This is a genomic window from Fodinibius salinus, assembly GCF_008124865.1.
Lineage (GTDB): Bacteria > Bacteroidota > Rhodothermia > Balneolales > Balneolaceae > Fodinibius > Fodinibius salinus.
The window spans coordinates 230,687-339,220 of the sequence record NZ_VNHY01000004.1; the positions used below are offsets into that span (position 1 = coordinate 230,687).

Annotated in this window: 78 protein-coding genes, 1 tRNA gene, 1 pseudogene and 2 riboswitches (1 of these 82 running past the window's edge); of the genes and pseudogenes, 52 read left to right on the forward strand and 28 right to left on the reverse strand. The window is 43.4% G+C overall.

From position 1 onward, the window contains the following. Both LX73_RS11795 and LX73_RS11800 read right to left on the reverse strand, forming a co-directional pair. Window positions 1-715 carry the 5' portion of an efflux RND transporter periplasmic adaptor subunit gene (locus tag LX73_RS11795; protein ID WP_148899707.1) on the reverse strand. 380 nt of this gene lie to the left of the window's left edge, so 715 of the gene's 1,095 nt are visible here — the first part of the coding sequence; it begins with the start codon at window positions 713-715; the stop codon falls past the left edge of the window. Between the two features lie 45 nt (window positions 716-760). Continuing rightward, window positions 761-2,128, reverse strand: coding sequence for a TolC family protein (locus tag LX73_RS11800; protein ID WP_170245681.1), 1,368 nt, complete (start codon window positions 2,126-2,128; stop codon window positions 761-763). A 245-nt stretch (window positions 2,129-2,373) separates the two neighbouring features. Between LX73_RS11800 and LX73_RS11805 the strand changes: the two genes are divergently transcribed. From LX73_RS11805 to LX73_RS11840, 8 genes are all read left to right on the forward strand, one after another. Next, complete coding sequence (locus LX73_RS11805) at window positions 2,374-3,174, forward strand: GntR family transcriptional regulator (RefSeq protein WP_148899709.1); 801 nt, start codon at window positions 2,374-2,376, stop codon at window positions 3,172-3,174. A 28-nt stretch (window positions 3,175-3,202) separates the two neighbouring features. Beyond that, a complete protein-coding gene (locus tag LX73_RS11810; RefSeq protein WP_148899710.1) occupies window positions 3,203-3,403 on the forward strand; it encodes a YgaP family membrane protein in 201 nt (66 codons plus the stop codon). A gap of 190 nt (window positions 3,404-3,593) precedes the next feature. Further along, window positions 3,594-6,794 carry a PAS domain S-box protein gene (locus LX73_RS11815; RefSeq protein WP_148899711.1) on the forward strand — a complete coding sequence of 1,067 codons (3,201 nt, stop codon included), beginning with the start codon at window positions 3,594-3,596 and terminating at the stop codon, window positions 6,792-6,794. Then, on the forward strand, window positions 6,791-7,441 hold the full coding sequence (locus LX73_RS11820) for a response regulator (protein ID WP_148899712.1): 651 nt from the start codon (window positions 6,791-6,793) through the stop codon (window positions 7,439-7,441). Before LX73_RS11815 ends, LX73_RS11820 begins: the two co-directional genes overlap by 4 nt. Window positions 7,442-7,720: 279 nt before the next feature. After that, a complete protein-coding gene (locus tag LX73_RS11825; protein WP_148899713.1) occupies window positions 7,721-8,110 on the forward strand; it encodes a response regulator in 390 nt (129 codons plus the stop codon). A 111-nt stretch (window positions 8,111-8,221) separates the two neighbouring features. Further along, window positions 8,222-10,384, forward strand: coding sequence for a PAS domain-containing sensor histidine kinase (locus LX73_RS11830; protein WP_170245682.1), 2,163 nt, complete (start codon window positions 8,222-8,224; stop codon window positions 10,382-10,384). Window positions 10,385-10,807: 423 nt separating this feature from the next. Then, a complete protein-coding gene (locus tag LX73_RS11835; protein ID WP_148899715.1) occupies window positions 10,808-13,996 on the forward strand; it encodes a S41 family peptidase in 3,189 nt (1,062 codons plus the stop codon). Window positions 13,997-14,299: 303 nt separating this feature from the next. Then, window positions 14,300-15,340: a zinc-dependent alcohol dehydrogenase family protein gene (locus LX73_RS11840; RefSeq protein WP_148899716.1), complete on the forward strand. Its 1,041-nt coding sequence runs from the start codon at window positions 14,300-14,302 to the stop codon at window positions 15,338-15,340. Between the two features lie 211 nt (window positions 15,341-15,551). Here the strand turns inward: LX73_RS11840 and LX73_RS11845 are convergent, their stop codons facing one another. The 11 genes from LX73_RS11845 to metE form a co-directional block, all read right to left on the reverse strand. After that, entirely contained in the window at window positions 15,552-16,757 is a 1,206-nt protein-coding gene (locus tag LX73_RS11845; RefSeq protein WP_148899717.1) for a permease, read from the reverse strand. 18 nt (window positions 16,758-16,775) lie between these two features. Next, window positions 16,776-16,985, reverse strand: coding sequence for an SHOCT domain-containing protein (locus tag LX73_RS11850; protein WP_148899718.1), 210 nt, complete (start codon window positions 16,983-16,985; stop codon window positions 16,776-16,778). A 63-nt stretch (window positions 16,986-17,048) separates the two neighbouring features. Beyond that, window positions 17,049-17,540, reverse strand: a complete 492-nt coding sequence (locus tag LX73_RS11855; RefSeq protein ID WP_148899719.1) for a hypothetical protein — start codon at window positions 17,538-17,540, stop codon at window positions 17,049-17,051. 134 nt (window positions 17,541-17,674) lie between these two features. After that, on the reverse strand, window positions 17,675-18,433 hold the full coding sequence (locus tag LX73_RS11860; RefSeq protein WP_246138245.1) for a copper resistance protein B: 759 nt from the start codon (window positions 18,431-18,433) through the stop codon (window positions 17,675-17,677). Between the two features lie 64 nt (window positions 18,434-18,497). After that, complete coding sequence (locus tag LX73_RS11865) at window positions 18,498-20,303, reverse strand: copper resistance system multicopper oxidase (RefSeq protein WP_148899721.1); 1,806 nt, start codon at window positions 20,301-20,303, stop codon at window positions 18,498-18,500. Between the two features lie 145 nt (window positions 20,304-20,448). Further along, window positions 20,449-20,823, reverse strand: coding sequence for a hypothetical protein (locus LX73_RS11870; protein ID WP_148899722.1), 375 nt, complete (start codon window positions 20,821-20,823; stop codon window positions 20,449-20,451). 60 nt (window positions 20,824-20,883) lie between these two features. Then, window positions 20,884-23,181, reverse strand: a complete 2,298-nt coding sequence (locus LX73_RS11875) for a heavy metal translocating P-type ATPase (RefSeq protein ID WP_148899723.1) — start codon at window positions 23,179-23,181, stop codon at window positions 20,884-20,886. A gap of 192 nt (window positions 23,182-23,373) precedes the next feature. Then, window positions 23,374-23,955, reverse strand: a complete 582-nt coding sequence (locus LX73_RS11880; RefSeq protein ID WP_148899724.1) for an AraC family transcriptional regulator — start codon at window positions 23,953-23,955, stop codon at window positions 23,374-23,376. A gap of 132 nt (window positions 23,956-24,087) precedes the next feature. Continuing rightward, window positions 24,088-26,508: a ribonucleoside-diphosphate reductase subunit alpha gene (locus LX73_RS11885; protein WP_148899725.1), complete on the reverse strand. Its 2,421-nt coding sequence runs from the start codon at window positions 26,506-26,508 to the stop codon at window positions 24,088-24,090. Between the two features lie 105 nt (window positions 26,509-26,613). Further along, window positions 26,614-27,600, reverse strand: coding sequence for a ribonucleotide-diphosphate reductase subunit beta (locus tag LX73_RS11890; protein WP_148899726.1), 987 nt, complete (start codon window positions 27,598-27,600; stop codon window positions 26,614-26,616). A 448-nt stretch (window positions 27,601-28,048) separates the two neighbouring features. After that, a complete protein-coding gene (gene metE, locus LX73_RS11895; RefSeq protein ID WP_148899727.1) occupies window positions 28,049-30,391 on the reverse strand; it encodes a 5-methyltetrahydropteroyltriglutamate--homocysteine S-methyltransferase in 2,343 nt (780 codons plus the stop codon). A gap of 139 nt (window positions 30,392-30,530) precedes the next feature. Next, window positions 30,531-30,737: riboswitch (cobalamin riboswitch) on the reverse strand. A 325-nt stretch (window positions 30,738-31,062) separates the two neighbouring features. On the opposite strand from metE, the gene LX73_RS11900 reads away from it, so the two are divergent. The 5 genes from LX73_RS11900 (at window position 31,063) to msrB (ending at window position 38,230) form a co-directional block, all read left to right on the forward strand. After that, the gene (locus LX73_RS11900) at window positions 31,063-33,432 is read left to right on the forward strand and encodes a TonB-dependent receptor (protein WP_170245683.1); all 2,370 of its coding nucleotides are present in this window, start codon (window positions 31,063-31,065) and stop codon (window positions 33,430-33,432) included. A gap of 54 nt (window positions 33,433-33,486) precedes the next feature. Beyond that, entirely contained in the window at window positions 33,487-34,584 is a 1,098-nt protein-coding gene (locus LX73_RS11905) for a PepSY-associated TM helix domain-containing protein (RefSeq protein ID WP_148899729.1), read from the forward strand. A 171-nt stretch (window positions 34,585-34,755) separates the two neighbouring features. Beyond that, entirely contained in the window at window positions 34,756-36,984 is a 2,229-nt protein-coding gene (locus tag LX73_RS11910) for a TonB-dependent receptor (protein WP_148899730.1), read from the forward strand. Window positions 36,985-37,005: 21 nt separating this feature from the next. Further along, complete coding sequence (locus tag LX73_RS11915; RefSeq protein WP_148899731.1) at window positions 37,006-37,515, forward strand: thioredoxin family protein; 510 nt, start codon at window positions 37,006-37,008, stop codon at window positions 37,513-37,515. A 142-nt stretch (window positions 37,516-37,657) separates the two neighbouring features. Next, the gene (gene msrB, locus LX73_RS11920; RefSeq protein ID WP_246138246.1) at window positions 37,658-38,230 is read left to right on the forward strand and encodes a peptide-methionine (R)-S-oxide reductase MsrB; all 573 of its coding nucleotides are present in this window, start codon (window positions 37,658-37,660) and stop codon (window positions 38,228-38,230) included. A 6-nt stretch (window positions 38,231-38,236) separates the two neighbouring features. On the opposite strand, the gene LX73_RS11925 is transcribed toward msrB, so the two are convergent. From LX73_RS11925 to LX73_RS11935, 3 genes and pseudogenes are all read right to left on the reverse strand, one after another. Further along, window positions 38,237-38,902, reverse strand: coding sequence for a metal-dependent transcriptional regulator (locus LX73_RS11925; RefSeq protein ID WP_148899732.1), 666 nt, complete (start codon window positions 38,900-38,902; stop codon window positions 38,237-38,239). 113 nt (window positions 38,903-39,015) lie between these two features. Continuing rightward, window positions 39,016-39,405 (reverse strand): annotated as a pseudogene (locus LX73_RS11930) (thioredoxin family protein); the annotation flags it as partial. A gap of 129 nt (window positions 39,406-39,534) precedes the next feature. Next, complete coding sequence (locus LX73_RS11935) at window positions 39,535-42,132, reverse strand: PP2C family protein-serine/threonine phosphatase (RefSeq protein ID WP_148899734.1); 2,598 nt, start codon at window positions 42,130-42,132, stop codon at window positions 39,535-39,537. A 119-nt stretch (window positions 42,133-42,251) separates the two neighbouring features. Between LX73_RS11935 and LX73_RS11940 the strand changes: the two genes are divergently transcribed. Continuing rightward, window positions 42,252-43,034: an NRDE family protein gene (locus LX73_RS11940; RefSeq protein ID WP_148899735.1), complete on the forward strand. Its 783-nt coding sequence runs from the start codon at window positions 42,252-42,254 to the stop codon at window positions 43,032-43,034. On the opposite strand, the gene LX73_RS11945 is transcribed toward LX73_RS11940, so the two are convergent. Next, window positions 43,018-44,748 (reverse strand): Na+/H+ antiporter NhaC family protein, encoded by a 1,731-nt coding sequence (locus LX73_RS11945; protein WP_148899736.1) that lies wholly within the window; start codon window positions 44,746-44,748, stop codon window positions 43,018-43,020. The genes LX73_RS11940 and LX73_RS11945 overlap by 17 nt on opposite strands. 251 nt (window positions 44,749-44,999) lie before the next feature. Between LX73_RS11945 and LX73_RS11950 the strand changes: the two genes are divergently transcribed. After that, window positions 45,000-45,986: a hypothetical protein gene (locus LX73_RS11950; RefSeq protein WP_148899737.1), complete on the forward strand. Its 987-nt coding sequence runs from the start codon at window positions 45,000-45,002 to the stop codon at window positions 45,984-45,986. A gap of 194 nt (window positions 45,987-46,180) precedes the next feature. Here LX73_RS11950 and gltX read toward each other — a convergent pair whose 3' ends face one another. Beyond that, window positions 46,181-47,665: a glutamate--tRNA ligase gene (gene gltX, locus LX73_RS11955; protein WP_148899738.1), complete on the reverse strand. Its 1,485-nt coding sequence runs from the start codon at window positions 47,663-47,665 to the stop codon at window positions 46,181-46,183. A 399-nt stretch (window positions 47,666-48,064) separates the two neighbouring features. On the opposite strand from gltX, the gene LX73_RS11960 reads away from it, so the two are divergent. The 4 genes from LX73_RS11960 (at window position 48,065) to LX73_RS11970 (ending at window position 51,879) form a co-directional block, all read left to right on the forward strand. After that, complete coding sequence (locus LX73_RS11960) at window positions 48,065-48,733, forward strand: WbqC family protein (protein ID WP_148899739.1); 669 nt, start codon at window positions 48,065-48,067, stop codon at window positions 48,731-48,733. 57 nt (window positions 48,734-48,790) lie between these two features. Then, window positions 48,791-49,951 carry an aminotransferase class V-fold PLP-dependent enzyme gene (locus LX73_RS11965; RefSeq protein ID WP_148899740.1) on the forward strand — a complete coding sequence of 387 codons (1,161 nt, stop codon included), beginning with the start codon at window positions 48,791-48,793 and terminating at the stop codon, window positions 49,949-49,951. Window positions 49,952-50,014: 63 nt separating this feature from the next. Beyond that, on the forward strand, window positions 50,015-50,137 hold the full coding sequence (locus tag LX73_RS13185; RefSeq protein ID WP_281289679.1) for a hypothetical protein: 123 nt from the start codon (window positions 50,015-50,017) through the stop codon (window positions 50,135-50,137). 5 nt (window positions 50,138-50,142) lie between these two features. Continuing rightward, complete coding sequence (locus LX73_RS11970) at window positions 50,143-51,879, forward strand: sodium:solute symporter family transporter (RefSeq protein WP_148899741.1); 1,737 nt, start codon at window positions 50,143-50,145, stop codon at window positions 51,877-51,879. 237 nt (window positions 51,880-52,116) lie between these two features. Here the strand turns inward: LX73_RS11970 and LX73_RS11975 are convergent, their stop codons facing one another. Continuing rightward, entirely contained in the window at window positions 52,117-54,615 is a 2,499-nt protein-coding gene (locus LX73_RS11975; RefSeq protein ID WP_148899742.1) for a zinc-dependent metalloprotease, read from the reverse strand. A gap of 201 nt (window positions 54,616-54,816) precedes the next feature. Here LX73_RS11975 and LX73_RS11980 point away from each other — a divergent pair, with 201 nt between their 5' ends. Beyond that, window positions 54,817-55,422 (forward strand): class I SAM-dependent methyltransferase, encoded by a 606-nt coding sequence (locus LX73_RS11980; RefSeq protein ID WP_170245684.1) that lies wholly within the window; start codon window positions 54,817-54,819, stop codon window positions 55,420-55,422. On the opposite strand, the gene LX73_RS11985 is transcribed toward LX73_RS11980, so the two are convergent. From LX73_RS11985 to glmS, 3 genes are all read right to left on the reverse strand, one after another. Beyond that, entirely contained in the window at window positions 55,423-55,740 is a 318-nt protein-coding gene (locus LX73_RS11985; protein ID WP_148899744.1) for a phage holin family protein, read from the reverse strand. A gap of 95 nt (window positions 55,741-55,835) precedes the next feature. Then, window positions 55,836-56,195 carry an Hpt domain-containing protein gene (locus LX73_RS11990; RefSeq protein ID WP_148899745.1) on the reverse strand — a complete coding sequence of 120 codons (360 nt, stop codon included), beginning with the start codon at window positions 56,193-56,195 and terminating at the stop codon, window positions 55,836-55,838. Window positions 56,196-56,710: 515 nt separating this feature from the next. Then, a complete protein-coding gene (gene glmS / locus LX73_RS11995) occupies window positions 56,711-58,546 on the reverse strand; it encodes a glutamine--fructose-6-phosphate transaminase (isomerizing) (RefSeq protein ID WP_148899746.1) in 1,836 nt (611 codons plus the stop codon). 136 nt (window positions 58,547-58,682) lie between these two features. Here glmS and LX73_RS12000 point away from each other — a divergent pair, with 136 nt between their 5' ends. From LX73_RS12000 to LX73_RS12010, 3 genes are all read left to right on the forward strand, one after another. Further along, a complete protein-coding gene (locus tag LX73_RS12000) occupies window positions 58,683-59,882 on the forward strand; it encodes a putative sugar nucleotidyl transferase (protein ID WP_170245685.1) in 1,200 nt (399 codons plus the stop codon). A gap of 224 nt (window positions 59,883-60,106) precedes the next feature. Then, complete coding sequence (locus tag LX73_RS12005; protein WP_148899748.1) at window positions 60,107-60,322, forward strand: cold-shock protein; 216 nt, start codon at window positions 60,107-60,109, stop codon at window positions 60,320-60,322. A gap of 175 nt (window positions 60,323-60,497) precedes the next feature. Next, window positions 60,498-60,581: transfer RNA gene (locus tag LX73_RS12010), tRNA-Leu, on the forward strand. 99 nt (window positions 60,582-60,680) lie between these two features. On the opposite strand, the gene LX73_RS12015 is transcribed toward LX73_RS12010, so the two are convergent. Together LX73_RS12015 and LX73_RS12020 are read right to left on the reverse strand one after the other, a co-directional pair. Continuing rightward, entirely contained in the window at window positions 60,681-62,774 is a 2,094-nt protein-coding gene (locus tag LX73_RS12015; RefSeq protein WP_148899749.1) for an APC family permease, read from the reverse strand. Window positions 62,775-62,826: 52 nt separating this feature from the next. Continuing rightward, window positions 62,827-64,437 (reverse strand): bifunctional aminoglycoside phosphotransferase/ATP-binding protein, encoded by a 1,611-nt coding sequence (locus tag LX73_RS12020; RefSeq protein ID WP_148899750.1) that lies wholly within the window; start codon window positions 64,435-64,437, stop codon window positions 62,827-62,829. A gap of 202 nt (window positions 64,438-64,639) precedes the next feature. Between LX73_RS12020 and LX73_RS12025 the strand changes: the two genes are divergently transcribed. From LX73_RS12025 to LX73_RS12035, 3 genes are all read left to right on the forward strand, one after another. Next, window positions 64,640-66,781 (forward strand): prolyl oligopeptidase family serine peptidase, encoded by a 2,142-nt coding sequence (locus tag LX73_RS12025; RefSeq protein ID WP_148899751.1) that lies wholly within the window; start codon window positions 64,640-64,642, stop codon window positions 66,779-66,781. Window positions 66,782-67,022: 241 nt separating this feature from the next. Beyond that, a complete protein-coding gene (locus LX73_RS12030; protein ID WP_148899752.1) occupies window positions 67,023-67,361 on the forward strand; it encodes a DUF3127 domain-containing protein in 339 nt (112 codons plus the stop codon). Window positions 67,362-67,860: 499 nt separating this feature from the next. Continuing rightward, window positions 67,861-68,256, forward strand: a complete 396-nt coding sequence (locus LX73_RS12035) for a DUF805 domain-containing protein (RefSeq protein WP_148899753.1) — start codon at window positions 67,861-67,863, stop codon at window positions 68,254-68,256. An 85-nt stretch (window positions 68,257-68,341) separates the two neighbouring features. Here LX73_RS12035 and LX73_RS12040 read toward each other — a convergent pair whose 3' ends face one another. Then, a complete protein-coding gene (locus LX73_RS12040; protein ID WP_148899754.1) occupies window positions 68,342-68,914 on the reverse strand; it encodes an NlpC/P60 family protein in 573 nt (190 codons plus the stop codon). A gap of 91 nt (window positions 68,915-69,005) precedes the next feature. On the opposite strand from LX73_RS12040, the gene LX73_RS12045 reads away from it, so the two are divergent. The 8 genes from LX73_RS12045 to can all read left to right on the forward strand — a co-directional run bounded on the left by LX73_RS12045 (window position 69,006) and on the right by can (window position 79,996). Continuing rightward, entirely contained in the window at window positions 69,006-69,743 is a 738-nt protein-coding gene (locus tag LX73_RS12045; protein ID WP_148899755.1) for a pyridoxine 5'-phosphate synthase, read from the forward strand. A 45-nt stretch (window positions 69,744-69,788) separates the two neighbouring features. Further along, window positions 69,789-70,676, forward strand: coding sequence for a GTPase Era (era, locus tag LX73_RS12050; protein ID WP_148899756.1), 888 nt, complete (start codon window positions 69,789-69,791; stop codon window positions 70,674-70,676). A gap of 297 nt (window positions 70,677-70,973) precedes the next feature. Beyond that, window positions 70,974-72,650 (forward strand): M1 family metallopeptidase, encoded by a 1,677-nt coding sequence (locus tag LX73_RS12055; RefSeq protein ID WP_211359429.1) that lies wholly within the window; start codon window positions 70,974-70,976, stop codon window positions 72,648-72,650. Window positions 72,651-72,754: 104 nt separating this feature from the next. Continuing rightward, on the forward strand, window positions 72,755-73,804 hold the full coding sequence (locus LX73_RS12060) for a sensor histidine kinase (RefSeq protein WP_148899757.1): 1,050 nt from the start codon (window positions 72,755-72,757) through the stop codon (window positions 73,802-73,804). A 259-nt stretch (window positions 73,805-74,063) separates the two neighbouring features. After that, a riboswitch (SAM riboswitch) is annotated at window positions 74,064-74,183 on the forward strand. A 134-nt stretch (window positions 74,184-74,317) separates the two neighbouring features. Continuing rightward, the gene (locus LX73_RS12065) at window positions 74,318-75,637 is read left to right on the forward strand and encodes an O-acetylhomoserine aminocarboxypropyltransferase/cysteine synthase family protein (RefSeq protein ID WP_148899758.1); all 1,320 of its coding nucleotides are present in this window, start codon (window positions 74,318-74,320) and stop codon (window positions 75,635-75,637) included. 208 nt (window positions 75,638-75,845) lie between these two features. After that, window positions 75,846-76,898, forward strand: a complete 1,053-nt coding sequence (gene metX / locus LX73_RS12070) for a homoserine O-acetyltransferase MetX (RefSeq protein WP_211359430.1) — start codon at window positions 75,846-75,848, stop codon at window positions 76,896-76,898. Further along, complete coding sequence (locus LX73_RS12075; RefSeq protein ID WP_148899760.1) at window positions 76,898-79,309, forward strand: aspartate kinase; 2,412 nt, start codon at window positions 76,898-76,900, stop codon at window positions 79,307-79,309. The genes metX and LX73_RS12075 overlap by 1 nt, the downstream gene beginning before the upstream one ends. Window positions 79,310-79,387: 78 nt before the next feature. Next, entirely contained in the window at window positions 79,388-79,996 is a 609-nt protein-coding gene (gene can, locus LX73_RS12080) for a carbonate dehydratase (RefSeq protein ID WP_148899761.1), read from the forward strand. Between the two features lie 84 nt (window positions 79,997-80,080). Here the strand turns inward: can and LX73_RS12085 are convergent, their stop codons facing one another. Further along, on the reverse strand, window positions 80,081-82,417 hold the full coding sequence (locus LX73_RS12085; RefSeq protein WP_148899762.1) for a S9 family peptidase: 2,337 nt from the start codon (window positions 82,415-82,417) through the stop codon (window positions 80,081-80,083). A 455-nt stretch (window positions 82,418-82,872) separates the two neighbouring features. Between LX73_RS12085 and mraZ the strand changes: the two genes are divergently transcribed. From mraZ to LX73_RS12160, 16 genes are all read left to right on the forward strand, one after another. Further along, a complete protein-coding gene (gene mraZ, locus LX73_RS12090) occupies window positions 82,873-83,340 on the forward strand; it encodes a division/cell wall cluster transcriptional repressor MraZ (RefSeq protein WP_148899763.1) in 468 nt (155 codons plus the stop codon). Beyond that, window positions 83,327-84,259 (forward strand): 16S rRNA (cytosine(1402)-N(4))-methyltransferase RsmH, encoded by a 933-nt coding sequence (rsmH, locus tag LX73_RS12095; protein WP_170245686.1) that lies wholly within the window; start codon window positions 83,327-83,329, stop codon window positions 84,257-84,259. The genes mraZ and rsmH overlap by 14 nt, the downstream gene beginning before the upstream one ends. A 20-nt stretch (window positions 84,260-84,279) precedes the next feature. Then, a complete protein-coding gene (locus LX73_RS12100; RefSeq protein WP_170245687.1) occupies window positions 84,280-84,717 on the forward strand; it encodes a hypothetical protein in 438 nt (145 codons plus the stop codon). Then, a complete protein-coding gene (locus tag LX73_RS12105; protein ID WP_148899766.1) occupies window positions 84,718-86,877 on the forward strand; it encodes a peptidoglycan D,D-transpeptidase FtsI family protein in 2,160 nt (719 codons plus the stop codon). Beyond that, on the forward strand, window positions 86,874-88,355 hold the full coding sequence (locus LX73_RS12110; protein ID WP_148899767.1) for a UDP-N-acetylmuramoyl-L-alanyl-D-glutamate--2,6-diaminopimelate ligase: 1,482 nt from the start codon (window positions 86,874-86,876) through the stop codon (window positions 88,353-88,355). Before LX73_RS12105 ends, LX73_RS12110 begins: the two co-directional genes overlap by 4 nt. Beyond that, the gene (gene mraY, locus LX73_RS12115) at window positions 88,355-89,491 is read left to right on the forward strand and encodes a phospho-N-acetylmuramoyl-pentapeptide-transferase (protein ID WP_148899768.1); all 1,137 of its coding nucleotides are present in this window, start codon (window positions 88,355-88,357) and stop codon (window positions 89,489-89,491) included. The genes LX73_RS12110 and mraY overlap by 1 nt, the downstream gene beginning before the upstream one ends. Then, complete coding sequence (locus LX73_RS13080) at window positions 89,488-90,279, forward strand: Mur ligase family protein (protein WP_211359431.1); 792 nt, start codon at window positions 89,488-89,490, stop codon at window positions 90,277-90,279. The genes mraY and LX73_RS13080 overlap by 4 nt, the downstream gene beginning before the upstream one ends. 26 nt (window positions 90,280-90,305) lie before the next feature. Beyond that, a complete protein-coding gene (locus LX73_RS13085) occupies window positions 90,306-90,854 on the forward strand; it encodes a glutamate ligase domain-containing protein (protein ID WP_211359432.1) in 549 nt (182 codons plus the stop codon). A 19-nt stretch (window positions 90,855-90,873) separates the two neighbouring features. Continuing rightward, window positions 90,874-92,064: an FtsW/RodA/SpoVE family cell cycle protein gene (locus LX73_RS12125; protein ID WP_148899769.1), complete on the forward strand. Its 1,191-nt coding sequence runs from the start codon at window positions 90,874-90,876 to the stop codon at window positions 92,062-92,064. Continuing rightward, the gene (gene murG, locus LX73_RS12130) at window positions 92,057-93,220 is read left to right on the forward strand and encodes an undecaprenyldiphospho-muramoylpentapeptide beta-N-acetylglucosaminyltransferase (protein ID WP_148899770.1); all 1,164 of its coding nucleotides are present in this window, start codon (window positions 92,057-92,059) and stop codon (window positions 93,218-93,220) included. The genes LX73_RS12125 and murG overlap by 8 nt, the downstream gene beginning before the upstream one ends. A 119-nt stretch (window positions 93,221-93,339) precedes the next feature. Beyond that, window positions 93,340-94,737, forward strand: coding sequence for a UDP-N-acetylmuramate--L-alanine ligase (gene murC, locus LX73_RS12135; RefSeq protein ID WP_170245690.1), 1,398 nt, complete (start codon window positions 93,340-93,342; stop codon window positions 94,735-94,737). 131 nt (window positions 94,738-94,868) lie between these two features. Continuing rightward, on the forward strand, window positions 94,869-95,621 hold the full coding sequence (locus LX73_RS12140) for a cell division protein FtsQ/DivIB (protein WP_148899772.1): 753 nt from the start codon (window positions 94,869-94,871) through the stop codon (window positions 95,619-95,621). Window positions 95,622-95,717: 96 nt separating this feature from the next. Further along, window positions 95,718-96,983: a cell division protein FtsA gene (gene ftsA, locus LX73_RS12145; RefSeq protein ID WP_148899773.1), complete on the forward strand. Its 1,266-nt coding sequence runs from the start codon at window positions 95,718-95,720 to the stop codon at window positions 96,981-96,983. Between the two features lie 180 nt (window positions 96,984-97,163). Next, window positions 97,164-98,486, forward strand: coding sequence for a cell division protein FtsZ (gene ftsZ, locus LX73_RS12150; protein ID WP_211359433.1), 1,323 nt, complete (start codon window positions 97,164-97,166; stop codon window positions 98,484-98,486). 236 nt (window positions 98,487-98,722) lie between these two features. Beyond that, entirely contained in the window at window positions 98,723-101,461 is a 2,739-nt protein-coding gene (locus LX73_RS12155; protein WP_170245688.1) for an alpha/beta hydrolase family protein, read from the forward strand. A gap of 7 nt (window positions 101,462-101,468) precedes the next feature. After that, window positions 101,469-101,927: a hypothetical protein gene (locus LX73_RS12160; RefSeq protein ID WP_148899776.1), complete on the forward strand. Its 459-nt coding sequence runs from the start codon at window positions 101,469-101,471 to the stop codon at window positions 101,925-101,927. 43 nt (window positions 101,928-101,970) lie between these two features. Here LX73_RS12160 and LX73_RS12165 read toward each other — a convergent pair whose 3' ends face one another. Together LX73_RS12165 and LX73_RS12170 are read right to left on the reverse strand one after the other, a co-directional pair. Next, on the reverse strand, window positions 101,971-102,783 hold the full coding sequence (locus LX73_RS12165) for a sulfite exporter TauE/SafE family protein (protein WP_148899777.1): 813 nt from the start codon (window positions 102,781-102,783) through the stop codon (window positions 101,971-101,973). Continuing rightward, window positions 102,780-103,559 (reverse strand): PhzF family phenazine biosynthesis protein, encoded by a 780-nt coding sequence (locus tag LX73_RS12170; protein ID WP_148899778.1) that lies wholly within the window; start codon window positions 103,557-103,559, stop codon window positions 102,780-102,782. The genes LX73_RS12165 and LX73_RS12170 overlap by 4 nt, the downstream gene beginning before the upstream one ends. Window positions 103,560-103,908: 349 nt before the next feature. Here LX73_RS12170 and LX73_RS12175 point away from each other — a divergent pair, with 349 nt between their 5' ends. Further along, window positions 103,909-106,311 carry an endonuclease MutS2 gene (locus tag LX73_RS12175; protein ID WP_148899779.1) on the forward strand — a complete coding sequence of 801 codons (2,403 nt, stop codon included), beginning with the start codon at window positions 103,909-103,911 and terminating at the stop codon, window positions 106,309-106,311. Window positions 106,312-106,776: 465 nt separating this feature from the next. Continuing rightward, complete coding sequence (locus LX73_RS12180; protein WP_148899780.1) at window positions 106,777-108,234, forward strand: LpqB family beta-propeller domain-containing protein; 1,458 nt, start codon at window positions 106,777-106,779, stop codon at window positions 108,232-108,234. The last annotated feature ends 300 nt before the right edge of the window (window positions 108,235-108,534 follow it).

The window sequence follows — 108,534 nt, forward strand, 5'->3', positions numbered from 1 at the left end:
CTGCCTTGACATCAACCGAAACCGTATCATTGAGCGTAAATAAAGCAATGTCGCTTTCCGGCACCGTGATGTTGACTTTCAGCATGTTATCCTGTTCAAATGTAATTATGGGTTGCCCGGGAGCTGCCATATCCCCTTCCGAAAACCTCTTTGATACCACATAACCGTCGAAAGGGGCCGTCAGCGTGGTGTATTCGAGCATATCTTCCACCTCCTGAAGCTTACTTTCCAGCGTTTGAACTTTTGCTTTGGCCATCTCGTACTTGGTGGAGATATCATCAAGTTCTTTCTGAGTTGCGCTATTTTGCTCATGCAGCGCTTTAATACGGTTGTAGTTAGTCTCCGTATTTTTGAGTCCTGCTCTTGCTTGAATCAACTGAGCCTGTACCTGATTTTTCTGTGCCTTCAGATTGTCGTCCTTAATGCGAACAAGCACTTTGCCCTTCTTGACAAAATCGCCTTCCTCTACATCGAGTTCCGTAATGCGTCCCATCACTTTTGTACTCATATTGATGCTGCGATCACTTCTTACATTGCCCGAATAGCGATTCATCGTGGCCCCTTGCCCATAATCGGCTTGTTGCGTTACTACGGGAATGGGCTTTTGTTGCTGCAGTTGCGATTCATCAGAAGAACTGCACGATACCCCAAAAATGGTAAGCAATGCCAAAACAGATAATAGCCTGCCTGATTTAGTCATAATCTTATTTTTCATTGTTCTAATTGTTTTAAGTGTTAAAATCGGTTTTCAAAAATTTGGTTAATATGACATTTCTTGCTCCAGCAGCAATTCCAGTGTTGCCAGGCTCAAATTATACTGATACAAAGCGTTGAGTCGCTGCATCTTGCTCTCCAGCAATTTCGTCTCAGCCCGCAGCATCTCGGTCGTCTTTTCCATACCCTGTTCAAAGCGGTTTTTACGAATGCGATAATCTTCAGACGACTGCTCAACAGAAGCCTTTGCAAAAGCTAGTTGCTCTTGCGCCTGATCCAGCGATCGGCGGGCCTGCTTAATTTCCATCTCATTTTTAAAAAGTTGACTTTCGTAGGCCAGTTCAGCCTTCCTGAGCTGCGCTTTTGATTCCATAACTTTGCCTATATTCTCATAACCACTAAACAGATTCCATTTCAGCGTAGCCCCAACCATATAGCTTTCGCCCTGCGTGCCCAACAGTACATCATCATTAAATTCATAGCTGCCGAAAAGATTGACACTGGGCACAAAGTTGAATTTTGACGACCGCAGCATCTCACGGGCCGCCGACATGCGGTACTCCATAGCATCTAACCTGGAGTTTGTTGCATTTTGATAATTGATGTTGCCATTCGAAACGGCAGGATGCATCTGCAGGCTGTCGGTCGCAACAATGGTGAGATCTTCGTCAATATTTAACAGATATCGCAGATTGTCCTGCACCGTCTGTAGCTGGTCTCTTACTTTCGACTGCCGACTTTGCAACTCCAGCATGCGCACTTTGGCCGCCAGATAATCAGCCTTGGTAATCATGCCCTGCTCGTGATAGTTTTGCGCCTGACGTTCATTTTCACGTGCCATTTCCAATGACTTGGTTATTACCTGCAGTTTATTATCCATCAACTGCAACCGGTAATAGGTATCTTTGACCTTATATCGCACATGTTCAACCGTTCCCTGCAACTGTTCTTTTGCTGCCTCGAGCTGCTTCTTCACCGCACGTCGTTGAAAAATTGCATCCGCATTAAACAGGGGCTGCTGGGCCTGAAACTTCGTAGTGAAGTTGTCATACGCATCCGGATCATTTAAGCGCGAGGGATTAAAGTCAGCTTGCGTCACCGCTTCCTGCTTTAACCTAAATCCAAAGACATTAAGCGGATCATTGGTAGAAACACCTGTTGCCTCAACAGAAAGTTGCGGCAAGAATGTAGCGTTAGTCTGCCGATACTGTGATTTTGCTTTTTCCATATCGGCCTCGGCCATGCGCACTTCAAAACTAGCTTTCTTTGTAATATCCAGTGCTTCTTGTAAGCTCATTTCTCTTATTTCCGAAGCCCCTTGCCTGCTCTGCGCTTGCATTGGTTGCGCAAGCACAAGCATTACCATGGCGGCAAGTACCAACGAATACAGCGTACTGTGTTTAAAATTCATCATATGCATTAATTCTTGGTCTATAATTTATCTGACAGTAATATAGCGATGAGAATAATAGTTGTCAATACAAGTTAATACAAATAAGTAATTGGTCGTATAATAATACTCTATACAGTAATATTTGGAATATAAACGGCAAAACATGTAGTACTATTGGCAATATACTTGTATTAACAGGTATTTGTTTTAAGAAATATTTTGATTACTTTTATTACGTTTAAAAAATGATCTAACGCAATGGTATTATGGAACTGAAAGAAGGTACTCCTCTACACAAACAGATTAGTGACTGGTTAAAACAGGAAATTGAATCCGGAGCTTTGACAGAAGATGAGAAATTACCGTCAGAAAACGAGCTGGCTCAAAAGTTTGATGTTAGCAGGGTTACGGTACGTCGTGCACTGCAAACCTTGGAAAACGAACAGCTGATCTATCGATGCCAGGGGCTGGGGTCTTTTGTTACCGATCAGCGCACCCATCAGTCCTTTTCAATTTTAAATGATTTTACCGAAGAGTTAGCAGGCTCGGGCATGAAAGCCAGCTCTAAGGTTCTGTCCTTTGAACATGAGAATATTGAAGGGCGTAATAATCTCATTTCATATCTAGACATCGATAGCCAACAAGTAGCCCTTAAAATTGAACGCATTCGATTAGGAGACAGCAGCCCCATCGCTTATGATATAACCTGGATGCCAATGTTTTACGGGCAACTTATTGAAGGATATGAATTGAAAGATACTACGATTTTTAAAATTCTGGAAGATGAATTTGACATCCCTATAAAGCGTGGGTGTTACCGAATTGAAGCTACGGTGGCAGATGATAAATTAGCCGAACATTTAAAGGTAGAACCTCAAACCCCTCTTTTACAAATCAATCGCATCTCCTATACCATTGGCGACAAACCGGTATATTTTCAAAAACGCTATTACAGGAACGACAAAATGGTTTTTGAATTAATGGCGGAACGACCTTCTGGAGCAAGGAAAGATGAAGAAAGTTTACCGTTTAAAGAATTTACACCGGTCTTCAGAGACCAAAAGTAATCCTAATAACAATGGAGAGGTATCAACTATGAAACAGAATATGGGGAATATTGATCGCATTATTCGAACATTGCTGGCTGTACTTGTCGGTATCCTGTATTACACGGAGGTAATTTCGGGAACTACGGCAGTAATAATGGGCATCATTGCGATCGTTTTTTTACTCACAAGTCTTATAAGTACTTGTCCACTTTATATGCCTTTTGGACTATCAACAAAGAAAAAATAATTTAAAATTTTATCTCAAAGAAAAGGACAATTCGTTAGGGATTGTCCTTTTCTTATTTTAATTAAAGTTCTGCTCTTTATAACATTTTCACAGGTTCACCACTACGGTAAAAAATTTTTTTACCGTTAATAATTCTATTACCATACAATGCTATTGTAATATAAGCGCACAAATAAGGAGAGCAGCTAATTTGACTAACAACGAGTCCAGTATATCGCTTTCTCCGATCAGAATAACGCTTCTCTACCTGATCGTTGCAGGACTGTGGATTATAACCACCGATAGACTTGTTCACTTTTTTATTTCAGATCCGCAATATCTTTCTTCCATCCAAACCTACAAAGGCTGGTTTTATGTAGCCGCCACCTCTCTTGGGTTATTTTATTTACTCAAAAAGTATAAATCTCAGCTTCGTACCAATAATATAAAATTAGAGAACCTGCTTAATGAGCTGCAATCAAAAAAAGAGCTAAAAGATGTCCTTTTTGAGCGCATTCCCGTTTTCATCACGATCTATGACCCTGAGCTACAGTCATTCGAAGTCAACAATGAGTTTCAAAAGGTCATTGGATGGTCAAATGAAGAAATTAAGGAACAAGATATCGATTTACTTGAAGTCTGCTATCCTGACCTTGAAACTCGTGAAGAAGTCGTGGAATTTATAAATAATCCCGGCATAGGCTGGAAAGAATTTACTACGGTCACTAAGTCAGGAGATGAAATTCCCATCTCATGGACAAATATACAACTCACGGACGACACCTCAGTGGGAATTGGAGTTGATATGACTGAAATTAAATCCCAGAGGACCGAAATTCGTGAATCACGTAAACTGCTAAAAAAGATTTTCGAAAGCCTCAAATCAAGCCTCATTGTCGTTGACCCGGAAACAAGAACAATTGAGGACTGTAACAAGGCCACAGAAGAAATTTTCGGCTACCAGTCTTCTGAACTCATAGGCAGTTCTACTCAACTACTGCATGTCAATGAAGAAAGTTATAAAAAGTTTAATGAAATCGGTGAGCAGGCACTAGCCGAAAATGGTGCTTTCCAAACAGAGTTCGAGATGCGCAAGAAAGATGGTTCCGTTTTTTATTCCGACCATACGGTTACCCTAATTCGGGATGAGAACGGAGAGATCGACAAAGCGATCAGTGTAGTTCGTGATATTACTGAACAAAGGAAGTACGAAAAGAAACTGGAAAAACGTCAAAAACGGCTGTTACGATCGCAAGAAATCGGAAAAATTGGAGACTGGGAGTTTGACCTCGAAGCTGACGAAATTCACTGGTCAGAAATGCTTTATAACATATATGAACGTGACCCCAAGTTAGGTCCGCCGAGGTTTGAGCAGCTACAAACCAATTATTATGGTGATGATAGCGAAAAGCACAACCGCTCTGTCCAGAAAGCCATAGAAGATGGGGAATCATATCATATCGATCTGAAGCTGCATACAGAAAAGGACAATGAAAAATACATCAGAGCTATTGGAATCCCCATTAGTGATAAGTCGGGAGAAACAGAAAAATTACTAGGAGTTGTACAGGATATTACTGACCGCAAAACAACTGAAATTGAACTCGAGAGGCGCAATAAGTTTATTGAAATTACGCTCGAAAACCTACCTATCGGCGTTGCCGTCAACACTATTGATAGTGGTAAGGTAACCTTTATAAATGATAAGTTTTCGGAAATTTACGGGTGGCCTAAAGAAATATTAACAGATGTAGATAGCTTCTTTGAACATGTCTATCCAGATGAAGAAAATCGATCCCAAGTAAAAGAAGAAGTCTTGACCGATATGCAAAGCGGCGACCCCAGTCGTATGCATTGGGAAAATATTCCTATTACCACGCAAGACGGTCAACAACGAGTGGTAAACAATCGCGCTATACCGTTATACGACCAAAACTTGACAATCTCTACCGTTATAGATGTTTCTGAACAGCACCAGCTGAAAGAGGAGCTTCAAAAAGAAAAGCAGCGATTTAAACTTGTGGCCCATACCACGAGCGATATTATCTGGGATCTTGACTTCACAACCGAGGAGTTATGGTGGAGCGAAGGCTTTGAAGAAATAGTGGGATACGAGCCTCAGAGTCCCAAAGAAAATTATCAACAATGGATTGAATACATACATCCCGATGATAAACAGGAAATTACAGAAAGCTCGGAGAAGATTCTCAACTCTGGGGCCCAGAAATGGGAAGAAGAATATCGCATTATTAAAGCAGACGGCTCGATTGCACACATGATTGATCGTGCCATTATTATTCGAGATGATGACGGCGAAGCAATCCGCATGGTGGGTACCATGAATGACATTACAGACAAAAAAGAAGCCCAGAAAAAGCTGCGCGAATCCGAAGAAAAATATCGGCACATTTTTAAAGATAATCCCGAGCCGATGTGGATTTATAATCCTGATACACTGGAATTTATAGAAGTAAACCAGGCCGCTGTTGAACACTATGGATATACGGAAGAGGAATTTTTAGGCATGACACTGGCCGATATTCGTCCCCCAAAAGATATTGAAGCCATGAAACAAGCTGTACAGCAATATCAGGGACAAAACTCATACTCTGAAGAATGGGTCCATCTTAAAAAGGACGGTAGCAAAATCAATGTAGAGTTGTCGATCTCGAATGTTAAATACAAGGGAAACAACTTTCGGCTGGTACTTGTAAACGACGTAACAGAACAAAAACGTGTACAAGAGAAAATGATTCAATCAGTTATTGAAGGAGAAAACCGAGAACGCAAACGGATTGCTCATGAACTGCATGACGGGCTGGGGCAATACCTGGTAGCTGCCAACATGAATTTTGAATCCGTCAAAAACAACCTTGGCCAGCTGGAACACAAGCGGCAAAACCAATTTAAGATGGGCATGTCACTACTAAAAAATGCACTTTCTGAAACCCGAAGTATCTCTTACAATTTAATGCCCAAAGCCATTGCTGATTTTGGTCTTGCAACTGCTCTAAAAAATATGGTGCAGGATTTTAGAAAGAGTACAGATATTGAGTTTCAATTTGATTATAACTGTGATGAGCTGCGATTAAAAGACCAGGCCGAAATCAACATCTATCGTATCTTCCAGGAAATCACCTCAAACTCCGTTCGACATGCCGAATGCACCAAAATTACTATGAAATTGCAACTAAAAGAAGATTCACTTAATATTGTAATCAGTGACAATGGAATTGGTGCAGAGCTCAACGACCAACAAAAGGGATCTGGATTAGGGCTACGGGGAATTAAGATGCGCGTAAGTAACTTAGGAGGATCACTCAGCATAGACACAAAACCCGGTAAAGGGATGAAAACTGTTATCAAGATCCCAAACATTCAGCGTTTGGCAACTAATGGAGAAGAGATATGACGGAAATTCAAATATTATTGACTGACGATCATGACATTGTTCGTGACGGCATCCGGGCACTGCTCGAAGATGAAATAGGTTTTGCTATTGCGGCAGAAGCGTCGAATGGAGCTGAAGCCGTTGAAACCTGCAATAACACTGATATTGATCTTGCAATAATGGATATCAGCATGCCCAAGATGGACGGCATTGAAGCCACCAGGCAAATCAAGAACGAACATCCCGATATAAAAGTACTGGCACTCACCATGATGGGCGAAGACCAACACATTAGACAAATGATTGAGGCCGGTGCATCAGGATATATCCTTAAAAGTTCGGATCAAATTGAGCTAATTGATGCCATAACCAGCATCCTTAACGGGCAACACTATTTTAGCAATGATGCTTCGCAAAGTGTTATGATGGATCTGGTTGAAAGTGAACCTTCCGAAGATGCTGATCCCACCAATATTACGGACAGAGAGCGCGAAGTACTGGAACTTATTGTGGATGAGCATACCAACCAGCAAATTGCTGAAGAGCTGTATATAAGCGTACGTACCGTAGATTCTCATCGGCGAAATCTACTGCAAAAAACAGGTGCAAAAAACACAGCCGGTCTTGTTACTTATGCTATCAAAAATAATCTGGTTGATATTACATAGTAGTTTCTCAACGTTTTATAATAACAAGGAGTGGCAAAGCATTACGAATAGAGTAAATACAACACGGAATTCCTATCCATATATAATCTGCCATGCTCTGGATCCACGAAGCTCGCGATGGTAGTTTATTAATTGATGTAGCTTTGTAAAACTATTTATCAATAAACTACTGATCAGCTACTAGGTGTTTTTACTTACTGAAATTTACGCCTATTACTCCATATCCATATACCCTGTTTTATAATACATTACATAAAATCATCACAGGGGCAGTATCTTATGGATATATTATTATTAGGAAAATATACGTTTATCACCCAAACGATTGCGCAGATGTTAAACTCTGCTGAGGAGTGGAATTTAAAACGTCGATACTCAACGGATGACTTGGACACAATAAACGATCCTAGTTTCGACTGTGATATTGTCCTGTTGCATATCTCTGACTATCGCACTTCCTCCGAACTACTGATAAAAAAAGTTACTTCCCAGCTTGACTCCGTGCCCCTACTTGTTTTGGGGCAATATGACGACGACCTGCTTATCGAGCCGTTAATCGAAGCAGGCGCCTCCGGGTATTTACAAAACGGCAGCTCCGAGAGTAAACTACAAAAGGCGGTTAAAGCTGTAGTATCGAATGAACAATATATTAGTACGGAATTCACCTAATTTTTCTTCCGTATTTTTAGGGATTATAAATTTACGCTTTTCACGTCTTACAACTTTGCGTTGAATTGATAATTATATCCCTCCGCAATTGTCAATCAACCAACTATGTCAATGAACACTACCAATCCCGTTAATCTTGACCTGTCTTCTAATCTCGCTGATAACCTGTCTGCGCATATAGCAATTATTAATGATGAAGGTATTATCATTGATACCAATGCTGCATGGTCTGCTTTTGACCAAAACTGTCAAATAGCACGTCCAGAAACTGATAGTAACTATTTTAAAATGTTACAGCAGGCTGTTGAAATGGGCAATGACTATGCTTTGAAGCTCATATTAGGCATTAAAAAAGTATTTCGCGGTGAACAAGAAGCATTTAGCCTTACCTATCCGGTGCTTAAAACCGAGGAGTCGTTGTGGTTTAAGGTTACAATACAGTCCTGCAACGAAAAAGAGCAAGTAATCATCATCCAAGAAGATGTTAGCTCGAGCATTGATGACCAGAAAGGTAAAGATCGCTATCAAATGCAGTTTGAGCAAAGTATGGACGGCATCCTCATTACCGATGCCCAAGGACAGGTCGTGGATGCTAATCCTGCGGCAAGCCGAATCTTGGGCTGGAGTGTTGAAGAACTCAAAAATTGCACGCGCAGTGATATTATGGATGTCCAAGACCCAAAATATCGGCAGGCGTTAGAAGATCGCAAGAAAAGCGGCACCTACCAGCTTGATATGAATTTAAACTGTGAATCAGGAAACCAAATTCCTGCTGAAGTTTCTTCGCGTTTCTTTCGTAACAAAAGTGGTAATTTACGTGCCGTTGTAAGCTTCCGGGATATTAGTCTTCGCAAGCAGGCAGAACGCAACTTGGGTAAAACCAAGCAGTTTACCGAATCAGCCTTAAATAGCATTCCGGGCATCTTTTTTGTACTTAACCGCGATGAACAACTAGTTCGGTGGAATAGCAATATGATTGATAGCCTAGGTTATAAAGAAGAGGAGCTTGCTGATATTACAGAACTGGATTTTATCGTAGATGATCAACGTGAAAAGATGCACTCAAAGATTAAGGAGTGTCTCGAAAACGGTAAAACCTCAGTTGAAATAAAAGTGCACACCAAAGACGGCACTATTAAAGACTTTGCCATACAGGCTAACCGATTTAAGGAAGATGACAAATTATACCTCGTTTGCACAGGCATCGATATTACCAAAGCAAAGCAAGTTGAACATGAAAACCGCAAAAATGAACTCATGCTGCAACAGCTTTTTGATAATTCACCTGTTGGCATTGCCATTGTTGACAATGAAAATAAGATTCAACGTGTAAACGATAATTTTGAAGAGATCTTCGGCTATTCCAAAGAAGAAGCAGAAAAACAGGATATTAACAAACTACTTGCTCCTGAAGATAAAATTGAAGAGGCAGAGGCACTTTCTATGGCTACCCGATCTGGAGAAAGCCTTAAGGCCGAGACGATACGAACCGACAAAAACGATGAAGAAGTACCGGTATTAATCGGTAGTGTACCTGTGGAGCTTAAAGACGAAATTATTGCTATATATGGCCTCTATGTAGACATTTCGCAGCAACACCATTACCAGCAAGAGATCAAAAAATCACTGAACGAAAAAGAAACAATTCTCGCTGAGCTGCATCACCGGGTGAAAAATAACCTGGCACTAATAGCAGGCATGATTGACCTTCAGCTTTTCGAATCTGAAGACGGTCACCACCAGAAAGAGCTTACCGACATCAAAAAGCGTATTCAAACTATTGCGTCTATCCACGAAGTGCTTTACGAAAACGGTAATCTCAGTAATATTCCGTTTAATATTTTCCTTGATCACATTATGAAAACGGATGCTATACAGGAACATATTGATAGTAATGACACGGTAATTAATATCGACTCTCCGGAAATTTCGTTAGATATTAATCAATCTATCCCCTGCGGATTGTTTTTGAACGAGATACTTTCCCTTATTTTTGAATTTACGGACTCCTCATCCAAAAATGTATTAGATATCAGACTCAGAGAGTATGACAAACAAATTCACCTGGCTGTCGAAACGGATCATCCGATGAATACGGAAGCAATTAAAAACCATCAGTCACTGCATAGAATTCTCGTTGACACACTGGTCGATCAACTGAATGGTACGCTATTGTGGCCAAATTCTGAGCAAGATGATAATCAAAAATTTGAGTTCATTTTCACCAAGAAAAAATACCAGGGACCGGCACAAGAAATTATTGGCAAAAACTAAGCAAGGACGGCAAGAACCAACCATATAATTATTGAAATAACTGCTCTCTACTACGGTGAGGACAGTTCCTGACGGAACTGTCCTTTTTAATTTGGTGTACTATCTTCAAAAAAGTTGATCCAAAGCTACAGCCTGTACTATTTCATTTCATTATTTATGTCCTTTCACTTTTTAAAACAGAAGAACTCTCCTATGATTCAGACCAAGATTGGATATTTAGATCAGTTCTGATGGCATCTGTTGTTGCAGAAGAAACGAATCCGGGCAGTTTTTCTTTTTATTGGACCAGCTCAAACTTTTTTGCTTATCTCTGTAATCTCTTGCATACTTTGGTGTACGTTTTGATAGAGGAGTATTTATAAACTCATTATCGGTGGTACCGTTTTCTCGACATTTCAAATTCCGTATCTAATACGCCATATTATGAAAAAAATATTATTCATCTTAAGTATATTTACGTTTGCAATAGTTACCACAAATCAAGCTCAGCCCGACAATCCCTTTGCACGATTTCCGGCCATTAGTCCTGATGGGGCAACTATTGCCTATTCGTACCAGGGAGACATCTGGACCGTACCAAGTAACGGTGGACAAGCCCAACGCCTTACCATCCATGAAGCTTACGAAGCACGTCCACAGTGGAGTAACGACGGAGAGCAAATTGCCTTTACCAGTGACCGCCACGGCAATGATGATATTTTCGTCATGGAAGCCAACGGCAGCAAAATAAAGCGCCTTACTTACCACTCTACTTCTGACCAGCTTACCGGATGGACACCAAACGATAACCTAATCTTTACCACCGAGCGATTATTTAACCAAATAGAATGGGAGCCTGAAATTCATACTGTATCTGCCCAAGGCAGCACTCCCGAACGTTTTTTTGATTCTTTTGGCATGATGGCGGTAATGTCTCCCAATGGACGCTACCTCGTATTTGTCCGTGGATACAACAAAGAATATCGTAAACGATACCGAGGACCAGCCAATAAAAATCTGTGGGTATATGATACGCAAGACAACAGCTATCAGCAGCTTACTGATTTTAAAGGCAATGATATGTATCCACGATTTGCCGATAATAACACACTCTACTTTTTGAGTGAACGCAGCGGTGCTCACAACATCTACAAAGCAAGTCTTACTAACAATGGTACATTGGGCCGTTCCCCACAGCAGCTGACCAATATAAAGAATGATGGCATCCGATATTTTGACGTGAGCAGTAATGGAAACCGCATCGTTTTTGAACGAAAATCGGGGCTCTACACCATGAATACCCAAAGCGGATCCACTAAACAGCTGTCAATAAACGTTACGGCAGATGATCGTTATTACACGGTAGAACGGAAATCTTTTTCGGGAAATGCAGCAGAATTCGCTGTTTCACCCAGTGGCGACTGGCTGGCTTTTGTACTACAGGGCGAAATTTTTGTAAAACATAATGACCCGTCCAAGAAACGTTCGGTGCAAGTAACCAAGCACTCTTATAGAGACCGCGACGTGGCTTTTCTCAATGACTCTACGCTCATTTTTGCAAGTGATCGCAACGGTCAATATGATCTTTATGCTGTACAACCATTGCAAAAAAATAACCATAACCTTTTTGAGAGCCTGCAGTTTAAAACAAAACGGCTTACTTCTACGGATGCCGCCGAGCGAAATCCGGTAGTCTCACCCGATGGAGAAAAAATTGCATTTAATCGGGGCCGTGGCCAACTGGTGGTATCAGAAATTAATGGGCGTGATGCTCTGGGCAAAAAAACACTGCTGCGCGACACCGGCTGGGCGCAGGCCGCAGATGTAGCCTGGAGCCCCGACAGTAAGTGGCTGGCCTACTCTATGCCCGACCTCAATTTTAATCATGAAATTTATATTCAACCGGCCAACAACAGCAAAAAGGCTGTTAACATTAGCAAACATCCCCGGCCGGATTCCAACCCTGTTTGGAGTCCTGATGGCAGCAAGTTGGCCTTTCTATCGAACCGCAACAACGGTAATGATGATGTGTGGTTCGCTTGGCTCAACCGACGTGACTGGCAGCGCACACAGCTTGAGTGGGATAAAAGCGAAAAGCCCGAAGTGGTATCCCCTGAAGATACGGTCGGTACCAAAGTGGACATTGACTTTGATGGACTTTATAAACGTTTGCAGCAGGTTACTGCTATGCCCGGTGATGAATCTGACATCGCTGTTTCCAAAGATGGGCAAACGTTTTATTTCGTCGGCAATGACGCCGATCAAGATCTGTACAAAGCGAAGTGGGACGGCACTGATATTACTGCCTTAACAGAAGGCGGCAAAAGTCCATACAACATACGTCTTAATGCCAACCTTAATGCTCTTTACCTGATGCAGCGGGGAGGACAAATTGGGCGGTTCAACCTTAAAAATGATCAGCTTGAACCACTGCCCTTCAGCGCCAAAATGGAAATAAATCATGAAGAACAACGGAAGCAAATTTTTAAGGAAACCTGGCGCAAGCTGAATGTCAACTTTTACGATCCTAACTTCCACGGCCAAAATTGGAAACAACTGCGCAAAAAGTATAAACCGTGGGCACTGCAAGCATCCTCTGATCGTGATTTCAAAGATGTTATGAATATGATGCTCGGCGAACTCAATTCCAGCCATATGGGATTTTATGGATCGAACCGCACCAAAACACAAAACGTTCAAACCGGTCTTTTGGGAACAGAAGTAAAGCCCGTTTCTAACGGTGTTGAAATTACAAGCGTTGTCCCTAATTCTCCTGCAGATCGCGAAATGAGTACACTTAATGTTGGAGATATTATCACTGCTGTTGACGGAACGGCGGTAGATGAAACCGACAATTTTTACAGCTTGTTAACGGAACAAGTCCACACTCCTACCCTACTGCAGGTTGAAAATACGAAAGGGGAATCTCGTGAAGTCGTCATTGAACCAACAGATGACCTCAGTGATCAGCTCTACAATCAGTGGGTCGAAAAGCGAAAATCACTTACGGACAAATATTCCGACGGGCAACTGGGTTATATCCACGTAGAGGGGATGAACTGGCCCAGCTTCGAACGCTTTGAACGCGAGCTTGTAGCCACCGGCGAAGACAAAAAGGGTATTGTCATTGATGTGCGATACAACGGCGGCGGCTGGACAACAGACTACCTGCTGACTGTACTACAATATAAGCAACATGCTTACACCATACCACGCGGTGCTACCTCGAACCTCGAAAAGAACAAAACAAAATTTCGAAGCCACTATCCGTTCGGCGAACGTCTACCGCTTTCCAGCTGGACCAACAACTCCATTACACTGGCCAACCAAAACAGCTATTCTAACGCCGAGATTTTTTCTCATGCCTATAAGCAACTGGGGCTCGGTACACTAGTTGGCAAACCTACCTTTGGAGCTGTTATTTCAACCGGAGGAGCGGGACTCATGGGCGGATCATACGTGCGATTACCCTTTCGTGGATGGTATGTAAAAGCCACAGACAAAAATATGGAGCACGGTCCTGCTGTTCCTGATATCGAAGTAGGAAATGCTCCTGACTATCGGGATAAAGGAGATGCGCAGCTTAAACGCGCCGTTGATGAGTTACTTAAACAAATAGAAAATAACGACTAGACGTTAGTATCATTATGATTCGAGGCACTGTTTAAGATCGACAGTGCCTTTTTAGTTATGAATTTTTTGTCGTTGCATTTCTGCGAATCTTACCTAACCTGCTGTTGCACTACTGCAACAGGTATCCAACATAACCAACTTCTGCTTCCCAAAAACTCCTCTTAACAGCTATCAAAACCGTTATTTGGAGAAGGTTATTTGTGGTACAAAAATTGCATTATTCCTTACTGTAGTAGTTAATAACGACATTCCGCAAATACATTGCGCAGATGTTCTCCAACTAAAATAAATTAGAGGTCTGTTATGAAAGCACTCGTCTATCACGGTCCCGGAAATCGCGCATACGAAGAAAAACCTAAACCACAAGTTCAAGATACGACTGACGCCGTCGTCAAAATAACAAAAACAACAATCTGTGGAACCGACCTCCACATTATGAAAGGAGATGTCCCTACTGTGACTGACGGACGTACACTTGGTCATGAGGGCGTCGGTATTATTGAAGAGGTTGGTGAAGGCGTCTCCAATTTTAAAAAAGGAGATCCTGTTCTAATCAGTTGTATAACCGCCTGCGGCAAGTGCGATAACTGTAAAAAACAAATGTATTCGCACTGCGAAAATGGAGGATGGATTCTCGGTAATACTATTGACGGTACGCAAGCCGAATACGTACGTATTCCATATGCAGATACCAGCTTGTACCATATCCCTGAAGGAGCTGATAAGGAAGCGTTGGTAATGTTAAGTGATATTTTACCAACTGGTTTTGAAGTTGGTGTACTCAACGGTAAAGTTAAACCGGGCGATGTAGTTGCCATTGTAGGGGCTGGTCCCATTGGACTGGCAGCCTTGCTGACGGCCCAATTCTATTCTCCGGCTGAAATTATCATGGTAGACCTGGATGACAACCGACTGGAGGCTTCCAAAGAATTTGGAGCCACTAAAACGGTTAACAGCAGCGATGGCAATGCCATTGACAAGATCATGGAGTTAACTAATAACAAAGGCGTTGATGTTTCGATTGAAGCGGTGGGTATTCCCACAACTTTTGACATTTGTCAGAACATCATCAAAGCTGGCGGACATATTGCCAATGTAGGCGTTCACGGGCAAAGTGTGGATCTAAAACTGGAAGAGCTCTGGGTCCATAACATTACCATGACTACTGGGCTAGTTGACACCTATACTATCCCGATGTTAATGAAAACCCTTGATTCTGGGCAGCTTGAACCGGAACAACTAATCACCCATCACTTTGAACTAGACAATATCATGGAGGCCTACGACACCTTTGGCAATGCGGCCGAAGAAAAAGCACTAAAAATCATTCTTGAGAATAAATAACCATCTATCAATAGCAAGAGATTAAATTCTCTCACTAAGATAGACTTCTTTCAAGCATAATAGTGGTAAAAAGTAATAATAAAGTCCGTCGGATTATCCCGACGGACTTTATTTATATCTACAGTCTATGCTCTTTCTATATTTACACATCTTAGGATTTACAGCTACCTCTACTGTATAAAACGTCTTCAAGAGGTCATCTGCCTATAAACTAGATTGCTGGCATCAAAAAGGTAACGCACCCACCGACGAGTATAGCAATAAACAAATACACCGCGGCTTTCTTAATCTTGCCACCACCTTCCATATCCATCATCTTCATTTCATGCTCCTGAATATATTTTTTGTGAAGCCAGACTAACCCACCGGCAAGCCACACAAATCCGAGATTCATCCAGAAGGTATAGTCAATTTTAAACTGCGTGATCTCCGATACTACGCGGCGGCTTTCCGGTACAATATCCAAGAATGAGAATAAACCGTTCAGGATCAAGGCCGTTAGTACAATACTTACAAACATGACCGCGGCAATATACAATGCCACCCGCCAGCCATAATATTTGGCATTAATGTGCACTAACGGTGGGACCATCAGATCGGAATAGATGAAACCCATAATACCGGCAAAGAGTACCCCATTTTCATTGAGTACTGTTGCCAGCGGAATGTTACCCATCGATCCAATGAAGGTGGAGGCAGCCACGAAGGGAGCAATAGCAGCATTTTCCAACGTTACAAGCCAGTTGGGCAAGTGCTGGGCATCAGCCAAGAACAACGTCGACCAAAACGATTCGGGCACCAGTACGGCTACAAAGCCGGCAATAGTAAATCCGATCAGGATATCCTCCCAGGCCATTTTCCAGTCATTGACAAATTTATGTCCGGCCAACTGCCATCCTTCCCTGCTTGTGATGCGTTCTTTCCAGTCAAAATCTTCCGTCAGCCCGTCTCCTTCACTCTCTACTTTTTCACGAGCCGCCTGCAGCCAGCTTTCGGGATAGGTCCATTTGATGAGCAAGCTACTTATAGCAATGAGTACAAGCCCGCCAATTATTTCGGCTGCCAAAAACTGCCAACCCAGAAAAATCATAATCAGAATACCCAGCTCGATAACCAGATTAGTAGAGGCAAACATAAAGGCCACAGCTGCAATAAAATGGGCACCTTTTTTTACTAAAGACCGTGCAGCCGCAAGCGCGGCAAAAGAACAAGATGAGGAAGCAGCACCAAAAAATGTGGACAGAGAGATACTTTTAAAATCTCCCTTACCCATATATTTAGTAAGCTCTTTCTTGGGGACAAAGGCCTGGATCATTCCGCTCACAAAATAGCCAAGCACAAATGCCCAGCCGGACTTCCAGAAGAAACCGAGGGCTGTTTTGGCTGACTCACCATAAAGTTGCAAATATTGCTCCATAAGTTTGGATCCTGGCTTTTAGTCCTGCAATTCCTTTTTCTTTTCCCGGAATTCCTCTTTACTGATTTCGCCTTTCGCATAACGTTCTTTCAGAATATCGAGGGCCGATTTATGCGGATCTGTGGTTCTGGAGGGTGTTAAATAACGAACTATCAAAACAATAGCTGCTATGATTATGACCCACCAAAGAATCATCCAACCACCGCCCATTCCATTAAACATATGCATAATAATTACACTTAATTTCGAAATTAACAACCATCCCGAGCAAAATCCGGGCTGGTTTAATTATTAATCGTGATGTTCTTGATGACTATTACCTTTCTTGCCATCTTTTTTATTCATCATTCCTTGACTATTCATCTTGTTGCCTTGCATCATCTGCATACACATGATATGCATTCTCATCATAGATGAATCACCCATCATGTTCATCATTTTGGAGTGATCCATATTACCATCCATCATAGCCTGCATCATTTCCATGTGCTTTTGCATGCGTTGCTTCATCTGGGGGTTATTCATCATCTTTTGCATATGTCCCATCATCATGGTGCTGTCCATATTCATCGATCCCATCATGTGCTGCATCATTTGCTTGCGCATTCGGGGATTTTGTGCCATATGCTGTACCATCATGGCCCGCATGGTGGAATCCTGCATTATTTGTTCCATCTGTTGTTTTTTCTGGCTCATATCTTTGTTCGTTTGCTGAGCAAAACCGGAGTTTCCCAACAGCATAAAAGAAAACATGAGCGCAAATGTTGTGAGTAATCGTTTCATAGTAATCACTTTAGTTTTAGGATTTATTGTAAACAAAACTATTAGTTAGTAGTCATAATAAGGGTTGAAGTTGCAGGTTGTGTTACAAAATTATGGTTAATTATTGCATTATTTTATCATCCGGTCATAATTCATCAAAACCACATGCGAACACCGCCCAGCAAACTTAGCTTATTGACGTGGCCGCTTCCAGCACGTGCCATATCAGCGGTTTCGCCCAGCTTGCGTTCCCAGTTGATACCGATGTAGGGAGCAAATTCCCGCGCAAACTCATAGCGAAGCCGGAAGCCAAGTCCAACATTTTTAAAACCAGAGCCGACACCCCATTCCGGGACATCCTGCAGGGCGACACTCGTTTCGAAAATTGGCTGACCGATCAGTCGCTGGGTAAATAACAGATCATACTCAGCTTCCACTGAGGCAGAAATATCACCGTTTCCACTAATAAACATCCCTCCATCAACATGGAAGAAATAAGGAGCCATACCTTGCAGGCCAATTACCGCAAAGCCTCTGGACTTGTTGCCTCCACCTTCATAGGCTAAGTCGTAGCGAATACCTCCCTGAATATTAAAGTAAGGACCAATAGCACGGCTGTATAAGCCCTGGAACTCCATTTCGGCTTCCCTTTCGGTGGTTAACGCTTCTCCATGGGATTTAAACCAGAATTTATTCAGGTCCTTGCCCACATAGCCCTGCACTTCCCACATGATGGGATTTATGCCAGGCACACTACGATACTCCAATTTTTCAGCAATCAGATAGCCATAGGATTGGTCGTCCATCATCAGATCGTTACTGAACTCAGGTGCTTTTTGAGCAAAAGCTGAGCTGCTGGTGATTACAATAAAAGCAAAAGCAGTAAGAACAAATGTTGATGCGCGTTTAGTCATGGTCATTATCATGCAAATTTGTAAGTCAAAATAGAATTCGTTTGTAAAGGCTTCTTGGATCTATTTACGAGTAATCCTGTCCGTAAATACTACCATCCTCATCGGCCACTTGGACGACACGGAACATTCCGCGCTCCATGTGATAAAGGATGTGACAATGGAATGCCCATCGCCCTTTGTCACGTGGTGTAATGAGGGCTGAAATGCGCTGTGCCGGTTGTACGAGCAGGGTATGTTGTCGAGGATTGTACTGCCCATTGCCGTTTTCCAGCTCCATCCACATACCGTGCAGGTGAATGGGGTGTTCCATCATGGTATCGTTAATCAGCGTGAGACGGAGTCGTTCGTTATGCTTAAACTCAATGGGACCATCTACCTGGTGAAATTGCTTACCGTCGAACGACCACATATAGCGCTCCATGTTGCCGGTCAGATGGAGTTCCACGTCACGCTGCGCATCACGTTTGTCTTTATTAGGACGCAGGCTCTTCAAGTCGTTATATACCAATACTTTTCGTCCGTCATTGCCAAGGCCGATACCGGGTTCGTCCAGCCGATCAAACTGGTTTTGGGCAATAGCTGCTGCGCCGGGACCGTGCTCATCAGGACCATGTTTGGCGGGAAACTTACTATCTTTGGACATATCCATGTTTTTATGATCCATATCTTCATGACCCATGTTTTTCATGTCATCGTCTTTCATATTCATACCATCCATATCCATGGCAGCCATATTCATACCCATGTCTTTCATATCACGCTTTGGGCGGGAACGAAGTTCAGGTACGGGAGCGGACATACCTTTGCGGGGGGCAAGCGTACCGCGGGCATAGCCGCTGCGATCCAGTGATTCGGCGAAAATGGTATAGGGTTTTTCTTCTTTCGGTTCAACAATCACGTCGTATGTCTCAGCAATACCGATGCGAAACTCATCAATAGGCACTGGCTCTACATTTTGGCCGTCGGCTTGCACCACGGTCATCTCCAGGCCGGGAATGCGAATATCAAAAGCCGTTGTACCCGCTGAGGCATTGATAAATCGCAGCCGCACTTTTTCGCCTTTCTTAAACAAGGCATTCCAGTTGGAATCCGGACCACGTCCGTTCATTAGATAAGTATAGGTGGCACCAGTAACATCGAGCAGATCAGTTGCACTCATGCGCATCTTGCCAAAAGAAAGGTAATCCTTGATTGTATCCCCCAGCCCATTTTCTTTTGTATCCTTGAAAAATTCTCCAAGCGTTCGCTTCTGGTAATTGTAATAACCCTCCATTTTTATGTTATTCGCCAACACGTCGTGGGGATCTTCGAAAGTCCAGTCGGAAAGCACGATCGGATATTCGCGATCATATTCAACCGGATCTTCATCAGCCGGGTCAATAATCAGTGGCCCGTAGTGGCCCAACTGCTCTTGCAAGCCCGAATGGCTATGGTACCAATACGTTCCATTTTGCCGTACCGGATACCGGTACTCAAAGGTTTCGCCGGGAGCAATACCGTCAAAGCTGACACCGGGGACGCCGTCCATCTGGAAAGGCAACAGGATTCCGTGCCAGTGGATCGAAGTCGTATCTTCCAGCTCGTTGGTAACCCGAAGCATCACATCTTCTCCTTCCTGTAAGCGGATAGCAGGTCCAGGTACTGTACCATTAATACCAATGGCTTCGCCTTGTTTCCCATCAATTTTATGAGGCATCTTACCAATGGTTAAATCAATAATATTATCAGGACCTTCGGGAGTGAGCAGCTCTCGATTGCCAAAACCTGCAAAAGCATAAGTCGGCAAAATAGCACTTGCACCTGCCATAGCAGCTAATGAAGCGGTATAACGAAGAAATTTTCGTCGCGTTATATTGTTATCGTTTTTCATAGTTCAGAGATTGTATATAGAAATTCGATATAAAAAATGGAAGCAACTGCCTGTTCAAAAGCAGTGGTTAGATGAAAAAATTAATAGTTTTGCAGTCAGGTGAGACTGGATTTAGCTAAAGCTGACTACAAAAGACCCAGATGTGCTAATTCAAAAATACGCGATACAACAGATGTAGCGAAGGCCTCGCAAATACTGTACCTGCTGTTTTAGAACGCAAATAGGTAAGAAATGATAAATTTAGAGAAGACGATAAACGCTGCTGAAAACCATTCTCACCAACCACCTGAGGAGAGATACTGTTAACTATTTTGGATGGTTTTTGGATTTCGTTGCGTACCTGATGACCACAATTGCACTGTGTTTTATCAGCATGGTGAGCATGCTCCGAGGTTTCCAACCTTACTTGCGGAGCCTCAAGTAAATCAGAAACGGGCGTATGGCAACAAAGTGAAAATGTAACGCTGACCAATAGTATCCCTATCAGTGCAGCCACTCCATATTTTTTGCCTATACCCATAAACTCCATTGGTTGGTGATCATCTATGTTACTTAATGCATAATCCAATAACAACGTTTCTTATTCATACGGCTGGATATTTTGCCTGTTTAACCGACGGGAATTACCAATAACTGTCAGCGAACTAAATGCCATAGCCGCCTCAGCTAATAGCGGATGAAGCATACCCGCCATAGCAAGAGGGATCATCACCACATTATAGAAAAAGGCCCAAAATAGATTCTGTTTAATTTTTGCAAAGGTAGCGCGGCTTAACTTCACCGCTTTTACTACAGCACTTAAATCCCCTTTGACCAAAACAATATCGCCGGATTCAATAGCCACATCCGTACCTGTGCCGATGGCAATCCCCACCTGCGCCTTGGTTAATGCCGGCGCATCGTTAATGCCATCACCCACCATAGCTACAACCTTGTTCTGCTGTTGAAGTTGCTTCACTTCATCAGACTTTTGATCAGGTAACACTCCGGCAATAACTTGCTCGATACCAACTTCGGCAGCAACTGCTTTAGCCGTGCGTTCGTTATCGCCAGTCATAATAATGGGAGTCAGGCCAAATTTTTTGAGGGCATCAATGGCTCGTTTACTGTCTTCTTTGATCGGATCAGCGACGGCAATTATACCTTTAATCGTCCCGTCAATGGCAACCAGCATAGCTGTTTTGGCTTGTTCCTCAAGACCACTTAACTGGTTTTCAATAGAGGTGTTAAGCCCAATTTCTGATTCACGCATTAAGCTTCGGGTGCCAACCAACACCTTTTCCCCTTTAACCTCGGCCTTAATGCCTTTGCCAGTAATTGCCTCAAAATTATCAGCACTGCTTAATTTCCCATAAGTGTCCTCGCCATATTCCACAATAGCTCTACCCAGCGGATGCTCAGAACCACGTTCGGCAGAAGCAGCAGCTTCTATAACTTCTTCTTCGGTTGCACTGTCCAACGCTATCACATCAGTAACACCCGGTTCTCCCTTGGTAATAGTACCGGTCTTATCAAGCACAATGGTATCTACCTCTTTCATGACTTGTATTGCTTCTCCGTTTCGGATGAGCACACCGTTTTTGGCGCCCATGCCGGAACCGACCATCAGCGCGGTAGGCGTAGCTAATCCCAATGCACAGGGACAAGCAATTACCAGCACGGCAATAGCCGCATAAAAGGCCAGTGCTACACTTCCCATTTCCGGATTAATCCACGGGATAAAACCAGCACCCCATTCGGCGATACCGCCAAAAAATCCCGGAAAAATAAGCCAACTGGCAAGTGTAAGCCCTGCAATTCCCAATACTACAGGTACAAAAATAGCGGTAATACGATCAGCAAACTCCTGGATGGGCACTTGTGATCCCTGTGCTTCTTCAACCATCCGTATCACCTGATTCAAAAAGGTATCTTTGCCCACTTCGGTTGCTTCTACTTTTAGCACACCATTTTTATTCAAAGTGGCACCCAACACCTCATCCCCTTTCGATTTCTCGACGGGCATAGATTCTCCGGTGGCAATAGATTCATCAACACTGCTTTGCCCATCAATTACCTTACCATCAGTGGGAATCTTCTCTCCGGGACGAACAATCATCAAATCACCGGGCTGTAACTCCTGTACATCAATTTTTATCTCTTCTCCGTTGCGTTCTACAGTAGCCTCTTTGGCTTCGAGCGTCATTAATTCCTGGATGGCATCCGAAGCCCGGCCCTTGGCTTTAGTCTCTATATAACGGCCGGTCAGATGAAAGGCCATAATCATACCGGCAATACCTGCGAAACTGTGGAAATCTGGCGCAAGGGCAAACTGGTGCAACAAGGCCACAAATCCTGTAGACAAGGCTGCCAACGCTCCCATGGCAATGAGTACATCCATATTGGGTGCCCCATTTTTCGCTGATTTCCAAGCTCCTTTTATTGTTTCCCATCCGGGCCAAAATATAACAGCTGCCGATAGGACGAGCATACCAACCTCAAAACCTAAACCACCTAAAAAGGCATACCCCCATATCATTTCAGGAAGCATCCACAGTATGATAGGAATAGTAAGTGCCCACGACCACCACATTCGGGATTTAGCAGTATCTAGCTTTTCCTGTTGGCGTTTTTGCCTGTTTTCTGCCTTGGACATTTCTGAACCGGATTCCTCCTTCACCAATGTATAACCGGCCTTTTCAATAGCTTCTTCAAAATCTTCTAGTGTCAACCCATCCTGATATGTGACTCGGGCCGTTTCGGCTGCTAAATTAACAGGCGCTTCTTTTACTCCCTCCAGCTGCTCAAGCATTTGTTGTACCGAATTTACACAGCCGGCACAGTGCATGCCGTCAATTTTGAGTGTTTTTTGTTGGAGCTTCTTTTCCTGCGTTTCCATATACTCATTTATTGGTTTAGGAATCAAATTTCATGCTGAAGATACAGCATAAGTATACTATTCTTGTTATAGAATTCTTGGCAATTCTTATAGAATTTTAGGGTTTTCCATGGAGATTATTAACAAAACGAATGGCCGAACGCCACTCCTGCTCAAATCTAATTTGGTGCCCGTGATACCCTGGAGTTGAAATTAGTCTTTAAGGCCATCCAGCGGCTTGCGAAAAGAATCCCTAGCCTTTTTGTAATCTGTCACCGACATGCCGGTCACCTCTTTAAACTGCTTCGATAAATAGGCAACACTGCTGTAATTTAACTGATAGGCAATTTCACTGAGCGTCATCTGCTCATACGAAAGCAACTCCTTGACGCGCTCAATCTTCAGATGAATAAGATATTTTTCAATAGTTGTACCTTCACTTTCGGAAAAAACTGAACTCAGCGATGAATAATTTTTGTGCAGTTCATCCGATAAATAGTCAGACAGTTTAGGCTGATCATCTGATTCTTCCAGCTTCTCAATATAAGCTAGTAACAACATCTTAATCTGCTCTACCAGCTGCTGATGTTTGCCCTTTATTAATGCAAATCCATGATGCTGAAGTTCAGCTTCAGTTTTTTCTTTGGGGATAGCGTGTTCTGCCTGCACTTTCGCCCATCCCAGCTCTACATCTATCACCTTAAAGCCTAAATCCCGGAGCGTATCCTCTACAACGGTCACGCAGCGCGGACAAACCATATTTTTAATCCTAAGTATTTGCTCTGATTGGCTCATAGCTAATATATCTATTTAAAACTAAAATCCTTTTTCATTGGTATAACCGTATCTAATATAAAAAGCGTGCAGATCTCAAACGAATATATATGAGACCTGCACGCATTAATTAAACAACTACGCTCTGCTACATCATTCGCAAGCGGGACAAATTCTGCGTAGCATCGGGTCGGTAGGACATGAGTCTGCATCTTCAGTCCTAAGAGCCTTATCAACTGCATCATCCCCAAACTTTTCTCGTGCTCTAGCCTCCAGTTCTGCCTGTCCTTCTTCCATTTCTTGTTCCTCAGGCTTAACATCTGAACGGTCATTGCCGTTAGTAGCAGCCGCACCAAATCCTTTGCGTGATCCCCGTTTATTAACCTCTTCGGTGTATTTTTCGCCTTTCACTACTTTGTCAATAAAGCAGTAATAGGTGGACTTGAGTTTTTTCTCCCAGGCATATAGATAAATCTCCTCCATGTTATCCCGGAGGTCTTCATCAATATAGAGCGATTTGGATACCGACTGGTCTATAGATTCCTGGAAAGCCGCAGCAATATCAATTTGTCGTTCAGGATGAATTTCATAGGCCGTTTTATACAGATCTTTGTTAATCACACCATCGAGTTCTTCAATTGGCTGCACCGACCCATTGTTGGCCTTGATTGTTTGTGCCATCTCTTCACTCCAATAGCCCTTATCCTCGAGATCCTCGATAAGCTGACCATTGATCACAATATGCTTGCCCGACAGCGTATCCCGCGAATACAAATTGCTAAAGTAGCTGTCGATGGATGAGGTAGTGCCCGAAATAATTGAAATAGAAGCTGTGGGAGCAATAGCCAACAGTACCGCATTCCGGCGCGGCTCGTAATCATAAGGATCTCCCTGCTCTTCCATCTCTTGATAATGCTTAAAGGCACCGCGCTCTTGTGCTAGCTCTTTCGATGTGCGATAGCTTATTTTTCGCATAAAAGAACCCAACTTTCGTGCCAATATAACGGCTTCTTCGGAATCATAAGGGATGCCAAGATCCACCAGTGCCTCAGCAAAGCCCATCATCCCAATGCCCAGCGGACGTAAGTCCATAGTATTGCGTTTGGCTTCGTCGGACGGATAGAAATTTTTATCCAGGATGTTATCGAGTCCACGGGTCATTAGCTGCAGCGTATCTTCCAGCTGATCCCAGTCAACATCGGTGTTATCTTCATTCAAATGCTTCGACAGGTTCACCGAAGCCAATGTACATACAGCAGTCGAATCAGGTCGGTTGGGAATAGAAATTTCGGTGCAGAGGTTGGAGCTATTTATTACACTGTATTTGGGACACGGATTATGGCGGTTGTGCTCGTCTTTAAATATTAACCACGGATGGCCTGTTTTCGCCAACTTAAACAGATACTTTTTGAAGAAGTTTTTACTGGCACGCTTATCGTACTGTTTTAACTCTCCGGCCTCCGCCTGCTCGATACGCTTCTCATACTTTTTCTTAAAATCATCGCCGACTGCATCCACTAATTCAGGACACTCACCGGGATCAAAAAAGTAGAGCGGCTCCTCATTTTTAATGCGTCGCATCATTTCATCCGGCATCCAGAGGCTGGTATTGAGCGACGGCGTGCGGAAGTAAGCATTGCCTGTCGTTTCGCGCAAGTCAAGAAACCCATCGATATCAAGGTGCCATGGCTGCATGGACATTACCTGTGAGCTACGCCGCCGACCGCCCTGCTGAATAGAATTGACCAACGTATCAAAAATTTTAATGAACGGAATAGATCCGGATGAGGGTGCATTCAGCGATTTGATGTTGGAGCCGGTAGCCCTAATGCGGGTCACGTCGGTGCCTACGCCGCCGGCATATTTAGCCAGAAAAGCAGTTTCCCGGGCTTTATCCATAATGGAATCCAGCGAATCATCAATGACACTCACATAACAAGAAGAATACTGCGACGTGGTAGTACCGGAATTAAACAGCGTGGGGGTAGAGTGTAAATACTGAAGCTTCGAAAGCTTCTCATACATTTTAACAATCTGCTCATTGGAGTTACCAATACCCATGGCCACACGCATAAAAAACCACTGCGGCTTTTCAATAATCTCATTGTCGCGATTTCTCATCAAATACCGATCTTTGAGCGTAGTAAGACCGAAATAGCCCAACAATCCATCACGATCAAAATTGAGCGTTTGAGTCAGCAGGTCGAAATCAAAGTCTTTGAGTCGCTCATCAAGCAGATTTTGCTCAAAAGCCTGCTCTAAATAATCTTGGAAATTATCCAACCTCCGGCTTATATCTTTATCAACAATTTTTAGCAGCTGGCGCGTGGCCAGCGTATCATAAACCGGATGCTTTGGAATAAGTTGCTCGATAGCTTTAAGCACCAATTTATCGAGCTCTTCAGTGGTAACACGTTCAGGGACTTTTAAGTCGAGCTCTTTCATAATTTTAAAGACGAGCTCGTAATCGTCCTCAACCTTGAGACCCTCAATGATTTCAAAAATAGCGTTAATAATTTTTTGTGTACGAAATGGCTGTTCAGTACCATCGCGCTTAATGACTGTTCGTTTCATAATATTTGGTAATTTATTTGAAGTTAGGTCGATATGTCATGCTGAACTTTCTTCAGCATCTGTTGGAGGAGATTCCGAAACAAGAGCAGGATGACAAGGGGTGGTCTAGTAATTCGTGTATTCGGTGGAGGAGACCTCAAAGAAGTTAATCAGCTTCTTGACATCTTCTTTCTGCAGGAATCGCAGCGGATTCTCATTGATATGAAACTCCTGCTGAAAACCAAGTTCTTGTAGTCGGCGATCGGTGATATACTTTAGGTAGCGTTCCATCTCTCCGGATGAAATTCCCAGGATCGTACGATCACCAAACTGATGCTTGACGTATTCAATTTCGAGCGACGTGCCATCCAGAATCACATTGCGGATATCCTGCACGTATTCAGTATCCTCAACGATTTCCGGATTTTCCTCGAGCATAATCAGAATAGCCTCAATCCCATTTTGCAGATGCAGTGACTCATCGATGAGCACCAACTCTACACCGGAGACCACATTCTTCATCTTGGCCATATCCTTAAGAGCAAAAAAGTGGGCAAAAGAAGAGTAGAAGAAGATTCCTTCCAGTACAATATTATTCAGCAAAATAGCCCGCAGTACCTGTTTTTGTCCTTTTAGAGTTTCAGGGTTGATTTTGCCATGACTTATCTTGTCGATCTCATCCACAATTAGATCCTGTTTTTTACGAAGGATGGGATCATCAAAAGCCACATCGTACATTTTTTCGCGATCCAGGCCAAATGATTGCAACACAATTTCAAAGAAATCGCTATGAATATTTTCCATAAACAACTGCGTGCTAAAACTCATCTTGGCATGTGGATCCGTAAGAAGCGGGAAAAAAGAATTGACCAGCACATTTTGTACCAGTAATTCTGATGAGCAAAAATACCCCACAGCTGTATCAAAAAGCTCTTTCTCGTCGTCGGTCAGGGAGTGGTAGTCAAGAGCATCCTGCTGAATATTCAGCTCCTCGGGAAACCAGACTACTTTCTTTTGTTTTTCATACAGTTCTTTAAAAATGGGATAAGATGGATCTTCGCTGAGCTTAATATTATCTCGTACAGAAGTACGTCCAATTAGCTTATTATTCATGGTCTATTATTTATAAATATTAGAATTTTCTTTAGTGATACAGCCCTTCGTATATTTAGTATAGTCATATGTAGCGTTATTTAACTCCGAAATGGATTAGATTTAGGCTGATTTGATAATGTATTCATAAGTGTAATACCCTCCCCCTTAGAGGCTGTCCCAAAAGTCCAATGAAAGTAAACGTCCCCTAAATAACTAAGGCGCGATCAATCTCCCTAAATCCCTCTTCTCCAAAAGGGACTTTATATATGCTCATCCTATGAATTAGGACCTACTTTTTGAATCTTGCGTTCCTCCTTGGAGAAGGAGGACAGGAGGATTGACCTTTTACTTCTTATAACGCCTACATTATTAATGTATTCAAACCCATATTGAAACTTTTTAGACAGCCTCATTCACAGTTTATCATGAAAAGAGGGATAGAAATTATTTTCTATTTTTGGATTTGCTATATCTCTAGTTCAGCCTGCTTTTCCCGCATTTGCTTTGCGGCAGCAACCATATTTTTAAGAGATGGTACCGTCTCTTCCCAACCCCGGGTCTTAAGACCACAATCCGGATTTACCCACAGCTGAGAAGAATCAAGCACATCAGCAGCCTTTTCAAGAAGACTAATTATTTCGCTGGTAGAAGGCACCCGCGGAGAGTGAATATCATAAACCCCGGGTCCGATCTCGTTGGGGTAATCAAACTCCACAAAGGCTTCCAGTAACTCCATCTGTGATCGAGAGGTCTCCATAGATATTACATCAGCATCCAGGCGGGCAATGTGCTCGATGATATCATTGAACTCCGAGTAACACATATGGGTGTGAATCTGAGTACAATCCTTAACCACAGTCGAAGCCAGGCGAAAAGCATCAACGGCCCACTTAAGGTAAGGATCCCAGTTTTTACGGCGTAGGGGCAAACCTTCTCTAAAGGCGGGTTCGTCAATTTGGATCGCCTGTATGCCTGCTTCCTCAAGGTCTTCTACCTCATCACGGATGGCCAGGGCAATCTGTTTTGCGGTCTCCTCACGGGATTGATCATCACGGACAAAAGACCACTGTAGAATAGTCACGGGCCCGGTTAACATCCCTTTCACCGGCTTATCAGTTTGTGATTGAGCATACGAAGACCAGCGGACGGTTACCGGCTCCGGGCGGTGGACATCACCATAAATAATGGGAGGTTTAACACCGCGTGTGCCGTAGCTTTGTACCCAGCCGTGACGCGTAAAGGCAAAGCCGGCAAAATGTTCACCGAAGTATTCCACCATATCATTGCGTTCGAACTCACCATGCACCAACAAGTCCAACCCAATCTCTTCCTGTCGGTTTATGAGTTCATCAATCGCACCTTCTATCCGCTCTTCATATTCTTTTTTTGATATCTTCCCTTTTCGGAAATCGGAACGCCACTTACGAACTTCAGAGGTCTGTGGAAATGAGCCGATAGTAGTAGTCGGAAATAGCCCCGGCACATTAAGGTGTTCTTCCTGTTGCTCTTTCCGCTCATTATAAGGATGATCACGCTTCAGCATCTCATCATCGAGTGACTGCATGCGTTGTTGAACACTGTTATTGTGTACCAGCTCCGACTTTCCTTTATCAGAGATATCGGCCTGGTGCTCTTTGAATAGTTGTTGTTCTTCCTCACTAAATGAGTCAGATGCGTAGTTCTTCAGTAATGTAAGTTCATCCAACTTTTGATTAGCAAAAGCCATCCACCGTTTTACTTCGGCAGGCAGAGCTGTTTCATCAGTTTCTCGTTCCAGATCCACTGGGCAGTGGAGCAGAGAACAAGAGGGAGCAATCATGATTTTATCATTGCCAAGCTGTTCCGCTGCTTGTTGAATAGATTCGGCAGCTTTCTCAAGATTGGTTTTCCAAATATTACGACCGTCAATAACACCCAGTGAGAGTGATATACCTTCATCAAGATGATCAATTATGGTACCCAACTGGTCCGGGGCTTCGACAAGATCAACATGTAGTCCGTCAACGGGTAGTTTGCCAGCCAGCCCTATATTATCCTCTAAACCTTCGAAGTAGGTAGTTAATAGCAGTTTTAATTCTGAGCACTCTTCTCCCAGTTTCTGATATGCTTGCTGAAAGGCGATTTCAGTGTCTTCATCAATATCCAGACCTAGAAATGGTTCTTCAATTTGCACCCACTCTACGCCCATACTTTGAAGCTTAGATAAAATATTTTGATAGACGGGTAATAGCTTATCAAGAAGGTCCAAACGGTGAAAATCATCCGGAGCATCTTTCTCTTTACCCAGCAACAAAAAGCTAACCGGACCAATCAGTACGGGCTTCGTGATAACACCCACAGATTTTGCTTCTTCGTACTCATCAAAAATTTTGGATGATAAGCACTGAAATTCTTGATCCGGAGTAAATTCAGGGACGATATAATGGTAATTAGTGTTAAACCATTTAGTCATCTCCATGGCTGCTATATCATGATCTTCATCCTGCAGGCCTCGGGCCATGGCAAAATAAGTATCAATAGGATAGCTGTAGATCTTGTCATCCTCTTCTTGGAAAATCTTTTTATAGCGTTCAGGCACTGCACCAACCAACATAGCTGTATCAAGTACCTGATCGTAAAGAGAAAAGTCATTTGAAGGCACCATATCGATGCCGGCATTTTTCTGGGTGGTCCAGTGCATGACTTTGAGAGACGAGACAGATTCGTCCAACGTTCTCTTATCAATCTCTCCATTCCAATATCGTTCTACTACTTTTTTTAAATCTCTGTTGATACCTATCCGCGGATATCCAAGATTATGCGTAATCATAATGATCTGTTTTAGCTTTAAATTATGAGGAGGGAAACTAAAACGTTGTGAAGGCAGAGAGTTCAAGCGTAATGCTAGTATACAATAAATCGGGTATACGGTACCTGCCTTTCAACAACACCTTAACTCCCGAAGGCCTCGTTTACTTGATCTAAAGGCAGGTCTCCTGGCTTATCGACCGTTTCTTCTACCCTTCCCGTCTCTTTTGGGGCTGAGACAGTGGTCAAAACAAAGAAATAAATCGAATTACAGTTGCGGGAACAGCTCCGGATTTCAAATACTTGAAAGCACCGGATTCCCTTTTCACCCCGACGGTTGTCGGGGCACCTTTAAATCTATTTTCAATAAAACAGCTACCAATATCATTGTCAACGTATACTTTTCCACAAAAGGACAGGGTTATCAACAATCACTGAACTCTTTATAAAATACAGGATACCATCACCACAAAAAATATCAGAGACTCTCCTTGCTATTTAGAATTGATCTAAATAGTTTTACCGTCTGCTATTTAAAAGCAGTCTAAATAAAATCAAGTTTTTTGAGGTACTTATTTTTCGGTCTTCACCAAGCTTAATACATCCTATTTCCCGTTTTAAACCTCACAAAACTCATTAATAAGAATTATAAATAAAGACAACCTAGATAGGTTAGAAGATAATATGAACCCGATGCAACATTTAACCAAGCTACAACTCTCTTTTCTCTTTGTATTCTTTGCATTTTCTACCTCTGCCTTTGCACAATCTGGAACAATTGAAGGGACGGTTCTCGAGGCCAATAATGAGAACCCTTTACCGGCTATCAATGTAGGGCTTAAAAATACCACTTTAGGTGCTCCTACCGATGCAAATGGAGAGTTTACTATTCCAAAAGTTCCTTCAGGATCATATACTCTTTATATCTCTGCGATAGGATATAAAAAAATCCAACGTGATATCACGATTGATAAAGGAGAAACCAAAAATCTTACTATAAATTTGGAAAAAGATATTCTGGGCATGAATGAGGTCGTTGTTTCTGCTACGCGCCGCATTGAATCGCTGGATGAAGTACCGGCTTCTGTGAATATCTTAAGTGATAAAGAAATCGGTGAACAAATTACAATCAATTCAAACCTAAATGACATGCTCGCAAAACAGGTTCCGGGCTTTGCCCAATCTACCGAATCGGGCAGTAATTGGGGACAGAATCTGCGTGGTCGTGACTACTTAGTCCTTGTTAACGGCATTCCACAATCAACTCCTTTGCGAGCGGTAAGCCGAGACCTACAAACTATTGACGCTGGTTCTGTACACCGTATCGAAGTTATCAAAGGCGCAACCGCAATTTACGGTAACGGAGCTACCGGCGGACTTATCAACTATATAACCAACCTGCCACAGAAAAATGGCTTCCAATCAGTAAGCCAGGTGGGATCTAACATCTCGCTTACGGCACCAAGCAACAGCATTGGATATCGGTTCTCGCAACAACTTTCTGGTCGATCAGATAAATTAAGCTACAATATTAAGGGATCATTTGAAGAAAAGGGACTATTTAAGGATGCCAGTGGAGATATTATTCCTACCAATCCACAAGGGCAAGGAGGTCTTTCTCAGGCATCAGTTTATAATATCTACGGGCAGATGGGGTATGATATCAATCCCAAACAGCGTATAGAAGCTATGTATAACTTTTACTCCAATGATCAGGAAACAGAATACTCTACCATTGCAGGTTCATATCCTAATCAAAAAGCAACTGCAGTAAAGCAAGATCCCCGAGGTAAGTCACAAGGTACACAAGGCAACCATAATGCCCAGCTAAAATACACATGGTTAGACTTTTGGAATAAAACCTCGCTGGATGCAACAGCTTATCTGCAAGATTATAAAACGGTATTTGGCTTTTTCAGCGGATATAAAAATGGTGGTCAAAGTTACCTGAAATCTCAAAAACTGGGCTTTCGCCTCAACTTGGAATCTCCTTTTACTCTGAGTGAAAATATTGATGGCTCCCTCATTTACGGTCTGGATTTACTCAAAGATGAGACTCAACAAAAGTTGTTTGATGGTCGCATCATCACTCCTGCAATGGATATGGCAAATTATGCTGCTTATGCCCAGCTGAAAACTATTTTGTATGATGACTGGGTATTCAAAGGCGGTGCTCGTTTAGAAAGTATTAATATCGATGTACCAAGCTACACAACCGTACAAAAGAAAAAACCAAGTGGAGGTTTCAGTGGTGGCGTTGATATCGAAGGCGGAAATCTTAAATACAGTGCCTTCACCTACAACCTTGGTCTCAGCTATAAGAAGTACCAAGCATTCAATCCATTTGTAAGTATCTCACAGGGTTTTTCTATTGCTGATCTTGGGCGTACTCTGCGGAGTGCTACTAAATCAACAACCGTACAAAGCATTGATCCGGAACCAATTATTGTACAAAACTATGAAATCGGAATAAACAGCTCATTTAGTATATTCCGTGGCTCTATATCCGGTTTTGCCAGTACTTCCGATTTGGGAGCTTCATATCAGGAAAACAATAATGGTGCTCTTGTCATTGCCCGATCACCAGAAATTGTCTATGGATTTGAAGTAAGTGCTCATGCACGTCCTATTTCTTTCCTGGAGTTTGGAGCCACCTACAGTTTTACTGAAGGCAGAAGCGATAACAATGATAACGGCAACTACACCGACTCTAAGGATTCATTCTTAGTAAATAACCGCATTTCGCCTCCAAAGTTTACAGCTTATGCCCAATTCCAGTTTACCTCCAAACTGAAATCTAAATTAAGCTTGTTACATTCTGGGAAACGAGACCGATTTGATAATCCTTCTGGTGCTTACCAAAATAAAGTTAACCCATACTCTGTTTTGGATCTAAACTCTAGCTACCAACTACCCTTTGGTTCTTTTAGCATAGGTATTGAAAACTTGCTAAATGAAAACTATTACCCTGCTATTTCACAATGGGCCGGATCTTACTTTGGAACAGGATATTCCAAAGCACCCGGTACGCGTATAAATGCAACATTGAAAGTTAAGCTTTAACCCCTAAATACATTGGCTGCCATTCTGTGAAAAGTTTGGCAGCTTTTTATTTCTATGAATAAACAAATATTACTTTCTATCCATAAATGGTTCGGGCTTATAGCGGGTATTTTTATACTCGTAATGGGAGTTACAGGATCGATTATCGTCTTTGATGATGAGATCGATCACTTTATCCATTCTGAGACCATTGAACAACCCAACTCTTCTAAACCGGTCTCTCTTGATAAGGCTTATTCATCAATTACTAATAAACATCCGAATTGGGACCTTCGCTTCACCAACATTCCCAAAAGTGCCAATCGGGCGATTGAAGCGGAGATACGCCGCCCCGATTCCCGCCGTTTTTTATACGTCCATCCGGTCTCGGGGGAGATCCTTTTTGACAGTAACAGCCAAAACAGTTTCACCCACTGGATGCTTAAACTTCATTACAGCTTGCATTCCGGCTTTTGGGGCGAACTTATTCTATTCATCGCAGCCTTGATGTTCATAGGTTCACTAATTACCGGTTTTTGGTTTTATCGAAAGGCTATCGGACGGGTACTGACTTTCAAAATTCGCCCTCGCTTTCGCAACTTACAATCTACCTCCTCTGAACTCCACCGTACCATCGGGGTCTGGGCCCTGCTATTTAACTTTATTACTGCCACAACAGGCGCTCTTATTTTATTCATAATCGTTAGCACCCATATTAAGTCTGATGGGCCTAAACCTATGCCTAATCCACCGGCCGTTAACACATCTATCGACAACCTGTTGGATAAAGCTCAAACCTCGTATCCCGGCTTTGATCCCTCGTATATCAGTATGCCCAAACAGCCGAATGGCAATATTACCCTCTATGGTCATATGAATACTGACTGGCCTATTCACTACCGGTTTTCAAACTATCTAAAGTTCAACCCGCAAAACGGTAAAGAGCAACAATCCTTTTTTATCGCAAACCAACCGGTTTATATGCATCTGCTTAGTTTTATTTACCCCCTTCATTTTGGAAACTGGGGAGGAATTATCATCAAAATACTTTATTCACTCTTCGGCATAGCGCCCGCTGTTCTCTCTATTACCGGTTTTATTATTTGGCAAAAAAGAAACCGGCAAAAGAAAAGGATTAAACAAAAAAGACGAAATGAACGACTAGCGGCATAAATCGGCTTTTACTTTTCCACTTTCAAGCCCCGAACCTAAATAAGTTCGGGGCTTTTTGTTTACCAACGCTGCACCTTTATAGGTGCAATAAAGTAGTTTTTTTAGTCTTGACTAAAAAATAGTGTAGCCTTAACTTTTGCTTAACTTAAATTAACTGATAAAAAGCTAATTATGATTCGCTACTCACTACTATTATTACTTTCCATCACAATACCGGTCGTTGCTATAGGGCAATCTGGTGGTACTGTAAAAGGAACTATTTACAGTAATGGGAACCCTGTGGCAGGAGCCAATGTAATTATCACCCAACTCCAAAAAGGAAGCCCATCCGATAACGACGGTACTTTCAGACTCAGCAATATTACGCCCGGCAATTACACGCTACTCGTTTCAGCAGTAGGCTATAAAAGGTATAGCCGAGAGATTACCATCCGAGAGGGCAAAAGGATTAACATTGACATCCAGCTTAAAGCTAAAACTGAACAACTTGAAGAAGTTGTCGTTACCGGAACCATGCGTGAAACCTATGTAAAAGAATCGCCGGTTAAAGTGGCGGTCATTACTCCTCAACGATTACAGCGGAGCAAGACGAGCTCTAATATTATGGACCTCATTAGTAATGTAAATGGGCTTTCTACACAGCTGAACTGCGGCGTCTGCGGCACTAATGCTATCCGTATTAACGGCGTTGAAGGCCCCAATACGGCGGTACTTATTGACGGTATGCCCATTATGGGAGCGCTGGCTTCTGTCTATGGATTAAATGGCATCAGCCCTTCCGTCATCGATCAAGTTGAAGTTATAAAAGGGCCGCAATCTACACTTTATGGAACGCAGGCACTGGGCGGCGTAGTCAATATTATTACCAAAAATCCCGATTTAACCCCAACATTTTCGGCGGATGCATACGCCAAAAGTACGAAAGAGGGAAATATTAACATTGCGGCCTCACCAAAAGTAGGTCGATTCAAAGGCTTTATCAGCGGAAACGCCCTTCGCATGGAAAACTTCTTTGACAACAACGGCGATAATTTCAACGATGTGGCAAAGCGATCTCGAATTTCGCTTTTTGGTAAAGGAACCCTGGAAGGTAAAAATGGTGAACAGCGATTAAACTTTGCAACTAAATACTATAATGAAAACCGAACCGGCGGTGTAAAGACCTTCGCTGATGGTATGCGCGGATCTAGTCAAATCTATGGCGAATCAATCTATACTGAGCGCGCTGAGCTACTTACTGATTATCGCCCGGCGGGATTAAGTCAACAGCTGCAAATCAGCGGAGCTCTTACCTATCACAACCAAGATAGTTTTTATGGTTCAGAACACTACGATGCGCAACAGAATATTGCCTTTGGACAAGCTACATGGACTCAATCTTTTTCTGATGCCTTTACACTCTTAACGGGAGTAACAGCTCGATATCAAACATACAACGATAACACTCCGGCCACCTCAAATGGTACTAACAAACGATTTATTGCGGGTGGGTTCACCCAGGGGGAACTTTCAATAAATAACATAATACTGTTGGCAGGTCTTCGCGTAGATCATCATACCCAACATGGCATCGTCACAGCTCCACGGCTTTCGGCAAAATACAGTCCCGATAACTACACAACAATTCGCGCCAGTGCGGGCACAGGCTTTCGTATAGTTAACGTTTTTACCGAAGATCATGCCGCCCTTACCGGATCGCGGCAGGTTGTCTTTGCGGAAAATCTTGCCCCCGAAGAGTCAAAGAGTATCACTGCAAGTGTTGAACAAATTTTCCCTTTAGGATCAAATCCACTGACAGTAAATATTGACGGATTTTACACACGATTCTCAAATAAGATTATCCCCGACTACAACCAAAATCCCAATCTTATCGTATATGAAAACCTGAACGGCTATTCAGTAACACAAGGGGGTTCTGTGAGTCTGGATCACAACCTTACAGTCCTCCCCTTCAACTACAACATAAGTTTTACCCTGATGGATGTGTTTACACAGGAAAATGGCCAGCGTCAATCGCTTACCTATGCGCCAGACTTTACCGGCTCGTGGGGCATTACTTACCAGTTACCTGACCTTAACATAACACTGGGATATAGCGGAACTATAACGGGACCTAAGCGCATGCCGGACAACTATGTACAACAATTTGGGCGCGATCGGTCGTCACCAACTTATACCACGCATGATTTCAAAATTACCAAAGAATTTACCAACGTGAACAGCGCAAACGGCGTGGGTATAGAAGCATATATTTCCGGCGAAAACATCCTGAACTATACGCAAGGCAGTCCGCTTGTGGATGCTTCAAACCCTTTTGGTTCCCAATTTGACACCATCTATACCTGGGGGCCCGTCATCGGTCGTACATTTTCGCTGGGCGCGCGACTTAACATCAGATAAATCCAACATAGTGCTTTTAAAATGCTCAACCATTTACTAAAACTTCTGATTCTTATAGCTCCCCTTCTCTTCTTGAGTGGGTTTAGCAGTTCGCTGGTACAAGCCCAAGGACAAGAAATAAATTGGCAACCTTTTGAAAAGGCTATCAACAAGGCACGTTCAACTAAAAAACCTATCCTTGTAGATGTGTGGGCACCTTGGTGCGGTTGGTGTCATAAAATGGAAAAGGACGTCTATCCTGCGCTTGTATCAACATTAAAGGAGAATTTTTTACTCACACGTATAAACCGGGATAACCATAAAGCCACCTATCAATATAACGGACAACGCTATTCTGCCATCCGCCTTACCCAAAAATTTAAGATCCAAAGCGTACCGGGCCTTGTATTCCTTTCAGAAGAAGGTCAGTACTTACTGCATATCTCTGGCTTTATCAGCGCCAACAAGCTTCGTCCAATACTCCTGTGGATATCTTCAAAATCCTATCAGGAACAATCTTACGCTGACTTTATCAGCCAACACAAACATTAAGCTATATTCTTTCGCACTACGAAAAATTACTCGCCTTTCTAAAATATTCTCATTTTAAATACCAATCTCGCTTACGCAATTTTTCGTATTAAATATTTGTTGCTATGATATAAGGTAAAGTTTAATACGAATATTATAAGGCATGAGAAATCTATATTACTTAAGTGTATCACTGCTTATTCTGTCGGTTGTAGCGTGTGGTAGTCCTCAAAATAAGACATCAAATACTCAAAGCGCTAAATCTGCTTCCATGAGTATCAGCACGGCTTCAGGTGTAGTCCCGGATACCATTGAGATTGAAAAAGTTGAGAAATCAGAAGCTGAGTGGAAGGAAATTCTAACAGATAAGGAATATCATATTCTGCGTGAAGAAGGTACGGAACCGCCCCACAGCAGTCCTCTGCTGGACATTAAAAAAGACGGTATTTTTTACTGTGCGGCCTGTGGACTTCCGTTATTCCGGACCAAAACCAAGTTTAAATCGGGGACCGGCTGGCCTAGCTTCTGGAAGCCTATTAGTCCCAAGGTGGTAAAAGAAGTTGACGATCGTAGCTCAGGGGTACTCCAAACTGAAATTGAATGTGCTCAATGTGGGTCTCACATCGGCCATGTGTTTAATGACGGACCCGAACCAACGGGACTCCGCTACTGCATGAATGGTTTAGCACTCGATTTCAAAGCTGAAGAAAAGAAGGAGGATAAGTCAGAACAATAAGGCAAATTATTCTTCTGCAAGTTCTGTGACAAAAATCGTACTGGCCAAATCATGGCCTACTACTTGTTGGTTATCTTCAACCAATAGGGTAAGGGGGCCATCGAAAGGGGCTTTTTCTTTAACCGTAATACGAACGCCCGGTAATAACCCTTCTTTTTCAAGATAGCGGAGGCGTTCAGGATCCTGATCCTTTACTCGTCCTATAATGTAGGTATGGTTTTCTTTAGCGTGAATGAGCGACTGCTCATCCATCTCGGGCATAATACCATCTTTGGAGGGAATGGGATCACCGTGCGGATCGTGAGAAGGATCATCCAACAGCTCGGCAATTTTATCCTCAAACTGCTCAGATATATGATGCTCCAACTGTTCAGCCTCGTCATGCACTTCATCCCATGAATAGCCCATCACTTCCAGCAGGTACAGTTCCAACAGCCGATGATGGCGAATAATCTCCAGAGCCATCTTCCTCCCTGACTTGCTAAGCTTGGCTCCCTTATATGATTGATAATCAACCAGTCCCATCTCATCCAGCCGCTTGATCATATTTGTAGCTGATGCCGATGACACCTCCATAGCCTCGGCAAGCCGACTTGTAGAAACGCCCTCTTCTTCGGATTCTAACTTGAAAAGCGTTTTTAAATAATCTTCAATCGCTTGGCTCAGTACCATAAAGAGGATTAGTGAAAATTCTAAATCACTGCAAATATATTAATTACAGCAATATTTTACAGTACAAAAATTAAGAGCTAACAGATATATTTATAACAATCAGTTTGTACACATTATTCGGCATTTTTGAGCGAAACTCCATACTGTTCTAAATACGCCTTAAACTCCAAAGTATTAAACAACTCCTGTCCCACATATGTCAATAATTTATCCAATACGCGCGGCGGCAGATAACCCGGCTGGGTCCCCAGGATTTCTCCTTCAGGATCTACAAAAATCATGGTAGGCGTAGCAGTTACCCGCAATTTCTTTGCCAGCTGCTTCTGAGTGTACTCGTCACCATTAAATTGTACTTCTTTATCGGATTCTATATCAATCCGAACAGGGTGAAAATATTGTACTAAACTGTCTTGTACCGAAGACGCCGGAAAGGTATCCTCATACATTTTCTTGCAATAACTGCACCACTGTGTTTCCGCAAATATGAAGACCTTTTTTTCTGTTTGGGATGCTTTTTACTGTGCTTTTTTCAGTGACATCCAGTTAATATCCTGCGCAACACTAGCATCCGGGATAAGAGCACAAGTTAAAAATATACAGCAGAATATTATCCTCATAACATTTCTCAAATACTACTCTTTATTACGTTTGATGATAAGGATCGTCATATCATCATGCTGCTTTGTGTCACCAATAAACGAATATAATTCTTGGGACAGTTCTTGCAGCAGTGTTTCCGCTGAAGATTCTTTTCGCTGCTCTAAAAATGTGTGGAGACGTTTACTGCCGTAAAAATTATGCGCTCCATCCAGTGCTTCCACAATTCCATCAGTGTAAAGTACTAATAAATCATCTTCGAGTAGGTTCAACTTCAGTTCCTCAATATTATCATCGAATAAAGAGCTTTGTGTAAGTCCTACGCCAATACCATTGGGCCGTAATTCTTCGGAATGGCTGTTTTCTGCACTTATCTTAATAACCGGATTATGCCCTGCACGCGCAAAGTTGAAGGAATTATCTCTCAGATCTACAATACCATAGACCAGTGAAATAAAGGTTCCCCGCGGAGCAGTATCATAAAACAGCCGGTTCGTTTTTTTCAAAATCTCGGCGGGCGAATCAATTTCTCGACATAAACTATGCAGTATGCCCTTAATAAACGTCATATAAAAAGCTGCCTGAATGCCTTTACCACTTACATCACCTATAGTCACCGCTAAGCGGTGTTCATCAAGCTGAACAATATCATAGTAATCACCGCCGGTTTCATAAGCGGGATTACAAATTGCGGCAATGTCAAGCCCTTGCACCTGCGGTGTCTCTACCGGTAAAAAAGATTGTTGTACATCACGAGCTATTTCAAGCTCCTGCTTAATACGCTGTTCTTGTGCCAACTCTTTCACATATTCGGGTACATAATCAGGAAGCGACTGGTGCTCCCTCCCCTTAGTAACAAATACAACGCCGATAAGAACAGTAAACAACACAAACCCGCAAACGACTAAAAACGCATAAAGATCGGGCGATCCCGAGGCTATCCATCCACTGGAAGCATTAAGCATCAACAAAAACAAAAAATGGGTAAATAATGTCGTTAGCAGATCCCAACGTAAAAAGATCCCTACAAACAACCCACTTAGGAAAATATGCAGCAGATATCCCGACCAATCGGGACCTACCGACAAAGCCGGAGAGAATACGGCCATCGACAGAACCATCATAGCAGCGGCAGTAATTTTACTCCCTGACATTCCATATGCTTTAGTTCCTACCACTGCAAATATCGATAGAATGAGTACCAAGCTAAACAAACCAGTATCGATAAACAGATAAATGGGAACCCACGTTGCCGTGTAGGATAAAAAGGTGTTATTAATTTCAATATAGAGTTCCGGGAAAAACGACAGAATAAGACTCCAAAAACCACAGGCGATACCTGCCAGCACCACAGATCGAAGGATAGTTTCTCCAATAGGCTTGTTAAACAACCTGCTCTGTCGTACATAGTCATAACTAAATAATTTATCCGGCCAATATTGACGCATCAATGAATCGCCAACAGCCGTAACCGCAAAGAGAGCAACAGACATCAAGGCTCCCGAAAAAGCCATTTGTAACCCAATCTGGAGCAAACTAGCAGTTTGCGAGACATCGAATAGACCACCGGTTACAAGATTTTCAAGTAAAATTATGGATGGTGTTATCAAACCGGCAATTATCCCTACCACTAAGGCAGGACTGCTATCCACCGTTCGTGATCGGATACGAAAATACAGCAGCACAGCAACGGATATTCCAAAAAGAAGTATAAGCGCCGTCACAATGAAATCTAATAACCCGAGCGCAGATTGGTCTTGGATACCATTATACGTGTACTCCAAACCCAACAGTGCCCCCGTAGGCAATATCGTCAGTGTGATATTCACATCCTGTCCAAGTATAGATTCATTATTCGAAAACGTCACTTCAGCAGCCGTATGCGAATTGATAGCCGTCACTACCAAATCGGTACGTTTCATATTTTCAAACTCCCATCCCGTATTCTTCAGGTGATAGGCAGCTAACTTCTCAATATTGGCAGTAGAATACGTATGTGCCTGCTTTTCGGTCTTCTCAATATTTGAAGAATCAGATACACCATTCCGTTCCGACTTTATATCAAACGATAATACTCGCTGCAATGTTGAATCTGGTGCTGATTGTAAAAACTGTCTATCTTCTTTAATGTCAAAAGCTGCAGTTACTGCTTTTTTGTTTACAATCCGGTTGGGTAGCACGTTATGCGGGTTGGTAAAACCAATCAATTGCCCGGATTCATCCAAGTGAATACGCATATGATCTTGCTGTCGCGGAACGGATCGAAATCGTCCTCCCGACCCCTGTTTTTTGATAATCATCTCCCAATAATACGGGTATATCCCTGCGTGGCTTGAATCTGAAAGCAAACGAACCATGTGCTGGCGACCAAGATTAGCCTGAAGGCTATCCAACAACTGACGATTACTTTCAAACGACACTATGGTTTGCTGACCATCAAGTGAATATCCCAAGGTATTAAATGCCTCGAGCGCTTCGGCTTGTGCAGCATTTTTATTCAACCGAGTATTTATTGCACTCTTGGGATTTTGTGACGAATAGCTTAGGAAAAAACCAAACAGACACAGCAAACCAACGGCACCAAAAATATAGTCGCGAACTGTAAAAGCACTATTTTTATTTAGTAATGACATTTACTTCGTAATAACATTCAATGATGTGCGATAATACTTATTTTTTTAATCTCACGCATGAATATGCCAAATTGTTACGAAAAATTCTTATTCAATAATTTCAACGACTTTCTTCTGCCATGTGTCTCATTGCTTTCGCTTATAAGCAGCATCCAACATACAACTTAATCTTTGCGGCTAATCGAGATGAAAACTACAACAGGCCAACATGCGCGGCGCAATTTTGGGATGATTACCCTACGCTTCTGGCAGGTAAAGATTTAAAGGCCGGCGGTACATGGATGGGCATCACCAAACAAGGACGCTTTGCAGCGTTGACAAACTATCGCGATCCCTCCATCCAAAAAGAAAACCCACCCAGTCGGGGAGAGCTAGCATTGGATTTTTTAAAGACGAGCGATACTCCAATGAATTATTTGCGCAATATCCACTCTAAAGCAAATCAGTATATGGGATTTAACCTATTGGCAGGTACTATAGATCAGATTGGATATTATTCTAATCAACAAGACAACGCTCACCAGCTTAATTCTGGACTATATGGATTAAGCAATCATCTGCTTGATACCTCCTGGCCCAAAGTGAATCGTGCGAAGGAAAACTTACGCTACCTAATAAAGAATAAACAAATTTCTGAACAAGCCCTTTTTGATTTACTCGCTGATGATCAGCAAGCACCTGATGATAAATTGCCTGACACCGGTATCTCAAAAGAGGTTGAAAAACAGGTTTCTCCTGTTTTCATCAAAAGCGATAATTACGGTACTCGATGCTCAACCGTGTTACTGATTGATAAAGATGGGGTTGTCACATTTACCGAACGGCGTTTTCAACCGGGTACATTAAAAGTAGAGGACGAAAACCAATATCGGTTTTCAATCGATCCTAATCCAGCGATGTAGCTGCGGCTTCTTTGCCCTCAGGTGCATACTCTTCGGGATCCGGAATTTTACCGAACTTGAAAATGATACCCACGATAAGTGCTATTCCCAGCGGATAAATAATCCACCATGGAATACCAACCACCAGCATCCCAATCATACTCGTGATGCTGATTGTCCCGACAATCATCGCATAGGGTAGCTGGGTATTAACATGCTCAACATGATCGCACTGGGTAGCAATAGAGCTTAGGATCGTTGTATCTGAAATAGGGGAACAATGATCACCCCAAACCGATCCTGCCAACACCGAACTTACACTGGCATAAATAATTTCGTGTGTAATCTCGAATGGCAGTCCGGTATTATTTCCAATCTCCCAAGCCAGTGGCACTACCAGTGGCATCAAAATGCCCATAGTTCCCCAACTCGATCCCGTTGCAAAAGCAGTCAGGGCCGATAAAAGCAGAACAATGGCCGGCAACCAATAGGCATTAAGTGTTTCTCCAAATACATTCATGAGGTAATCGGCGGTACCCAGCTCCACGGTAATGGCACTAAGGGCCCAAGCTAAAACAAGTATCAAAAGCCCATCAAACATAGTATGCATCCCCTCCATCATGCCCTCAAGCATCTCTTCTACTTTTAACAATTTTTTTGATAGGGTCATGACAATAGCCACTGCAATGGAAATCAGGGATCCCCAAAGTAAGGCTTTGTAGGAATCAGCTGTTTCAATAATTGATTGAATGGAGTCACCCGATCCGGTAACAAATAGCCCCGCAACAGTACCAAAAATAAGTGTTAGTATGGGGATGGCTGCATTAGTCCAATGGGATACCTTTTGCTCCTCTTCATCATCCTCGATCTTATCTTTCCATAAATTATACTTGTCCAGCGTTGAGTCATGTTTGGACTTGTACAAGTTGATACGAGCAGTAAGCATGGTAGCAAAATCGCGGCCCGACCACGCAATAAGAAGTACAAAAAAGATGGTGAAAAACGCGTAAAAGTTATAGGGGAGCGAATTAACAAACACCGAATAGGCCGACTCATTAAAGTTTGGCATCTTCGATTCAGCATCAGCGATGAAGCCAACCATAGCCCCAATCCAGGTACTTACTAAGGCAACGGTGGCTACCGGTGCGGCGGTGGCATCTACCAGATAAGCCAATTTTGCCCGTGAAATACGCAGCTTATCGGTGAGTGGACGCATGGTGTTTCCCACAACCATGGTATTGGCATAATCATCAAAAAAGACCACAAATCCCATCAGCGAGGTCATTAGTTGGCCGTGGGCCTTAGTGCGTACAAAAGTTGTGATTCGCTCGATAATGCCCCGCGTACCACCATTATCGGTGATGATTCCTACCATCCCGCCAATTAAGAGTGTGAAGATAATAATACTCATATGCCCCGTATCAACGGTAGCGGGAACAATGTACCCATCGAGGGCGGTAAAAAAGCTCGAAAAAATACCCGCAAAACTGACACTGCCGGCTAAAAAAGCTCCACACCAAATCCCCAAAAACAGTGCGAATAGTACCTGCCGAAAGATAAGTGCAATACCAATGGCAACCAGCGGAGGTACAATACTGAGCCAGGTTCCCGTTTCGATACCGGCAGAGGCTGTTTCCTGCAAGGCTACTGCTGTATCCGGTGAGGCGTAACCAAAGTTAAGCCACAAAAAAATACTGCATACACCAACGACAAGAAATAATATTTTCCGTTTCATTCAGCTCACTATTACTTAATTATCTTAACTGACCATCACAAAGAACGTAAATGATGAATGAAAATACAATCTCTGTACTAATTTGCCAGAAATTTTAGACTGATATAATCACAACCATTAAAAAAAAGAAATAACATTAGGGGTATCCCCACCTTAGGAGTGTATTACAATCTAGAACCGAAAAATTAATTTAAGTAAAAATATGGGTTAAAAGCTCATACTAGTAGAATTCTTAACTAAACCCCTTGATTATGAAACTTTCAAAGTTACTATTTCTGGTTATATCTTTAGCAATATTCAGTTTGTATGGATGTTCTGATGGTGGACCGGCAAATACCAATCCAAACATCACTCCCCCTTCAGCAGAAGAGTTTAATAACTTAAGAGCTGCTGCCTGGGATTCGTTGACACAAACCCATCAATTTGATGCAGCAAATGGCATCTCTTTTACTTCTGAGAATGGCGTGGACTTGAACGTTCCTTCGGGTTGCCTGACACTAAATGGGCAGTCTGCAAGTGGATCTGCAACCTTAGAATATGTCGAACTTTTTAACAGAAGCAACATGCTCGTCAGCAATAAGGCTACAATGGGAATAGATTCCACAGGCAAAAAAAGGATGCTAATATCCGGTGGATCATTTTTCATGGAAGTCACTCAAAACGGCCAAGAATTGGAAGCATCCTGCAATAATGTTCAGCTAAAAATTCCCGGTAATTTAACAGGCGGAACTGATACTGAAATGACATTATGGAAGGGTAACACAGATAATAATGACAATCTTGGCTGGGAAGAAGAGGATTCAACAGGAGTAGCTGGCGCAGGTCAAAACCTATTTGTAGAAAATACTAATTATTTTGCGTTTCCTAATGACTTCTCCCCTACCAATGTGGACAAGTTTTATTCTGACCCCCGTCCCAAAACTACTTTGCAGGTTCAACCGCCTGAAGGTTATGACAGCGAAAACTCTGCGGTCTATCTGTCTTATGATGGAGAAAAAAATGCATTAGCTCAACTTGATACTTTTGACGAAAACACCGGTATCTTTTCAGAACATTATGGACAGATACCTATTGGTTTAGAAATGCATATCATTTTTACCACTGAAGAAAATGGCCAATGGCGCTATGCCATAAAGGGAGTTACTGTAGCAGAAGATGATTTATATACTTTTACTATTGCAGATACACAACTCGGATCCAAGCAAGACTTAACGAATGCGATAAAAAATCTTCCTTAATTGAAAACACACATTGCAAACATCATCAATAAAAAAACCTGACAGGCGTCAAACCTGTCAGGTTTTTCATATTTGATAGAGGGCTTTGCAAAACTATCTCCATCTTGTCATTCTGAACTTGTTTCAGAATCTCATATGCATTTGTTGGCGTTTAAACCAAGATAGGTTTTGCGAAGCCTTTTTGATAATAAATATCAGCCTAACTTCTCGATCGCAGTATTAATACGACGAATGGTCGCTTCCTTGCCAATTAGTTCGAGGGTGGGCGTCAAATCGGGTCCATGCCCCATTCCGGAAACAGCTACCCGCAGTGGCATCATCAGTGGGCCAAATCCTACGTCATGGGCTTCAATCACTTCTTTTATTTTATCTTTCAGTGTTGTCGCCTCGAATTCATCGGTATCAAGCTGTTCTATTTTATCCACATAGTCACTGAGTAATTCGGCACTGTCATCGCTCCATTTATCAAGCGCCTGCTCTTCATACTCTTCGGGATCTTCAAAGAAAAAGTGTCCCATCGTAATAAATTCTTCGACCTTGCTTACCCGATCTTTCATCAGTGGTATAATTTCCATCATATATTCTTTATCGGGATCAATGCCATGCTCGTTGGCAATCTCGTTGACGCGGGGAAATAATTCTTCGGCCGGTTTTTCACGCAGATAATGCTCGTTATACCAGGTCAGCTTTGGATAGTCGAATACCGCACCGCCTTTGCTTACGCGATCCAATGAAAACAGATCAATCAGCTCATCCATGGAATGAATTTCTGTATCATCACCGGGGCTCCATCCCAAATAAGCAAGGAAATTCACGAGTGCTTCAGGCTCATACTTTTGCTCGATATAATCTTTGGTGTTGATGGGGATACCCTCACTCTCGGCTTTTCGCTTAGATAATTTTCCTCCACTGGGCGACATAATAAGCGGCAGGTGTGCTACCTTTGGTGGCTCCCATCCAAAATATTCGTACATCAACATGTGCTTAGGCGTACTACTTAACCACTCTTCACCACGAATTACATGCGATATTTTCATCAGGTGATCATCAACGACATTCGCCAGGTGATAAGTGGGCATACCGTCGGATTTAACCAACACCTGATCATCAAGTCCTTTGCTTTCGAAGGATACAAAACCGCGAATCTCGTCCTCAAAACGGACGGTTTCGCGACGGGGCACTTTTAGCCGAATCACATAGTCTTCGCCTTCATCCAGCTTGCGCTCCACTTCTTCTTCGGGAAGCGTCAAGCTATTTTTCATCGACATGCGTGTAATAGCATCGTACTTGGGAGCCGGATTCCCTGATTTTTTAAGGCGCTCTCGCATTTGATCGAGCTCTTCGGGCGTATCGAAAGCATAGTAAGCGTTGCCTTGTTCTACAAGCTGCTCAGCGTAATCTTTATATATATCTTTGCGCTCGCTCTGGCGGTACGGGCCTACATCACCGGGGTTTTCGGGACCTTCGTCAACCTCCATCCCGATCCACTTAAGTGATTCCTTAATATCTTTTTCGGCGCCCTCTACATAACGGCTTTGATCGGTATCTTCAATCCGCAGCACAAAAGTACCGTCATGCCCCTTTGCAAATAAGTAATTGTAGAGTGCCGTTCGAAGTCCACCAATGTGCAACAAGCCGGTGGGTGACGGCGCAAATCGTACACGTACATTTCCATCCATAAAAAACTGGCTTACTAATTTCTATAACAATTCTTGTTTAATTGGCCTCAAAAATAACGTTTCTCTGGCAGTAGTGCTAATAAGTAAAGAGTAAGGAGTAAAAATAAGGTTTAGCAATTTCGTAGAATTGATTTTCCCTTTTTGCAAATTCCTTGAGTAATCTTCTGTTATCTTGCACTCACTGAGCCGGCAAATCTAGCAATTAATCAGAAATAATGCGACACGACACGCCTTCAAGTCCCAAACTGCATTATTCGTAATTTCTTCAGGGATCACAGTCAACTAATATTGGTATTTCTATTTAATAAAATAATTATTGTCTTTATAGTACGACCAATGAACAAAACATTTCGCACAAATTAACCTCTCTTTACTCCTTACTTATCACCCCTGTAAGCAATGAAACTAGCCCTGCTCTTCCCACAATTTGCCCCCAATCTTTACGATCTCACCGCCATGCTCCGGGCAGATCGTATTATTATACAAGATGAAGAGCAATGGTCACGCAAGAGCCGTATCCACCGCGCCAAAATCAGAGTACCTCAAGGCACACAATGGATAAACATCCCCATCCGGACTGAAGACCGGAAAAAGGCCATCAAGGAAGTACGGATGGATCACTCTGAGGATTGGGTAACCCCACTGCTTCGAGCTATAGAGTACAATTACCGGAATAGCATCTATTATGATTTCTATGAACCGGAAATCAAAGCAGATTTCCAGTCGGCTTACGACTACGTCTATCTGATGGAGTTTGTACTTTATATTCAACAAAGGCTATTTCGGTTTATGGATATCAATGTGGATTATGAGTTATCAAGCGAAGTGCCAGAATATACCTCCGATCCTGATTTGCTAGCGAAAGAAGTCGGAGCTGACACGCTTATTCAAGAATACGACAGTAGGCATTACCAACGGCAAGCAGAACGATATAATAATGAGCTCTCGTTTGAACACCCTCAATACCACCAACATTTTGACGGTTTTGAGCCTTGGTGTTCGTTGCTGGATGTGCTCTTTCAGTTTGGTCCGGAAAGCTTCAAAATTACTGATAAACTACAATGTTGAATGTTGGAAAAGGAATGTTAAGTTATTTCCACTCAATATTGAAAGAAAAATTTACCAATGAATTGCCAAAAACATTTATTTTCTCTTGATGAAAGTCATCATTATCTGAACTGTGCCTATATGTCGCCGATGCTTACCTCGGTAGAAGAAAACGGCATAAAAGGCATCCGCCGCAAACAAAATCCTTGGGATATTACTCCCGAACATTTCTTTACTGACAGCAATACACTCCGCTCTCTTTTTGGTGAACTTATCAATGCTCAACAGCAAGACATTGCACTCATGCCAGCTGTTTCTTACGGACTGGCAACAGTAGCCAAAAATATTGATCCTGCCAAGGGTCGCGAGATTATTATTGCAGGTGACCAATTCCCCAGCAATGTTTATGCATGGAAACGATTTTGTCAAGAGCACGACTGTCAATTGAACATCATAGATCCACCGACAACATTGAACCAGCGAGGTCAACAATGGAATAAGCACTTGCTTAACGCTATCAATGAAGATACCCTCATGGTTGCCTTGGGTAATGTACACTGGACTGACGGTACCCTATTTGATCTTAATTCCATTGGCCAAAAAGTGCAAAATCACGATGGCTATTTTGTTATCGACGGTACGCAATCGGTAGGAGCATTACCAATTGACATCCAACAAATACAAGCCGATGCCCTGATTTGTGCAGGCTATAAATGGCTAATGGGCCCCTATGCCATGACTCTTGGTTACTTTGGAGAGAGACTACAAAATGGGATTCCTCTCGAAGAGGGATGGATCACCCGTAAGAACAGCGAAGATTTTAGTCGCCTTATTGATTATGAAGATGACTATCAGCCCGGTGCTCAACGGTTTGATATGGGTGAACGCAGCAATTTTGTTTTAGTTCCAATGATGATTGAGGCACTAAAGCAGATCCTTAGATGGGATCCAAAAAACATCCAGGAATATTGTAAGTCAATAACTACTGATTTAGTCCAGGAATTGCCCAAATATGATTATAAAATTGAAAATCCGGATTGGCGGGGGCATCACCTCTTTGGGATCCGGCTGCCAGAACATATAGCACTTGACGAACTTAATCACAAGCTGGAAGAACACAATATTCACCTTTCCGTTCGCGGATCAGCTGTGCGCATTGCGCCAAATGTATATAATGATGAGCAGGATGTTACTGCTCTGCTTGAGGTGCTGAAAGATGTTGCAACCAACAATACGTAAGGAGCAATAAATACTTTTACTCATTATCTATCCTTTAACAGCTAATAATATAATTCGATAAAAATGCCCGATACGTCATCAACGAACTCAAACAAGAAGCCTAACTACTGGCTTGTCTTTGGGGTCGGTATCGCCTATATCCTGCTACTCGGGCTATTCACCTACTTTTTTAACCTGCCCATTTAACCACTATGCACTGGATTGACTGGCTTGTACTTATCGCCTTTCTGGGATACACTATCTGGGACGGTACGCGCCATGGCAAAGAAAGTGACAATATTGAAGGTTTTTTCTTAGCCAACCGCTCCATGCCATGGTGGGCTATGGGACTTTCGGTCATGGCAACCCAGGCTTCGGCTATCACCTTTATCGGAACAACCGGACAAGCCTATGTTGAAGACATGCGCTTTGTCCAAATTTACCTGGCCGTGCCCTTCGCCATGATTATCCTGTGCACTACACTTGTCCCCTTTTTCAATAAACTGCAAAACTTTAGTGCCTACGAAGTCCTCGAAGAACGATTTGGTCTCTCAACCAGACTTTTTACCAGTCTGCTATTTTTATTTTCCAGAGGATTGGGACTCGGCATCATCATCGCCGCGCCATCATACGTCCTTGCGCTGCTGCTAAATATTCCGCTTTCTACAACTATTCTTATTATTGGAATCACAGCCACGCTCTACACTATGGTCGGCGGCATCCATGGCGTCATTCGTACCGACGTCAAGCAAATGGCCATTATGCTCTTTGCACTTGCTTTTTGCTTTTTCTGGATACATTATCAGCTTCCCGAAAACGTGGAGTTTTCTGACTCTTTGTACCTGGCCGGTACGCTTGGCAAGCTGGATGCCCTGGATCTCAGCTTTGACATCAGTGAAAAGTACAATGTGTGGACTGGTGTTATCGCCTCTCTCTTTTTAATGCTCTCCTATTTTGGCACTGATCAAAGCCAGGTACAGCGATATTTGACAGCTAAATCACTCGATGATGCACGAAAGTCTTTGCTTTTGACCGCCTATGCCAAAATCCCCATGCAATTTTTTATCCTGCTATTAGGCGTTATGCTGTATGTGTTTTATATCTTTGGCGCGCCCCCCATGAGCTTCCGCAGTGTAGAACCAACTGCCCAGCAGCAACAAATAGAAATGAAAGGAGAACAACTGCAAAAGCAGTATGATAGAGCCTACCAGCAACGAAAAGAATCGGCCCGTGAGCTGCTCCAAAATCGAACGGACAAAAATGCCCGCCAATTTCAGCAGGCCGACCAGCAACTAAATGAGGTGCGTCAGGCCGAACTGCAGCGACAAGAAAAGATTACACAATCCAGTCTTAATGACACTAACTATATTCTCCCCTATTTTATCCTCAATGAAGTTCCTATTGGCATCATCGGACTTATTGTTGCTGGTATTTTTGCCGCTGCCTTATCAAGTATCGACAGTGAACTCAACGCTTTAGCTACTATTTCTATTGTAGATTGGTATAAGAGGTTAGATTCTAAAGACAGAGATGAGGCATGGTATCTTAAGTCATCACGATTTGCAACCGTATTATGGGGCACTCTGGCAACGTTGGCAGCACTGGCACTCGGCGAAACGCGATCTATCATTGAACTGGTAAACAAAATCGGCAGTTACTTTTACGGCTCTATACTTGGCGTTTTTGTCTTACTGCTTTGGGTAAAACGAGCCAACGGTGTTGGAGCTCTAACGGGACTCATTTCTGGGATGGGTACTGTGTTTTTGTTCGATCGTATTTACACCAATCCCGGAAATGGTGATTGGGAAACAATAATGCCGTGGCAACATGTACCTGAAGGATTTACCAAAAGCATTGAGTATCTCTGGTTGAATCCAGTAGGGACCACCGTCGTTGTGGTCGTAGGTATTATCTTTAGCATGTTCTGGAATCGTTTTAAAAGAGAGTAGCACTTTTACTGCTTACCACCTTCTTCGTTTTCAATATCCAAGGGATCTTCGGCACTGCCCACAATGGCTTCCATGGCATCTGTGAGTGTTGCCAATCCTTCAATTGGTTCATGCGCCATGACCAAAGCAAGTTCCTAGCTTCCATTTTGAAACTGAAGAAGCATTCTTCAATCAATAAAAAAGCCCCGACTTTTACACCGGGGCTTAAAATGAATTAGAAATTCCGACTGTTCTTTATCAATCGTTATCCGGATTCAAAATATTTTCGATACGCTGTTCCGCATCCGTTAAGTGGACATATGTTGCCCGATCATCGATGCGACTTTTCGTATCCTGGATATCACTAAGCAACAATTCTAGCTGGTTGCGCACAATGGGCCGAATATCAGACTGGCTGACATCCACATCCGTCCAGCCGTAGAATTCTTTGAGCTCATCGGGAATATCAGGCAGTTCTTCGGTCATCAAATATTCCATCCGTTCGATATACGCTCGCTGCAAATTTCGACGGTGCACGCCAATAGCATCATTATCATCGAGCTCGCTCCATATTCCATTACGAACATCATCCATCATCTCAAACGCATCGTACGTATTTTGGGAGGACCGGGCATCAAACTCTATAAGCCGGGCGATACGCTGCGGATCAGTCACATCATCAAGTACGCCAGCCTGTGCACTGCGCAAATTGTCAACAACCGTTGATTGATTAACACGGCTTAGAATATCCTCATTGAGCATCCAGCTAGGAGTATTAAATGCATAATCAACAAGGAAATTCATAGCTCGCTGCTGTGTTCGTTCTGGCACAAATTCATAAACCGGCCCATCTTGGTCATAGGTCTTGTTGTTTTCATAAACTCCGCCAATATTTTTAGTGACGTGTCCCATATACCGGTTCCATTGGCCTACAATATTTCTATACAGCTCTTCGAGCTCCTGGTAATTAGCACCTTCGCGGTCAGTCCATTCCACAAGATTAGCGGTGATACGCTTGAGATTAGCAATCCCTAACTCACTTGCTTTCATTGCATCGTTACCGAGATCCTCATTTTGAGCGCGGGGGTCAATCTTGCTGGCTGTTTGCTTGCCATAAAAATAACGGGGATCGTCTGCACGTTCGCGGGTCCACTCGTTTAGCTTCGCTTCTTTTTCTTCCTTGCTCATACTGTCCGGGAACCAAGTATATCCCCATTTAACAGCCCACTTATCATATTTACCGATAGCAGGATGAAAACTCTTCACCCCATCGCCAGGCTGAGCAATATAATTGAAGCGAGCATAATCCATAATAGAAGGAGCCGTACCGTGCTCGGCTGTAAATGAAGGCGACCGAAGTGAATCTACCGGATAAGCATAGCTGGAACCGTAATTATGCGGCAGGCCGAGCGTATGACCAACCTCGTGCGAAGACACAAAACGGATTAATTCGCCCATTACATCATCCTTAAAATGAGCGGCGCGCGCATCGGGATTGGTAGCCGCCGTCTGCACGAAATACCAGTTGCGGAGCAGGTTCATTACGTTGTGATACCAGCCGATATCGCTTTCCAGAATTTGGCCACTTCGCGGATCATGCACATGAGGACCGTAAGCGTTCTGAATATCAGAAGCAAAATAACGGATTACCGAATAGCGCGCATCTTCGGGACTCCAATTGGGATTCTCTTCTTCTGAGGGCGGATCTTTGGCAATAATTGCGTTCTTAAATCCGGCCGCCTCAAAAGCTTCTTGCCAATCCTCGACACCTTCTTTTAAATACGGTCTCCATTTTTTAGGCGTTGCCGGATCGATATAATAGACAATAGGGTTGACCGGCTCCACCAACTCACCATTCATATAGGCTTCCTTATCCTTGGGTACTAACTTATAGCGCGTGATATGCTGTACTTTTTTAGCCTTATGTGCTTTGGTTCCATAATCCGTCTGTTGCACACTAAAATAACCCACTCGCTGGTCGTAGGAACGAGTATCCATTTTTTCATTCGGCAATAAGACCATACTGTGGTTGACCTCAAGCGAAATAGTACCCGTTGAAGAACTTGATGGGGGATTACTGGCCTGATAAGTTAACCAGTTGCGTGCTTCAATATTTTCGGGATAGCTATTGATATGATCAATGTATGAGCGGTCGGTATCCAAACGCCGTACCCGGTACGCTTCGCGGCGACCACTTTGTAAGCCCAAAGCGGGAATATCCGTGGAGTAAAGATCGGTTACATCAATAACCACGCCGGAAGAATCTTCGCCCAACGATTTGATATCAAATGAAGCAATGATAGGCTCAAAGTTAGAATTTCGCACAGCCTCATACACTGGTAAAGAATCTTTTGCTACATTTTCATACGAAACATGACGAAGCAAGATTTCATCATCTTTTTTCTGCCAACGAACAACTTGTGTATTAAGCTTTTCACCGCCGTACCCAATTTCGTTTTGTGTTTCGGCGATGCGCGATACTAGCAGCATTTCTCGACTCAGCAGGGAATCGGGAATTTCATAAAAGAAATCGGAATCAATTTTATGTACGTCAAAAAGACCCTCGTCGGATTCCGCCTCATCGGTTATTACCTCACTGTAAGGCTTCATACCATCTTCTGAGCCGGGCGGGCCTCCTCTTTTAGATTTTCTTGATGATTGTTGTGTTCCTTCGGACGTGGCACAAGAAACTATAAAACAAGCTCCCAACGCCATAAGACCGATCATTTTACAGTAGTGCGCAATCGATTTTCTCATAATACGTTCGTTGTATAAGTTAAACTTTAAGTGTTAAGGCAATAAGTACTATATGATGAGGTAAAGAGCTAAAGAATTATTAGCCATAAAATCAATTAACATTTTACTTTATTAAATTCATAAAACTAGCCGTGTCGAAACTAGTTATAATCCCAAACCTTTCTTACCTTTTACCAGTAACATGCAATAAACGGAGTCTCTTTGGAACATCTTCTTTACTTCTTTAAGGATTTAAAAAAAGTGGGTGCTGTTGCCCCCAGCTCTAAATTTTTAGCTAAAAATCTGATTGCAAAGCTACCGCAAAAAATTGCCGGTAATGAGTGTCCACCACTTAATATTTTAGAAATTGGAGCAGGTACCGGCCCCCTCACCAAACAGATTGTAAAACATTTACGACCTAGCGATCAACTTGATGTTGTTGAAATCCATAAAAAGTTTTTCCAGATCGTTAAAACAACCTATCGGCAAAAAAATATAACTGCCTACCATCGTGATATTCTCAAGTTTGAACCTGCCCGGAAATACGACTTTATCTTTTCGAGCCTTCCTTACGAAAATATGCCGGAAGATGTTAGCCGCAATATCTGGGAAAAAAAGCTTAATCTCTGTAAATCAGGTGGCCATATCAGCTATTTTAAATATGTGAAGTTCCGTAATTTCAAAAATGATTTTGAGGAACAAGTAGTTAACAAATACGGTCAAGAAAAAAAGTTTGTATTTTTGAATATCCCACCGGCTAAAGTTTACACCCTTCAAGTTGATGACAACAAGAATTTACCTATAATTGAAAAAACAAATATTGCCTGATTAGAAAAAGCCGAGATTCAATACTGAAAGAATAAGGCTGAATAACAACGCCCATCCCCAGTGATCGATTTTTAAGCCGTCAAGCAATCCATCCACAATCATCAGCATAAAAGCATTAATCACTAAAATAAATAAGCCAAAAGTGATGATGGTTAGTGGTAGTGCCAAAAATGAAATAATAGGTTTTACGAAGGTATTAACAATAGCCAGTAAAATAACTGTAGCTAACGCTGTAAAAAAGCTATTAAGATGTACTCCTTTTAACAGAGAGCCGATAAGAAAAATACCAACTGTATTAATCAAGAGAGATAAAATCATCGTCCGTACTGTAATTTCGTTCTATTTTTTTACTGTACGGATACGACAGAAAATTGTTACTCTCCAAATAATTTAACTATCTCTGGATTTGTCGCTTATGATTTTAACTCTTCAACTTTCTGGGCCAGCTCATCAAATGCCTGGTTGCAAATTTTCACAAAGGCAGGCACCTTTTCATCAAGTATTCCTTCCGGATCTTTATCTTCGGCTGCCTTTTCAATCGCAATAATAGGCTCTTGCCCTTCTGTCATACCCATATATCCAATGTTAGGCTTTATTTTATGGGCCAGATCTGCAAGATCTTCGTAGGCTCGTTTGGCATGTAGCTCTTGCATATCATCAAGAGTACCGGGAATATCTTCCAGAAAAGCTTCTACCGTTTCGATGATGATGGAATCATCACCCATTGACATTTCGTGTAAGGTTGACAGGTCTGTAATATTTTCTTTTGGCACAGAATTGGTCTCCGTTAGGAATTTTATTGTTTACCAGATCATTAAGATGATCAGAATGTACATAAAATTCCTGTCAATAGGAACCTTTAACCCGTGAGCATAACAATGCCGATAAGAATTAAGATTGTGACCTTAAAAATTATTGCCTTCCAATTCTTCATTTTTTACATCTCTAATAAAAATATGATTAAAATTTTCTAATAAAGGAGCTGATTGATAACGATAAGCAATTAACTTTTCAAGTTCTCCACATTATCTGAATTACTTACGATAATCTTCCCCCTGCTTATACAAGAGTAATCAGGAAGGCAATTGTTACACATATTTTCTTTAAAAGATGTAAAATATCTTTTAAAGAAAAATAGTTATCCACAATTACATAAATACAGAACAGGCAGTTAACTCAACAGGGTAGTGATCTATTGTCTATAACAGTTTCCAGAGGTTATAGCGTTTTATCAGTACTCCCTGTTGTCAAAAGAGAGTTGCAAGATTCTTCAAAAAGATAGAAGGATCTATTCAACGGTCACACTTTTTGCCAAATTACGAGGCTGATCGACATTACAACCACGATTGACCGCGATATAATATGATAACAGCTGCAACGGTATTGCTGTTAGTAGCGGGGAAAGGCAATCCTCCGTTTCGGGAATAGGACAGGAAAATTCTGAAAGGTTAATAACTTCTTCATTTTCTTCTCCAGTTATGGAAATAATACGTCCTTCCCGTGCTTTCACTTCCTCAATATTACTGATCATCTTATCATTCGTATGATCTGTAGCCGCAACAACTACGACCGGCATCATTTCATCAATTAATGCAATGGGACCGTGCTTCATCTCTGCAGCAGGATAGCCCTCTGCATGAATATATGAAATTTCTTTTAGTTTTAGCGCGCCTTCTAACGCAGCCGGAAAATTATAGGTTCGTCCCAGGTATAAAAAGTTGGGAGCATAAGAAAACAGCTTGGCCATATCTTTAATAGAGTCGCTATGCTCTAAAATTTCTTCTACCTTCCCAGGAATTTCATTGAGTTCATGAATAAGTTTCTTTGCATACTCTTGATCAATTGTACCTCGTTTTTGCCCCAGCAGGATAGCCATCATCACCAGCACCGACACCTGCGTAGTAAATGCCTTTGTTGAAGCCACTCCAATTTCTGGTCCCGCATGCGTATAAACGCCGGCATCAGTATCACGGGCAATAGTTGATCCCACAACATTACATACCCCCAATGACAATGCGCCACGTTCTTGGGCCGTACGTAAAGCGGCGAGGGTATCAGCTGTCTCACCACTTTGAGAAATAACGAGCATGACATCATCTTCATCAATCAGTGCTTCGCGATACCGAAACTCCGAGGCATATTCAACTTCCACCGGCAATTTTGCAAGATGTTCAAACAGGTATTCAGCTACCAATCCCGCATGCCAACTCGTTCCACAAGCGGCAATAATGAGTCGATCGGCATCAACAAGTTTATCAATCTGGTCTGCAATGCCACCCAGATGAATGGTATCATCTTCGAGATTTAGGCGCCCACGCAAACAGTCAGAGATAGCACGGGGCTGTTCAAAAATCTCTTTGAGCATAAAGTGCGGATATCCCCTCTTTTCAATTTCTTCTACACTCATGGCAAGCTCATGCACCTCTTTCGTAAGCTCTTCATCTTCTATGGTTTTAACATCGTACCCATCTTTATTCACAATAGCCATTTCACCATCATCCAAGTAAACCACCTGCTTGGTATGTTCTACGATGGGAGAGGCATCAGAAGCCACGAACATTTCGCCATCACCGATACCCAACAATAGCGGAGAACCTTTTCGAGCTACAATCATTTGGTCAGGTTCTTCAATATTCAGAATCGCTAACCCATACGTGCCTACCACCTGTTGCAAGGCAAGCTGCACCGCCTGCTCAAATGTCCCATTCCCCTGCTCATAAATTTCTTCAATAAGCTGAGCTACAACTTCGGTATCTGTTTCAGACTTAAATGTACGACCCTTGTTCTCAAGCTCTTTCTTGAGCGAGCTGTAATTTTCTATAATCCCATTATGAACAAGAGCAATTTTTCCAGACTCACTGACGTGCGGGTGAGAATTTATGTCATTAGGCGCTCCGTGCGTCGCCCATCGGGTATGACCAATACCTATAACACCTTTTATAGGGTCGGCTTTAAGCTTATCTTTAAGATTCTGAACTTTACCTTCGCCCTTCTTAATATCCATCTGCCCGTTCATCAATGCAATACCGGCAGAATCATATCCGCGATACTCAAGTCGCTCAAGCCCTTTAATAATAATATCACTTGCCTGTTTTTCTCCTACATATCCAACAATTCCACACATAAAATTACTCCAAAATTAGCATAACGATTTTTATTATACTGTCTCTCTCAGGAAACACTCAATGAAGGGTTAAAGTTACCATTCTGCAGGTTCTTATAAAAGAATGGTTCTCTTTAAAAACTTAGTCATTATCGATATGCAGATATGCTTTTTTGAGGATGATAGATGTGATGCTTTTCAACCACTGACTCTTACACGTCCCGTTGACAATCTGAGAATAGGCATCGATACCATCAGCGAAAAATGGAAAAAGGCACTGGGTACCAGCGCCAAAAGCCGGTTATTGCGAACCGAACTGGCTGAAGTGTTTTCTCGCGGAAAGATAGCAAGCAACGAGTCATGTCTTTGGATTAACAGTCGTTACTTACCCAGCGATAACCTTGTTGAAAGAATTAAGGATCTTGGTGATGGCCAGTGCCTTAAACACAACAAAACCATTATTGCTGCTCGGGTAACCGGTAGTGACAGCAAACTATGGCACAAGAAAAACAGTCCTAACTTCAGCAACCTTTTTGTACTTGAATCACCGGATTTTACTTCCATTACGCATCTGTGGGACCTGCTACAACTAAATGGACAAGAAATCGAACAAGACATTGCACGCTACACTATTCCCAAACCATCTAGTGGTACCAAAGCTGGTAATGTTGAACTACAACATCCAGAAAATATTTACATCCAAGAAGGAGCCACTATTGAGTCCGGCTGTGTACTTATTGCTGATGACGGACCTATCTTTATTGGCAGAAATGCTACTGTCATGGCGGGCACTCACATTCGAGGACCGGCAGCTATTTGTAAAGATGCTGTTATCAAGATGGGTGCTAAAATATACGGAAATACTACAGTCGGTCCGGTATGCAAGGTAGGCGGTGAGGTTAATACTACTATCTTTCACTCATATTCCAATAAAGGCCATGACGGCTTTGTTGGCCACTCCCTCATTGGCCAGTGGTGTAACCTCGGAGCTGATACCAATACCTCAAACCTAAAAAATAATTACAGCTCGATCCGTATCAACAAATGGTCTGATCGCCAAGAAATAGAAACAGGACAACAATTTTTAGGCACTATTATGGGCGACCACTGCAAGACAGCAATAAACACTCAACTTAACACCGGCAGCATGTGCGGAGTATGCTGCAATATTTTCTCAGCTGATTTCCCTCCTAAGCTCATCCCCTCATTCAGCTGGGTCGGATCAAATGTGATTCAAACCTATAAGCTGGACAAAGCCTTTGAAGCAATGGAAGCGATGATGCTTCGCCGGGATGTTCCGTTGACTGACGAATATCGACAAATGATGACGCAAATATTTGAAAGCCGAACCCCCTGATTAAACCATTAACCCGGACCGAGCCTTTTGCTGGCAGAGGTCTAAATCAGATCATACTAAAAAAATAAAATTAAAAATAGGTATTGTGCTGTAATAGCCGTATCATTGCGTGTTACATTTAATTACCCACCTACTAGTATATTTTTTTGGAACGACGCGTTTACTCAACTCCTTTCATCTGATACCACTCAATAGGTGTACACAAAGACACAATTATATATATTATGGCACAAGGCAAAATAAAATTTTTCGACACACAAAAAGGATTTGGATTTATTGCACCGGATGACGGTGGTGATGACGTCTTCGTCCACAGAAATAATGTCGAAAGTTTAGACTACGACCAAGGACTTGAAGACAACGAAGCTGTTGAGTTCGACGTTGAAGAAACTCCTAAAGGATTAAGCGCTACTAACGTTCAAAGTTTGGACTATAAGTAGTATTAAAAGTTTTTTTCGACTTTTTAAAAGCTCGCTTTTTAAGCGGGCTTTTTTTATTTGGTGATAAATTTAATTTCCCCCTCTTATTTTTACTGCCATCATAACAGCTAATTTTCAGCTGGTGGCGGTTTCAAATTTATTACGAAATGTCCTATATTTGGAACCGCATAAAAATGCCCAAGTGGCGGAATTGGTAGACGCGCATGCTTCAGGTGCATGTGGGGTTCTCCCCGTGAAGGTTCGAGTCCTTTCTTGGGCACTCAAACCCTTGCAAGGTTTTTTAGGATATAATATTATAGATGGGAGTTTCCGAAAAGGGATACTCCTTTTTTATTGAGAAAAAATATTGAGTACCCTCTTAATTATCACTTCCTCCCTCTTCTTCCTTTGACAACACCACCAGCGTGGGGCACGTTACCGCCTCTTTTATTTTGTCGGTAGTGCTTTTTATAAATGCCTCTTTTTCTTGAGACATTGACTCTACCAATACAAGCAAATCTTCATCTCCGGCTACCTGGGTAACCACCTTCACCATATTAGGAATTTCTACCTTTTTAGTACGAATCTGCCTTGATTTAAGTCCCGCCATCTCCAACTGCTCCCTGGATAACAGCTGTATCCCCTCTACGTCAATATCTTCTTGTTCTGTACCCACAATAAGGATTGTTATAGGCAGTCGGCTGGAATATGCGAGATCTCGCAAGAGGGTTGCCATACGCACATTAATTTGATCGAGACTGGATAGGGGAACTAACAGCCGTTTTAGTGATTGTATTTCACCGGGCAACAATAACGCCTGGCAGTGTTCCTCCTTCCCATAACGTGCCAGTGTTTTCGATATATCGGGCGTATAATTGATCTCTGACTCTACATCGATGCCATAGCGCTGTAGTTCATCACTAATTGATTCTAACTCTTCACTTACCTCTTCGCCCTCTTCTTCACGAGATTGTTCGGGAGCAGTTTGTTCCGGCACTATTTTATATCCTAAAAGAAATACTTTTAGACGCCCAAACGCTCGCAGTAAATAGTAGGGAAGACTTTCGCCGGAGTCCATCAGCTCAACAGGTAATAGTATTCGGGGTTCACGAAGAGACGGTACCACATGGCCGGGTGTGGGGATGTCCAAAGAGATATTTCTGGCATACACATAATACCACGCTATTGCGCCCGCGATAACTCCCGTTCCCAATAGCAGTGAAAGCGGACGCATCATTGCAATCAATCCAAAGCTGGCTATTGCCCCGAGCAGTGGTATCAATATTCCGCCAGGCACTTGGTAGGTTGGAGCGAACCAAAGCGGTTCTGATTGCCGTAACTTTATTAGCGACAGGCAAATAAACCCATAAATGACAAGGTGAAGCAAAGAGGCTACCTCGGCAAGGAGTTCTACGCGACCAAATAAGGTAATAGCGGCAATGGGCACGCCTACAATATATAAGGCAACATAGGGGGTGCCAAACCGCTCACTTATATTACTGATAAATGAGGGCAAAAAATCATCTTTACTCAATGCATACACCGCCCGAGAAGAACTTAGTATAGAAGCATTAGCACTGGATAATGTGGCCAATAGCCCGGCTCCTAAAATCCCATAGGCTCCAATTTTGCCAACCAATGTTTCGGATACGGCAACCATCGCTGTTTCTCCCAGTTCTGCCAGCCGATCGTTGGGAAGTACGCTGGTACTCACGAAAATGGTTAGGATATACAGGGTCATCACCACGATAACACTTCCGGCCAGTGCTCTTGGCAGTGTTTTATGAGGTTCTTTAATCTCTCCGGCTACGGTTGCAATTTGTACAAACCCCAGGTAGGAAGTAAAAATGACGGCGGTTGTGGTAAAGACGGGCCACATTCCTTCAGAGAAAAAGGGGGCAGGCCAGCTGCTTGTTCCAATGAGGCCGGCAGTATTTAGCAATCCGTACCCTAAAAGTACGGTAAGAATAGATGTTAATGCCATTACAACACTGTTCTGCAGATCTCCGGCCCGTTCGGTGCCTAACAAGTTGATTAACGTAAGAACCAGAGCCGAGGCCAATGCTACCAATACAACCGGGCTGCCCAATGACACTCCCAGCTTGCTAAAAAGCTCAACGGTATACTGTCCAAATCCTACCAGGTAAAAGGCACTGGCGAAAACAAGTCCGAACCATTGGGCTATTCCTACCACCATGCCGATCAATGGGCCAAAACTGCGGGAGATAAAATAATATCCACCGCCGCTTTCGGGCATTGCAGTTGCCAACTCTGCTGTGGGCAACGCTACCAGAAGTGCTACTATACCTCCCAAAGCAAAAGAGAGCATCGCAGCGGGACCGGCATAACCGGCAGCGATTCCGGGGAACACAAAAATACCGGCCCCTACCATTGTTCCGATACCGATAGCCAGGGCCGTTGGCAGTCCCAGGGTTCTCTCTAATTTATCTTTCTGCAGATGCTCTTCACTCATAAACCCAACGTAACAAGCAAACCAAACAAATGCACCACTTCTTGAAAAGGTTTTATCCCCGCTGAATATTAATATCGGCAAGCTTTTTATAGAGCCATTTCTGCGACTCACCCACAGAACAGTTCGTTGATATCTTTAGCATACACTCTTCCGGGATCTTCTTAGGTTCTTCGAATCTATTAGCCAAGGCTTCAAAATCTTCAAGACGTGCATCAGATACTACCCCTTCTTCATTTTCTCGTGCCTGTAGACGTTCTTTGATAATCATATCGGGGGCTTCTGTCTCAATAAAAAGAATGGATTCATCTATGACCTTCATCAATTTTTCCCGGGCTCCTCGTTTACTATATGTAGCATCCAATATTACACTTTCTCCTCCCTCCAATGACTGGACAGCATTATCCAGTAGCTTCTGATATGTTTTATCAGACATCTCTTTTGAATACACTTTATCCCTCTTCGATTCGGGGGATCGTTCTTTAAGTGAGAGACCAGCCATCTGTTTTCGTATTCGATCGCTGGAGTATCGTTTGATATTTAGTTTTTCAGCCAGGTGCCGTGCCATTGTACTCTTGCCTGAACCAACCCGCCCCATAACTACCAATACTTTGGGATGGGATCCCAATAGAGCATAACGCAAAGACAAATTAAAATAGCGATGAGCCTTTTGAGCAGCTTCTTCTCGTTCTTCTTTCGGTACTTCTTCTTCTCCACTTTGCAGACTCTTTACCTTACCCTTTACATAAGCTCGGTAACATTTATAAAAATCGATAATCTTAAGCAGGTCGGGATCTTCCAACTTTTTTGCCATCCGATCTATAAAATAGCGTTCTTCTTGCCATCGACTATTGAAGTCCAAATCCATTGCCAGAAATGCCAGGTCCACAGCCAAGTCGCCATACCGAAACCGCTCATTAAATTCGATACAGTCATATATTTGCACTTTATCCGGCGTTATATGGATATGCTCCAGGTGCAGGTCACCATGCCCGTCTACTATTCGTTTATCCTCTATTCGCTGCTCAAAAAGGCTTTGATGACGGTTGAAATATTCGTTTGTGAAGTACCGGATCGCGTCAAAGCTATTTTGTTCTATGGTATCACCGATAAAAGCTCTGGTCTGCTCAAAATTCTCGTCGGTATTAACTTTAATATTTTCTACTTGTCCCCATTGCAAGATTTTTTCATCCGGATCCTGATTGTTATAAAAATCTGCCAATTTATCTGCTACACGATCCAAGTGCTTATAGGTTAAAGAATCATCTTCCAGATAGGTGTGCAGGAAGTACTCTTCCGGCAGCAGCTTCATTTTTACCGCATATTCTACTGTATCTATATCTGATTGCTCTTCTTCTATGATTTTAAAAGAACCGTCCTCTTCAACTATTGATACTATTCCAAGATAAATATCATCGCTCAGGCGGCGGTTCAGATCTATTTCGCGCCGGCAATACTTTTTACGCTTTTTGAGAGTGCTATAATCCAGGAACCCAAAGTCGACCGGCTTTTTAAACTTATAGACATAGGGCGGGACAATAAATACGTGGGATATATGGGTTTGAATATGTTCTACTTCCTCCGGATCGTGAGGATAAAAGTCCGGCTGCTCAAGATAATTGATGAGCTTATCCAAAATATTTGAATCCAGCGTTTGCTCGCTCATAATGTCATAGTTATAAGGTTCGGCAATTACTCTATCAAAAAGATAACAACCCTGCTGTCAAAAGTCTTGTCCCACTGCAATTAAAGATTATTAATATAGGGCTCCTGAAAAAGCTTTTATGTTCTGCAATTGCACTTTTACGTTGATTACCTATTTTATAATAACTTTTAATTACCGACATCAACTTAAAAATTTCGCTGTTATGCAGAGCAAAATTCGACTCCCTTTCTTTTTAGTGATTGTTGCTTTCGTATTTAGTTGCACCCAACAGAAAGGCCCTTCAGCCTCCGACATTCAATATCCAGATACCAAGAAGGTAGATACTGTTGATACCTATTTTAGTACAGAAGTAGCTGATCCCTATCGCTGGCTCGAAGATGACAATGCTAAAGAGACTGAAGCTTGGGTAAAGGCCCAAAACAACGTCACTTTTTCTTACCTCAATGACATCCCATTTCGGGATGAGGTTAAGAAAACAGTTAAAACCCTTATTAACCACGAAAAAGTAAGTGCCCCCGACAAACACGGCAACTACTACTATTACTATAAAAATGACGGGCTGCAGGACCAAGATGTTTATTATCGAACCAAGGATCTGGAAAGTGATAAGGAAGAAGTATTTTTGAACCCCAACAACTTTTCTGAGGACGGGACTATTTCTATGGCCGGAACCTCCTTCTCTAATGATGGCTCACTAATGACCTATCTTATCTCTGATGGTGGGTCCGACTGGCGCAAAGCAATCACCCTTAATACCGAAACTAAAGAAGTAGTCGGTGATACCTTAACAGACTTAAAATTCACGGGTATCTCCTGGAAAGGTACTAACGGATTTTACTACAGCAGCTATGAACGTCCCAAAGAGGGCGAAGCACTTACCGCAGCTAATAAAAATCAAAAGGTCTATTTTCACGAAATTGGCACCCCACAATCCGAAGATCGCATAGTATTTGGCGATGATATTCAGCGACGCGGCATATCTGCAAATCTTACCGAAGATGAGCGTTTCCTGGTACTTTCTCCCTGGAAAGGCACCAGCGGAAATGAACTTTACGTCAAGGATCTCGAAAGTCCCAACTCCGATTTTGTACAGTTGGTAGACAACTTCGAAAATAACCACAGTATTATCCACAGCGAGGGTAACCGTCTGCTCATTTATACTAACCTGGGAGCTGAGAACTACCGCATCGCTGAAACAACCATCGATAACCCCAAACCCAAAGACTGGGAAACACTAATTCCTCAGAAGGAACATGTTCTCAATAGCGCTTCTTCTGCCGGTGGCTACCTGTTCTTGAACTATCTTGAAGATGCTAAGTCAAAAGTACAACAGTTTACGTTGGAAGGTAAGCATGTTCGGGATATAGATCTTCCCGCTATTGGATCGGCCGGCGGCTTCGGAGGAGAGTCTGAGGATACCGAACTCTATTACACCTTTACCTCTTTTACCTATCCCAGTACAGTTTTTCGGTATGACATTGAATCAGGCACTTCTGAGCTTTATGAGCAACCCGACGTTGCATTTGATCCTGATCAGTATGAAACCAAGCAGGTATTCTATGAAAGTAAAGACGGTACGGAAGTTCCCATGTTCATTGTCCATAAAAAAGGAGTTGAGCTAGATGGGGATAACCCCACCCTGCTGTATGGCTACGGTGGATTTAATATCAGTCTGACCCCCTCTTTCAGCACCCGATGGATGTCATGGCTGGAAATGGGCGGCGTTTTTGCGATGGCTAATCTGCGTGGCGGTGGTGAATATGGAGAAAGCTGGCATAAAGCCGGTATCAAGATGCAGAAACAGAATGTATTTGATGATTTCATCGCAGCAGGGGAATACCTTAAAGCTGAAGACTACACCAACCCCGAGAAGCTGGCTATTATGGGTGGTTCTAACGGTGGACTGCTGGTTGGTGCTACTATGACCCAGCGTCCCGACCTTGCCAAAGTTGCCATTCCACAGGTAGGAGTGCTAGATATGCTTCGCTACCACAAATTTACCATTGGAGCGGCATGGGCCTCTGATTATGGTCGCGCCGATGATTCTAAAGAGATGTTTGAATATCTTTACGGATACTCTCCCTATCACAATCTCGAAGAAGGTACCTCCTACCCGGCCACTCTTATTACTACCGCAGATCATGATGACCGGGTGGTTCCTGCTCACTCCTTTAAGTTTGCGGCTCGTCTGCAAGAATATCATACCGGTGAAACTCCTGTATTGATCCGTATTGAGACACGCGCTGGCCACGGAGCAGGCACTCCAACCAGTAAAACAATTAAGCAGCTTACTGATATCTTTTCGTTTACCTTCTATAACATGAATGAAGAACCGGGAAATTAACGAAACGTAACAAAAAGCAGTCTATACAATTTCTATAACAAATTCGTTGGCGATGCCATCACTCCAAGTGGTGGCATCGCTATTTATCACTTGGTTATAAAGATAGTGCGGTACCTTATAATCAAAACTTCATATTCCCAGCATTTAAAGCTGATAAAAAATCATATGTTTTTATTGATATAGATCCGGTTCATGCCTATCCTGTGTCGACCACCCAACTTGAATATGAACATAAAGAACTATGGACTTACAGGTTAAAGGAAAGGTTATACAAATACTTGAAGAACAATCAGGCGAAGGCAAAAACGGTCCCTGGAAAAAACAAGACTTTATCCTAAAAACGCAGGGCGAATATGGGAAAAAGATCTGTATCACCCAGTGGGGAGACAAAATTGACCAGTTCAATGTGCAAGAAGGCGAAGAAATTACAGTTTCTATTGATATAAAAAGCCGTGAATATAAAGGAAACTGGTACACTGATGTTAAAGCCTGGAAAGTTGAGCGTGGGGATCAAACAACTGATGAGTCAGAAGAGAAAGTCATTGATATGCAGGATATGGATCACGATGTGCCATTTTAACCACTCGTGGATAAAATCATAAAACCTTGCCTAAAAAATAAATAATTACAGCTGATCCGGTGACTATCAAAAACACCAAAAAATAAGCTTCAAAAGTACTACTTCCGTTTTCTTTTAGCGCGTTGACTGACCTTTTAACTGGCACTTTCCAAATCCACAATAGCAGTGCCAGTCCCAGTACGATACCTATAATAACAAGAATCATTTAATATAAATATATGGTTGGGTAACAATTTAGGACAATTGCCACATATATACACTCATATCATTCGCTCTATTTGCCAATGACTTCGAGACTTCAGGGCAAAGCCAATATTTAATAAGTATTAACTCTCAAAAAAATACCCAGAAAACATTACGGGCCATAACTCCAAAATTACCCCGTATTGTAGTTTTAAGAATTTCTTCTATATTGCAATTCTCAAATTTATCGGGATTTGAAACAATCTACGTTGCTTTATCAAATTATAATTTAACAATCTTAAAAATAGGAGAGTCTATGGAATGGTACATGAAAGTGTTACGTCAATATGCAGATTTTAACGGGCGTGCCAGACGAAAAGAATTCTGGATGTTCACGCTGATTAATTTCTTAATCTATCTAGGATTATATGTGCTGGCATTTGCCGTGGGTGCTTCAGACCCTGAATCAGCACTTGCCGCGGTAATATTTGGAGTAATAGGTCTTTACGGATTAGGTATTTTAATACCCAGCTTAGCCGTATCTGTACGCCGCCTTCATGATACTGGTCGAAGCGGCTGGTGGATACTTATCCAACTGGTCCCCGCCATCGGTGCTATTGTGCTTATCGTCTTTCTTGTACAAGACAGTGACACCGGCGCCAATGAATATGGTGAAAATCCCAAGGGACCAAGAACAACACAGCCCTTATAAAAAAGTCAAGAATTTAGGTAACAGGAAAGGCTTTCGCAATTTTGTTGCGAAAGCCTTTTTTATTTCATCAAGATTATCGGATGGATCAAAGTACTCGGCGCGCTGCAAGAAAACGATTACGCCAATAACTATTCCCAAGTTTACTGATCATCACCCCGTTAGATGTAGAAGCATGCAAAAACTCACCGCTATTAACAGCAATACCTACGTGCAACGTCTTGCGTCCCGTCCGGAAAAAAACCAAGTCTCCCGAACGTATTCCAGCCCGGCGAATGCTATTTCCAACATTTAATTGGGTTTTTGTATTGGTGGGCAAATCGATACCAAAATAGTCGTCAAAAACAACATGGACAAACCTGGAACAATCTATCCCTTGTTGAGATTCTCCACCAAGTTTATAGGGCGTACCCTCCCAGTCGCGATATGCCTGCATCAAAGATGATTTTACTTGTTGGAGCGAGGATACAGCCATCGTTGGCGGCGGTTGTGAGGAAGAATCTTCAGCCTGCGACGTATCTGAAGGCGATGTTGGCGAAGCTGTAGTAACTTCTCCCGAGCTGACTACAGCTCCGGACGGGCGTGAAGATCGGGGCACTACACCACATCCGACCAACAATCCTACCAACAAAATAACAAGTACAGCCTGAACTCGGGTCATTTTATTCTGATAATTTTGACTTAAACTCTCCACTAAATGATCTATATTTAGAGGTTCAATGACAACAGTAAATAACTGCTAATTTTTTGCTATGCAACTTTTGGTGAATGTTGACCATATTGCTACCCTCCGCAATGCTCGAGGCGAGGGTTATCCCGATCCCATAAAGGCCGCAGGAGTATGCGAACGGGCAGGAGCTGCAGGCATTGTATTTCACCTGCGCAAAGACCGCCGCCATATTAAAACCAAGGATGTTTATAACCTTAAAAAAGAAGTTAGCGGTTCGCTTGATTTTGAGATGGCTGCCACCAATGAAATGCTTACGATCAGCAAAGATGTGGACCCTGATTTAATAACGCTGGTACCCGAGAGTCGCGAGGAGTTGACCACCGAAGGCGGGCTCGATATGGAAGTAGTACTTGATGATTACAGGAAGCGTGTATTCCCTGCAATACGAGAAACTGATATTGCCATCAGTCTCTTTGTCGATCCCAATGAAAAAGATATTGAGCTGGCCGCCGAACTGGGCAGTGATGCCATCGAGCTACACACCGGTACCTACACCAATGCCAAATCCCAAGAAGAACAAGCCAACGAACTTGATCGGCTACGCACCGGGGCGAAATTAGCGCATGATCTGGGGATGAAGGTAAACGCCGGACACGGACTGAACCTCAACAATCTGGGGCAACTTGTGGAAACCGTCCCGCATTTGCATGATATCAGTATTGGTCACGCACTGGTTTCATCGGCACTGTATTATGGACTGGAGAATACCATTAAAAAGTTTCTCGATATTATGGAAAATACATCAGCAACAAATAACTAACTCTGAGAATCCTCCGCAACCTTTTGCGGTTACCAAATAAACTATATGGAAAATACTGAAAATCATCGATCCGGATACGTTGCAATCATCGGCAAGCCCAATGCGGGCAAGTCAACGCTGATGAACCGCCTGCTGGGCAACAAGATATCTATCACCACGCATAAACCCCAGACTACACGCCATCAGATTATAGGTATCCACTCTGAAGATGAGCTGCAAATTATTTTTCTGGATACTCCGGGCGTCATTGATCCCAGTTATGAGCTGCAAAAAGCCATGATGAAAACCGTGGATCGCGCACGTACAGATGCCGACATTATCCTGCTTATTGTGGATGTCACCGACTATGAAATACCGGGCCGCATCTTCAAGATGTTTTCGTCGATGAAAAACAAACAAATATTCTTGGTCCCCAATAAAATTGACAAAGTGTCTGAACAAGAGGCTAAGGTGGTGGCTGAGGAGATCCGTGAGAAGTTCGATTTTGATGATACGCTTTTCGTCTCAGCACTGAACGGCGAGGGACTGCAAAAACTGATGGATACTATTAAAGCAAATATCACCTCGGGCCCACCCTTTTACCCTAAGGAAATGCTCAGTGAGCAGCCGGTACGCTTTTTTGTGGCCGAGATGGTTCGCGAACAGCTTTTTCTGCAATATCACCAAGAAATCCCTTATTCAACAACAATCAATATTGTGCAGTATGACGAGCGCGATGACCTGGACTATATCAGCGCAGATATAGTGGTCAACAGGGAATCACAAAAGGGCATCCTTATTGGTAAGGGTGGAAAAGCTATTAAGCAACTGGGCAAAAACGCGCGGGAGGTTATTGAAAAGTTTGTAGATAAAAAGATCTATTTGGATCTGCATGTAAAAGTACGCGAAAAATGGCGAGAAAATCCCAGCCACGTACGACATTACGGATATTAAGTTTGGAGAGCGTTTAGTTTGCTGGATGTTGGAAGCTGGATACAAGATGCCGATATATGGTTCAGGACGTAAGGTGCTGGATGTAGGTTTTAGCACCCTGTGTTGTATCTAAACGCAATTAGTCAACCATATAACATCGGTTTAACAGCTCCCACTAACTTCTTATTAGTTCCAAGGAAGTTGGATGATTTCTTTGATATTTCTTTACAAAGAGGTCCTAATTCTTATTTTCCTAGATATTAAGATGTAGCTACAACCCTTCAACTTAATTCCATTACTCTTCAGGTTACTATTTCCATGAAAAAACTGAATATCCTTATCCTATCCGGCCTCCTTTTATGTTGCATGATAGCCATCAGCATACCCGCCCCTGCCCAAGATTCAGGAGTCTTGGCAACCAAAGCTGATTCCCTCCGTGGCTCTATTACACCGCAGCGTGCCTGGTGGGAGGTTGTCTATTATGATCTGCATGTAACCATACAACCCAAAGATTCTTCTATTACAGGATACAACAACATTACCTACCGGGTAACAGATCCTTCACGGAAAATGCAGATTGATTTACAGCATCCCTTACGCATAGACCAGGTTAAACAAAACGGACAAAAATTGTCGTTTAACCGTGTTGATTCAACAAATGCTTACTTTGTAGATGTTCCTCAAAAGCTTGAAAAGAACTCACTGCATACCATTTCTATTTATTACCGGGGGCAACCTAAAGTAGCAGAAAATGCTCCATGGGACGGCGGTTTTATCTGGTCTCAGGATTCGCTTGGCAATCCGTGGATTGCTACTGCCAACCAAGGACTCGGCGCCAGCGTATGGTGGCCCAACAAAGATCATCAATCTGCCGAACCCGACAGCATGAGTATCAATATTAGTGTGCCCGATTCACTGGTGAATGTCTCCAACGGTCGGCTGCGTGATACTACAAAACATGCAAACGGCATGACCACCTGGAGCTGGTTCGTCTCCAATCCCATAAACAATTACAATGTAACTGTTAATACCGGCAATTACGTCAACTTTACCGATACCCTGGAAGGCGAAAATGGGACACTTGATTTAAGTTATTGGGTACTGGAACAGGATTTAGAAAAAGCCAAGAAGCAATTTAAGCAGGTAAAACCAATGATACGCTGCTTTGAGGACTGGTTTGGACCATATCCCTTTTATGAGGACAGCTTCAAACTGGTACACACACCGCATCTGGGGATGGAGCACCAAAGTGCCGTAGCTTACGGTAACGGATTCCAGAATGGATATAACGGCACCGATTTATCCGGTACCGGCTGGGGCATGAAGTGGGATTTCATCATCATCCACGAGTCGGGACACGAGTGGTGGGGCAACAATGTGACCACCAATGATATTGCTGATATGTGGGTCCACGAGGGATTTACCAGCTATGCCGAATCTATCTATACCGAATGCCGCTTTGGCAAAAAGGCCGGGGCGGAATATAGCCGCGGGCTCCGAAATCGTATTCAAAACAATAAGCCCATAACCGGTAAGTACGGATTGAATAATGAAGGTTCCGGTGATATGTATTATAAAGGACACAACATGCTACATATGATTCGACAAATTGTGGATAACGACTCCACGTGGAAAAATATCCTGCGCGGCATTCAACAAAAATTTCGCTACCAAACCGTATCCAGCGACCAAATCGAGCGATATATCATTAAGCAGTCAGGTAAAGATCTGGATGATGTCTTTGACCAGTACCTGCACTATGCCGATATTCCAACACTTGAATACTATATCAAAAACGGAACACTATATTATCGTTGGGAAGCGACTGTGCCCCAGTTCGATATGCCGCTAAAGGTTTCGCTCGACGATGATACATACTCTTTCATTTATCCCTCCTCAGAACGGTGGAAGAAGACAAAGCTCTCACTTGATGATCCAAACAACTTTCAAATTGATAAGAATTTTTATATAAAAACGGACTCCTTAGCACAATAAAGGCGGCCATCAGCTAGCTTTCTTAATGCTGATCTAAACTTTTATCCAAAAATGTGTACTTTTATTAAAATATTTTGATATATCAGCCAATTCAATAAACAAAGATGTTTAACGATAAGAAATATAATATTACTAAAGAAAAACTGTCTGAGATCTTACTAGAAGCTATTGAGAATACGAAAGAGATGATTCTGGTCACTACAATTCCGGAAAATATAGGGGACGAGGAAATTATTTTCGTAAACAAAGCTTTTGAAGAAGTTACACAATATTCTGAAGACGAAGTCCTTGGGAAATCACCGTCTTTACTACAAGGTCCCAAGACCGAACAGGAAGTTATCGATGATCTTGTGGCAACTTTGGAAAAGGGAGAACACTGGGAGGGTGAAACGTTCAATTATAAAAAAGATGGAACTCCTTTCCGTGTCAGCTGGAGTATCGATAAAATCAAAAATGATCAAGGAATACCTACACATTATGTTTCAGTGCAACGGAATATAACTGAAGAATACGAGCGACGGCAGCGGCTGGAAGAAATAGTTGAAGATCGTGAAATGCTGATCAAAGAAACGCATCACCGCATAAAAAATAATTTAGCAACTATTTCTGGACTCCTTGAACTACAAGTTTTAAAAAGTGATTCAGAAGAGGTAAAAAGCGTGCTTGGCGAAAGCATGAATCGTGTAAAATCAATTGCTTCTATTCATGAAAAATTATACGAAACAAAAGGCTTGGCCAGCATCACTCTCGACGATTACCTGGAAGACCTGATTAGGCAAGTTGACAGTTCGATTGAAAATATTGACGGCCTCTCTGAAATCGATTTTGAGATCGATATTAAACCGATATCCATCCGGACAAGGCAGGCAGTACCATTAGGTTTAATTATCAATGAGCTGGTAACAAACGCGCACAAACATGCTTTTGATGAAGATGGGGGAACAATTTCAATAAGGTGTACTGAAGAGAATAACACTATATCTCTCGAAGTTAAAGATAATGGGAGAGGCCTTCCGGAAGGTTTGGATGTAGAATCCTCACAATCTCTTGGGCTCAAGCTCATTAACTCGCTTGCTAACCAACTCGAAGCTGAGTATTCGTTTTCATCTGATAATGGTACCCAGTTCACCATGACTTTTGAAAAAAAGCATTAAATACCGGGCAAAGATGGTTGTAATGAAAATTTGCAAGGTTATGACGAATCGTTTAACTTCCATTTGAATTTAAAACACAAGTCAATGAATCGAATCGCCAAACATATTATATGTCTCTGTTGTATGCATATGGCAATGCCATACTTACAACCGGAGGACTGATTTGATTCAACTTTTTTGAACAGATTTTCAAGCCCTTCGGTCAGATCCCGAAGGGCTTTTTTAGTATCTGACTGTTGTTCTTTTCATTTACTGAATACTCTTATCGAGAAAGACTGAGGGATCAGGCCCGAAGACGTCTTGGCAACCATCCTGCACATAAAATTTGTGTGTAAGAAAGGTGCCACCTCCTGCTCCGGTTTCCGGGGAAAGATGAGAAATGAGGTTATTCGTAATAAACTGCGAAAATATTTTACAAGCCTCTTCTGAGATCTTCTTCCCCACCGGCAGAGATCTCGGGAGAGGCTTTTTTATTTACAAATACATAACCAGCAACCAAAAATACCTAACACCATGAGTACTAACGAAGAAGAACGAAATCTACAATTTGAAACGCTCCAGCTACACGCTGGGCAAGAACCAGATCCTACTACGGGATCGCGTGCCGTTCCCATCTATCAGACTACCTCCTATGAGTTTGATGATACCGAGCATGCAGCCGATTTATTTGGACTCAAAGAGTTCGGTAATATCTATACTCGAATTATGAATCCCACCAGTGATGTGTTTGAAAATCGCATTGCAGCACTCGAAGGCGGTGCCGCAGCCGTAGCTACCGCATCAGGACAATCGGCTCAATTTTTGACTATTGCTACCATTGCACAGGCCGGCGACAATATTGTCTCCACCAGTTTTTTGTACGGCGGCACCTATAACCAGTTCAAAGTAACATTACCCCGGCTGGGTATCGACGTCAATTTTGTGGAAGATGACAACCCCGAAAGCTATGAAGCAGCTATCGATGAAAATACTAAAGCGATCTATGTGGAATCCATAGGAAATCCGCGTGGCAATGTACCTGATTTTGAGGGACTGTCTGCTATCGCCGAAAAGCACGGTATTCCGCTGATCGTAGATAACACTTTTGGCGCAGCCGGCGCTATTGCACAACCCATTAAACACGGCGCTAATATCGTTACCGAATCAGCCACCAAATGGATCGGCGGTCATGGTACGAGCATCGGTGGAGTCATCGTTGACGCTGGAAACTTTAACTGGGACAATGGTAATTTTCCGGTCTTTACCGAACCCTCACCGGCCTATCACGGACTTAATTTTTGGGAGACTTTTGGCGCTGACAGCCCGTTTGGAAATATTGCTTTCGCCATCCGTGCACGAGTAGAAGCACTCCGTGATTTCGGGTCAGCACAATCGCCCTTTAACAGCTTTCTGTTCCTCCAGGGCCTCGAAACACTGTCACTACGTACCGAGCGTCACTGCGAAAATGCGTTAGAACTGGCAAAATGGCTGAAAAAACAAGACATCGTGGACTGGGTGAACTACACCGGACTCGAAGAGCATCCTTACCATGAACGCGCCAAAAAATATCTGGAACCCGGAAAGTTCGGAGCGGTCCTCACCTTTGGCGTAAAAGGCGGATTCGAATCAGCACGAACTTTCATCGAAAATGTAGAAGTAGCCAGCCATCTGGCAAATGTGGGTGATGCCAAAACATTGGTCATTCATCCGGCTTCAACAACTCACCAACAGCTCACCGACGAAGAACAAGCTTCCGGCGGCGTAAAACCTGACCTTATTCGCGTATCAGTGGGTATTGAACATATAGACGATATCAAAGAGGATTTCGAAATTGCCTTTAGTAAAATTAAATAATCAGCATAATACAATGAATAGCATCTATTCTGACCCAATAAAAAATCTATGTCTCCCCTCTTGGGAGGCTATTTGACAGTAACTCGGTGTTACATCTTTTCCCTATTGCAAGGATCTAGACTTGCAATAGGTTCAATTTCAAATAATTAAAATAACACACCAAACCTGGTGAGCATGGACGCTCATCAAAATGATAAAGTCATATATTATGACCAATCAACAATCCATAACTTTTGACGAGCCTTTTGTTACTGAAAAAGGCAAAACCATTCCCCGGCCTACGGTGGCATACCAAAGCTGGGGAACACTTAACAGCGACCGCACCAACGCAGTGCTTGTGTGCCATGCACTAACGGGCAATACTGCTGCCAATGAGTGGTTCAGCGGACTCTTTGGTCCCGGCAACCCACTGGATTCCGAGGAGCAGTTTATCATCTGTCCTAATGTGCTGGGGAGCTGCTATGGCACCACCGGCCCAGCTAGCACCAATCCCAATACCGGAAAACCTTACCGCGCTGACTTTCCTGAGATTACCATTCGAGATATGGTACGCCTGCAACAACGTTTGTTTGATGAGCTGCAGATCAACAGTATCGAAATGGTGATCGGTGGTTCTATGGGAGGCATGCAGGCACTGGAATGGTGTATCATCGATGAACGTCCGCAATCGGCCGTGCTTATCGGGATGGGCAAAGTACACCGTCCCTGGGCCATCGGTATAAGCCATACACAGCGGCAGGCTATCTATAACGACCCTCACTGGAACGACGGCTATTATTCTAAAGACCAACCGCCCAAAGAGGGGCTGGCACTTGCACGTATGATTGCGATGATCAGCTACCGCAGCGACGCCGACTACCAGCATAAGTTTGGGCGGACGTTGCAAGACGACACCAATCATTTTGAGGTAGAATCGTACTTGGGTTATCAGGGACACAAACTGGTAAACCGATTTGATGCCGTCTCTTACGTACGGCTTACACAGGCAATGGACAGTCACGATGTAGGCTATAACCGCGAATCATATGAAAAAGTATTGGGCGACATTCAAATTCCCGTTATGGTCATTGGTATCGACTCCGACAATCTATATCCCGTAGAAGAACAGTACGAACTGGTACGACTTTTGGATAATTCTCGCTATCGCAGGCTCAAATCTCCGCACGGTCATGATGCATTTCTGATTGAATTTGAACAGCTCAACAACATTATCAATCCATTTTTAATCGAAACTCCAACCCAAACTGTTAACTACTTATAATGTCTTCTGATTCTAAACATATTCTTAAATTTGGCGGCACATCGCTGCAAGATCAAAAATTTATTAAACAGTCAGCGAAGATTGTCACTGATCGTCTGCAGACTGCTCAACCCTTTGTAGTAGTTTCAGCTCTTGGCGGTGTAACTGACACACTTATTTCTCTAGCCGACCAAATTGAAACAAATACCGATACTACAGAAAAGAAAATCAATGAACTGCGCAAAAAACATCTCGGTATTTTTGACCAGCTTGCAGACAGCGACCACCAAAATCGAGAGAAACTGACTGCTCTCTTCGACGAATTACATGATATTTTAGACGGCGTGGGCATTCAGTCTGTACCTATGAAGGCCCGAAAAGACCATATTCTTTCCATCGGTGAACGAGCCTCGGCACTTATTTTTGCCTCCGCACTTTCTCAACAAGGCATATCCGGGCAGGCTTTTGAAGCTCATCAGTTTATTAAGACAGATTCCACATTCGGCGAAGCGAATGTTAAACTGGATGCCTCACGAAAACTCATCCGTCAGTATCTTCTTCAGCATCCTCAAATTATTCCCGTAATTACCGGTTTCATCGGATCTGATGAACAGCAACGCATCACCACTCTGGGTCGGTCAGGTTCGGATTATACTGCCGGACTTGTAGCCAACGCTCTCGAAGCCGAGCATCTCGAAATATGGACGGATGTTAACGGTGTACTTTCTGCCGATCCCAAGTGGGTTCCGACAGCTCAATCAATTGATGAACTCAACTTTGCCGATATTGCCGAACTTTCGGCTCACGGCGCCGAAGTAATTCATCATCAAACTATTCAGCCTATTCGCCATCAGAATATATCAGTACGGGTGAAGAACAGCTACAATCCAACGCATCCGGGCACTGCTATTACGCCCGATTTTAACTCGAACGGATCGCTGAAAACCATCACCCTTACCGGTCCTTTTGTACGATTACAAATTGATGAACAACACAGCTTGGACCTACTTTCTAACCTTAAGCAATGGTCAACCGGTGATTCGTTACCCGCCAGTATACAGCGAACCTCTGAATTTGAACCGGCCCGTTTTCTATTAGAGCAATCATTTTTTGAACGATTCTCTGACAAACTGGCCAACTGGGCTTCGGACCGCGGAATTATACTCGATCTGCAATCTGAACTATATGAAGTCAAAAAGTTCAGTAACTATTTTACTGATGATAAATCGCTCACTAAACGAATCTGGAACATACTGGATGCAAACAAACTTCAACCTGTCACCAGTTCTCGCAATCGCGATGAACGATTTATTTCGTTTCTCTTTAACAAAGAGGATGCCCAACGTGCAGCCCGATTGTTAAATGACTATCTACAAGATGACCAAACCGTCATTGATCTTTTTGTAGCAGGCACCGGGGCTGTGGGACAAACGTTACTTAAGCAACTCAAGAATTTAGAACCCGAAGGCATCACCTTTCGGCTACTCGGTACTTGTAACAGTCGCAAAGCACTTTGGGATGATCAGGGTATCGATTTGGACAAAACTATCAGCTGGTCCCAAGGCCAGCCTACCAACTGGGATCAACTAACCGAAAAACTGACGCAACCCCATTTACATAACGTCATTTTTGTAGATGCCACCGGCAGTGAAGAAGTAGCTCGGTTATACCCTCAACTAATGGAAAGCGGTGCCCACATTGTTACCCCCAGTAAGCTTGCTAATACTTTTGAACAATCCTTCTTTGATAAACTGCAGTCGCTGACTGAATCGCAGAATACCTCTTTTCGCTATGAGACAACCGTGGGCGCTGGCCTGCCGGTTATTTCTACTGTTAAAGATTTACAAGCATCCGGCGACACCATTACCGAAATTTCGGGAGTAGTTTCAGGTACCATGACCTACTTGTTCAACCAGCTCGAGCAAGGTGTTCCCTTCAGTGATGCCGTAGCCGATGCACGTAAAAAGGGCTATGCTGAACCGGATCCCCGTGATGATTTATCGGGCGAAGATGTGGCCCGCAAATTTCTGACGCTGGCCCGCACGCTGGGATTAAAAATAGATAGAAATCAGCTGACAGTGGAATCACTAATTCCGAACGAACTAACCAATGTTGATAAAAACACCTTTCTAGAAAAACTTTCCGACTGTGATGGTGAATGGGAAGAGCGTATCCGCAAAGCTCAAAATAAGAATGAGGTACTCCGTTATACCGGCCGCCTCAAGGATGGGAATATTAGCATTGGCATCGAATCCGTTTCCCAAAGTTCTCCCATCGGTCAGCTTAATGGTACCAACAACCTAATTCAAATTTTTACCCACCGTTACCATCAAAGCCCACTGGTAATTCAAGGTCCCGGTGCCGGCAAAGAGGTAACCGCAGCCGGTGTGCTGGCGGACATCCTAAAAACAGCAAAAAAACTTTCGCATTAATCAATCCTGCCCATATTGCCATTTCTAAACACTAGCGTTATACTTGGCTAAACTACTAATTAAACACATTACTGAGTCGTGCAAACACCGGATAATCTTTTTGATCGTAATAAAAAATGGGCACAACAAATTAAAAAGGAACGGCCTAACTTCTTTTCTAACCTTGCAGAGGGACAAGAACCTAACTTTTTATGGATTGGCTGCTCCGACAGCCGTGTACCGGCTAATCAGATTGTAGATTTACCGCCAGGGGAACTGTTTGTTCACCGCAATATTGCTAACCTGGTCGTCCATTCTGACCTAAATTTCTTATCTGTCCTGCAATATGCAGTAGAAGTGCTGGAAGTCAATCATATTGTGGTATGTGGACATTATGGTTGCGGCGGCGTAAAAGCAGCAACGGATGATAAAGGACACGGAATGATCGACAACTGGTTGCGCCAAATTAAGGATGTGCAATTGGATAATGCCGAAGAACTGAAAGGGCTTTCTGGGGATGATGAAATCAACCGACTTTGCGAACTTAATGTAGCACAACAGGTGAAAAACATCAGCACCACACCCATCGTGCAAAACGCATGGGAGAATGGGCAGAACCTGAACGTACATGGATGGATCTACAGCCTAGAACAAGGAGAGATTTCCGATCTTGAACTCACCACTTCATCTAATGATGATCTCGGCTAAACGCCAAGTCTAAATATTCTTATACAAAAAAAGAGGACTGATCTGACGACCAGTCCTCTTTTGTCATGTATCCAATATTATTCGCTAATCATTTTTGCCAATCACATATGTAGGTGGTATAACGCCTTTTAAGTGCTTCACAAAATAATCCCAGCGCTTATTCATAAAATAGTTACGGGCATATCCAAAACCATGGCCCACATTGGGAATCATCAACATATCAAAATCTTTGTTGGCCCGGATAAGCGCCTCGGCTACCAAGAGTGTATTCGTAGGAGGCACATTGTCATCCATCAGACCGTGGGCAATTAACAGTTCCCCTTCCAGGTTTTCGGCCAGCAGCTGATTGGCCTGCTTGTCATAATTATCACCCTGGGCAAAACGCTCCAACTCTTTCTTGTTAAGACCTTTTTTCTCTTTGAGCAGCCCATGCCACTTTTCACCCCAGTCGGCCTCATAATTCCGATTATCGTGATTACCGGCCCCTGAAACAGCTACCTTGTAGAAGTCGGGATATTCGAGAATGGCCCGAGTAGAAGCAAAGCCACCGCCGGAATGTCCCCATATTCCCACCTGGGTGGTATCCATCCAAGAATGGCGATCTGCCAACTGCCTGATCGTAGCAATCTGATCAGGTAGGCCATTATCACCCATATCGCCATAATAGGCATCATGAAATGACTTTGACCGACCAGGCGTACCCATGGCATCTACTTCCACAACAATAAATCCAAGCTCCGCCACCGCTTGTTTATCAGACCGAGACGGCATAAAGGAACGGCTACCTACACTACCCGATTGCGGACCGGGATATAAGTAGTTCAATACGGGATATGATTTGTCGGAATCAAAATTGGAGGGCTTATACATCAGGCCATACAAGTCTGTTTCTCCGTCCCGCGCTTTCACCTTGAACTGTTCAGGAGCTACCCAACCACTGTCTTTAAGTTCACTGATATCTGCCTTCTCCAACGTCATCACTTTTTCGCCATCCCTGTTTCTGACCACTGTCACCGGCGGCCTTTCGGGTGTGGAATAACTATCCGTAAAATAATCTTTCGACTTTGACCAGTTTATTCGATGATGCTTTTGCTGGGGCGTCAATTTTTGCAAATCCGACCCATCCATGTTGATCTTATATAAGTAGTGATAGTAGGGATTCCCTTTCGCACGGTTGGATCCGGTAAAATAAACCGTCCGTTCTTCTTCATCTATATGCTGCAGATCCAATACGCGCCAGTTACCTTTCGTAATTTGATGCTCCAGCTCCCCAGTATTCAGATCATAAAGGTACAGATGCCCCCAATTATCACGCTCCGAAAACCAGATCACCTCATCAGTATCATCGAGTACTGTCCAACTCTCTGTGCTATACCCCGACTCGAAATAGGTATCGACTTCCTCACGCAGTACATCACGTACTTTTCCTGTCTGTGCATCAGCCACTCGAAGTTGCGCAACCTGGTGATTACGAGAGGAAGAAACAAAAGCAAGCTGCTTGCCATCATTAATCCACTCATTATCCAGGAACCGTCCGCCCCAAGAAGCAATATGGTCGGAAATAGTAGAACGGTGATAGTCAGGATCCATATCAAGCTTTACCACTTCTGGATTTTCACCCAGATGAACAATTACGCGCTCAATTTTAAAAACTGTACTATCGCCGGGCAGTGGGTACTTCCACTTTTTCAGCTTAGAGTGACCTACCTTAGAATTGTAAAGATACATCTCACCAACATCGCGGCTATCGTGACGGAAAGTAGCAATCTTTTCAGAATTAGGTCCCCAAAGCAACACTGGGCTCTCATTTTTTACCCAACCCGCATTGTTTGTAGCGTAGCCGTAATATTCTTCTCCTTTGGTGGTCAACTGGGTATGCTCTCCCGTTTCAGTATTGCGTACCCAAAGGTTGTGATCTTTAATATATGCGGCCTTCTTGCCGTCTGGCGATAAAACTTCATTCCTTTTTTTCTTCTCGGCAAGTTTCTTGGTTTTATAGTCAGACAAATTGGTCTCATAACGCTTTCCAAACAATCGATAACGTAATTTCTTTCCGCCATCGGTAAGCGTCACCGATCGCAATCGTAGCTTTTCGGACTCTATCTCTTGTGACGTTACCTCAGCCAAGCTTTCAGCCAGACGTTGGTGATCAAATGCTTTCTCTTTCTTTCCTGTCTGTGGATTAACTTTATAATATATTTTTCCCTCGGGCGTGCGCGTGTTATATATTAAAATGTCTCCCGAACTCCAGCTTTGCCCCATCACACGATTATATACTTTGGCGGACGTATTTTTTCCTAAAAATTGTTCGGCCCGCTCATAATCATCAATAGTAACATCTTGCTCCTGGCTCTGTTGAAGAGCAAAACTAGGTACTACCGTGATTGACAATAATACAACTGTTAATAATAGTTTTTTCATAATACTTACTTCATTAGAGATTAAAATAGAATCCGTGCCATATATTCTTCTTACCCCATCCAAACATTATATTCCTCTTATATGGGAAACAGAATGTAAGGATAATCCAAAATTTTTGGGAAGGCAATGAATCTTTCAAAAAATAATTTCGCTAGCATCCCGAAATTCTCATATTAATCCTTACTATTTCTCCCACTCTCTACCACAGCGATTTCATCCTACAGAAAAAAATTCTTTTTCCATCATATCGCTTTAAAAAACTCACTCAAATTGAACTAATAGTAGTTTTAGGCTTTACCCATCACCTTTACAATACAATTCAGTACAACTTTTAAATCTTTTCTTGACATATTACATCCTTTCGGGGTACATTGTGGGGTGAAGTGGTAGAATGTGGGAGTTCCAATCCACTTGTCGAATTCGATAACATATGCTGTAATTCTGGGGGCCATTATATGCCTAGCTTTAAGGGCCAATATAAACATAGTGTAGATAATAAAGGACGCGTTAGCTTCCCGGCTAAACTGCGTAAAGCCCTCAATCCCCAGGCGCAAGAACGCTTTACTATTTTGCGTGGTCTCGAACCCTGCCTTTATCTGTACCCAGAGGATGAATGGCAAAAGGTAGAAGACCAACTTTCCCAGATCAACAGCTTTACAAAAGAAGGTCGCACGGTTAAGCGTAATTTCCTGCGTTTTGCCGAAGATCTCAACCTCGACAATCAGAACCGCATTCCACTCCCTTCGCAACTCACAGACTGGGCCGGCATCGACGGTAAAGCCATTTTTATTGGCAGCGGCGAACGCATCGAAATATGGTCGCCCGAAAAACTAAATGAAGTCGATGACGATCTGGACTTCGAATCGTACCAAGAACTCTTTGAGCGCGTAATGGGTGATAATGACAATAATGAGCAAGAATGAGACATATTATGAACATCAACCGGTGCTGCTGGATGAGTCCATAGATTATTTAGTTACGGATTCCAGCGGTATCTATATTGATGCTACGCTTGGCGGTGGCGGACACAGCCTGGCATTATTATCTCAACTTGATAACGACGCTCAGCTTATTGGTATTGATCAAGATGATGAAGCCTTAACAGCAGCCAATGAGCGCATCGACGATCCTCGTTTTTCGTCTATTAAAGGCAATTTCGGATATCTGTCTCGCTTGTTGCCGCCCGAACTGCATGGTAAAATTACAGGCATCCTTCTTGACCTTGGCCTCTCTACCCATCAGATAAAAGAAGCTGAACGCGGCTTTACTTTCCAGGAAGAAGGTCCACTGGATATGCGTATGAGCAATCTTCGCGGTGTTACAGCTCACCAGGTAGTTAATGAGTATTCGTATGAGGATCTGCGTGATATCATATATCACTACGGTGAAGAACGTCACAGTCGAAAAATTGCTCGTGAAATTATTGATCGGCGCCCTGTTGAAACAACCACCGAACTGCGCGATGCCGTAGAAGCTGTAGTATATGGGCAGCATCAAATAAAAAGTGTGGCACGTGTCTTTCAGGGAATCCGTATTGAGGTAAACCGCGAGCTGGATATGCTTCGACAAGTGCTTGAGCAGTCATTAGATATGATAAAGATCGGTGGACGCATAGCAGCTATTAGCTACCATTCGTTGGAAGATCGCATTGTGAAAAAGTTTTTTAAAGCCGGAAATCACGAGGGGAAGATTGAGAAAGATTTTTACGGACATCCGCAAACGCCTATTGAAGAAATAAGTGGCGGTATTATACGACCTTCGGAAGAAGAAATTGAAAAAAACTCGGCAGCTCGCAGCGCCAAAATGCGTGTAGCTGAAAAAATTGACCAGTCGGAGGGATAGATATGCATATTCAATCTCCAATGGAAAAAGAAAATGTTGCCAAAGACAAACGGCGCAAGAGCAGGGACGACAATGCTTTAAATGCCATTCGACAGGCAAAGCAAGAAGAGCGTACTGAAAACAAAAATTATGGTAAGCGAAAACAAAAAAAGCAGAAAAAAAAGAAACCCTCAAACGGATTATCGCTTCCAACATTTAAGCCCTGGAAGGTTATAGTGGGAACCCTAGTGCTGGGAATGCTGGGCATGCTTTATCTGAATCATGTTTTTGCTACCCAACAACTACTGCAAGAGGTACAACAGCTGGAACGCGAATACAACCAGGTTAAACGGATGCACGACAATTACCGGCTGACATATGACCGAATGATCGGTCCTTCAGAAATTTATGATAATGCTAAGCAGGCAGGCTTTATAAACGGCGGACCTGCAGAAAAAATAATAACGGTGGAAAAATAGTTGAACAACGATCGTTCTAACATATTAAACCGCTTATTTGTAGTCTTTGGGCTCGTATTGCTGGTCCCCTGTGCTATTGGCGTACAGCTTTTCCGCATCAACTTTGTGGAAGGGCCAGAACTGCGCAATCTCTGGAGCGAACAGGCTATCGACTATATCTCTATTCCCGCCCAACGTGGCAACATTTATGATGAAAATGGCAGCCTGCTGGCTACAAATTCTGTAGCTTATAAAGTAGCCGTAGACCCAAAAATACAAGAGCTAACTCAAAATACTATGCGGCAGGTCTGTGATACACTGGCCAAATTCAGTTCAAAAACAGCAGGCCACTATCTACAAAAGATCAAACGAGCTCCCGATCGATCCCGCTACGTGGTTTTGGATAATAATGTGAGTGCCGAAGCATATCGGGGATTACAACAGCTTGACAATCGTGGAGTACTTACAAAAGAACAATATGAACGACGTTATAATTTTGGATCGCTTGCCGCTCATACCCTTGGCTTTGTGAATCATCAAATGAAAGGCATGACGGGCCTCGAAAAAATATACAACGGCCAGCTGAACGGTGAAGACGGTGTACAGCAAGTCCGCCGTGACCGTAGCGGCAATATCTATTCGTATATCGGGGCACCGCGCAAACAGCCCAAGCAAGGAAAATCACTACACACAACTATTGATTCGCACATTCAAGCTATCGTACAGGAAGAACTTAAAGCCGGGATAGACCGAACGAAATCGTCCTACGGTTCTGCTATTGTCATGGATCCCAGAACAGGTGCCATCAAGGCGATGGCAAATTATCCCACATTCAACCCCAACAATCCTGCCTCCTTAAATGGCAAAAACCGCAGGAATTTTGCGATTTCGGATATGATCGAACCCGGCTCCACTTTCAAGCTGGTTACCGCTATTGCCGCGGTTGAACAGCAAAAGGTTCAATTTGATGAAACCTTTGATACCCCCGACGACGGTACCATCAAAATCCACGGGCAGTGGATGCGCGACCATACGCCCCTGGGGACGCTCACTTTCCCCGAAGTAATTGAAAAATCCTCTAATATTGCAACGTCAAAAATTGCAATGCGGCTTTCTAAGGATACTTTCTATCAATACGCGCGCAATCTGGGATTTGGCACTCCCACAAATATTGATCTGCCCAACGAAGAAGCTGGCCGTCTTACCAAACCCTACGAATGGAGCAAAGTGAGCCTACCATGGAAGTCGATCGGCTATGAGGTACAAGTAACTCCCATACAGTTGGCCCAGGCATATGCCGCATTTGCCAACGGAGGCAAAATGATGCGTCCTTATGTGGTTAAAAAAATTATGGATGGCAAGGGCGAAACCGTATGGGAACAACAAAACGTAAAAGTTCGGCAAATTGCGGAGTCCTCAACCATCAAGCAACTGTACCCAGTATTTCGGGATGTGGTATCGGATTCGGGCACGGCTAAATATGCCCAGGTTAACGGACTGCCCATTGCCGGTAAAACGGGAACGGCTCAAAAGTTTATCGAAGGCGAATATCGCAACAAATATCGTTCTTCTTTCGTGGGCTTTTTTCCGGCTCAAAATCCAAAATATGTGTGCCTGATATTGCTGGATAGTCCTGATATCTATCCCCCATACGGTGGTGTTACTGCAGGACCCATTTTCCGGGAGACTGCTAAACGCATCGCCGGGCTCGACAATGAGATTGAAAAACAAATTATTAAGCACGAAACAGCAAATGAAAACTGGGCCTCTGCGCCTGATGTAGAACAGTTGTCCAAGAAAGAAGCTGTCACCCTGTTGGACCAGCTACATATCACTTATAAAACAGCGGGCAGTGGCCGTTGGGTAGCATCACAAACGCCTAAACCGGGAGCTGAACTTTCATCCGGTGACGAAGTTACGCTCAATCTTTCGCATACCTCAGCGACAGATACTACAGAAATTCCCGAAGGGTACGCGCTCATCCCCAATGTTGGTGGAATGAGCATGCGTAAGGCAACAACCCTAATCAACCAACGAGGATTTGAAACCAAAATGGTCGGTTCAGGTACTATTTATCGACAGGCCCCTCGTGCAGGTGATTTGATGAAGCAGGGGCGCACAATCACTGTTCACGGCAAAGCAAAAGCGATGCAATCCCTAATTAGCGAGAATACCAAGTGACATACCAAACACTTATATCACTTTGCGATCCTGTTGAGGTCTCCGGTCCGGAGCCAAGTACTATCGGTACGTTAACACAGGATTCCCGAACCGTTGAACAGGGATCGGTCTTTATTGCACGCAGAGGAGTTGAGACCGATGGTCACGACTATATCAATGACGCCATCGATGCAGGTGCATCAGTTATCATTTGTGAGCAATCACCTGATACAGAAAAGGATGTTTGCACACTAGTTGTTGAGGATACCCGATCGCTAATTGGTCCCTTAGCCCAGGCATTTAAAGATAACCCTGCTGATAAATTAAACATCATCGGAATTACGGGCACTAACGGAAAAACAACAGTAGCTACACTTGTCTATCAGACACTGCAAAAGATGGGGACTTCTCCTTCTCTGTTAGGTACCGTTACTAAATCCATTGCCGGCCAAACGACAGAAAGCGAACTCACTACCGCTGATCCTATTGAGCTGGCCAAAGACATGTCAAAAATGGTAAAAGCCGGCTCCGATCACTTGGTGATGGAAGTATCATCACATGCATTAGATCAACAACGAATTAACGGTATTAATTTTGATGTGGCAGCATTCACGAATTTAAGCCACGATCATCTTGATTATCATCCGGATATGGAGGCCTATGCCCATGCCAAGAAAAAACTATTCGATGGTCTCAGTGAGAATGCCTATGCAATTATCAATGCCGATGATGAGCAAGCAGCCTTTATCAGCAAAGATTGTGCAGCCAATATTATTGACTTTAGCTTCCAAAAAGCACTGGAAATAGAATGCCAGGTACTTTCAAATACTATTAACGGACTGGTTATTCGCATTGCCCAAACCATGATTGAGAGTCCGCTGGTAGGTGCTTTTAATGCATATAATCTGACCGAAGCATTTTTGATCTGCCATGCACTTGGTTACGAAAAAGAAACAGTAGCAGATGCACTTGAAGAACTGCACGGTGCTGCCGGACGGCTGGAACGTATTGCCGATTCCAAATCGGACGAAAATCCCGTAGTGCTAGTAGATTATGCTCATACACCCGATGCACTAAAAAATGTAGCAAGCACCCTTGCCAACCTTAAACAAGACAATAAGAAACTCCATATCGTATTCGGTTGCGGCGGCAATCGGGACAAAGCCAAGCGTCCACAGATGGCAAAGATCGCTAACCGGTATGCCGATAAGGTAATTGTGACCTCAGACAATCCGCGTGATGAAAAACCCGAGCGGATCATTGCCGAAATTATGAGCGGCTTTGAACATCCTGAGACTGTTGATCAGATTGTGGATCGTAAAGAAGCTATTACACAAAGCATTTTAGATGCCGACGCTGAAACAATGATCCTTATTGCCGGCAAGGGACATGAAACCTACCAGGAAATTGAAGGCAAAAAGCTGGATTTTGATGACCGAGAAGTAGCTCGTGAAGCATTAGCCAAGCGAAATTCGAACGCTAAAAACAAGGGGGAATAATGCTTTACGAACTTCTACATTGGTTTGAAGTTAATTTTCAACCTGCCGGTTTTGGTGCTTTCGAATTTATCACTACCCGCGCAGCGGTTGCTGCAGCTATGGCACTGTTCATCAGCGTGATGATTGGACAGCGCATTATTAAATGGCTCGAAAAAATGCAGCTTCGCGAAGTTATTCGAGACGATATCGGCCTCGACAACCATCTCGGTAAAGCACATACCCCAACCATGGGCGGTATTATTATACTATTGGCAGTACTCATCCCTGCACTCTTGTGGATGAAGATGGACAGTATTTACACCTGGATGATCATACTTGTCACTTTACTGCTGGGCATTGTGGGTTTTGTAGATGATTACATTAAAGTTGTAAAACAGGATAAATCGGGACTAAGTGGAACGTTTAAAATTATTGGGCAAATTAGTGTGGGATTAATGGTGGGCCTAACTCTTTACTTCTGGCCCGAATTCCAGGACTTCAATACACTTACTACAGTCCCCTTCCTGAAAAGCGTAAATATTGACTACGCCTTTTTAGGGGAAGCGCTGGGATGGGTCATCTACATCCCCATGGTTATTTTTGTGATCACAGCAGTAAGTAACGCCACGAATTTAACGGACGGTCTCGACGGCCTTGCCGCCGGTACCTCCGCTATTGCGGGTCTCATCCTGGGTATTTTTGCTTATGTATCGGGACGTACTGATTTTTCTGATTTTCTTGACATTATTTACCTGCCGGGCTCTGGAGAGTTGACTATTTTTTGTGCCTCTCTTGTGGGAGCCTGTATGGGTTTTCTCTGGTATAATACGCATCCCGCATCAGTCTTTATGGGAGATACCGGATCGCTGGCACTAGGTGGTTCCTTCGGCGCTCTTGCACTCATGCTCCATAAAGAATTACTGTTGCCCATTATCTGCGGCATCTTTTTTATAGAAACAATTTCTGTCATTATCCAGACGACCTATTTCAAATTTACAAAGCGCAAATACGGTGAGGGGAAACGTGTTTTTTTGATGACCCCCATCCACCATCACTTTGAGAAAAAAGGACTGCCGGAATCTAAAATTGTAGTACGCTTTTGGATTATTGCGCTTCTCTTGGGAATTCTAAGTCTGCTAACACTAAAGCTGCGATGAGAGATATCACAAATAAACATATCGTTGTTGTAGGAGCTGCCCGCAGCGGCTTGGCTGTAGCATTGCTACTCAATAGCAAAGGAGCAACTGTGTTTGTAACGGATCACAGCACTATTTCTGAGCAGACAAAAGCCAAGCTTAACAATCAGGAAATTCCATTTGAAGAAAATGGCCATACCCGCCAGGCCCATAATGGAGACTTTTTAGTGTTAAGTCCCGGTGTGCCATCAGATGCGCCGCTGGTACAACAGTACCGAAAAGCAGACAAAGACATATTTTCGGAAATTGAAATCGCAAGCAGGTTTAACAACAGTCCCCTTGTAGCTGTCACAGGCAGTAACGGCAAAACAACGGTGGCTAACTGGCTTGATCACACATGGACAATAGCCGAGCGCAATCATTTTACAGCCGGTAATATTGGCTCAGCATTTTCGGATAACGTACACGAGTCTAGCTCTGACTGTGATGGCCTTTTGGAAGTAAGCAGTTTTCAACTTGACCATATTGAGACATTTAAGGCACATATCAGTTTGTTATTGAACATAACACCGGATCATTTGGATCGATACCAGAATGATTTTTCGAAGTATGCGGCATCGAAATTTCGTATTACTGAAAACCAGACCAGCGATGACTGGTTCATCTACAATTATGATGATTCCACCGTTGCGGCACACGCGCAATCGCTAAAAAAAAAGAGAATGCGCCTCAACTGCTGGCATTTTCACTCCGTCGGGAACCCGACGAACCGCACTGTGCTTTCATCCGAAACCAGAACATCATGCTAAAATTCAATAACCACGAAGAGGTATTAATGCCTACTAGCAACATAAAAATTTCCGGCAAGCACAATTTGAAAAATGGGTTGGCTACAGCCCTGGCTGCTCGTGCATCAGAAATTAAAAGTGATGTAATCCGTGAAAGTCTGCGCACCTTCGAGGGCGTAGAACATCGCTTGGAACATGTGCGAACGGTAGACAGTGTGAACTATATAAACGACAGCAAGGCTACTAACATCAATGCCGTTTGGTATGCGCTAGACAGTTTTGACGTGCCGCTTACGCTCATTTTAGGTGGACGCGACAAGGGCAACGATTACAGTGAACTAGTTGACCAAATTAAAGAAAAAGTGCACACCATTATTGCGATCGGCGAAGCGCAACCACTTATCGAAGAGCAGCTTAAATCGGTTGTGCCAAATTTAAAAACATCCAAGACAATGAATGATGCTGTCCGGATGGCAAAACAAGGAGCTAAACAGGGAGAGGCCGTTTTGTTAAGTCCTGCCTGCTCTTCATTCGATATGTATGATAATTACAAACATCGAGGCAACGAATTTAAAAAAGCAGTAAACCGGCTTTAAAAAGCTAAAAACAAGAATCATGCTATACACAACGCCAAATAAAAATGTGTCTTCTATCTTGGGTACCAGCCCTGATGAGATGGATACACCGGGCCGAGGCAGTGATCGGATCCTGCTGATATCGGTTATTGTGCTTATGGTATTTGGTGTGCTGGCGATCTATTCTGCTATCGCTTACTTTGCTGAAACAAACCAAACCACGGCTGGCAGCCTTATTACCGGACATGTTTTTAAGCTGGGTATCGCTTTCCTGGCTATGCTGATTGCATCAAAAATTGACTATCATCTCATAGCCAAATTTAGCCGGCTGGGTATTGTCATTGGTTGGGTTCTACTCTTGGCCGTCACCGTATTTGGAACTGAATCCTTTGGTGCCAAGCGATCTCTCAGTATCGGCGGCCTTTCATTCCAACCCGCAGCCTTTGCATCACTTGCACTACTCATCCACATATCGGTACTGCTTGATGAAAAACAAGAATATATCAAAGATTTCAAGCGTACATTTCTACCCATCATGTTCTGGGTGGTCGCTACATGCGGACTTATCGGACTTCAGGACTTCAGCAGTGCTGCTGTTTTACTCGGTCTGTCACTGTTAGTCATGTTTGTAGGAGGCATTAGCATGTCACAACTGGGAACATTAATGCTAATAGGCATAATGGGTGCCGGCATCTTAATCTGGCAATCTCCCGAACGGCAAAGCCGTATCAGCAACTATCTTGAGCAAATAAACAACATCAATAGCAGTGAGTTAAATATTGAAGAAGGATACCAGGCACAGCAGGCACATATTGCCATTGCTCAGGGTGAAATTTTTGGCGTAGGTATTGGGCAAAGCAGCCAACGCGATTTTTTACCAGCTCCCTACAATGATTTTATCTTTGCGATTATTGCCGAAGAATACGGGCTCGTGGGATCAATGCTTGTTATCGTTTTATTTACTGTTATTCTGTTCCGCGGGATCGGTAAAATCGCCAAGAGTGCGCCCGACCCTCTCGGTATGCTGATGGCTGTAGGCTGTACACTTTCTATTGTTTTTTACGGATTTATTAATGCCGGCGTCGCCAGCGGACTGTTACCCGTTACCGGCCTGCCTATGCCCTTTGTAAGCTATGGCGGAACCAATATTCTGTTTGCGGGCATTATGGTTGGCATCCTGATGAACATTTCGAAATATAATAACGACAAAAAGGCGGTCTTCTATGCATAGCGCTGCAAAAGACATATCGTACCAACACCGCGGCACGGCCTCAGAACAGGGTACTATAAAGGTACTGGTTGCGGCCGGCGGTACCGGTGGACATGTATACCCCGCGATTGCTATTGCCGAGGCATTACAAAATGAGTACGGCAATACTGAAATACTCTTTGTCGGTACCAGAAATCATCTTGAATGGGAAGCCGTACCCAAAGCCGGGTTTAATATTACCAACATTTGGATCAGCGGATTTCATCGGCGACTGACACTCAAAAACCTCCTGTTCCCCATAAAACTGGTCACCAGCCTGATGCAAAGCATAGGTATTGTAAGGCGATTTGATCCGGATGCTGTTATTTCCTGCGGCGGATATGCAGCGGGGCCTACTGCTTGGGTGGCTAATAAGATGGGCGTGCCTCTTTTCATCCAAGAGCAAAACAGTTTTCCCGGTGTTACCAACCGAATTCTAGGCCGAAGCGCCGAACGTATTTTTACCGCTTTCAAAGATGCTGATCACTACTTCCCAATAGACAAGACACAAATCGCCGGTAATCCCACGCGGAAGTCACTGACCAATGCAGACCAACAAGAAGCACTTGAGGAATTTAGCTTTGGTTCCGATCAAAAAACGCTGCTTGTACTGGGCGGCAGCGGCGGAGCCCGCAGCATCAACGAAGCAATGCTCGATCATATTGATCAGATGCACAACCAGATGGAGCTACAGATTATCTGGCAATGTGGCGAGCGTTACTTTGATCAGATCCGTAATCAAATACATAAAAAGAACTATGAGAATCTGCGTCTCATAGACTTCCTGCACAATATGCCCGAAGCTTATGCCGTGGCAGACCTCGTGATCAGCAGAGCAGGTGCACTATCCTGCTCAGAATTGGCCCTCACGGGCAAACCAAGCATTCTTGTTCCATCGCCCAATGTGGCCGGTGACCATCAAAGAAAAAATGCTCGGTCGATGGTAGAGGAAGGCGCAGCAGAATTAATACAGGACAAGGATTTAAAAAATACCTTAGCCGGCCTGGTTGAAAAGATTATTACCGACCAGCAAAAACTTGCAGCAATGAATAAAGCAGCAAAGAAATTATCACGACCCGAAGCCGCAGAAACAATCGCAACCGAAATTTTAAAATTGATAAAACAAAAAAGCACCTGATACAGTCACATAGCTTGGATTAGCATCCACACTCATTCATTATATCAAGTGTGGACACTTGTAACAGCTTAGACAAACTAGTAAACCAACAAATGAGTAAACAAATTCAAACACAGCCCATATTTGGACGAACCCGCCATATTCATATGGTTGGTATCGGCGGGATTGGTATGAGCGGCATGGCCGAAATATTGCTACAAAAAGGCTATACCGTCTCCGGATCAGATGCAAAAATGGGCGAAACCATTGAGCGGTTACAGGAACTTGGCGCAGAAATTGCCATTGGTCATGACAAACAAAACATCGAAGGCTGCGATGTGGTTGTGTATACAAGTGCTGTAAAAGCGGAAGAAAATATTGAAACCAAAACGGCACTTGATCAGGGTATTCCCGTTATTAAGCGGGCTGAGATGCTGGCCGAACTGATGCGTATGAAATACGGTGTTGGCGTAGCCGGCACTCACGGCAAGACCACTACTACAACTATGATTGGCCATGTGATTCAGGACGGGAGTTTTGATCCCACGATTATGGTAGGCGGCAAAGTTCACAGTTTCTCAAAAACTAATGCCGTAGTGGGCAAAGGTGACGTAATCGTGGTAGAAGCCGATGAGTTTGACCGGACATTTCTGCGACTCACCCCTTCGCTGGGTGTTATAACCAATATTGAAGCCGAGCATCTCGATATCTACGACGATTTGGAAGATGTAAAACAGGCTTTTAGTGAATTTGCCAACAAAGCACCCTTTTATGGTGCCGTTATTCTTTGCCTTGATGATTCCAATGTAAGAAGTATTATTCCATCTATCGACCGCCGCACTATCACCTATGGGTTGACGCCCCAAGCCCAAATTCGTGCCGTGGATATTGAAGTGGACCACTTTAACAGTTCATTCACTGTTATCAATGAAGGTGAGAAGCTTGGCGACATTACGCTTAAAGCACCGGGCAACCATAATATAAGAAATGCCTTGGCTGCCGTTGCCGTGGGACTGGAGCTGGATATTGATTTTGATAATATCAAGTCAGGACTGGAGCGGTTTCAGGGGGTATTTCGTCGCTTCCAGCTCAAAGCCGATACCGATAACGTGATGGTCATCGATGATTATGCCCACCATCCCACAGAAGTACAGGCCACACTCAATGCCGCTCGTGAGGGATGGACAGATCGCCGCATTGTAGCCGTATTTCAACCGCACTTGTATTCACGGACACAGGAACTTTATGAAGAGTTCGGACTCTCATTTTTTGATGCAGAGGTCTGTGTTATTACAGATGTATATCCATCCCGAGAAGAACCCATTGAGGGCGTTAACGGTCAACTTATTGCCAATGCCGCCAAAGAATACGGTCACCGCAAGGTGCATTATGTAGAAGATAAAACGAAGCTGCCCGACCGTCTGAAAGAAATTATTAAATCCGGTGATGTAATAATCACTATGGGCGCAGGCGATATTTATAAATACGGCGAAGAATTTACTGAAATGCTCGAAAAAGGAATTACAAAATTGAAATAATATATCTAAACATTCAGACACGAATGAATAATCGAACCATACGTAACATAAAGAATAGGTTGAATTAACATCCACGCTCATTCATTGTTCCAAGCGTGGACACTTGCAACAGTTTTCACAAAAAAACTTAAATGGTCAAAAATAAGTCACATAACAAAACCGAGAGCACCAAAAAACCGCTGGCATGGGTCGCCGGTGCTATATTTGTGCTGGGGCTGGCAATTATCGGCGGGCTGTCGTGGAGCTCTACCGTTACGGTCCAGGAAATCCAATACCGAGGCAACCATTTTGTTTCTACTGAACGGCTAAAGCAGGTGGAGGTTCCAACAGGTATAAGTCCCGACAGCATGAATTTTGTGGATATTATCCGCCGCTTCAAGAAGTTGGCCTACGTCAAAAACGCAGCTGCAAATGTAGAACCCAACGGCAACTTGTCAATAGATATCAACGAACGGCAACCCATTGCAATGCTGACGGATGGATCAACAAAAGTTTACGTAGATAAACACGGCATCCGATTGCCAAAAGTGTTGGGCAAGACCATTGATGTACCCATTCTCTATGGATTTAGTGCTACGCCCATGAGTGATACACTACATAGTGAATCTTTTAAACGAGTGTCTGATTTTTTGACCAATGTGCACGACAAACCAGTCTCTAATGCCACCATCAGTGAAGTGGCATGGACCGAAAAAGAAGGAGTTGTAGCACTGACTAATCAAAATGGAGTTAAACTTATTTTCGGCAAAGGTAATTACGAAACTCGACTTCGCAACTGGGAAGCATTTTATGGTGAAGTCGTTAAACAAAAAGGAATTAAAAAAATGCGATCAGTTGATCTTCGATTTGAAGGACAGATCGTAACGCGCGAAAAAGAAATATAACTGCTGGAATTAACGTCCACGCTAAAAGGTGGACACGTGCAACAGTATCTTAGAATATGATGAAAATTAATCACATAACAGTACGCGGATAACATTATGGAAGAACAAGAAGACAGAATTGTCGTCGGACTGGATATTGGCACTACCAAGGTATGTGCAATCGTTGCCTCTATTGATCCACAAGATCGTATCCATATTCTGGGCGTTGGTAAATCGCCGAGCGATGGCCTAAATCGCGGCGTAGTAGTCAATATCGATAAAACAGTAAACGCCATACAAACAGCCGTTGAACAGGCTCAGCTGGCATCAGGTATCGAGGTCAACTCGGTAAATGTAGGTATTGCCGGCGATCACATTCGTAGCATGCGTAGCAAGGGCGTCATTACCATTAACAACCGGGACAACGAAATTACTGTAGATGACGTTGACCGGCTGCTCAAAGACTGTCGGCAGATTATGCTGCCTACCGATCAGGAGATTATCCACGTCATTCCACAAGAATTTGTTGTTGACGGTCAGGATGGCATCAGCGATCCCGTGGGTATGAGCGGCATGCGGATGGAAGCAGAAGTCCACATTATTACAGGACTTGTCTCGGCTGCAAAAAATATCTACCGATGCGTAGAACGGGCCGGCTACCAGGTAGCCGATATCATTCTCGAACCACTCGCATCTTCGTATTCTGTACTTGATGACGAGGAAAAAGAAGCCGGTGTTGTGCTTGTGGATATCGGAGGGGGCACCACTGATGTTGCCATCTTCCAGGATAACACTATCCGACATACGGCCGTCATTGCTATAGCAGGCAAAAAAGTAACCGATGATATCCGTATGGGGCTAAGCGTGTTAGACGATCAGGCTGAGAAGCTCAAGCGGAATCACGGCGAAGCCTATATTGAACTTATTGAAGAAGATGAAGCTATCACAGTACCCGGCATTGCGGGTCGTCCGCCCAAAGAAATCACCAAAGGTATTTTAGCCAAAATTATACAGGCTCGGATGGAAGAGATCCTCGAAATTGTGGCTATTGAAACAAAACGAAGCGGTTATGCCGACTCGCTGAGTGCGGGTGTCGTACTGAGCGGCGGTGGTTCGCTCATCAAAAATGTATGCCCCCTGGCCAACGAAGTACTAGGTATGGATGCCAAAATTGGCAAACCAATGGGACTCAGCGGCGGACTTATTGAAGAAGTGCAAAATCCTATTTACGCCACCTCGGTGGGACTGGTTATGCACGCAATTGAAACAGGCAGTGGTCCTGCCAACCAGGCTATCGTTCCATCATCAACCAAAGGATCTAGTGTAGAAAAGGTAATGAACCGCATCGCCAACCGTATGAAGAGTTGGTTCAAAGAACTTTAATATGGATAAAAAATAATATGGATAAGAATCTAAAAACTATAAAAAACCGCCCCGGCATCCCTCCTGTAGAGGAGATACAAAAAAGGGGCTGGACAGGTTTAAACCTAAATCAATCATCAACAACTAGCAATCAAACAGCAACAAAAATAAAAATACAGCAATCAAAAAGGAGTAACTATTATGTCTAACTTAAACTCTCGTTTTAGTTTTGACATCGACGGTCAAGACAATGCGAAAATAAAAGTCGTGGGTGTTGGAGGCGGCGGCGGTAATGCCGTTAACAACATGATCCACAAAGGTCTGACCAGTGTAGAGTATATCGCACTCAACACTGATGCCCAGGCCTTGAAGAACAGTATGGCCGATGTCACCATCCAGGTAGGCGCCAACCTTACCAATGGACTCGGAGCCGGTGCCCGTCCTGAAATTGGCCGGGAAGCGGTAGAAGAAAATCGACACGAAATTGAAGAGGCTATAGAAGGCGCCGATATGGTGTTTGTTACGGCCGGCATGGGCGGCGGTACTGGTACCGGCGGCGCTCCCGTGGTTTCGGGCATCGCCAAACGAAAAGGGATTTTGACAGTCGGTATTGTCACTACCCCCTTTGACTGCGAAGGGCCCAAACGGATGAAATATGCCCTCGAAGGAATTACCGAACTCAAGAAAAACAGCGATACGGTTATCGTTATTCCCAACGAGCGGCTTATGGATATCGCGGATGCAGAGACCACCCTGCTCGAGGCTTTTGATCAGGCCAACCAGGTACTATACAATGCTACTCGTGGTATTTCGGATCTCATTCTGATGCCCGGCCTCATTAACCTTGACTTTGCTGACGTACGCACCACTATGCTTGACGGGGGTGCAGCTATTATGGGATCAGCAAGCGCCACGGGCGAAGACCGTGCCGAAATTGCGGCCCGCGAAGCCATCAACTCACCCCTGCTCGACGGTGTGAGCATCCGCGGCGCACGTAATGTATTGGTCAATATTTCTTCGGGCGCCAACCTGGGAATGCAAGAAACCAATACAGCTACCAGCATCATCCAGCAAGAAGCCGGCGAAGATGCAGAAATCATCCTCGGTACTGTGCTTGATGAAAGCTTTGACGAAGACCTACGCGTTACGGTTATTGCCACTGGCTTTGATCTGGCCGAAAACAACGAAAACGGCAGCAGTGTCGCTCCGAATGAGAAAGAAACCGAAACCAAAGGTGATGATCTGGAGATGCCCAAAGCCGGTGACGTTACCGGACACAGCCGGTATTCTTCAACAGACGATCCATTTTATAAAGGAGAAAAAAATCTCAAACAGATGGATCAACCAGCCTTCCATCGCCGTGGACTAAAAAATGTACAATCGCTCAACAAAAACGAAGAGGAGGAAGAAGACGATATGCAGGCCGAGCAGCAAAAGAGCGATGAACTGCTCAATGACCGCAAAGAGCGCATCGATAAGTCTGATTCGGATCAACCGGCCTTCCTGCGTAAAATTATGGATTAAAAACTTGATTGCTTTGTATTAAAAGCTGATTCACAATCAGTGACATTTATTCCGCTATAATGCGGATTTGATTGCTAGTTGAGAAAGGAGTCTCCTGATCGGGACTCCTTTTTTTATGATTGGTATCTATTTATAACATTTAGTCAGCAGTATCGTATATACAAACTGTTTTCCTATCTGAAACAATTTTTGTAATGTTATCAAATCAGTTTGTTCAATTGTTAATCAACGGTTTTATGATGCGACTCACTCGATTTTCTTTACTTTCGGTTCTTCTTTTTTTGGCTTTGAATACTTGCCTCTTCGCGCAAAAACAAAAACTCGAACCTGAAGATTACGACCAGTGGCAATCTATCTCTACTACCGAAATATCGGCCAATGGACAATGGTTTGCCTATAACATCAGTCTGGTGGATGGTGATGGTTGGCTCATTATTAAACAAGTAGGGGCCGACAGTACTGAAGACCACAAATTTATGCATGGTATTCGCCCAAAATTCTCCCCAAACAATAAATGGTCAGCATTTCAGATCGGCGTCTCGGAAGAGAAAAAGAAAAAACTGAAGAAACAAAAGAAGAAAGTCCGTCTAAAGCTGGGATTAATGAACCTGGAAGAGAGCAAAGTAGATACCTTTAAAAACGTACAAAGCTACAGTTTTTCGGATAATGGCCGCTGGCTAGCCATGAAAAAATACAAGGCTGAAGGCGTAAAGACAGAAGGAACCGACCTCATTCTCCGCAACCTGCAGCATGGCACCAATCAGCTAATCGGTAACGTTTCGGACTATGCCTTTAACGACGATGGTTCTAAGCTGGCTGTACTACTCGATGCAAATGAAAAGCTCGGTAACGGTGCGCACTTGTATAATCTGAAATCCGGTAAAATTACAGTGCTGGATAGTAAAAGTACGACATATAAAAAGCTCAAATGGAACGAAGATGGTACTGCCCTGGCCTTTTTAAAGGAACAAGAAAATGAGGCCTTCAAAGATCCCACGCATCATATCATGGCGTTTAAGGATCTTAACCAGTCCCCCAAAAAATTTGTGTTTGACCAGCAGAAAATAAACTCATTTCCGCAGACACATCGCGTAGTCGATTATCGAAATCTCGAATGGTCAGAAGATGGCAATACCGTTTTCTTCGGCATCAAAGAATGGGAAAAGAAAAAGGATAAATCAGCTGAATCTGACTCGACTAAGAAAAAGTCCGATGATGATCTGGATCCCTCGAATGTAGAAGTTTGGCACTGGCAAGATGATGATATCCAGCCCAAACAGAAAGTGATGAAAAACCAGTTGAAACAAAAAAATGATCTTTCGGCCTGGCATCTGGATAAGCAATCATTCGTGCGGATAGGTACCAAACAGTTTGATCAGGTCCAGCTCACTGGCAACCAACAATACGCCGTAGCCTACGATCCCCACCCCTATGAACCACAGTTTGAAGAAGAATGGCGGGATGTATATTTGGTGGATGTAACCACAGGTGAAACCCAGCAAGTTTTAGAACAGCACGAATATGTACAAACTTCACCTGACGGCAGCTACTTGTTGTATTTCAAAGATCAAAACTGGTGGACGTATGATATTAAAAACGATCAGCACAGAAACATCACCGAAGATATCGACACCCGCTTTGAAAACTTTACCAACGTAAACGGACGCGAACACCGGCGCCCCTTTGGTGCGGGCGAATGGTCGGAAGAAGACGACTGGGTACTGCTCTATGATCGATATAATGTTTATCAGGTATGGGCAGACGGCAACAATACCAAGCAGCTTACCAATGGAAATTCTGATAAGATTCGCTATCGCCAGCGTCGGTTTAACTACGATGGCGAAGGCATTGAAGACAATGACAATATTTACTTTTCGATGTACGGCGATGAAACCAAAGACCGCGGCTATGCACGTTTAAATAATAACGGCTCTACCCAAACACTGGTCTATGAGTCAAAAATGTATAGCCGGCTGGCAAAAGCTGATTCTACGCAAAAATTTGTCTATCAGGTAGAAACAGCTACTGATTCACCTGATTTTTTCCATGTGGATTCGAATTTCAGCAACCCTACTCGACTCACCTATACCAACCCTCAGCAGGATGACTATTACTGGGCGGATGACCAGCTTGTTACCTTTACCAATAAAAACGGGCAAAAGTTAGAGGGACGGCTGCTGTATCCTGCCAACTACGATCCAGACAAGAAGTATCCGATGATCACCTACATCTATGAGGACCGTTCACAGACGCTTCACAATTACAGCATTCCCACCAAAAAAAGCCCGTATAACTTCCGGCGTTATTCTTCGGAAGGCTATTTCGTATTTCAACCGGATATCACCTATGAGCTAAGCGATCCTGGCATATCAGCGGTAGAAAGTGTAGTTCCGGCCGTGCAAAAAGTTATTGATACCGGAATGATTAACAAAGATCAGATTGGACTCACAGGTCACTCGTGGGGTGCATACCAAACTACCTTTATTGTTACGCAAACTGATCTGTTTAACTCGGCTGTGGCCGGTGCTCCACTAACAAACATGATTAGTATGTACAATTCTATCTACTGGAATACCGGTACTACAGATGCTAATATTTTCGAGACTAGTCAGGGACGCTTTCCCGATCCGTGGTGGAAAGACTGGGATAACTTTATAGAAAATTCACCTATCTTTAACATGCAGCAAATGAATACCCCACTGTTGGTTGAATTCGGTACTGATGATGGCGCCGTAGATTTTAATCAGGGTGTGGAACTGTATAATACTATGCGACGTATGCAAAATCCTTTTGTAATGCTCGTTTATGAAGGTGAAAACCACGGACTGGCACGCGAGGAAAATCAGATTGATTACGCCACCCGCGCCTTTGAATGGCATGAACATTACCTGTTGGGCAAAGAAGCACCAGCATGGATTACCGATGGGCTTCCCTTTTTAGAACGACCGGCAATAGAAGAAAAAGAGGAAAAATAATTCCACAGTGGATAATAAGCCATATACGATAACACCTCCCAGCCGGCTAAAGTACATGCAATGGCTAGCCTATCTGGGAATTCTCCTGGCCCTGGCCTATGTTTATTTGTCATTTGAAAGCTATCAAGAAAATGGCTGGGAGTTTGAAACAATCGTTAATCTAATATGTGTCATTGCCTGGCTTGTTATAAGCTATACCAATATAAACAATGCAACATCTGTTGAGGAAATAAAACTTTTTGAGAATGGCATTACATTTACTGAAAATAAAAAAGAGGAATCTATATTCTGGGACGAAATAAAGTCTATTAACATGACCAATAACGCGCTTTTTCTAACCCTTGACAGCAAAAAACAGAAAGAGCTTTATATCGGTTACCTAGAATACAAACAGCTACAAGAAGCTAAGCAAAAGTTACGCTTATTCAGTGATGAACATCAGATCACATTTTCATCCAAGTATTAGTTTACTTGAATTTGATATCTAAAAGGGACAAAGATTAAAGTTTTTAAAAAACATCAGTCAGTAACTTTACCGCCATCCCAATGGCTAATACTGCAAAGGCAAACTGTAGATAGCGTCTGTTAATTTTTAGGTTAAACAGTGCGCCAGCAAACCCACCAAGCAAACCACCCAATGCTAACGGAAGGGCTGCACCAAAATCCACATAGCCCCAGTGAAATGCCGTTAGTGTATCTATGTCTCTTCCTGTTAAGCCGAGTTGTATCCATCCCGAAAATGAGATGACCACAATAGCCAGCGATGAAATACTTACCGTCCGGGCAAAAGGTTTGTAATACCATAGATTGAGCAGCGGAACCATCACGCCTCCACCCCCGATGCCTCCGAGTGCTGCAACAAATCCGCCAAGCCCGCCCGATACTAATGACTGTCCCATACTCAACGGGTTATTATTCTGCTGCATATGCTTCTGCTTTTTGGATCCTCTGCTATAAAACATAAAAGCTACATACATCAGCAAGAGACTAAAGAAAATTACAAATACCTGCTCGCTGTAGTATGGAGAAGTAATCACCTGCTTACCAGCGAAAACACCCACAGCTCCCATTACCCCCACTTTGATGCCCTCTGACCAGAAAAAGTTCTGCTGTTGAAATTGTCGCACCGAGCTACCCAAAGAGGCTACAAAAGTGCAAAATAAGGAACTGCCGATTGTCAAAACCACAGGATCGGAAATCTCGCCATCACTAAATACCACAAAAAGTATGGGCGTGAAAAGGATACCACCGCCAAGCCCAAACAGTCCGGCAATGATTCCAGCAATAATTCCCAGAAGAAACAGCGTAACAATCTCAATCATAATGTGATAACCCCTTGCATGAATGTACACGCCTGGCCACCCAGTGCTATCCGATCGCCATGTTGACGACAATAAACCGTGCCGCCGCGCTGCGACACTTGTCGTCCTACCAGTTTTTCTTTTCCTAATTGTTGAGCCCAATAAGGGGTGAGCATTGTATGGGCCGAGCCTGTAACCGGATCCTCATCCACACCCGCAGCCGGAGCAAAAAAGCGGGATACAAAATCAACCTGCTTACTGGGTGCAGTTACTATAACGCCGCGCGCATCGGCTTTGGAAATTGCTGCAATATCGGGATCCAGGTTACGAATCTGCTCTTCGTTTTCGAGCACGTAGAGGTAATCGGTATCGTGGTATAATTCTTTGGCCGGATGTCCAATTGCTTTTTCCAAAAAATCGGGCGTTTCGGTAGCATTGAGGGCAGCAGCAGGAAAATCCATTACCAGCTGGTCGTCTTCCTTTCGTACCTTCAACACGCCGCTGTTGGTATCAAACTTGATCGTACTTCGCTGATACTCCAAGTGTTCAAACAAGACATGTGCCGAGGCCAGTGTTGCATGCCCGCATAAATCAACCTCGGTAGTGGGCGTAAACCAACGGAGGCGGTATCGATCATTCTGTGGCACAAAAAATGCCGTTTCAGATAAATTGTTTTCCATCGCTACCTGCTGCATCAGCTCATCAGAAACCCATTCACTTAATGGGCAAATGGCTGCCGGATTGCCTTCAAAAAGTTTAGAAGCAAAAGCATCAACTTGATAGATTGGTAGTTGCATATCAGATTTTTGATTTAACTTAAAAAATCTCTCCCTGAGGAAGGTATCCATTCACCAATGGCGGGTAAGACAAAAGAGTTGGGGGGTATAATTTACACCTCTATTCCAGAGCCCAAATTATCGGCCCGGGGTACTCCCCTAGAGGAGAGACTATTTATTTACTAGAATTCTTTTTTCTATACTTCTCCATTTAACAATTATTTAACTCTTTTCAAATTCATCATTTTCGGCCAAAGAAGCTTATATTACTGTTTAATAATTAATCACCGAGATTGAAGATAATACCAAACGTAACGTTGTAAAATCCTCAGCGTTCTCTGCGGTAAAAATAATAATTCCATATTTATAAATGCACTTATTTCCCGAACGACTTAGCGAAAAAATAGGATTTGATACCGTACGATCAGCGGCAGTAACCAAAGCACGATCCCAGATGGCTCAGGAACAACTTGCCTCAATGATGCCCTTTTCTGATCGACAGGTGATTAACAGGCGGCTCAGCCAAACAGGCGAAATGATGGATCTGCTTCAAAATGATTCGGCCTTTCCTCTGCGCAACCTACATGATGTAGAAGACTTTCTGGAAAAAGCACGCCCCAAAAACAGTATTATTCCGCTGCAAGCCTTCATAAAAATTCTCGAATTAAACATTACCGCGCGACGTATAAAATCATACATCGAGCAGCGCGAAGAATACTATCCTGCCCTAAAAGAAGTTTCGATTGGCTTAATCCCACTGGAAGATCTGGAAGAGACCCTACAGGATGTACTCACCGAAAACGGGGAGCTCCGTAACGATGCCAGTCCCAAGCTAAAGTCCATCCGCAACAAAATTAAAAGCCAACGCAACAATTTACGTACAACAATTAACCGAGTGATGGGCCGACTTTCAAAACAAGGCATGACATCAGATGAGGGGCCAACTATCCGCAGTGGTCGCATGGTCATTCCCGTTCAGGCAGAATACAAACGAAAAGTTAAAGGGTTTGTGCATGATGTTTCCTCATCGGGGCAAACGGTCTATATAGAACCGGTGGATGCACTGACCATCAACAATGAGATTCGCGAGCTGGAGTCTGAGGAGAAGCAGGAAATTGAACGTATTTTGCGTGAGCTGACAGCCCACATTCGAGATAAACGCGATTCCATCCGTCAAAATATGAAGGTGCTCACCACTTTTGATATCATTGCCGCCAAAGCACAGCTCAGTATTGATCTGAATGGATTTACGCCCGTCATCTCAGAAACATCACATCTTTATTTTAAAGAGGCTTACAATCCACTGTTATTACTCAAAAACCAGGAACTACCCAAAAATGAGCAAGAAAATGTGGTGCCGTTGGATATGGAATTGTCCGAGGATGAACGCTGCCTCGTTATAACAGGACCCAATGCCGGAGGCAAATCAGTGGCACTTAAAACGTTGGCGCTTTGCTCTATGATGATGCAGGCCGGATTTGCTATCCCCGCCCGCGACAGCTCGGAAATACCTGTTTTTAACAGCATCTTCGTGGATATGGGTGACGATCAATCCATCGAAAATGACCTGAGCACTTTTTCTTCGCGGCTGGAATGGATGAAACATACACTTAATCATGCGGATGAACATAGCTTAGTGCTCATTGATGAAGCCGCAGCTGGAACGGATCCTGAAGAAGGAGGTGCCCTTTTTCAGTCGCTCATTGAACAACTGATGGAACGCAAATCCAAAATATTAGTCACCACCCACCACGGATCGTTAAAAGTTTTTGCCCATGAGCATGAATATGCCGTCAACGGATCCATGGAGTTTGACCAAGATACCCTATCGCCAACATATCATTTCAAAAAGGGGGTACCCGGCAGTAGCTACGCTTTTGAAATTGCCGAACGTATGGAGCTGCAAGATGATCTACTCAACCAAGCACGCCTGCTGTTGGGCGAAGCGAAGAGCGATATGGAAACGCTCATTTCGGAGCTGGAAACTAAAAGCCAAGAAGCTGAAGAACTGAAGCAAAGATATGACAAGCTTAAAGAAAATACCGAAAAAGAACGACACCGCTATGAAGAAAAACGCTCGGCTATTGAAAAAGAAAAAGAACAGATTCGTGAAAAGGCGTTAAAAGAAGCCAAAAAAATTATGGATTCGGCTAATCAAAAAATCGAACGAGCCGTTGAGCGTATTGTTAGCGAGGGAGAAAAAGATGAACAAACCATTAAACAGGCTCGCAGTGAGGTAGAAAAACATCAGCAAAAAGTAGACACTGAACTCAAAAAATTAGAAGATAAAAGAGAACAACAGTATCAGGATTCAAAAGAAAAACCGAAAATAGGCGACTTGGTTCGCCTGCAGGATGGCAATACTACCGGCGAACTCAAAGAAATTGACGGAGATAAAGCCGTAGTTTTAGCCAGCGGATTACGGCTCAAAACAAAATATAATAAACTGGTGAAGGTAAAGGGTGCTTCCGATCAGAAATCGAAACAAAAGGTGAAAGTAAACTTTGAAGACGGCAGCCGTCACAAAATGGTTAAACCTCAACTAAGTATTCGCGGGATGCGCGGTAATGAGGCGATGAAGAAAGTACAAACCTATCTAGATAATGCTATTGCTGCAGGACGTGATCAAGTACAAATCGTCCATGGTAAGGGAAAAGGCATCCTTAAAAATCTGGTCCACGAATATTTGGATCAACGAAACGAGGTGAAAGGCTACCAAATGGCGCCTATCCAACAGGGCGGCAATGGCTGTACCGTAGTAGAGTTTAAATAGCTACAAGCTTATAAAAATTAGATACAATAATTATAAGCAAGTACTACTCTATAAATAGCACCACTTTCTAGGGGGCAACAATAGTTACAGCAGCAGTGAACTCCCATATAGCTCAGGCTATATCTAACTTTCCTTTACTCCCTCAAATATATTTCGCTTGTGAGTCAATAAGGATAATAACCGATATTTATCCTCCCAGTGCTTCTACAGGTATGTCACTTCTGTGCAGACTGGGCGTTATCATTCTGTGCAATAGAACTATCGATTACACTTCCCAGCTGTGCTACGAAGTTAATTTGTCCTCTGTTCGCCTTCCAGTACGCATATTGCAATGTAGGAGCAGTATATAGTTGGCTTTTTGGACAGAATACCTCCCATTAGGGTGCCCCCACCTACCGATATGTATAAGGACCTGGGATGACAGTAGATCACGACAGTTAACTTGAACAAAACTCTTATTTCATCATGAGACGACTAATACAACTAGCGACTTTATTTTTGACCATCCTATTGGTGGCGGCTTGTGGCGATGACGGCCATGGCCCGACCAATGGCAACAATAACAATAGTGGCGAGCCCACCACCGGGGCGGTGGAAGTGGCTACTAACAGCACCGGCGACGATATTGACGGCGACGGCTACACCGTCACTGCCGGTGGGGCCAGCCAAAGCGTGTCCTCCTCGGGCACCGTAATCTTGGCCGGCCTCTCCGAAGGGGACGTGGATGCCAAACTAACCGGTATTGCCGGCAACTGCTCGGTCAACGGCAGTAATCCCCAAACGGTGACCATTACCGCCGGGGATACCACCTCTACCTCCTTCGACGTGGAGTGCCAGACCGTGACCACCACAGGGGCGGTAGAAGTCACCAGCAGCAGCACCGGTGACGACATTGACGGCGACGGCTATACTGTCAATGCGGGCGGGACCAGCAAGAGCGTGTCTTCGTCGGGCAGCGTGATCCTGGCCGGCCTCTCCGAAGGCAACGTGGATACCGAGCTGTCCGGGGTCGCCGGCAACTGCTCAGTCAACGGCAGTAACCCCCAAACGGTGACCATTACCGCCGGGGATACCACCTCTACCTCCTTCGACGTGGAGTGCCAGACCGTGGCCGACGGCCAGATTGTCTTTAGCAGCGACCGCGACGGTGATTTTGAAGTTTACCTGATGAATACCGACGGCTCCTCACCGACGAAACTGACCGACGAGCCCGCTGCTGACATAGCTGGGGCGATTTCTCCCGACGGCACCAGGATTGCTTTTGTCAGTAGACGTAATGGCACGAACCACCTGTATGTGATGGATGCTGACGGGTCGAATATCCAGCAGCTGACATCCACGGGTGCGGATGTGATTAGGTCAGCGGGTCCCAGCTGGTCGCCGGATGGCAGCAAGATTGCCTTTGTGGACTACCGCAGCGGGAATACAGAAATTTATACGATCGGGGCCGACGGCAACGGCGAGCAGCGGCTGACCAACGACAGCGCTGGGGATTCTTGGCCACACTGGTCCCCGGACGGATCCAAGATTGTCTATGCCAACAACCGTTCGGGAAATCTTGAGCTGTATACCATGAACCCCGATGGCAGCGGCGAGCAGCGGCTGACCAACAGTAGTGCTAATGATCAACACCCCCGCTGGTCGCCGGATGGCAGCAAGATTGCCTTTGTCAATAATCGTTCAGGAAGTACTGAGATCTATACCATGAACCCCGACGGCAGCGGCGAGCAGCGGCTGACCAACTATATCGGACCGGACTTCTACCCCAGCTGGTCGCCGGATGGTTCCGAGCTGATATTTGATACTTACCGCAATGGTACTGATGAAATCTATAAAATTAATGCCGACGGCAGCGGGACGCCTACTAACCTGACGACCCACAGCGCCAACGACCAAATTCCTTACTGGAGCCCAGTGGAATAATTATTTACTGATATTGTTCTTTATCATAATCACCCGCAGTGGCGTCACAGCTGCTGCGGGTTTTATTATGGGTCAGACCTGCCGGGGTTTATGATCAAATTCATTTGTCCTCTGTTCGCCTTCCAATACGCATGTTACAATATAGGAGCAGTCTATTGCTGGCTTGTATTGGCAGGTATGCTCATTAGGGGTACCCCTGCCACCAATGTGTATAACAACCTGTGATGATATCCAATCACAACAATTAACTTAAACAAACCTCTTATTTCATTATGAGACGACCAATACAAATAGCGACCT

What these genes read in the sequence shown, in the direction of transcription:
- LX73_RS11800 (WP_170245681.1), bottom strand. Translation starts at nt 2,128, where the DNA reads ATGATGAATTTTAAACACAGTACGCTGTATTCGTTGGTACTTGCCGCC.
- LX73_RS11805 (WP_148899709.1), top strand. Translation starts at nt 2,374, where the DNA reads ATGGAACTGAAAGAAGGTACTCCTCTACACAAACAGATTAGTGACTGG.
- LX73_RS11810 (WP_148899710.1), top strand. Translation starts at nt 3,203, where the DNA reads ATGAAACAGAATATGGGGAATATTGATCGCATTATTCGAACATTGCTG.
- LX73_RS11820 (WP_148899712.1), top strand. Translation starts at nt 6,791, where the DNA reads ATGACGGAAATTCAAATATTATTGACTGACGATCATGACATTGTTCGT.
- LX73_RS11825 (WP_148899713.1), top strand. Translation starts at nt 7,721, where the DNA reads ATGGATATATTATTATTAGGAAAATATACGTTTATCACCCAAACGATT.
- LX73_RS11830 (WP_170245682.1), top strand. Translation starts at nt 8,222, where the DNA reads ATGAACACTACCAATCCCGTTAATCTTGACCTGTCTTCTAATCTCGCT.
- LX73_RS11835 (WP_148899715.1), top strand. Translation starts at nt 10,808, where the DNA reads ATGAAAAAAATATTATTCATCTTAAGTATATTTACGTTTGCAATAGTT.
- LX73_RS11840 (WP_148899716.1), top strand. Translation starts at nt 14,300, where the DNA reads ATGAAAGCACTCGTCTATCACGGTCCCGGAAATCGCGCATACGAAGAA.
- LX73_RS11845 (WP_148899717.1), bottom strand. Translation starts at nt 16,757, where the DNA reads ATGGAGCAATATTTGCAACTTTATGGTGAGTCAGCCAAAACAGCCCTC.
- LX73_RS11850 (WP_148899718.1), bottom strand. Translation starts at nt 16,985, where the DNA reads ATGCATATGTTTAATGGAATGGGCGGTGGTTGGATGATTCTTTGGTGG.
- LX73_RS11855 (WP_148899719.1), bottom strand. Translation starts at nt 17,540, where the DNA reads ATGAAACGATTACTCACAACATTTGCGCTCATGTTTTCTTTTATGCTG.
- LX73_RS11860 (WP_246138245.1), bottom strand. Translation starts at nt 18,433, where the DNA reads ATGACTAAACGCGCATCAACATTTGTTCTTACTGCTTTTGCTTTTATT.
- LX73_RS11865 (WP_148899721.1), bottom strand. Translation starts at nt 20,303, where the DNA reads ATGAAAAACGATAACAATATAACGCGACGAAAATTTCTTCGTTATACC.
- LX73_RS11870 (WP_148899722.1), bottom strand. Translation starts at nt 20,823, where the DNA reads ATGGGTATAGGCAAAAAATATGGAGTGGCTGCACTGATAGGGATACTA.
- LX73_RS11875 (WP_148899723.1), bottom strand. Translation starts at nt 23,181, where the DNA reads ATGGAAACGCAGGAAAAGAAGCTCCAACAAAAAACACTCAAAATTGAC.
- LX73_RS11880 (WP_148899724.1), bottom strand. Translation starts at nt 23,955, where the DNA reads ATGAGCCAATCAGAGCAAATACTTAGGATTAAAAATATGGTTTGTCCG.
- LX73_RS11885 (WP_148899725.1), bottom strand. Translation starts at nt 26,508, where the DNA reads ATGAAACGAACAGTCATTAAGCGCGATGGTACTGAACAGCCATTTCGT.
- LX73_RS11890 (WP_148899726.1), bottom strand. Translation starts at nt 27,600, where the DNA reads ATGAATAATAAGCTAATTGGACGTACTTCTGTACGAGATAATATTAAG.
- metE (WP_148899727.1), bottom strand. Translation starts at nt 30,391, where the DNA reads ATGATTACGCATAATCTTGGATATCCGCGGATAGGTATCAACAGAGAT.
- LX73_RS11900 (WP_170245683.1), top strand. Translation starts at nt 31,063, where the DNA reads ATGCAACATTTAACCAAGCTACAACTCTCTTTTCTCTTTGTATTCTTT.
- LX73_RS11905 (WP_148899729.1), top strand. Translation starts at nt 33,487, where the DNA reads ATGAATAAACAAATATTACTTTCTATCCATAAATGGTTCGGGCTTATA.
- LX73_RS11910 (WP_148899730.1), top strand. Translation starts at nt 34,756, where the DNA reads ATGATTCGCTACTCACTACTATTATTACTTTCCATCACAATACCGGTC.
- LX73_RS11915 (WP_148899731.1), top strand. Translation starts at nt 37,006, where the DNA reads ATGCTCAACCATTTACTAAAACTTCTGATTCTTATAGCTCCCCTTCTC.
- msrB (WP_246138246.1), top strand. Translation starts at nt 37,658, where the DNA reads ATGAGAAATCTATATTACTTAAGTGTATCACTGCTTATTCTGTCGGTT.
- LX73_RS11925 (WP_148899732.1), bottom strand. Translation starts at nt 38,902, where the DNA reads ATGGTACTGAGCCAAGCGATTGAAGATTATTTAAAAACGCTTTTCAAG.
- LX73_RS11935 (WP_148899734.1), bottom strand. Translation starts at nt 42,132, where the DNA reads ATGTCATTACTAAATAAAAATAGTGCTTTTACAGTTCGCGACTATATT.
- LX73_RS11940 (WP_148899735.1), top strand. Translation starts at nt 42,252, where the DNA reads ATGTGTCTCATTGCTTTCGCTTATAAGCAGCATCCAACATACAACTTA.
- LX73_RS11945 (WP_148899736.1), bottom strand. Translation starts at nt 44,748, where the DNA reads ATGAAACGGAAAATATTATTTCTTGTCGTTGGTGTATGCAGTATTTTT.
- LX73_RS11950 (WP_148899737.1), top strand. Translation starts at nt 45,000, where the DNA reads ATGAAACTTTCAAAGTTACTATTTCTGGTTATATCTTTAGCAATATTC.
- gltX (WP_148899738.1), bottom strand. Translation starts at nt 47,665, where the DNA reads ATGGATGGAAATGTACGTGTACGATTTGCGCCGTCACCCACCGGCTTG.
- LX73_RS11960 (WP_148899739.1), top strand. Translation starts at nt 48,065, where the DNA reads ATGAAACTAGCCCTGCTCTTCCCACAATTTGCCCCCAATCTTTACGAT.
- LX73_RS11965 (WP_148899740.1), top strand. Translation starts at nt 48,791, where the DNA reads ATGAATTGCCAAAAACATTTATTTTCTCTTGATGAAAGTCATCATTAT.
- LX73_RS13185 (WP_281289679.1), top strand. Translation starts at nt 50,015, where the DNA reads ATGCCCGATACGTCATCAACGAACTCAAACAAGAAGCCTAACTACTGG.
- LX73_RS11970 (WP_148899741.1), top strand. Translation starts at nt 50,143, where the DNA reads ATGCACTGGATTGACTGGCTTGTACTTATCGCCTTTCTGGGATACACT.
- LX73_RS11975 (WP_148899742.1), bottom strand. Translation starts at nt 54,615, where the DNA reads ATGAGAAAATCGATTGCGCACTACTGTAAAATGATCGGTCTTATGGCG.
- LX73_RS11985 (WP_148899744.1), bottom strand. Translation starts at nt 55,740, where the DNA reads ATGATTTTATCTCTCTTGATTAATACAGTTGGTATTTTTCTTATCGGC.
- glmS (WP_148899746.1), bottom strand. Translation starts at nt 58,546, where the DNA reads ATGTGTGGAATTGTTGGATATGTAGGAGAAAAACAGGCAAGTGATATT.
- LX73_RS12000 (WP_170245685.1), top strand. Translation starts at nt 58,683, where the DNA reads ATGCAGATATGCTTTTTTGAGGATGATAGATGTGATGCTTTTCAACCA.
- LX73_RS12005 (WP_148899748.1), top strand. Translation starts at nt 60,107, where the DNA reads ATGGCACAAGGCAAAATAAAATTTTTCGACACACAAAAAGGATTTGGA.
- LX73_RS12015 (WP_148899749.1), bottom strand. Translation starts at nt 62,774, where the DNA reads ATGAGTGAAGAGCATCTGCAGAAAGATAAATTAGAGAGAACCCTGGGA.
- LX73_RS12020 (WP_148899750.1), bottom strand. Translation starts at nt 64,437, where the DNA reads ATGAGCGAGCAAACGCTGGATTCAAATATTTTGGATAAGCTCATCAAT.
- LX73_RS12025 (WP_148899751.1), top strand. Translation starts at nt 64,640, where the DNA reads ATGCAGAGCAAAATTCGACTCCCTTTCTTTTTAGTGATTGTTGCTTTC.
- LX73_RS12030 (WP_148899752.1), top strand. Translation starts at nt 67,023, where the DNA reads ATGGACTTACAGGTTAAAGGAAAGGTTATACAAATACTTGAAGAACAA.
- LX73_RS12035 (WP_148899753.1), top strand. Translation starts at nt 67,861, where the DNA reads ATGGAATGGTACATGAAAGTGTTACGTCAATATGCAGATTTTAACGGG.
- LX73_RS12040 (WP_148899754.1), bottom strand. Translation starts at nt 68,914, where the DNA reads ATGACCCGAGTTCAGGCTGTACTTGTTATTTTGTTGGTAGGATTGTTG.
- LX73_RS12045 (WP_148899755.1), top strand. Translation starts at nt 69,006, where the DNA reads ATGCAACTTTTGGTGAATGTTGACCATATTGCTACCCTCCGCAATGCT.
- era (WP_148899756.1), top strand. Translation starts at nt 69,789, where the DNA reads ATGGAAAATACTGAAAATCATCGATCCGGATACGTTGCAATCATCGGC.
- LX73_RS12055 (WP_211359429.1), top strand. Translation starts at nt 70,974, where the DNA reads ATGAAAAAACTGAATATCCTTATCCTATCCGGCCTCCTTTTATGTTGC.
- LX73_RS12060 (WP_148899757.1), top strand. Translation starts at nt 72,755, where the DNA reads ATGTTTAACGATAAGAAATATAATATTACTAAAGAAAAACTGTCTGAG.
- LX73_RS12065 (WP_148899758.1), top strand. Translation starts at nt 74,318, where the DNA reads ATGAGTACTAACGAAGAAGAACGAAATCTACAATTTGAAACGCTCCAG.
- metX (WP_211359430.1), top strand. Translation starts at nt 75,846, where the DNA reads ATGACCAATCAACAATCCATAACTTTTGACGAGCCTTTTGTTACTGAA.
- LX73_RS12075 (WP_148899760.1), top strand. Translation starts at nt 76,898, where the DNA reads ATGTCTTCTGATTCTAAACATATTCTTAAATTTGGCGGCACATCGCTG.
- LX73_RS12085 (WP_148899762.1), bottom strand. Translation starts at nt 82,417, where the DNA reads ATGAAAAAACTATTATTAACAGTTGTATTATTGTCAATCACGGTAGTA.
- mraZ (WP_148899763.1), top strand. Translation starts at nt 82,873, where the DNA reads ATGCCTAGCTTTAAGGGCCAATATAAACATAGTGTAGATAATAAAGGA.
- rsmH (WP_170245686.1), top strand. Translation starts at nt 83,327, where the DNA reads ATGAGCAAGAATGAGACATATTATGAACATCAACCGGTGCTGCTGGAT.
- LX73_RS12100 (WP_170245687.1), top strand. Translation starts at nt 84,280, where the DNA reads ATGGAAAAAGAAAATGTTGCCAAAGACAAACGGCGCAAGAGCAGGGAC.
- mraY (WP_148899768.1), top strand. Translation starts at nt 88,355, where the DNA reads ATGCTTTACGAACTTCTACATTGGTTTGAAGTTAATTTTCAACCTGCC.
- LX73_RS13080 (WP_211359431.1), top strand. Translation starts at nt 89,488, where the DNA reads ATGAGAGATATCACAAATAAACATATCGTTGTTGTAGGAGCTGCCCGC.
- LX73_RS13085 (WP_211359432.1), top strand. Translation starts at nt 90,306, where the DNA reads ATGCCTACTAGCAACATAAAAATTTCCGGCAAGCACAATTTGAAAAAT.
- LX73_RS12125 (WP_148899769.1), top strand. Translation starts at nt 90,874, where the DNA reads ATGCTATACACAACGCCAAATAAAAATGTGTCTTCTATCTTGGGTACC.
- murG (WP_148899770.1), top strand. Translation starts at nt 92,057, where the DNA reads ATGCATAGCGCTGCAAAAGACATATCGTACCAACACCGCGGCACGGCC.
- LX73_RS12140 (WP_148899772.1), top strand. Translation starts at nt 94,869, where the DNA reads ATGGTCAAAAATAAGTCACATAACAAAACCGAGAGCACCAAAAAACCG.
- ftsA (WP_148899773.1), top strand. Translation starts at nt 95,718, where the DNA reads ATGGAAGAACAAGAAGACAGAATTGTCGTCGGACTGGATATTGGCACT.
- ftsZ (WP_211359433.1), top strand. Translation starts at nt 97,164, where the DNA reads ATGTCTAACTTAAACTCTCGTTTTAGTTTTGACATCGACGGTCAAGAC.
- LX73_RS12155 (WP_170245688.1), top strand. Translation starts at nt 98,723, where the DNA reads ATGATGCGACTCACTCGATTTTCTTTACTTTCGGTTCTTCTTTTTTTG.
- LX73_RS12165 (WP_148899777.1), bottom strand. Translation starts at nt 102,783, where the DNA reads ATGATTGAGATTGTTACGCTGTTTCTTCTGGGAATTATTGCTGGAATC.
- LX73_RS12170 (WP_148899778.1), bottom strand. Translation starts at nt 103,559, where the DNA reads ATGCAACTACCAATCTATCAAGTTGATGCTTTTGCTTCTAAACTTTTT.
- LX73_RS12175 (WP_148899779.1), top strand. Translation starts at nt 103,909, where the DNA reads ATGCACTTATTTCCCGAACGACTTAGCGAAAAAATAGGATTTGATACC.
- LX73_RS12180 (WP_148899780.1), top strand. Translation starts at nt 106,777, where the DNA reads ATGAGACGACTAATACAACTAGCGACTTTATTTTTGACCATCCTATTG.